This is a genomic window from Pseudomonas edaphica (assembly GCF_965277385.1).
In the GTDB taxonomy this organism is placed as follows: Bacteria; Pseudomonadota; Gammaproteobacteria; order Pseudomonadales; family Pseudomonadaceae; genus Aquipseudomonas; species Aquipseudomonas edaphica.
This window is the reverse complement of record NZ_OZ255725.1, coordinates 1,142,501-1,255,522: the sequence shown is the minus strand read 5'-3', so window position 1 is coordinate 1,255,522 and position 113,022 is coordinate 1,142,501. Positions and strand designations below refer to the sequence as shown.

Annotated in this window: 99 protein-coding genes, 8 tRNA genes and 3 pseudogenes (2 of these 110 only partly in view); 49 read left to right on the top strand and 61 right to left on the bottom strand. The window is 60.4% G+C overall.

Features of this window, described 5'->3' with window-relative positions:
- The 3 genes from ACQY47_RS05430 to ACQY47_RS05420 form a co-directional block, all read left to right on the top strand.
- Positions 1-726, top strand: the 3' portion of a protein-coding gene (locus ACQY47_RS05430) for an alpha/beta hydrolase (protein WP_177033492.1). Its footprint begins 129 nt before the window's first position; the window shows 726 of its 855 coding nt (coding positions 130-855); its start codon lies beyond the left edge, outside the window; the stop codon is at positions 724-726.
- Positions 727-828: 102 nt separating this feature from the next.
- Positions 829-1,647: a DUF4892 domain-containing protein gene (locus ACQY47_RS05425; protein WP_017134459.1), complete on the top strand. Its 819-nt coding sequence runs from the start codon at positions 829-831 to the stop codon at positions 1,645-1,647.
- A 73-nt stretch (positions 1,648-1,720) separates the two neighbouring features.
- Complete coding sequence (locus ACQY47_RS05420; RefSeq protein WP_056859710.1) at positions 1,721-2,782, top strand: AI-2E family transporter; 1,062 nt, start codon at positions 1,721-1,723, stop codon at positions 2,780-2,782.
- On the opposite strand, the gene ACQY47_RS05415 is transcribed toward ACQY47_RS05420, so the two are convergent.
- Positions 2,779-3,813 carry a sensor histidine kinase gene (locus tag ACQY47_RS05415; protein ID WP_017134457.1) on the bottom strand — a complete coding sequence of 345 codons (1,035 nt, stop codon included), beginning with the start codon at positions 3,811-3,813 and terminating at the stop codon, positions 2,779-2,781. The two genes, ACQY47_RS05420 and ACQY47_RS05415, sit on opposite strands and share 4 nt — an antisense overlap.
- On the bottom strand, positions 3,813-4,577 hold the full coding sequence (locus ACQY47_RS05410; protein ID WP_026013476.1) for a response regulator: 765 nt from the start codon (positions 4,575-4,577) through the stop codon (positions 3,813-3,815). The genes ACQY47_RS05415 and ACQY47_RS05410 overlap by 1 nt, the downstream gene beginning before the upstream one ends.
- 261 nt (positions 4,578-4,838) lie before the next feature.
- Here ACQY47_RS05410 and pyrF point away from each other — a divergent pair, with 261 nt between their 5' ends.
- Positions 4,839-5,537: an orotidine-5'-phosphate decarboxylase gene (pyrF, locus tag ACQY47_RS05405; protein WP_017134455.1), complete on the top strand. Its 699-nt coding sequence runs from the start codon at positions 4,839-4,841 to the stop codon at positions 5,535-5,537.
- A gap of 123 nt (positions 5,538-5,660) precedes the next feature.
- Here pyrF and ACQY47_RS05400 read toward each other — a convergent pair whose 3' ends face one another.
- Entirely contained in the window at positions 5,661-6,668 is a 1,008-nt protein-coding gene (locus tag ACQY47_RS05400; RefSeq protein WP_017134454.1) for an NADP-dependent oxidoreductase, read from the bottom strand.
- A 228-nt stretch (positions 6,669-6,896) separates the two neighbouring features.
- On the opposite strand from ACQY47_RS05400, the gene ACQY47_RS05395 reads away from it, so the two are divergent.
- The 4 genes and pseudogenes from ACQY47_RS05395 to ACQY47_RS05380 all read left to right on the top strand — a co-directional run bounded on the left by ACQY47_RS05395 (position 6,897) and on the right by ACQY47_RS05380 (position 11,356).
- Positions 6,897-7,658 (top strand): SDR family oxidoreductase, encoded by a 762-nt coding sequence (locus tag ACQY47_RS05395; RefSeq protein WP_200434251.1) that lies wholly within the window; start codon positions 6,897-6,899, stop codon positions 7,656-7,658.
- 203 nt (positions 7,659-7,861) lie between these two features.
- The gene (locus ACQY47_RS05390) at positions 7,862-9,274 is read left to right on the top strand and encodes a PLP-dependent aminotransferase family protein (RefSeq protein ID WP_017134452.1); all 1,413 of its coding nucleotides are present in this window, start codon (positions 7,862-7,864) and stop codon (positions 9,272-9,274) included.
- A 114-nt stretch (positions 9,275-9,388) separates the two neighbouring features.
- Positions 9,389-10,450: pseudogene (locus tag ACQY47_RS05385) on the top strand (HAMP domain-containing protein); the annotation flags it as partial.
- Positions 10,439-11,356 (top strand): methyl-accepting chemotaxis protein, encoded by a 918-nt coding sequence (locus ACQY47_RS05380; protein WP_428557342.1) that lies wholly within the window; start codon positions 10,439-10,441, stop codon positions 11,354-11,356. The pseudogene ACQY47_RS05385 and the gene ACQY47_RS05380, both read left to right, overlap by 12 nt.
- 27 nt (positions 11,357-11,383) lie before the next feature.
- On the opposite strand, the gene ACQY47_RS05375 is transcribed toward ACQY47_RS05380, so the two are convergent.
- The gene (locus ACQY47_RS05375) at positions 11,384-12,196 is read right to left on the bottom strand and encodes an alpha/beta fold hydrolase (RefSeq protein WP_428556339.1); all 813 of its coding nucleotides are present in this window, start codon (positions 12,194-12,196) and stop codon (positions 11,384-11,386) included.
- 672 nt (positions 12,197-12,868) lie between these two features.
- Positions 12,869-13,639, bottom strand: coding sequence for a hypothetical protein (locus tag ACQY47_RS05370; protein WP_017136282.1), 771 nt, complete (start codon positions 13,637-13,639; stop codon positions 12,869-12,871).
- Positions 13,640-14,010: 371 nt separating this feature from the next.
- On the opposite strand from ACQY47_RS05370, the gene ACQY47_RS05365 reads away from it, so the two are divergent.
- From ACQY47_RS05365 to ACQY47_RS05350, 4 genes are all read left to right on the top strand, one after another.
- Positions 14,011-14,086: transfer RNA gene (locus ACQY47_RS05365), tRNA-Glu, on the top strand.
- A 3-nt stretch (positions 14,087-14,089) separates the two neighbouring features.
- Positions 14,090-14,165, top strand: a tRNA-Gly gene (locus ACQY47_RS05360).
- 105 nt (positions 14,166-14,270) lie between these two features.
- A tRNA-Glu gene (locus tag ACQY47_RS05355) sits at positions 14,271-14,346 on the top strand.
- A 4-nt stretch (positions 14,347-14,350) separates the two neighbouring features.
- A tRNA-Gly gene (locus ACQY47_RS05350) sits at positions 14,351-14,426 on the top strand.
- Between the two features lie 68 nt (positions 14,427-14,494).
- Here ACQY47_RS05350 and ACQY47_RS05345 read toward each other — a convergent pair.
- Positions 14,495-14,716, bottom strand: a pseudogene (locus tag ACQY47_RS05345) (hypothetical protein); the annotation flags it as partial.
- A gap of 93 nt (positions 14,717-14,809) precedes the next feature.
- On the opposite strand from ACQY47_RS05345, the gene gltS reads away from it, so the two are divergent.
- Positions 14,810-16,021, top strand: coding sequence for a sodium/glutamate symporter (gltS, locus tag ACQY47_RS05340; protein WP_236462472.1), 1,212 nt, complete (start codon positions 14,810-14,812; stop codon positions 16,019-16,021).
- On the opposite strand, the gene ACQY47_RS05335 is transcribed toward gltS, so the two are convergent.
- Positions 15,978-18,200, bottom strand: coding sequence for a hypothetical protein (locus tag ACQY47_RS05335; RefSeq protein WP_428556335.1), 2,223 nt, complete (start codon positions 18,198-18,200; stop codon positions 15,978-15,980). The two genes, gltS and ACQY47_RS05335, sit on opposite strands and share 44 nt — an antisense overlap.
- Positions 18,201-18,318: 118 nt before the next feature.
- Positions 18,319-19,110 carry a response regulator transcription factor gene (locus ACQY47_RS05330; RefSeq protein WP_428556332.1) on the bottom strand — a complete coding sequence of 264 codons (792 nt, stop codon included), beginning with the start codon at positions 19,108-19,110 and terminating at the stop codon, positions 18,319-18,321.
- Between the two features lie 138 nt (positions 19,111-19,248).
- On the opposite strand from ACQY47_RS05330, the gene ACQY47_RS05325 reads away from it, so the two are divergent.
- Entirely contained in the window at positions 19,249-20,352 is a 1,104-nt protein-coding gene (locus tag ACQY47_RS05325; RefSeq protein ID WP_428556329.1) for a polyamine ABC transporter substrate-binding protein, read from the top strand.
- Between the two features lie 55 nt (positions 20,353-20,407).
- The gene (locus tag ACQY47_RS05320; RefSeq protein WP_017136288.1) at positions 20,408-20,659 is read left to right on the top strand and encodes a hypothetical protein; all 252 of its coding nucleotides are present in this window, start codon (positions 20,408-20,410) and stop codon (positions 20,657-20,659) included.
- 850 nt (positions 20,660-21,509) lie between these two features.
- Here ACQY47_RS05320 and ACQY47_RS05315 read toward each other — a convergent pair.
- Positions 21,510-22,991, bottom strand: coding sequence for a PLP-dependent aminotransferase family protein (locus tag ACQY47_RS05315; RefSeq protein WP_428556326.1), 1,482 nt, complete (start codon positions 22,989-22,991; stop codon positions 21,510-21,512).
- A gap of 77 nt (positions 22,992-23,068) precedes the next feature.
- On the opposite strand from ACQY47_RS05315, the gene ACQY47_RS05310 reads away from it, so the two are divergent.
- The 3 genes from ACQY47_RS05310 (at position 23,069) to ACQY47_RS05300 (ending at position 25,680) form a co-directional block, all read left to right on the top strand.
- Positions 23,069-24,730 carry a M24 family metallopeptidase gene (locus ACQY47_RS05310; protein WP_428556323.1) on the top strand — a complete coding sequence of 554 codons (1,662 nt, stop codon included), beginning with the start codon at positions 23,069-23,071 and terminating at the stop codon, positions 24,728-24,730.
- Positions 24,731-24,856: 126 nt separating this feature from the next.
- Positions 24,857-25,111: a hypothetical protein gene (locus ACQY47_RS05305; RefSeq protein WP_017136409.1), complete on the top strand. Its 255-nt coding sequence runs from the start codon at positions 24,857-24,859 to the stop codon at positions 25,109-25,111.
- A gap of 20 nt (positions 25,112-25,131) precedes the next feature.
- A complete protein-coding gene (locus ACQY47_RS05300; RefSeq protein ID WP_428556320.1) occupies positions 25,132-25,680 on the top strand; it encodes a hypothetical protein in 549 nt (182 codons plus the stop codon).
- 72 nt (positions 25,681-25,752) lie between these two features.
- On the opposite strand, the gene ACQY47_RS05295 is transcribed toward ACQY47_RS05300, so the two are convergent.
- The 6 genes from ACQY47_RS05295 to ACQY47_RS05270 all read right to left on the bottom strand — a co-directional run bounded on the left by ACQY47_RS05295 (position 25,753) and on the right by ACQY47_RS05270 (position 33,163).
- Positions 25,753-27,492, bottom strand: coding sequence for a dipeptidase (locus ACQY47_RS05295; RefSeq protein WP_428556317.1), 1,740 nt, complete (start codon positions 27,490-27,492; stop codon positions 25,753-25,755).
- 270 nt (positions 27,493-27,762) lie between these two features.
- A complete protein-coding gene (locus tag ACQY47_RS05290) occupies positions 27,763-28,980 on the bottom strand; it encodes a phospholipase D-like domain-containing protein (RefSeq protein ID WP_428556314.1) in 1,218 nt (405 codons plus the stop codon).
- A gap of 56 nt (positions 28,981-29,036) precedes the next feature.
- The gene (locus tag ACQY47_RS05285) at positions 29,037-29,684 is read right to left on the bottom strand and encodes a MotA/TolQ/ExbB proton channel family protein (RefSeq protein WP_017136406.1); all 648 of its coding nucleotides are present in this window, start codon (positions 29,682-29,684) and stop codon (positions 29,037-29,039) included.
- A gap of 25 nt (positions 29,685-29,709) precedes the next feature.
- Positions 29,710-31,995, bottom strand: coding sequence for a TonB-dependent receptor (locus ACQY47_RS05280; RefSeq protein ID WP_236447087.1), 2,286 nt, complete (start codon positions 31,993-31,995; stop codon positions 29,710-29,712).
- A 23-nt stretch (positions 31,996-32,018) separates the two neighbouring features.
- Positions 32,019-32,753, bottom strand: coding sequence for an energy transducer TonB family protein (locus tag ACQY47_RS05275; RefSeq protein WP_069788770.1), 735 nt, complete (start codon positions 32,751-32,753; stop codon positions 32,019-32,021).
- Positions 32,754-32,755: 2 nt separating this feature from the next.
- Positions 32,756-33,163 (bottom strand): ExbD/TolR family protein, encoded by a 408-nt coding sequence (locus tag ACQY47_RS05270; RefSeq protein ID WP_017136403.1) that lies wholly within the window; start codon positions 33,161-33,163, stop codon positions 32,756-32,758.
- A gap of 189 nt (positions 33,164-33,352) precedes the next feature.
- Here ACQY47_RS05270 and ACQY47_RS05265 point away from each other — a divergent pair, with 189 nt between their 5' ends.
- Positions 33,353-33,907, top strand: coding sequence for a GNAT family N-acetyltransferase (locus ACQY47_RS05265; RefSeq protein WP_428556307.1), 555 nt, complete (start codon positions 33,353-33,355; stop codon positions 33,905-33,907).
- Positions 33,904-35,478, top strand: a complete 1,575-nt coding sequence (locus ACQY47_RS05260) for an alkaline phosphatase D family protein (protein ID WP_428556304.1) — start codon at positions 33,904-33,906, stop codon at positions 35,476-35,478. The genes ACQY47_RS05265 and ACQY47_RS05260 overlap by 4 nt, the downstream gene beginning before the upstream one ends.
- 249 nt (positions 35,479-35,727) lie before the next feature.
- Here the strand turns inward: ACQY47_RS05260 and ACQY47_RS05255 are convergent, their stop codons facing one another.
- Complete coding sequence (locus tag ACQY47_RS05255) at positions 35,728-36,354, bottom strand: hypothetical protein (protein ID WP_099485611.1); 627 nt, start codon at positions 36,352-36,354, stop codon at positions 35,728-35,730.
- An 89-nt stretch (positions 36,355-36,443) separates the two neighbouring features.
- On the opposite strand from ACQY47_RS05255, the gene ACQY47_RS05250 reads away from it, so the two are divergent.
- Positions 36,444-37,376: a LysR family transcriptional regulator gene (locus ACQY47_RS05250; protein ID WP_017136399.1), complete on the top strand. Its 933-nt coding sequence runs from the start codon at positions 36,444-36,446 to the stop codon at positions 37,374-37,376.
- A 158-nt stretch (positions 37,377-37,534) separates the two neighbouring features.
- On the opposite strand, the gene ACQY47_RS05245 is transcribed toward ACQY47_RS05250, so the two are convergent.
- Both ACQY47_RS05245 and ACQY47_RS05240 read right to left on the bottom strand, forming a co-directional pair.
- The gene (locus ACQY47_RS05245; RefSeq protein ID WP_010567536.1) at positions 37,535-37,942 is read right to left on the bottom strand and encodes a PA2817 family protein; all 408 of its coding nucleotides are present in this window, start codon (positions 37,940-37,942) and stop codon (positions 37,535-37,537) included.
- A 91-nt stretch (positions 37,943-38,033) separates the two neighbouring features.
- Positions 38,034-40,481 carry an acyl-CoA dehydrogenase gene (locus ACQY47_RS05240; protein WP_428556299.1) on the bottom strand — a complete coding sequence of 816 codons (2,448 nt, stop codon included), beginning with the start codon at positions 40,479-40,481 and terminating at the stop codon, positions 38,034-38,036.
- A gap of 178 nt (positions 40,482-40,659) precedes the next feature.
- Here ACQY47_RS05240 and ACQY47_RS05235 point away from each other — a divergent pair, with 178 nt between their 5' ends.
- The 4 genes from ACQY47_RS05235 to ACQY47_RS05220 all read left to right on the top strand — a co-directional run bounded on the left by ACQY47_RS05235 (position 40,660) and on the right by ACQY47_RS05220 (position 43,848).
- Positions 40,660-41,331, top strand: a complete 672-nt coding sequence (locus ACQY47_RS05235) for a transglutaminase-like domain-containing protein (RefSeq protein WP_138453680.1) — start codon at positions 40,660-40,662, stop codon at positions 41,329-41,331.
- Between the two features lie 56 nt (positions 41,332-41,387).
- Complete coding sequence (locus tag ACQY47_RS05230; RefSeq protein ID WP_017136396.1) at positions 41,388-42,005, top strand: glutathione S-transferase family protein; 618 nt, start codon at positions 41,388-41,390, stop codon at positions 42,003-42,005.
- Between the two features lie 134 nt (positions 42,006-42,139).
- Positions 42,140-43,072, top strand: coding sequence for an ABC transporter ATP-binding protein (locus ACQY47_RS05225; RefSeq protein ID WP_017136395.1), 933 nt, complete (start codon positions 42,140-42,142; stop codon positions 43,070-43,072).
- On the top strand, positions 43,069-43,848 hold the full coding sequence (locus tag ACQY47_RS05220; RefSeq protein WP_017136394.1) for an ABC transporter permease: 780 nt from the start codon (positions 43,069-43,071) through the stop codon (positions 43,846-43,848). The genes ACQY47_RS05225 and ACQY47_RS05220 overlap by 4 nt, the downstream gene beginning before the upstream one ends.
- 175 nt (positions 43,849-44,023) lie before the next feature.
- On the opposite strand, the gene ACQY47_RS05215 is transcribed toward ACQY47_RS05220, so the two are convergent.
- Positions 44,024-44,563 carry a TetR/AcrR family transcriptional regulator gene (locus ACQY47_RS05215; protein WP_099547863.1) on the bottom strand — a complete coding sequence of 180 codons (540 nt, stop codon included), beginning with the start codon at positions 44,561-44,563 and terminating at the stop codon, positions 44,024-44,026.
- Positions 44,564-44,654: 91 nt separating this feature from the next.
- Here ACQY47_RS05215 and ACQY47_RS05210 point away from each other — a divergent pair, with 91 nt between their 5' ends.
- The 3 genes from ACQY47_RS05210 (at position 44,655) to ACQY47_RS05200 (ending at position 49,074) form a co-directional block, all read left to right on the top strand.
- Complete coding sequence (locus ACQY47_RS05210) at positions 44,655-45,845, top strand: MFS transporter (protein WP_428556293.1); 1,191 nt, start codon at positions 44,655-44,657, stop codon at positions 45,843-45,845.
- A gap of 110 nt (positions 45,846-45,955) precedes the next feature.
- On the top strand, positions 45,956-47,134 hold the full coding sequence (locus ACQY47_RS05205) for a TDT family transporter (protein WP_099547864.1): 1,179 nt from the start codon (positions 45,956-45,958) through the stop codon (positions 47,132-47,134).
- 65 nt (positions 47,135-47,199) lie between these two features.
- Positions 47,200-49,074: an MFS transporter gene (locus ACQY47_RS05200; protein ID WP_099547865.1), complete on the top strand. Its 1,875-nt coding sequence runs from the start codon at positions 47,200-47,202 to the stop codon at positions 49,072-49,074.
- A gap of 107 nt (positions 49,075-49,181) precedes the next feature.
- Here the strand turns inward: ACQY47_RS05200 and sugE are convergent, their stop codons facing one another.
- From sugE to rdgC, 3 genes are all read right to left on the bottom strand, one after another.
- On the bottom strand, positions 49,182-49,496 hold the full coding sequence (sugE, locus tag ACQY47_RS05195; RefSeq protein WP_017136389.1) for a quaternary ammonium compound efflux SMR transporter SugE: 315 nt from the start codon (positions 49,494-49,496) through the stop codon (positions 49,182-49,184).
- Between the two features lie 112 nt (positions 49,497-49,608).
- Positions 49,609-50,568: a bile acid:sodium symporter family protein gene (locus tag ACQY47_RS05190; RefSeq protein WP_099547867.1), complete on the bottom strand. Its 960-nt coding sequence runs from the start codon at positions 50,566-50,568 to the stop codon at positions 49,609-49,611.
- 193 nt (positions 50,569-50,761) lie between these two features.
- Positions 50,762-51,682 carry a recombination-associated protein RdgC gene (gene rdgC / locus ACQY47_RS05185; RefSeq protein ID WP_003172886.1) on the bottom strand — a complete coding sequence of 307 codons (921 nt, stop codon included), beginning with the start codon at positions 51,680-51,682 and terminating at the stop codon, positions 50,762-50,764.
- A 159-nt stretch (positions 51,683-51,841) separates the two neighbouring features.
- Between rdgC and ACQY47_RS05180 the strand changes: the two genes are divergently transcribed.
- From ACQY47_RS05180 to ACQY47_RS05165, 4 genes are all read left to right on the top strand, one after another.
- Positions 51,842-51,917 (top strand) — tRNA-Val (locus tag ACQY47_RS05180).
- Between the two features lie 19 nt (positions 51,918-51,936).
- Positions 51,937-52,013: transfer RNA gene (locus tag ACQY47_RS05175), tRNA-Asp, on the top strand.
- Positions 52,014-52,387: 374 nt separating this feature from the next.
- Positions 52,388-52,463 (top strand) — tRNA-Val (locus tag ACQY47_RS05170).
- Positions 52,464-52,482: 19 nt separating this feature from the next.
- Positions 52,483-52,559 (top strand) — tRNA-Asp (locus ACQY47_RS05165).
- A gap of 79 nt (positions 52,560-52,638) precedes the next feature.
- On the opposite strand, the gene ACQY47_RS05160 is transcribed toward ACQY47_RS05165, so the two are convergent.
- Positions 52,639-54,141, bottom strand: a complete 1,503-nt coding sequence (locus ACQY47_RS05160) for an MFS transporter (RefSeq protein WP_428556286.1) — start codon at positions 54,139-54,141, stop codon at positions 52,639-52,641.
- 105 nt (positions 54,142-54,246) lie between these two features.
- On the opposite strand from ACQY47_RS05160, the gene ACQY47_RS05155 reads away from it, so the two are divergent.
- A complete protein-coding gene (locus ACQY47_RS05155; protein WP_428556283.1) occupies positions 54,247-55,170 on the top strand; it encodes a LysR family transcriptional regulator in 924 nt (307 codons plus the stop codon).
- Here ACQY47_RS05155 and ACQY47_RS05150 read toward each other — a convergent pair.
- From ACQY47_RS05150 to ACQY47_RS05115, 8 genes are all read right to left on the bottom strand, one after another.
- A complete protein-coding gene (locus ACQY47_RS05150; RefSeq protein ID WP_428556280.1) occupies positions 55,130-55,822 on the bottom strand; it encodes a response regulator in 693 nt (230 codons plus the stop codon). The two genes, ACQY47_RS05155 and ACQY47_RS05150, sit on opposite strands and share 41 nt — an antisense overlap.
- Entirely contained in the window at positions 55,819-58,470 is a 2,652-nt protein-coding gene (locus ACQY47_RS05145) for a DUF4118 domain-containing protein (protein ID WP_428556277.1), read from the bottom strand. Before ACQY47_RS05145 ends, ACQY47_RS05150 begins: the two co-directional genes overlap by 4 nt.
- 122 nt (positions 58,471-58,592) lie before the next feature.
- Positions 58,593-60,662 carry a potassium-transporting ATPase subunit KdpB gene (gene kdpB, locus ACQY47_RS05140; RefSeq protein ID WP_428556274.1) on the bottom strand — a complete coding sequence of 690 codons (2,070 nt, stop codon included), beginning with the start codon at positions 60,660-60,662 and terminating at the stop codon, positions 58,593-58,595.
- 11 nt (positions 60,663-60,673) lie between these two features.
- Positions 60,674-61,321, bottom strand: a complete 648-nt coding sequence (gene kdpC / locus ACQY47_RS05135) for a potassium-transporting ATPase subunit KdpC (RefSeq protein WP_395600083.1) — start codon at positions 61,319-61,321, stop codon at positions 60,674-60,676.
- 10 nt (positions 61,322-61,331) lie between these two features.
- Positions 61,332-63,038 (bottom strand): potassium-transporting ATPase subunit KdpA, encoded by a 1,707-nt coding sequence (kdpA, locus tag ACQY47_RS05130; protein WP_428556270.1) that lies wholly within the window; start codon positions 63,036-63,038, stop codon positions 61,332-61,334.
- 107 nt (positions 63,039-63,145) lie between these two features.
- A complete protein-coding gene (kdpF, locus tag ACQY47_RS05125) occupies positions 63,146-63,220 on the bottom strand; it encodes a K(+)-transporting ATPase subunit F (protein ID WP_256666301.1) in 75 nt (24 codons plus the stop codon).
- A gap of 957 nt (positions 63,221-64,177) precedes the next feature.
- The gene (locus tag ACQY47_RS05120; RefSeq protein WP_017136379.1) at positions 64,178-65,341 is read right to left on the bottom strand and encodes a catalase family protein; all 1,164 of its coding nucleotides are present in this window, start codon (positions 65,339-65,341) and stop codon (positions 64,178-64,180) included.
- Positions 65,338-67,149: a di-heme-cytochrome C peroxidase gene (locus ACQY47_RS05115; protein WP_428556266.1), complete on the bottom strand. Its 1,812-nt coding sequence runs from the start codon at positions 67,147-67,149 to the stop codon at positions 65,338-65,340. The genes ACQY47_RS05120 and ACQY47_RS05115 overlap by 4 nt, the downstream gene beginning before the upstream one ends.
- 258 nt (positions 67,150-67,407) lie before the next feature.
- On the opposite strand from ACQY47_RS05115, the gene ACQY47_RS05110 reads away from it, so the two are divergent.
- From ACQY47_RS05110 to ACQY47_RS05095, 4 genes are all read left to right on the top strand, one after another.
- Positions 67,408-68,148 (top strand): FKBP-type peptidyl-prolyl cis-trans isomerase, encoded by a 741-nt coding sequence (locus tag ACQY47_RS05110; RefSeq protein ID WP_017136377.1) that lies wholly within the window; start codon positions 67,408-67,410, stop codon positions 68,146-68,148.
- Positions 68,149-68,584: 436 nt separating this feature from the next.
- The gene (locus tag ACQY47_RS05105; protein WP_017136376.1) at positions 68,585-69,040 is read left to right on the top strand and encodes a YkvA family protein; all 456 of its coding nucleotides are present in this window, start codon (positions 68,585-68,587) and stop codon (positions 69,038-69,040) included.
- Positions 69,041-69,136: 96 nt separating this feature from the next.
- Positions 69,137-69,475: a helix-turn-helix domain-containing protein gene (locus tag ACQY47_RS05100; RefSeq protein ID WP_026013635.1), complete on the top strand. Its 339-nt coding sequence runs from the start codon at positions 69,137-69,139 to the stop codon at positions 69,473-69,475.
- Entirely contained in the window at positions 69,472-69,843 is a 372-nt protein-coding gene (locus ACQY47_RS05095) for a hypothetical protein (protein WP_428556261.1), read from the top strand. The genes ACQY47_RS05100 and ACQY47_RS05095 overlap by 4 nt, the downstream gene beginning before the upstream one ends.
- Here ACQY47_RS05095 and ACQY47_RS05090 read toward each other — a convergent pair.
- The gene (locus ACQY47_RS05090) at positions 69,840-71,603 is read right to left on the bottom strand and encodes a bifunctional diguanylate cyclase/phosphodiesterase (protein ID WP_026013634.1); all 1,764 of its coding nucleotides are present in this window, start codon (positions 71,601-71,603) and stop codon (positions 69,840-69,842) included. The two genes, ACQY47_RS05095 and ACQY47_RS05090, sit on opposite strands and share 4 nt — an antisense overlap.
- Before the next feature lie 119 nt (positions 71,604-71,722).
- Positions 71,723-73,837 carry a carboxy terminal-processing peptidase gene (locus ACQY47_RS05085; RefSeq protein ID WP_017136373.1) on the bottom strand — a complete coding sequence of 705 codons (2,115 nt, stop codon included), beginning with the start codon at positions 73,835-73,837 and terminating at the stop codon, positions 71,723-71,725.
- Positions 73,838-73,942: 105 nt separating this feature from the next.
- Between ACQY47_RS05085 and ACQY47_RS05080 the strand changes: the two genes are divergently transcribed.
- The gene (locus ACQY47_RS05080) at positions 73,943-74,905 is read left to right on the top strand and encodes a zinc-binding dehydrogenase (protein ID WP_428556256.1); all 963 of its coding nucleotides are present in this window, start codon (positions 73,943-73,945) and stop codon (positions 74,903-74,905) included.
- Positions 74,906-75,041: 136 nt separating this feature from the next.
- Here the strand turns inward: ACQY47_RS05080 and ACQY47_RS05075 are convergent.
- From ACQY47_RS05075 to ACQY47_RS05045, 7 genes and pseudogenes are all read right to left on the bottom strand, one after another.
- Positions 75,042-75,215: pseudogene (locus tag ACQY47_RS05075) on the bottom strand (HAD family hydrolase); the annotation flags it as partial.
- A 181-nt stretch (positions 75,216-75,396) separates the two neighbouring features.
- Complete coding sequence (locus tag ACQY47_RS05070; RefSeq protein WP_170040021.1) at positions 75,397-76,050, bottom strand: HAD family hydrolase; 654 nt, start codon at positions 76,048-76,050, stop codon at positions 75,397-75,399.
- 30 nt (positions 76,051-76,080) lie between these two features.
- A complete protein-coding gene (locus ACQY47_RS05065) occupies positions 76,081-77,070 on the bottom strand; it encodes an ABC transporter ATP-binding protein (RefSeq protein ID WP_428556252.1) in 990 nt (329 codons plus the stop codon).
- Positions 77,067-77,867 carry an ABC transporter permease gene (locus ACQY47_RS05060; RefSeq protein WP_169985813.1) on the bottom strand — a complete coding sequence of 267 codons (801 nt, stop codon included), beginning with the start codon at positions 77,865-77,867 and terminating at the stop codon, positions 77,067-77,069. The genes ACQY47_RS05065 and ACQY47_RS05060 overlap by 4 nt, the downstream gene beginning before the upstream one ends.
- Positions 77,854-78,717 (bottom strand): ABC transporter permease, encoded by an 864-nt coding sequence (locus tag ACQY47_RS05055; RefSeq protein WP_428556248.1) that lies wholly within the window; start codon positions 78,715-78,717, stop codon positions 77,854-77,856. The genes ACQY47_RS05060 and ACQY47_RS05055 overlap by 14 nt, the downstream gene beginning before the upstream one ends.
- The gene (locus ACQY47_RS05050; protein WP_428556245.1) at positions 78,696-79,502 is read right to left on the bottom strand and encodes an alkaline phosphatase family protein; all 807 of its coding nucleotides are present in this window, start codon (positions 79,500-79,502) and stop codon (positions 78,696-78,698) included. The genes ACQY47_RS05055 and ACQY47_RS05050 overlap by 22 nt, the downstream gene beginning before the upstream one ends.
- A gap of 217 nt (positions 79,503-79,719) precedes the next feature.
- Positions 79,720-80,787, bottom strand: a complete 1,068-nt coding sequence (locus tag ACQY47_RS05045; protein WP_017136367.1) for an ABC transporter substrate-binding protein — start codon at positions 80,785-80,787, stop codon at positions 79,720-79,722.
- 351 nt (positions 80,788-81,138) lie between these two features.
- On the opposite strand from ACQY47_RS05045, the gene ACQY47_RS05040 reads away from it, so the two are divergent.
- Positions 81,139-81,852 carry a UTRA domain-containing protein gene (locus ACQY47_RS05040; protein WP_428556241.1) on the top strand — a complete coding sequence of 238 codons (714 nt, stop codon included), beginning with the start codon at positions 81,139-81,141 and terminating at the stop codon, positions 81,850-81,852.
- A 1,228-nt stretch (positions 81,853-83,080) separates the two neighbouring features.
- Here ACQY47_RS05040 and ACQY47_RS05035 read toward each other — a convergent pair.
- The 8 genes from ACQY47_RS05035 to ACQY47_RS05000 are packed head-to-tail and all read right to left on the bottom strand — an operon-like array spanning position 83,081 to position 89,189.
- Positions 83,081-83,995: a metal ABC transporter substrate-binding protein gene (locus ACQY47_RS05035; RefSeq protein WP_428556238.1), complete on the bottom strand. Its 915-nt coding sequence runs from the start codon at positions 83,993-83,995 to the stop codon at positions 83,081-83,083.
- Positions 83,995-84,894 (bottom strand): metal ABC transporter permease, encoded by a 900-nt coding sequence (locus ACQY47_RS05030; RefSeq protein WP_056859671.1) that lies wholly within the window; start codon positions 84,892-84,894, stop codon positions 83,995-83,997. Before ACQY47_RS05030 ends, ACQY47_RS05035 begins: the two co-directional genes overlap by 1 nt.
- The gene (locus ACQY47_RS05025) at positions 84,894-85,637 is read right to left on the bottom strand and encodes a metal ABC transporter ATP-binding protein (protein ID WP_428556234.1); all 744 of its coding nucleotides are present in this window, start codon (positions 85,635-85,637) and stop codon (positions 84,894-84,896) included. The genes ACQY47_RS05030 and ACQY47_RS05025 overlap by 1 nt, the downstream gene beginning before the upstream one ends.
- The gene (locus ACQY47_RS05020; RefSeq protein WP_428556230.1) at positions 85,634-86,554 is read right to left on the bottom strand and encodes a metal ABC transporter substrate-binding protein; all 921 of its coding nucleotides are present in this window, start codon (positions 86,552-86,554) and stop codon (positions 85,634-85,636) included. The genes ACQY47_RS05025 and ACQY47_RS05020 overlap by 4 nt, the downstream gene beginning before the upstream one ends.
- Before the next feature lie 19 nt (positions 86,555-86,573).
- Positions 86,574-87,134 carry a DUF6162 family protein gene (locus ACQY47_RS05015; protein WP_428556227.1) on the bottom strand — a complete coding sequence of 187 codons (561 nt, stop codon included), beginning with the start codon at positions 87,132-87,134 and terminating at the stop codon, positions 86,574-86,576.
- Positions 87,131-87,454, bottom strand: a complete 324-nt coding sequence (locus tag ACQY47_RS05010; protein WP_017136360.1) for a hypothetical protein — start codon at positions 87,452-87,454, stop codon at positions 87,131-87,133. Before ACQY47_RS05010 ends, ACQY47_RS05015 begins: the two co-directional genes overlap by 4 nt.
- Entirely contained in the window at positions 87,451-87,990 is a 540-nt protein-coding gene (locus ACQY47_RS05005; protein ID WP_428556224.1) for a thiamine pyrophosphate-binding protein, read from the bottom strand. Before ACQY47_RS05005 ends, ACQY47_RS05010 begins: the two co-directional genes overlap by 4 nt.
- A complete protein-coding gene (locus ACQY47_RS05000) occupies positions 87,990-89,189 on the bottom strand; it encodes a PepSY-associated TM helix domain-containing protein (protein ID WP_017136358.1) in 1,200 nt (399 codons plus the stop codon). The genes ACQY47_RS05005 and ACQY47_RS05000 overlap by 1 nt, the downstream gene beginning before the upstream one ends.
- Before the next feature lie 268 nt (positions 89,190-89,457).
- Between ACQY47_RS05000 and leuC the strand changes: the two genes are divergently transcribed.
- The 6 genes from leuC to ACQY47_RS04970 all read left to right on the top strand — a co-directional run bounded on the left by leuC (position 89,458) and on the right by ACQY47_RS04970 (position 96,448).
- Positions 89,458-90,876: a 3-isopropylmalate dehydratase large subunit gene (leuC, locus tag ACQY47_RS04995; protein WP_428556220.1), complete on the top strand. Its 1,419-nt coding sequence runs from the start codon at positions 89,458-89,460 to the stop codon at positions 90,874-90,876.
- Positions 90,873-91,487, top strand: a complete 615-nt coding sequence (gene leuD, locus ACQY47_RS04990) for a 3-isopropylmalate dehydratase small subunit (RefSeq protein WP_176991150.1) — start codon at positions 90,873-90,875, stop codon at positions 91,485-91,487. Before leuC ends, leuD begins: the two co-directional genes overlap by 4 nt.
- Positions 91,488-91,928: 441 nt before the next feature.
- Positions 91,929-93,083: a KamA family radical SAM protein gene (locus tag ACQY47_RS04985; protein ID WP_428556216.1), complete on the top strand. Its 1,155-nt coding sequence runs from the start codon at positions 91,929-91,931 to the stop codon at positions 93,081-93,083.
- A gap of 26 nt (positions 93,084-93,109) precedes the next feature.
- On the top strand, positions 93,110-94,474 hold the full coding sequence (locus tag ACQY47_RS04980) for an ATP-grasp domain-containing protein (RefSeq protein WP_428556213.1): 1,365 nt from the start codon (positions 93,110-93,112) through the stop codon (positions 94,472-94,474).
- Between the two features lie 4 nt (positions 94,475-94,478).
- On the top strand, positions 94,479-95,219 hold the full coding sequence (locus ACQY47_RS04975) for a 2OG-Fe dioxygenase family protein (protein WP_186618345.1): 741 nt from the start codon (positions 94,479-94,481) through the stop codon (positions 95,217-95,219).
- A complete protein-coding gene (locus tag ACQY47_RS04970; RefSeq protein WP_017136352.1) occupies positions 95,216-96,448 on the top strand; it encodes an MFS transporter in 1,233 nt (410 codons plus the stop codon). Before ACQY47_RS04975 ends, ACQY47_RS04970 begins: the two co-directional genes overlap by 4 nt.
- Here the strand turns inward: ACQY47_RS04970 and ACQY47_RS04965 are convergent.
- The 6 genes from ACQY47_RS04965 to soxR all read right to left on the bottom strand — a co-directional run bounded on the left by ACQY47_RS04965 (position 96,429) and on the right by soxR (position 102,719).
- Positions 96,429-97,343, bottom strand: a complete 915-nt coding sequence (locus ACQY47_RS04965; protein ID WP_222938111.1) for a LysR substrate-binding domain-containing protein — start codon at positions 97,341-97,343, stop codon at positions 96,429-96,431. The two genes, ACQY47_RS04970 and ACQY47_RS04965, sit on opposite strands and share 20 nt — an antisense overlap.
- A 141-nt stretch (positions 97,344-97,484) precedes the next feature.
- A complete protein-coding gene (locus ACQY47_RS04960; protein WP_428556208.1) occupies positions 97,485-98,789 on the bottom strand; it encodes a dicarboxylate/amino acid:cation symporter in 1,305 nt (434 codons plus the stop codon).
- Positions 98,790-98,885: 96 nt separating this feature from the next.
- A complete protein-coding gene (locus ACQY47_RS04955; protein ID WP_428556205.1) occupies positions 98,886-99,761 on the bottom strand; it encodes an alpha/beta fold hydrolase in 876 nt (291 codons plus the stop codon).
- A 198-nt stretch (positions 99,762-99,959) separates the two neighbouring features.
- Positions 99,960-101,267, bottom strand: a complete 1,308-nt coding sequence (locus tag ACQY47_RS04950; protein ID WP_428557341.1) for an IS4 family transposase — start codon at positions 101,265-101,267, stop codon at positions 99,960-99,962.
- 378 nt (positions 101,268-101,645) lie between these two features.
- Entirely contained in the window at positions 101,646-102,104 is a 459-nt protein-coding gene (locus ACQY47_RS04945; protein ID WP_428556202.1) for a VOC family protein, read from the bottom strand.
- A gap of 165 nt (positions 102,105-102,269) precedes the next feature.
- Entirely contained in the window at positions 102,270-102,719 is a 450-nt protein-coding gene (soxR, locus tag ACQY47_RS04940; RefSeq protein ID WP_099547892.1) for a redox-sensitive transcriptional activator SoxR, read from the bottom strand.
- A gap of 100 nt (positions 102,720-102,819) precedes the next feature.
- Between soxR and ACQY47_RS04935 the strand changes: the two genes are divergently transcribed.
- A complete protein-coding gene (locus ACQY47_RS04935) occupies positions 102,820-103,185 on the top strand; it encodes an antibiotic biosynthesis monooxygenase (protein ID WP_428556197.1) in 366 nt (121 codons plus the stop codon).
- Here ACQY47_RS04935 and ACQY47_RS04930 read toward each other — a convergent pair.
- The 4 genes from ACQY47_RS04930 to msuE all read right to left on the bottom strand — a co-directional run bounded on the left by ACQY47_RS04930 (position 103,174) and on the right by msuE (position 107,357).
- Positions 103,174-104,277, bottom strand: coding sequence for a sigma-54 interaction domain-containing protein (locus ACQY47_RS04930; protein ID WP_307419769.1), 1,104 nt, complete (start codon positions 104,275-104,277; stop codon positions 103,174-103,176). The genes ACQY47_RS04935 and ACQY47_RS04930 overlap by 12 nt on opposite strands.
- An 11-nt stretch (positions 104,278-104,288) precedes the next feature.
- Positions 104,289-105,476, bottom strand: coding sequence for an acyl-CoA dehydrogenase family protein (locus ACQY47_RS04925; RefSeq protein WP_428556194.1), 1,188 nt, complete (start codon positions 105,474-105,476; stop codon positions 104,289-104,291).
- Positions 105,477-105,641: 165 nt separating this feature from the next.
- The gene (ssuD, locus tag ACQY47_RS04920; RefSeq protein WP_017136344.1) at positions 105,642-106,784 is read right to left on the bottom strand and encodes an FMNH2-dependent alkanesulfonate monooxygenase; all 1,143 of its coding nucleotides are present in this window, start codon (positions 106,782-106,784) and stop codon (positions 105,642-105,644) included.
- Between the two features lie 9 nt (positions 106,785-106,793).
- Positions 106,794-107,357 (bottom strand): FMN reductase, encoded by a 564-nt coding sequence (gene msuE / locus ACQY47_RS04915; RefSeq protein ID WP_017136343.1) that lies wholly within the window; start codon positions 107,355-107,357, stop codon positions 106,794-106,796.
- A 400-nt stretch (positions 107,358-107,757) separates the two neighbouring features.
- Here msuE and ACQY47_RS04910 point away from each other — a divergent pair, with 400 nt between their 5' ends.
- The 3 genes from ACQY47_RS04910 to ACQY47_RS04900 all read left to right on the top strand — a co-directional run bounded on the left by ACQY47_RS04910 (position 107,758) and on the right by ACQY47_RS04900 (position 111,280).
- A complete protein-coding gene (locus ACQY47_RS04910; RefSeq protein WP_017136342.1) occupies positions 107,758-108,027 on the top strand; it encodes a hypothetical protein in 270 nt (89 codons plus the stop codon).
- Between the two features lie 234 nt (positions 108,028-108,261).
- The gene (locus tag ACQY47_RS04905; protein WP_428556189.1) at positions 108,262-109,422 is read left to right on the top strand and encodes a cysteine desulfurase family protein; all 1,161 of its coding nucleotides are present in this window, start codon (positions 108,262-108,264) and stop codon (positions 109,420-109,422) included.
- A 49-nt stretch (positions 109,423-109,471) separates the two neighbouring features.
- Complete coding sequence (locus ACQY47_RS04900) at positions 109,472-111,280, top strand: aminopeptidase P family protein (protein ID WP_428556186.1); 1,809 nt, start codon at positions 109,472-109,474, stop codon at positions 111,278-111,280.
- A 175-nt stretch (positions 111,281-111,455) separates the two neighbouring features.
- Here the strand turns inward: ACQY47_RS04900 and ACQY47_RS04895 are convergent, their stop codons facing one another.
- The 3 genes from ACQY47_RS04895 to ACQY47_RS04885 all read right to left on the bottom strand — a co-directional run.
- Positions 111,456-112,046, bottom strand: a complete 591-nt coding sequence (locus ACQY47_RS04895) for a 2-hydroxychromene-2-carboxylate isomerase (RefSeq protein WP_428556183.1) — start codon at positions 112,044-112,046, stop codon at positions 111,456-111,458.
- Positions 112,047-112,093: 47 nt separating this feature from the next.
- Entirely contained in the window at positions 112,094-112,825 is a 732-nt protein-coding gene (locus ACQY47_RS04890) for an SDR family oxidoreductase (protein ID WP_017136338.1), read from the bottom strand.
- Positions 112,826-112,924: 99 nt separating this feature from the next.
- Positions 112,925-113,022 carry the 3' portion of a hypothetical protein gene (locus ACQY47_RS04885; RefSeq protein WP_428556180.1) on the bottom strand. The gene runs 184 nt beyond the window's last position, so the window shows 98 of its 282 coding nt (coding positions 185-282); its start codon lies off the right edge, out of view — the gene reads right to left on this strand; the stop codon is at positions 112,925-112,927.

Here is a 113,022-nt window from a genome sequence, read left to right as displayed (position 1 = left end):
GCGCGGCTGGCGCCCAAGCTTGCGGGTTTGCGCATCGTTGCGCTGGACATGGCCGGGCATGGGCACTCGGCGCATCGGCCTGTTGGGGCCGGCTACGCCTTGTGGGATTACGTGTTTGATGTGCTGCAAGTGGCTGAACAACTGGGCTGGAAACGTTTTGCATTACTTGGCCATTCCCTTGGCGCCATCGTTTCCCTGGTGTTGGCCGGAGCGCTGCCGGAACGCGTCACACACCTGGGGTTGATCGACGGCGTGATCCCGCCGACCGCCGCTGGCGAGAACGCCGCCGAGCGCCTCGGCATGGCATTGCAGGCGCAATTGAGCCTGCAAGACAAGCGCAAACCTGTCTACAGCACCTTGGATCGAGCCGTCGAAGCGCGCATGAAAGGTGTAGTGGCGGTCAGCCGTGAAGCCGCTGAACTGCTGGCCCAGCGCGGTTTGATGCCCGTTCCGGGCGGCTATACTTGGCGCACCGATGCACGCTTGACCCTGGCGTCGCCGATGCGCCTGACCGATGAACAGGCGATGGCTTTCGTGCGACGTGTGGGTTGCCCTACACAATTGGTCGTCGCGGCTGACGGCATGCTGGCGAAACATTCCGAATTGCTTTCTCAGCTACCTTTTACGGTGAACACGCTGCCGGGCGGCCATCATTTACACCTTAATGATGAGCCCGGCGCGATCCTTGTTGCAGACTGTTTCAATCGGTTTTTCTCCATGCCTTGACTTGGCGGGGTCAACTGCCGAGGCTGGGCGGATTGAAAGGGAGTCAACCATGTACGAACTCAACACCGCTGCGCACTTCGATGGCCAGGGCTCAATCATCCGATGAGCCTGCGTAAAGAATGTCTCCGTGTCCTCGGGCTGTGCTGTTTCAGCCCCTTGGTGTTCGCCGCCGATGTGCCAGGCAGCCAGGATCTGCCGACCGTGGCCCGTCAGGTCGACGCGCAAATCGTCGATTATCGCCCCGCCGAAGAAAAAGAACGCATCTACCCCATGGGCGCGATCCGCAAGATCAGCGGCCAGTTGCGCTACGAAGGCCAGGCTACGGCGCGCGGCCAAACCACTGCAATCACCTATGAGCTGCCTGCCGAGCACACCTCCAGCGCCGCATTTACCGCGACGCGCGAAGCGCTTCAGGCCAAGGGCGCGCAGCTGTTGTTCTGGTGCCAGGCGCGTGATTGCGGCGAAAGCAGCCTGTGGGCCAATGAAGTGTTCGGCAATGCCAAGCTGGTCGGCGCCGACGGCCAGCAGGAATACCTGCTGCTGCGCCTGGCCGCCCCGCAAGACAACTCGTTGGTGGCGCTGTATGGCATAACGCGCGGCAACCGCCGGGCTTATCTGCATGTAGAACAACTGGACGCCGGAGCGCCGTTGGGCGACTTGCTGCCCACCTCGGCAACCTTGCTGCGCGAGCTGAAAAGCACCGGCGAGCTGGACTTTCCGGCACTCGGCAGCGCGCCTGACGCCACTTGGCTGACCTTGATTTCCCGTGGCTTGAACCTCGACGCCACCTTGCGCGTGAGCCTCACCGGGCCGACCGCCGAAGCCTGGCGCCAGGGCCTGATCGACAGCGGTGTGCGGGCTGCCCGCCTGGAAACCGGCAGCGGTGACGCTAAGGGTTTGCACCTGCATCTGATACGCTGACCGTTATCAAGGCGAACGGACCCGTGCCGTTCGCCTAAGCTCTCTTCCTACAGCCTTATTCTCGAGATACCCGATGCTCAATAACGATCGCCTACTGGTGCAAATCCTGCTGCTGGTGTTGTTTGGTGCCAGCTTCTGGGTGATGGCGCCGTTCTGGTCGGCGCTGTTCTGGGGCGCGGTGCTGGCCTTTGCCAGCTGGCCGCTGATGCGTTTGCTCACGCGCTGGCTGGGTGGCCGCGAATCCCTCGCGGCGGGCATTCTGACCCTGGGCTGGATGTTGCTGGTGGCGGTGCCGCTGGTGTGGCTGGGGTTCAACCTGGCCGACCATGTGCGCGATGCGGTCGGCCTGATCAAGGATATCCAGGTTGACGGCTTGCCCGCCGCACCTGCCTGGCTGAACTCGATCCCCTTTGTTGGCGAGCGGCTGGTGGCGACCTGGGACAGCATCGACCAACAGGGCGCGGCGCTGATGGTCAGCATCAAGCCGTACCTGGGGCAGGTGGGTAACTGGCTGCTGGCGCGCAGTGCGCAAATTGGCGGCGGTATCCTCGAGCTGACCCTGAGCCTGGTGTTCGTGTTCTTCTTTTACCGTGATGGGCCACGGCTGGCGATGTTTGCCCATCGGTTGCTGGAGCGCCTGATCGGCGAGCGCGCCGGTTACTACATCGAGTTGGTGGCCGGCACTGTGCAGCGCGTGGTCAACGGCGTGATTGGTACGGCGGCGGCCCAGGCCCTGCTGGCGCTGATCGGCTTCCTGATTGCGGGGGTGCCGGGCGCGCTGGTGCTGGGCATCGTCACCTTCCTGCTCAGCCTGATCCCTATGGGGCCGCCGCTGGTGTGGATCCCGGCCACGGCCTGGCTGGCATGGAAGGGCGACTACACCTATGCGGTGTTTCTCGGTGTATGGGGCACGTTCATCATCAGTGGCGTGGACAACGTGCTCAAGCCGTACCTGATCAGCCGAGGCGGCAACCTGCCGCTGGTGATCGTGCTGTTAGGCGTGTTTGGCGGCTTGATTGCCTTTGGCTTCATCGGCCTGTTTATCGGCCCGACGTTGTTGGCGGTGGCCTACAGCCTGCTGACGGATTGGAGCGCGACCCAGTCCCAGGAACGTCGCGAAGATAAAGCACTTTAGGCCCTCGGTAACCACATCACGGCCGTGAGGCCACCGCCTGGGGTTTCCTCCAGGCTGAGGTGGCCGCCGAGGCGTTCTACGGCTTCCTTGGAGATCGTCATGCCCAGGCCAACGCCGCCGGAGTTGCGGTTGCGTGAGCCTTCGAGGCGAAAAAACGGTTCGAACACCGCCTCGCGTTTATCCGCCGCAATCCCCGGCCCGTGGTCGATCACGCGGATCACCAGGGCGCCACGGCTGTCCGCCAACTCAATACGCGCCGTGCCGGCATACCGCAGGGCGTTGTCGATCAAGTTGTTGAGGCACGAACGCAGTGCCATCGGTTGCACCTGCAACGGTACGCACGTGCCGGAGAACTGTACGTCCGAGCCTTGGTCCTGGGCGTTTTCGCTGAGGGACTCGACCAGCGCCTGCACATCGAGCCAGTGCCGGGTCTCGCTGGTGCGTTGTTCGTGCAGGTAGCTCAAGGTGGCGTCGAGCATGCCGATCATGTCGTCCAGGTCCTGGCGCATCTGGCCTTGCAGCTTGGTGTCTTCGATCTGCTCCAGGCGCAGCTTGAGGCGTGACAGCGGCGTGCGCAGGTCATGGGAGACGGCGCCGAGCATGCGCGCGCGCTGGCTGACTTGTTCGCGGATGCGTTTTTGCATCAGGTTGAAGGTCGATGCAGCCTGGCGTGCTTCCCGTGGCCCGGATTCGTCGAGTGGCGGGCTGTCGAGGTCAAGGCTCAAGCGTTCGGCCGCTGCGCTCAGGCGCTGGATCGGCCGGCTCAGCAGTTTGGCGCCGTACCAGGCGGCGATGATCAGCGAGATAAACTGGAAGGTCAGCGGTACAACGGGGCCGCCGTACCAGGGGCGGTGATGGCGGGCCAATGGCTTCATCGTGCCGTCTGGTTGCTCGACAAAGGTTTCCTGGGGCCGTGGTGGTGGCGGGCCGTAATGACGGAACCAGAAAATGGCCAGTACATGAGCGAGCACAATAGCCACCAGCAATACGCCGAACAGCCTGCCAAACAGCGTATTGAAGGTGGCGCGCATCAACCGATATCCCGGGCGTCGAACAGGTAGCCTTCGCCACGCACGGTCTTGATCAGTTGCGGTGCTTTCGGGTCATCCCCAAGCTTCTGGCGCAGGCGCGATACGAGCAGATCGATGCTGCGGTCAAAGGCTTCGATGGAGCGGCCACGGGCGGCATCGAGCAATTGTTCGCGGCTCAAAACACGGCGCGGGCGCTCGATAAACACCCACAGCAAGCGAAATTCCGCGTTGGACAGCGGCACCACCAGGCCATCGTCGGCCACCAGTTGGCGCAATACGCTGTTGAGCCGCCAGTTATCGAAACGGATGTTGGCGCGCTGCTCGGTGCGGTCATCGCGCACCCGGCGCAGGATGGTCTGGATACGCGCCACCAGCTCGCGCGGTTCGAACGGCTTGGACATATAGTCATCGGCGCCCAGTTCCAGGCCGATGATGCGGTCGGTGGGTTCGCAGCGTGCGGTGAGCATCAAAATCGGGATGTCCGATTCAGTGCGCAGCCAACGGCACAGCGACAGGCCGTCTTCGCCCGGCAGCATCAGGTCGAGCACCACCACATCAAAGGTTTCGGCTTGCATGGCGGTGCGCATGGCCGTGCCGTCGGTGACGCCGGTGGCAAGAATATTGAAGCGGGCCAGGTAGTCGATCAGCAGTTCACGGATCGGCAGGTCGTCATCGACGATCAGCGCGCGGGTGTTCCACCGCTTGTCTTCGGCGATCACCGCGCTTTTTTGCTCTTCGTTTACAGAGACGGTAGGGGTATGCATAGTGCGATCATCTGCCTGGGTTGTTGCATTGAGCATAGGCGCCCGGCTCCATGGCTGGAAGTGCCGGGCGAGCGGTCATGTGCGCGAGGCTAGTCGCGGGGCGTGTTGAGGGCATGTCGGGAATGTATCAGTCTTGACACAACTTCTTAAAACACTGGGTTATGCGCGTTTGATCAGCATTTTACCGATCATCGGATCCCGCAACGGCGCCGCTTGCGCTACAATCCGCGCCGATTTCGACTTGCCTGAGAGCCCATTCCAATGTCCGTCTGCCAGACTCCTATCATCGTCGCCCTGGATTACCCCACTCGTGACGCCGCACTGAAGCTGGCTGACCAGTTGGACCCCGCGCTTTGCCGGGTCAAGGTCGGCAAGGAGCTGTTCACCAGCTGCGCCGCCGAAATCGTCGGCACTCTGCGTGACAAAGGCTTCGAAGTATTCCTCGACCTGAAATTCCATGACATCCCCAATACTACGGCCATGGCGGTTAAAGCCGCCGCCGAAATGGGCGTGTGGATGGTCAATGTGCACTGCTCCGGCGGCCTGCGCATGATGAACGCCTGCCGTGAAGTGCTCGAGCAGCGCAGCGGCCCGAAACCCTTGCTGATCGGTGTGACCGTGCTCACCAGCATGGAACGCGAAGACCTGGCCGGCATCGGCCTGGACATCGAGCCGCAGGAGCAGGTACTGCGCCTCGCAGCCTTGGCGCAGAAGGCTGGCCTGGATGGCCTGGTGTGTTCGGCCCTGGAAGCCCAGGCGCTGAAGACCGCGCACCCGTCGCTGCAACTGGTAACCCCGGGGATTCGTCCCGCGGGCAGCGCCCAGGATGACCAGCGTCGTATCCTGACGCCGCGTCAGGCGCTGGATGCAGGCTCGGACTACCTGGTGATCGGTCGCCCGATCAGCCAGGCGGCGGACCCGGCCAAGGCACTGGCCGCGGTCGTCGCCGAAATCGCCTGATACCTGTGGGAGCTGGCTTGCCTGCGATGCGGGTAACTCGGTCTTTCAGCCATACCGAGTTGATGCTATCGCAGGCAAGCCAGCTCCCACATTGATAGTGCTCACACCAGGTTCTGCAGTGGGTCAGCTGACTTTAAGCACCAATTTCCCAAAGTTCTCGCCGTTAAACAGCTTCATCAACGTCTCCGGGAACGTCTCCAGCCCCTCGACAATATCTTCCTTGCTCTTGAGCTTGCCCTGGGCCATCCAGCCGGCCATTTCCATGCCGGCGGCGGCAAAGTTCGCCGCGTGGTCCATTACCACAAACCCTTCCATGCGCGCACGATTGACCAGCAACGACAAATAGTTGGCCGGGCCTTTCACGGCTTCTTTATTGTTGTACTGGCTGATTGCGCCGCAGATCACCACCCGTGCCTTCAAGGCCAGGCGGCTGAGCACGGCGTCGAGAATGTCGCCGCCGACGTTATCAAAATACACATCCACGCCTTTAGGGCATTCGCGCTTGAGGGCGGCGGGCACGTCTTCGCTTTTGTAGTCGATGGCCGCGTCAAAGCCCAGTTCATCAATGAGGAACTTGCACTTGTCGGCGCCCCCGGCGATGCCCACCACGCGGCAACCCTTGAGCTTGGCAATCTGCCCGGCAATGCTGCCCACTGCGCCAGCGGCGCCGGAGATCACCACGGTATCGCCAGCCTTGGGCGCGCCGGTGTCGAGCAGGGCGAAGTAGGCGGTCATGCCGGTCATGCCCAGCGCTGACAGGTAGCGCGGCAGCGGGGCCAGTTTGGGGTCGACCTTATAAAAGCCGCGCGGCTCGCCCAGGAAATAATCCTGCACACCCAGTGCGCCGTTCACATAATCACCCACGGCAAATTTCGGGTTGTTCGAGGCAATCACCTTGCCCACGCCCAGCGCCCGCATCACTTCACCGATGCCGACCGGTGGAATGTAGGATTTACCCTCGTTCATCCAGCCACGCATGGCCGGGTCCAGGGACAAGTATTCATTGCGCACCAGCACTTGCCCATCACCTGGCGTGCCCACCGGCACTTCCTGGTAGGTAAAGGTCTCCCGCGTGGCGGCGCCGACCGGGCGTTTGGCGAGCAGGAATTGGCGGTTGGTCTGGGCAGTCATGGCAGGGACTCTGTTAGAAGTGAACCCTGAGTGATAGACCTTCAGCGGCCTGGGGGCAAGGTTAAGGGTGGCTGCGAATGCCCGCCGATAGGTTGGACTGATAGTTCGCCTGGGCGTCTTATCACTGCGATTCATGCAACCCCAACCGGCCATATGATAGTGCTGACGCGCCCGCCGTCGGCTTGGCTAGACTCGGCCCACGGCTATTTCTTGCATAGGACATCCCCCATGAGCATGACGTTTTCCGGCCAGGTTGCCCTGGTGACCGGCGCCGCCGCCGGTATTGGCCGCGCCACCGCGCTGGCATTTGCCGCAGAAGGCTTGAAAGTAGTGGTAGCCGACCTGGATGTGGCGGGCGGCGAGGGCACGGTTGCGTTGATTCAACAAGCAGGCGGCGAAGCGCTGTTCGTACGTTGCAATGTCACGCTGGATGCCGACGTACAGCAATTGATGGCACAGACCATCGCCGCCTATGGGCGCCTGGACTATGCCTTCAACAATGCCGGCATCGAGATTGAGAAGGGTAAGCTGGCCGACGGCAGCCTGGATGAGTTCGATGCAATCATGGGCGTCAACGTCAAGGGCGTGTGGTTGTGCATGAAGTATCAACTGCCGCTGTTACTGGCCCAGGGCGGCGGTGCGATCGTCAACACCGCCTCGGTAGCCGGGCTGGGCGCTGCGCCGAAGATGAGCATCTATGCGGCGTCCAAGCATGCTGTGATCGGCCTGACCAAATCGGCCGCAATTGAATATGCAAAGAAGAAAATCCGCGTGAATGCGGTGTGCCCTGCGGTGATCGACACCGACATGTTCCGCCGTGCCTATGAAGCAGACCCGCGCAAAGCCGAGTTCGCCGCCGCCATGCACCCGGTTGGGCGCATCGGCAAGGTCGAGGAAATCGCCAGTGCCGTGCTGTACCTGTGCAGTGATGGGGCGGCGTTTACCACCGGGCAAGCCTTGGCGGTGGATGGTGGCGCAACGGCTATCTAGGACTCCATGCCATGCACTCTTAGAAAAGGATGGGGCTGCTGTGGGGCGTTTCCATGGCTGGCACAAGGCCTCGTCAGAATGTGTATCAGCAGGTAAATAAGTCAATAAAATCAATACTTTAATAATTTTTTGCGGCCGGCTTGAGCGAGCTTCTGTGCTTAACTGTTTGGGGTTGAATAACAGACAGTTCAAGTGAGTGGCTCATGGATTTAGGGATCGATCGACAAGCCCTTGTACCGGTGGTGCAGCAAATCGTCAGCGCGGTGGCGCAATGGATACGCAAGAGCGGCGCGAGCCCCGGCACGCGCTTGCCGTCCATCCGGCAACTGGCCCTCGACAACCTGCTCAGCCAGTCCAGCGTGATCGAGGCTTTCGAGCGAATGGTGGCCCAGGGGTTGTTGGCGTCCAGGCAAGGCTCGGGATTTGTGGTCGCCCAGCCGCCTGTTTGCCTTGAAGGCCACTGGTATGAGGGTGCAGAGCTGGGCTGGGGCGCCTATGTCGATGGCCCGTTGGGCGAGTTGAAGCTGGGTTGCGGCTGGCTGCCGGACACATGGCGTGAAAGTGATGACCTGTGCTACGCGATACGGGAAATCAGCCGCACCGACACGGCCGGTCTCTTCAACTACAGCACGCCATTGGGCCTGCCAGCATTGCGCGAGCAACTGCTCAAGCGGCTGACCCAGATAAAGGTGGGCACCTGCCTGGATCGCATCCTGACCACCCATGGTGCCGGCCATGCACAGGACCTGTTGATCCGCTCATTGCTCAAGGCTGGCGATACGGTGGTGGTCGAGACGCCGGGCTACGCCAACCTCTATCGACAATTGGAGCGCCATGGCGTCACGTTGCTGGAAGTTCCGCGCACCGTGGGCGGCCCGGACATGCCAGTGCTTGAGCAACTGCTGCTACGGCATCGTCCCAAGTGCCTGTTCATCAACTGCCTCTACCACAACCCAACCGGCACCAGCCTGTGCCGCGCCGTGGCTGAACGGTTGCTGGAGCTTTCGCGACGCGATGGCTTCCTGATCATTGAAGAAGACGTCTATGGCGACCTGCAGCACGCCAGTTGCACGCGGCTGTCGGCGTTGCCCCATGATGACCGGGTGATCTACGTATCAAGCTTTTCCAAAACCCTGAGCAGTGCCTTGCGCGTGGGCTACGTCAGTGCCGGCACAGATATCGTTGCGAAAATGGCCAGCCTCAAGACCCTGACCGGTATCGGCACTTCACGGTTTGCCGAAGCAGTGGTCGCCACATTGCTGGCCAATGGCACCTACCGCAAGTGGGTGCAACGCCTGCGCAAGCGTTTGAATGCGCAAATGGCAGCCACCCTGCAGGTGCTGGAGGATGAGGAATGGCAGGTGTTTGCCGTGCCTGCTGGCGGTATGTTTGTGTGGGCGCGGCCGGGCCTGGGCGATCATTCACGGTTGCAGGCGTGCGCGCGCAGGCTTGGTGTCCTGCTGTCTTGCGGGGCGCTGTTCACTCCCCGCGGTGAGCACAGTGACTGGTTGCGCATAAATGTGGCCTATGCTGCTGATCAGCGGGCTTTGGAGTTGTTCCGTGCCATGGGGCCTGCCAGATCGACCTCAACCATTCTGAAAACGACGAGCATGTAGCTTTTTGCCATTATTGTGACGCCAACGTCTTGTGCCAATGGCGTCTCGTTGCGAATCTCGCTGCATGGCAACCAGGCTTGCTGGCATCTGCCCGTGCAAGAGGATTCAAGTGCAATGATTTCGGCCGTGCAACGACGTTTCGCCAACCTCGGTATGGCAAAAAAGCTGGGCTTGGGCTTCTTCCTGGTGCTGCTGCTGACGGCGCTGGTGGCGGCCATTGGCGTGTGGTCGCTGCAAACCATTGGCCAGCGTTTCGAAGGCCTCAATGCCATGTCCTCGCTCAACAGCGGCTTGCTCAAGGTGCGCTTGATCGAGCAAGACTACGCGTTGCACGCCGACCCCAAAGCCGTTGATGCCTTGCATGAGAGTGTCGATGCACTGGCCGCCCTGGCGGCCACGCTCAAGGCCCAGTCCGCCGCCAATGTGCCGGTGATGGGTGACGTTGAACAAGCGTTGGCCGCGTATCGCAAGGCGTTCGATGAATTTGTCGAGTTGACCCAGACCAAGGACCTGGCTTTGGAAATGGCCAGTTGGTCCGTTTCCAGCGTGGCCAATAACCTCGATGTGCTGCAAGCCGGCCTGGCCGACGATGGCGCCTATGGCCTCAAGGAAAGCCAGGGCAAGGAGGGCGCCGAGTTTATCGAGCAGGCCGGGCAGGTCAGCCAGGTGTCTCGCTTGATGCTGCAAGCCATGAACGAGGCGCGGGTACGCCTGGACCAGAGCCGCAAGGCCGATGCCGACAACGCCGAACAGGGCAAGATCGAACAGGCCGACCAGGCCCTGGCGCAGGTTGAGCAGTTGAAAACCTCGGTCAAGGACGCGGGTTACCAGACCGTGCTCAATGAGGTGTCCGGGCATATTGCGGCCTTCAGCGAAAAGCTCGGTGAGTACACCGGTTTGCTGGCTCAGGAAAAAATCGTCTACAAGCAATTGCATGACCGCGCCGACCAGGTGGTCAGCCGGGTCAACCAGGCGTATGCCGCCGAAGACCAGTCGATGCAGGCGCAATTGAAGAAAAGCACGCTGCTGATCGTCGGTTCCTCGGCACTGGCGTTACTGGTGGGGCTGGTTGCAGCCTGGCTGATTACCCGCCTGATCGTGGCGCCGCTGCGCAGTGTGATCGCAGTGGCCCAGCGGATCGCCGCCGGTGACCTGAGCGGGCGGATGGAGGTCAGTCGCCGCGATGAAATTGGCCAACTGATGCAAGCGATGCAACAGATGGGCAATGGCTTGAGCCAGATGGTCAGCGGCTTGCAGGCCGGCATAGAGCAATTGGCCAGCTCTGCGCAATCACTTTCCAGCGTCACCGAACAAACCAATGTAGAGGTCAGCAGCCAGAAGGAGGAGACCGAGCAGGTTGCCACGGCGATGAACCAGATGACCGCCACCGTGCATGACGTGGCGCGTAACGCCGAAGAAGCCGCGCAAGCGGCGCAGACCGCCGATGCCAAGGTCGACAGCGGCCAGCAGGTGGTGCGTCAGAGCCTGCAACGCATCGAATTGCTGGCGTCCTCCAGCACCAGTGCCAGCGCCAGCATCGACAGCCTCAGTGCCGAAATCCAGCACATCGGCACGGTATTGGGGGTAATTAAAAGTGTCGCCGAACAGACCAACCTGCTGGCCCTTAACGCTGCCATCGAGGCCGCCCGCGCCGGCGAGCAAGGCCGAGGGTTTGCGGTGGTGGCCGATGAGGTGAGGGCGCTGGCCAAGCGCACTCAGCAATCGACCGAGGAGATCGAGCGGTTGGTGAGTACTTTGCGCAGTGCGGCGCAGTCATCGGTGCAGCAGATTCAGCAAAGCGGCGAGCTGGTGAAACTGGCCGTCAGCGATGCGCTGGAAACCGAGAGCGCGTTGGGCAGCATCGCCGCTGCCGTCTCCCTGATCCAGCAGATGAATCAGCAGATTGCCGCCGCCGCCGAGGAGCAAAGTTCGGTGGCCGAAGAGATCAATCGCAGTGTCACCAGTATCCGCGCGAGTGCCGACCAATCGGCGCTGAGCATGCAAGGCAACGCCGCCTCGAGCATTCAGCTGGCGCAGCTGGGGGCCGAACTCAAGGGCATGGTGGGGCACTTCCGCCTTTGATCAATGAGCAAAGGCGGAGCCGTACGATCAGGCGTTGTTGGCGAGGAAGGTCAGCAGGGCTTCGTTGACGAAGTCCGGGTTTTCGCGGCTGGAGATGTGCCCGGCGTCTGGAATCAGGGTCAGGCTGCAACCGATCAACTCAGCCATTTCCCTGGATTCGGCGGGTGGGCGTGGCTTGTCCTGCTCACCGCACATGATCAGGGTGGTGTCGGTGTCCAGGCGGTGCAGTTGGTCGAGGATATCGGCGCGGCTGAATATCTGACGGCCCAATGGCACGATGCTGTCCAGCAAACGCTCCTTGGAGAAGGCCTGCAGTGACTGGCGGAAATCCTGGTACAGCGCAGATTCGCGGTCGATGCCCGGGCGGAAGAAGATCGGTGCGATCACATCCAGCAACGGCTCAGGGATGGCACCGGCGTCTTCGATCATCTTGAACAGCGAGAAATAATACTGACGCGTGGCCTCGGGCTCGGCGCCCAGGTAGGTGTCCATCAGCACCAGGCTGTTGATGCGCTCTGGGGCCAGTAATGCCAGGCGTGCGCCCCACATGCCGCCGACCGACAAGCCCACCAGATTGATCTGTGGGATGTCCAACTGATCCAGCAGGGCCAGGGTCTGGCGCGCCAGGTCGTCCAGGGACTGGGTTTGGGCCGGCAGCGGGCCGGATTCACCATGGCCCCAGAGTTCGGGGACGATCACGCGGTACTGTTGCGACAGCGCTTCGATTTGCGGCGCCCACATGTGGCGGTCCCACAGGTAGCTTGAGCCCAGCAGAACGACCGGGCCGGTGCCCTGGTCGACGTAGTGCAGCGGTTGTCCATCAATGACGGCGACAGGCATAGCAGGCCTCTGACTTCATGGAGTTAGGGGCACTTTTTTACGCTAGTCGGGGGCGGGGGGATAGGTGCAAAGTGATGGCACTTTGTTGTGGCGTGTTGCGTTGGGGGGCATATCCGTTATTTAGGTAACGGCGGTTTAGGAGTCCGCCCTGACAGCGGGGCACTTTTGTAAAGACCGGAATGGCGGCCCAGACAAAAGCAACCAAAAAGTCTTCGCCCCAACACTCGGCAACAGCGACAGCAACAGCAAAGCCAAACTCGGTCAACTGTGGGAGCTGGCTTGCCTGCGATGGCATCAACTCTGTGTACCTGATACACCAAGGTGTCTGCATCGCAGGCAAGCCAGCTCCCACAGAAAAGCAGATCTTCGGTGTATGCGGATCCGCTTTCGCTTTTGAACTAACCACTCAGGTCGGCTACTAGGCCGCCGTGCTCTGCTTTTGATCTTGCTTTTGATCTGAGGCGGCCCACGGATTCAAGCCTTCGTTCTGGCACACCGAGCCTAAGCGAGGTGCCGAGTGGTGGGGCGAAGACTTTTTGCTTACTTTTGGCTGGGCCGGCATTCCGGTCTTTCCAAAAGTGAGCCGCCGTCAGGGCGGAACCCTAAGTAGCCGTTACCGCAGCAACGGATATGTACCCAACCCATCCATCCACCGCGCGCGCCCCCCAACGATCAATCGTAGATAGCTTTCTTCTTCCACTCCGCATCCGCATCCACAACTTTAAGCCCTTCAGTCAACTCATTGACCTCATCTTCAGCCGGCTTGCTGTTAGTCAGTACCGTCGAATTAGCACGGGCCAATTGATTCTCAAGCAATTGCAACTGCGCGCTATAGAGCACCGGCTCCGGCTGTTTACGCAGGTACTGCACACCGCGCTCGAATGCCAGGCGTGCCTGGCCGGGCTGGTTTTGTTGCAGGGCGTGCTGGCCAAGGTTGTTGAAGAACTCGATGTGCAGCAGCACCAGGATATGGCGAATTTCCTTGATCCAGTGCTTGGCCTCGTTGGTCGGCAGAAAACCATCCTGAGCCGCGCGGGTCACTTGACCATGCAGGGCTTCAAGGAGGAAACGCACGTCCTTGGCCTTGGCTTCGGTCTGGATCGGCGCCGGCGGGTTGGTCACCGGAATCGATTCGCCCTGGGCGATCAGCGCATTCAACTCAGTGATACGCGCCTTGAGTGCTGCACTGGACTTGTTGAGGTGCAACAGACGCTGGTTGACGTTCAGCTCAAGGCGGGTGAGCAGCAGCTTGAGCGCCGGGGTCATCAATTGGCCAGGAAAAGTCTCGGTGATTTCACCGCACCGACGCAGCCGATCATTGAGCTCGATCTCGGTACGTTTTTTTTCCAGTTTGTTGTTTTCCACCACGTGGTTCATGTAGCCAATGGCGATCAGTATTACGATCCCGGCTATTACCAGCAGGGTGATCATGAGTGGTGTCACCGGTGTGACCTCTTTTATAGGGTTTGCTGTGGAGTGTAGTGACTGGACCATCCGGCGGATAGGACTGTTCGACCAGTTGCCCAGGTAGTTTCTTCTATATAGGTAAGCGTTGCCGGGCGGGCTCCCTGCATAGATGCACATTGCCATCATTTGCTTGGGCGAACTATAGCGCCTTGTCGGGCGCCAGAATATAGGCGTCAAAGCCCGGACGGGCAGAATGCCCGCCAAGGCCCGGAAAGCAGGGCGAAGTCATTGATTTAAATAAATTTATCCTTGGGGGTTGACGACCTTTCAATCCATCCATAGAATGCGCGCCACTTACAGCGTAAAGCACACAGCGAAACGCGGTAGGGAGTGAATGTTGTACGTGTGTCCCCTTCGTCTAGTGGCCTAGGACACCGCCCTTTCACGGCGGTAACAGGGGTTCGAGTCCCCTAGGGGACGCCATATGCGGGAATAGCTCAGTTGGTAGAGCACGACCTTGCCAAGGTCGGGGTCGCGAGTTCGAGTCTCGTTTCCCGCTCCAATTTACAAGCAATGTGGCCCTCGGGCGGCATTGAGTGAAACCAGGGCATAATCTTCGGATTTAACCTCTGGGCACTGAAACACACACCATGTGTTTCAGTTGTGTGTCCCCTTCGTCTAGTGGCCTAGGACACCGCCCTTTCACGGCGGTAACAGGGGTTCGAGTCCCCTAGGGGACGCCATTTTGCGGGAATAGCTCAGTTGGTAGAGCACGACCTTGCCAAGGTCGGGGTCGCGAGTTCGAGTCTCGTTTCCCGCTCCATATTTAACGAAAACGCCGATCAGCAATGATCGGCGTTTTTGTTTGTGCTGATTTTAATCAGCCGGGTCAGGAATCTGCGCCAGGGCATAGGCGAGAAGGAACAGGCTTATCAGGCCGCCTGCCTCGGCGTTGCTCATGTCGAATTCTTTGCGAATAAATGGCATCGCCACACCGAGGTTGGCGCGGTCGGCCGCCGCAATGGCGTAGATGACGAAAATCAAACCGGCGACCACCCAGCGATAGCGGCTGCACGCGACATGTGTAGGCCTTGTTGTGAAGTGCGTGGGAATAGTCTGTAGTTAATGGCGGGTGGGTGTGTACTGGTTCTGCTGTCTCTACTCTGGCCAGCCCAGTGTGTGTGTTCACTTCGGAGAACTGCCCAGATGATTCAACTCGATTTTTACTCAACCCTGGTCGCCGCCTCTCTGGTGCTGCTGTTGGGGCGTTGGCTGGTCGCCCGTATCGGCTTTTTACGCGCCTACAGTATTCCGGAGCCGGTGGTCGGCGGCTTATTGGTGGCTGCACTGCTGCTGTTGCTGCGCGCATTAACGGATATCGAGGTTCGATTCGACGCCTCATTGCAGGCCCCCTTGATGCTGGCGTTCTTTGCCACCATCGGCCTGAATGCGGACTTTGCCAGCCTGAAGAAAGGCGGGCGCATCCTCGGCATCTTCCTGCTGGTCGTGACGGCCCTGCTGGTGGTGCAAAATGCCATGGGCATTGCCCTGGCCAAGGCGCTGGGGCTCGACCCGTTGATGGGGCTGTTGGCAGGCTCCGTCACCTTGTCCGGCGGGCACGGCACTGGCGCAGCCTGGGGCGCGGTGTTCAGCGAAAAATATGGCGTGGCTTCGGCGTCCGAACTGGCGATTGCCTCGGCGACGTTTGGCTTGGTATTGGGTGGGCTGATAGGTGGCCCCGTTGCCCGCTTGCTGATCAAACGTGTGCAGGTGCCCGGCGTTGAGCTGGCGCAACCGCCCCAGCCCAAAGGCTTTGAGCAGCCCAACCAGGAACGCATGATCACCTCGTTTTCATTTATCGAGACCCTGGCGTTATTGGCGATCAGCTTGCAGGTCGGCACCTTCCTGTATGGCTTTATTAAAGGTACGGCTTTCGAATTGCCGACGTTTGTATGCGTGCTGTTTGTGGGCGTGGTGTTGCGCAACGGCTTGTCGGCGCTTGGCTGGCATCAGGTGTTTGAGCGTGAAGTGTCGCTGCTGGGCAATGTCAGCTTGTCGTTGTTCCTGGCGATTGCGCTGATGTCGCTCAAGCTCTGGGATCTGGCGGCATTGGCCTTGCCGATAGTGATTCTGTTGGCGGCCCAGGCGTTGCTGATGGCCCTGTTTGCGATCTTCGTGACGTTCCGGGTTATGGGCCGCAACTACGATGCGGCCGTGCTGGCGGCGGGGCATTGTGGTTTTGGCTTGGGGGCCACGCCGACCGCCATTGCCAATATGCAGGCGGTCACGCAGCGCTTCGGGCCATCGCCGATTGCGTTTCTGGTGGTGCCGATGGTGGGGGCGTTTTTTATCGACATTACCAATGCGGTGGTGATCAAACTGTACCTGGCGTTGCCGTTTCTGGGGGCGGCGGGTTGAGGGTACCTTCGAATGGTCGCCAAGCGGCGCCGTCCTGACGGATCAGTACGGCGTCGTGGCTCATGTACAGGTCGATGACTTGCTCTATTTGCACGTGGCGAAGCTTGAAGTCATGCGTGGGGGTGATTATCGCGCCATGTTTGTACAGCGTGTAAAAATGCACCTCACCCGAGAGTTGCAAGCCGGCCTCTTGCTGCGCAACTTCGAACGCTTGATCCGGTAATTGCACCTGAAAAAACGCCAGCAGAGGCCAGCGTTTTCGTTGTTCTTTGTCTGATCCGGCGCCTACTGCCTCATAAGCACGACGCATCCCCAGCACCCTCTGGTGGTACTGCGCGGTGCTGGTCTGCCCGGTGATGGCCAGTGACAGTTGGCCATCCAATGCGGCCTGCGTGTAGTCGCTGTACTCATAAGCACGGTACTGCACCAGCATGCGCCCCTGCGACTCAATCAAGGTGGGACCGGCGCGGCCATCCCAGGCCGGGCTGTCGCCCAGGCCGATTTCGCTGTCTGTCAGCGGAATGACCGTGGCCGAAACATTGCGCGGTTCAAAGCTGCGGGTGGAGTCAGGTGCCACCCCCGGCCAGTACGAGCCGAGTGCCGCACAGATGCGTGCATCCTCAGTAAACGGGCTGGCTAACTGATAACCGCACAGCATGTTCGTAAACGGAGCGTCTACCAGGCCCCGGCCCACTTCCCAGCCCGGCCCAAAGACCCCGCTGGCGAAATCCGGCAGCCAGGATTGTCGTTGAGCACGCCGCTGCACAGGCAGGGCCAAGTCGGGTGTTGTGGAGGACTGTGGGTGGGAGACGATGGCGGTGACGCCACGGTCTTCAGGGGCGAAGTAACCACCGGCAAGGGCTTGATTGATGAAAAAGCGCACGTCAGACAGTGGGTTGACCCGTGTATGCCAAACCTCTGGGCAGGGCGGCGCAGGGCAAGGGAAAACCGCCGGGTCGCTGGACCATTGCTTGAGCTCTCGTTGCCCACATAACGGAAAAAAATCCGGCGCACCGATGATGGAGTAGGCGGCGATGCTCGCCAGTTCCAGCGCAGGGCAGTGGGCCCGTACCCAGCCGTCGGCCATGGCATCCTGATAGTGCAGGGCTCGGTAGCCGCCCGCCTTGACGATGGCGTCGACATCCTGTCGCTGATTGAGGTCTTCGATCGAACCGTCGTCGCGTAGATGATGGCGCCCATGCACCAACCCGCCGGTATTTGGGGGCATCATGAACGACAGCGGACGGTCTTGGTAATAGGCCAGTTCCACCAGCGCTTCTTTGGCGTCGGGCATCAACAGCCCCGGCGCGAACTCATCGGTATTCGCCCAATGGGACAAGCCCTCGGTAATGACGAAAGGCGCGTTGAGAATGTCAGGCTCTTGCCAGCCGGTATCGCGAAATCGCCTATGGATCTGTCCGATTTTTTCATTGATCTGGTGGTTTTCCAGCTGCACAGTCAGGTCCATTCCGGCCAGGCACTCGTTGCCATCGAACACTTTGTGCAGGGGCACCCAGAACTCCAGATCTTCATCGATAGATTGAGCATCCATTGGGCCAAACCGCGCCGGTTGGCCGGTGTGCCGGGCAGCGATGAACGCGGCGTAGCGCGCGGGTATCACCCGCATCTGGTTCGGCTGGCCCTCGACAAAGGGCAAAAAACCTCTTTGCTGCGGGTTATACAGCGCGTCCGCCGTGCCGACCCGGGCCACCCCGGTACGCGAGAAACACAGGTCCGCCTGGCGCCTGTGCACAGTTTCGGCGTAGGGCCGGTATTCATACGCGAACACTGCAATCGCCAGTTGCGCCTCACCGGCCAGTTGCTGCAAAGCCTCCAGGGTCGGGGGAGCGGCGCCGTAGACATAATTGAGGACGTGCTCGATTTCAGCGGCTGTGGGGAAGGCCGAGAGCGTTTTACCCTTGACCGCGGTGACCACATGAGGCGAGGCGAAGGCATGAAACAGCAGGCTGTCGGCCGGGTGCCCTGGTTCTATGCCGCGTGTGGCATCAGCGGAAAAATCCTCAAAGCCTGGCTGGGTGCGATCAATCTGCACAGGCCTGGCGAGTTCCTCACGCAGGCTTGTCGAGGTGATGTCCAGGCCGTGGTGCAGCAACAGGTCATGCCATCCTGCTGAGGCCAGGCGTGTGCAAGCGCGTTCTACATCGCTGATCAAGGACATCACGCCCCCTCCGATAGAAACCAGGGGAAAGGGTAAGCAAAGGGGGCATGCGCGGTAACTGACCGAACGGCTAGGTTACCGCCCGGGGGCTTCTTGAGGATGGCGAGTGATCGCGCGCCTAACTCAGCGTGTAAACGTCCTGTTTAGGCATGAAAAAACGCGAAAAGAGTTCGGACTGCGATTTGATGTTGAGCTTGGTGTAGATATTGCGCCGGTGCACCTTGATGGTTTCTGTCGACAGCGCCAGTTTGCCGGCGATTTCTTTATTGGAAAAACCACTGAGCAGCAACTTGAGCACGTCCTTCTCGCGTGTGGTGATCTGTGTGCCCAACTGCACAATGGCTTCGGACCAGGGCGGCGGCTCACTGAGGTTTTTTTCTTCATCGACTTCAAAACACATGCGTTGATGCATCAATGCCATGACCCACGGCTTGATGATATCCAGTGTGGTGATCTGTTCCGGGGTGTAGCGCGTGTTACTGCCAAATGAAATGCACAGGGTTCGATCCGCGTCGAGCTGGACGTTGTACTGCACCTCATCGACGGACACGTACCGGGCGAAATACTGATGGTAGTACTCGGTGGTCAGGAAGTGCTCGGGTGCAATGTCTGACAGATGGAAAAAACCGCTCTGCGGGTTTTCACGGTTGGCAATGTAAAACGGGTCCAGCAGGTAAAGGCCTTTTACATACAGTTGCGTCAGGGCGTCGACTTCGTCGGCATCGGCTACCTCGGTCACACTGACGACATTGACTTGCTGGTCGCTGAATACCAGGACCACCCAATTGTCGATCTGCACATACTCATTCAACACGCGAACCAGTGAGCTCCAGAAGGCTGGGCGGTTCAGCTCCATGATCAGCTTGCCGGCCGACCGGTGCCAGGCGAGGTTGTGAAGGTCGAGTGACATGGACTACCCCTTTAGGGTTAGGGATTCAGGCGAATGAGCTAAGTATTTGTAGGTATTTACTATTCGACGACGCCGGGTATATTCACCCACCAGCGTTGATGGCCATGAAGGCCTGTCGTTTTTGACAAGGATAGTTATATGAATAAATCACATTTGCGAGCCATTTTTTTAGCCTCGCTTGTCTGTGTCGGGGCCAGCACGCCCGCAGCGGCGGCAGAACCCCGGGTTAACCTGTACAACTGGTTCGGGTTGATCGCGCCAGAAACGCCGAAGGAATTCGAGCAAAAAACCGGCACCAAGATGCACATCGATACCTTCGACAGTGCCGAGGTCATGCAAAGCAAGGCCATGGCCGGGCGCACGGGGTATGACGTCGTCGTCGCCACCTCCAACGTGTTGCCAAGCCTGATCCAGGCGGGTGTGCTGGCCCCGCTGGATCGCAGCCAACTGAGCAACTATGCGCATATCGACCCGGAAATGCTGGCCTTGCTCGCCACTAACGATCCGGGCAACCAATACGCGATTCCGTACCTGTGGGGCACCACCGGCATTGGTTATGACGTGGATAAGGTCAAGGCGGCACTGGGTGATAACGCCCCGGTGGACAGCTGGGACTTGATCTTCAAAGAAGAAAACATCAGCAAGCTCAAGTCCTGCGGCGTGGCGATGCTCGACTCGCCGAGTGAAATCATCTCCATCGCCTTGCATTACCTCGGCCTGCCGAGCAACAGCCAGAACCCTGAGGATTACCAGAAGGCCCAGGCGCTGCTGCTGAAAATCCGCCCTTATGTTCTCTACTTCGACTCCTCCAGAACCGACGCCGACTTTGCCGATGGCAATATCTGCGTGGTCGTGGGTTGGGCGAGCGGGGCGCTGACGGCCCAGGCCATCAATGAGAAAAACCACACTGGCCGCAAGATCGCCTATAGCTTGCCGGGCGAGGGTGGGTTGGTCTGGTCGGAAAACTTTGTGTTGCTAAAAGATGCACCGAACGCAAAGGCCGGCATGGCGTTTATCAATTACATGCTTGAACCCGATGTGATTGCCAAGAGCTCCAACCACACGCTGTACCCGAATGCCAACAAGGACGCCACCGCGCTGGTTGAGCAGAAGTTGCGCGATAACCCGTGGATTTATCCGTCCAAAGCCACCATCGCCACGCTGGTGCCGCTTGAGCCGTTGCCCTTGAAGCTGGAGCGTATCCGTACACGTGTGTGGACCAAGGTGAAGAGCGGTACGTGACTGGCTGAGTGAGGCCCGAGTGCTTTCGCAGAGATCCCAGAGAGGGAGATAAATCATGGCCCGACGTGATGACCCGTGCGATGTGAAATCGGACGATTATCAGGCGTACAAGGAGATTGAGGAGCAGATCGGTCACTGTACGCCGGAGCAGGCCTGGGCCATGTATTACGTCTCGACCGGGATGGTGCGTGAACACGTTACGCGGGCGGTCATGGAGCATATCGGCAGGGGTAATCGGGCGCTGCTGCTGGAGTTTCCTGAGTTGGCGCGGGTGCAAGAGCGGTCTCGTTTGATGCTTCCTCTTTGAGGGTGGTGCTTTTTCAGGTCTTTTGAGGCGGTCTTAGGGGCGGTGGTTTTGGGTGTATATCCGTTGCTGCGGTAACGGCTTCTATTGGTTCCGCTCTTACAGCGGGTCACTTTTGGCAAACGCCCCAAAAGTAACCAAAAGGTCTGTGCCCCACCACTCGGTGCCTCGCCTAGGCTCGGCATGCCCGCACTCCGGCTTGAATCCGTGGGCCGCCGCGATGGGCCATCCTTGGCCCAGCGCGGCTAACCCGGCGTCCTGCCGGGTTACCCACGGATTCAAGCCTGCGTTCGGCCATCGTGGTTAACGGGGCGCCTCAGATCAAAAGCAGATCAAGATCAAGATCTACAGCACGGCGGCCTGAAAGCCGACCTGAGTGGTTGAAGCAAAAGCCAGATCAAGTCCAAAGCAAACGACTCTCTGAATACACTGAAGAACTGCTTTTCTGTGGGAGCTGGCTTGCCTGCGATGCAGACACCTCGGTGTGTCAGGTACACAGAGTTGATGCCATCGCAGGCAAGCCAGCTCCCACATTAGACCGAGTATGGCTCTGCTGTTGCTGTTGCTCTGGCCCTTACATCCTTTTCGATGACGAAGTCAGCGGTCTTTTGATCTGCGCTTTTGATCTTGATCTGAAATCGCCCCCCAAATCACTGGCGGATTGCGGGCATGCCGAGCCATAGCGAGGCACCGAGTGTTGGGGCGAGGACCTTTTGGTTACTTTTGACTGGGCCGGCATTCCGGTCCTTGCAAAAGTGACCCGCTGTAAGAGCGGAACCATAAGCCGCCGTTACCGCAGCAACGGATATGTACTCAACAACCCCCCCCCCCACACAGAGCGTTCGGCCTGTGTTCAACACATCTTCATGGCCCGCGCCAAGCGCAACGTACCCTGGCGGATCTCATCCCGATTGAGCGAAGCAAACCCCAGGCGCAACGCGTTCTCCGCCAAGCCCTCAGGCGAAAACTGACGCGCACTGCGCACCACAACTCCCTGGCCCAGGGCATCCTCCACTAACCGGTCAACATTCGTCTCATCCTGGAAACGCACCCACAGCGCCAGCCCGCCCTCGGGCGTACGCACCTGCATACGCTCGCCGAACGCCTCGTGCAGACAGCTCTGCAACACTTCCCGCCGCGCGGCGTATTCTTTCGAAACACGGCGCAAGTGCTTCTTCAATTCACCCTCATTGATCAGGTCCGCCAGCATTTTCTGCGCGACGGCATCGGTGTCGCCCACCACCAGTGCGGCGCTTTTTTGCAGCACCTCAATCACATTGGCGGGCGCCACCACATAGCTGCACCGGAACGTCGATCCCAATGCCTTTGAGAGCGAGCCGATGTAGATCACATGGCGTTGCGCGCTGTCACTGGCCAGCGGCAAATAGGGCCGCCCGTTAAAGTGATACTCGTGGTCGTAGTCTTCTTCGATCACGCAAAAATCATGCAGCGCCGCCAAGGTCAGCAGCTGTTGCCGACGTGCCGCATGCAGGCTTACGGTGGTGGGGAATTGATGGTGCGGGGTGAGATAGATCATGCGCACTTTATGCGTTTGGCAGAGCTGCTCGATATGGTCGGTGCGGCAGCCTTCATCGTCCATGTCGACCGTGATCAAACGCGCACCGAGTTTGCGGAAAATCTCCCACGCCGGCGGGTAACTCAGGCGCTCCACCAACACCACGTCACCGGGCTGGATCAGCAGGCTGGCCGTGAGGTACAGCGACACCTGGGTGCCTGGCGTCAGGCAGATATTCTCGGCGCTGATCATCAGCCCGCGATTGTTGCGCAGCATGTCGGCCAGCGCGCAGCGCAGGTAATAGCCGGTGCCTTCGCTGCCGTAGCGCACTGTGTTGGTGGTAAAGCTGCTGCGCAAGGCGTTGCGGTAGTAACGATGCAGCACGGCTTGCGGCAACAAGCGGTGATCGCACGCGCCGTTATCGAAAAATAACGCGTCATGCCGGTGCTCCAGGGCAATCACCTGGGCGTTCTGGGCGAAGTAGGGCACGACCGCCTGTGGCACCAGCGCTGGGGCGAAAGACGGTTGCGAGCGACTGGGCACGGGCTTGGGCGCCAGTTGCGCATTGACGAAGGTGCCACGGCGCGGCTCGCTGATCAGCCAGCCTTTGGTCATGGCCTCTTCGTAGGCCAGGATCACGGTCTTGCGGTTGACGTCGAGCAGGTGCGCCATCTCCCGAGTGCCCGGCAGCAGCGTGCCGGGCGGCAGCCGCCCTTCGAGGATGGCGGCGACGAGGCCTTCGGCAATCTTGCGATAGGAGGCTTGGCTTGAACCGTCATCAAGTTTGAGCAAGGGGCGCCACTTACGCATCTGGACCATCTGAAGTATCCAAAACTGGAGGTTTTAATGGGCCTAGTCTAGCGCAACAATCAGGCCTCACTTACTCCGAGGTCTTTATGAACACACGCCATGTAATCGAACTCTCTCCCTCGGGTAAAACCTTTGAAGCCGGTGACGAGCTGTTGCTGGACGCGATGCTCGCCAGCGGTTTGTCAGTACCGTTCTCGTGCCGACGCGGTGCCTGTGGGTCGTGCAAGGTGGTGGTCACCCAAGGTGAATACCGCGCCAAGCAACTGGCCCCCGGCGCACCCGCGCCGAGCTACCCGCTGGCGGCCAATGAGATGCTGCTGTGCCAAAGCCATGCCTGCGCCGACATGCGCCTGGAAATTCCCGGCTGGTCGCTGGACACGCCCGCGCTGGTCGTCGAGTCGACAGTGCTGAGCAAGCGCGCACTGAGCTCCGACATCATCGAGTTGGTGGTGATGCCGGATATGCCATTGGCCGTGCGGGCAGGCCAGTACCTCAAGGTCCGCCTGGTCGATGGCGATTCGCGGTGCTTCTCGATCGCCAACTTGCCGGCCGACGGCGATGGGCGGCTGGTGTTTCAGATTCGCCAGGTGAGCGGCGGGTTGTTTTCCGAGACCCTGCTGGGCAGCCTTGAGGCCGGCGACCTGTTGCCGCTGGAAGGGCCTTTTGGTGCCTGCACCTGGCAGGACGATGACGCTGCGCCGGTCGTCCTGTTTGCCACCGGCACCGGCTATGCGGGTATCAAGCCGATCTTGCTGACCGCCTTGAAGCGTGATGTGGAGGTGACGTTTTACTGGGGCGGCGCGCAAGCAGCAGATTTTTACGACCGCGCATTCCTGGACCAGGCGGTCATCGACCACCCGCGTTTCCACTGGCACCCAGTATTGGCCTCGCAGGGCAAGGTGCAGGAAGTCGCGCTAGGCCACGGGCACCGTTGGGAAGCCGCTCAGGTGTATGCCTGCGGTAATGGCGGCATGATCAGCCAGACGCGTGCCGAGTGCCTGGAAGCAGGTTTACCGAGCCATCGGTTTATCGCCGAAGCCTTTGTGCCCAGCGGCCAGTCGAGCGCCGACGCGCTGCTCAAGACCCTGGATGACACCTGGGAAAAGGTCGGTCCGAGGTATTCGCTGGACGGCATGCTCGCCGCTCGTGAAAAAACCATCCGCGCCCTGGCAGCGATTGCCAGCCAGCTCAAGGTCGGCATGACCACCGGGGAAGCCCTCGACATGGCCGCCGAGCAGTTGCAGGCCATGGGCGCCTCCCACACCTGGCACCCGACGTACATCCGTTTTGGCGACGACACGGTTCGCCCACCGAGAGAAGGCATTGACCCACTGCGCCCGCTGCGTGCCAGCGATATCGTGGTGGTCGACCTCGGCCCGGTGTGGGATGGCTACGAGGGCGACTATGGCGACACCTTTGTTTTCGGCGAGTCAGCGCTGCACCGCGATTGCTTCAAGGCCGTGCATGAAGTGTTCGATGAAGCCCGCGAGGCCTGGAAGCGTGGCATGACCGGCTGTGAACTCTATGACTTTGCCGAGGAACGGGCCGTTTCCAAGGGCTGGCGGTTGTCGCGCAACCTGGCCGGCCACCGTATTGCGGATTTTCCCCACGCATTGTTCGGCACCACGGAATTGGCCGAGCTTGAGATCACACCGAGTGAAATGGTGTGGGTGCTGGAGATCCAGCTCTGCCACCCCACCGAGCCGGTTGGTGGGTTCTTTGAAGATATCCTGATGCTTGAAGCTTGAAGGACTGAGGCACTCTAGGTGTTATGTAGGAGGTTTCCCGAGTTTCCCTGAACTATATGGGCGCAGTCGGCTCATACAGCCATTGCCAATCACCGCAATTATTTCTGTGCGATAGGGATATCACCTGTGAAATATGCAATCTGCGCCACCTTGCTGCTGTCACTGAGCGGCTGCCTGACCATGTCGGGTGAATACACCGTGACGGCTCAGGACGCCTCCGGCGCCCCGTTAACCAGGCTCGGCACCTTCACCGCCGAGGGCCATAACATTTACCCCATACGCAATGCGTTCTGCCTCAATGCGCCGGGGGCGACGGTCATCATTCGCGATGCCCGGACCGGCGAGGAACTGCGCAGCGAAAGCCCTTATCACTGCCGTTAAGCCTCAAAAAAAGGATTTCCATGAGAGCGTTTCTGATAGCAGGCCTGGCCGTGGCCGTGAGTGGCTGCGGCAATATTTCCAATATCCGTGCTTACAACACGGCCTATGTTGAACCCACATCCGGGGATACCGCACGTTTGCGTGTGATCACCAATGGCATGGCGCGCGGCGTGCCGGGCCGTGATTGCATCGACTGGCGTGTGTCTGGCGCCGGGGTGATGGCCGTGTCCGAATCCGGCTTTGCAGGTCAGAATAATGGCCGCAGCCTGGGCATGCCCGAGAGCGACCGCCGGGTGGAGGCGCAAGGCTCGGCGCGTAGCGAACTGAAGGTGCCGGCGAACAAGCCTTTTGCCATGAACTTCCAGAGTGAGGGCTATGTTTCTGGCGGCAATTCCTACAGCTGCAGGCAGAGCTTTCACTTCACCCCCAAGGCCGGGCAAGATTACGAACTGATCCTGCTGGACGGTGGCCAGTGCCTGATTGCATTGCAGCGCCTGAACCCGACGGGGAAACCGGAGAACGTGCCGGTAGAGAAGGCCAAGCTGTGCAATGCGATGGATATGTTTTAGGCCGCAAGCCAGACCTGTTTAACCACAACGCCGATCAATGTTGATCGGCGTTGTGGTTTTTATCTGCGCTTATCAGAGCTTCGGCAGTTGCCCCACACGGCCGATCATTTCCGTGACGATCTGCAGGTCCAACAGGAACTGCTCGACGGTCTTGAACTCACCGTCGGTGTGCCCGGTGTACTTCACGTCCGGCTTTGCCAGGCCGAATTGCACGCCATTGGGCAGCTCATGCACGGAGGTCGCGCCGGCTGAGGTGCCGAACTTGTGCTCCATGCCGAGGTTTTCGCTGGCCACGGCCAACAGCGCTTTGACCCACTCACCTTCAGGGTTGCGATACATCGGTTCTGCCACCGAGTAAGTGACGTCCATGGCCACTTTGGTGTGTTTGTCCCAGGCGCTGATTTTCTCTTCGATCTCGGCCTTGAGTTTTTCCGGCGACTTGCCCTTGGGAATGCGCAAGTTCACCGCCAGTTTGAAGGCTTTGGCGTCTTGGCCAACAAAGGTCAGCGAAGTGGTCAGCGGCCCCATGAACGCATCGGAGAAGCCCACGCCCAACTTGCCGCCCAGGTAATCCAGGCCCCAGTTGTCGGCGGCATATTTTGCGGCGTCGGTGATGTGGTTGTGCTTGAGGGCGATCTTGCCGTCCACGCTGTGGATCAGCTCCAGCATACGTGCGACCGGGTTCACGCCGGTTTCCGGCTCGGACGAGTGCGCGGACACACCAGTGACCGTCAGCTTGACCTCTTTGCCCACCACCTTGGCCGCCACGGTGAAGTCAGCGCCGTTATTTTTGGCGTATTCGTCGCCGGCTTTTTGCAGGTTGGCCGCCAGCTCCGCAGGCTTGTCGCTGAGCAGAGTGGCCACCGACACCGAAGGAATCTGATTGGTGGCCGCGCCGCCGGTCATGGCGATGATTTCTGCGCCTTTGCCGTCACCTTTGCGCACCGGGAAGCTTGCCATGACAGTGCCGTAGCCTTTTTCGGCAATCACCACCGGGTAGCCGCCATCCAGCGCCAGGTTGTATTGCGGCGTCGGGTTATGCTCGAAGTAGTAAGGAATGGCGTCTCCGGACGTTTCCTCGGTGGTGTCCACCAGCAGCTTGAAGTTGCGCGCCAGTGGCAGCTTTTCTTCCTTGATGACCTTCATCGCATACATCGTCACCACGATGCCGTTCTTGTCATCCTCGGTGCCACGGCCGTACATGCGGTCGCCGATCAGGGTGACTTTGAACGGGTCGAGCCTGGTGCCGTCCTTGAGCACCCAGTTTTCCGGGGTCACTGGCACCACGTCGGCGTGGGCGTGAATGCCGACCACTTCATCGCCGCTGCCTTCCAGGGAGATTTCATACACGCGGTTGTCGACGTTACGAAAGTTCAGGTTGAAGGCTTTGGCCAGGCCCTGGATCTTGTCGGCGATCTTGAGGAATTCCGGGTTCTTGTACTGCGGCAGGCCGTCGATGTTGAAGGTCGGGATCTCGACCAGCTCGCGCAGGGTTTCCAGGGCGGCCTTGCCGTACTTCACGCGCGTATAAATCCCCAGCAGGCGATTGATTTCGTTCTGCTGGTCGGCGCTCAGGGGGTTGTTGGCGAGGAAGGCTTCGATGGCCGGGCCGACGTCGTCGGTTTTTGCCAGGTCGCCCTTGGCCAGGGTGCCGAGGAAGCCACGGAAATCGGTGGTTGGGGTTTCACCAAAGTGCTTGATGATGGCTGTGCTTTGTTCGACGCTGATATTGGCGGACGCAGGCGTGGCGACGGCCGCAAAGCTGGCGGCGAACAGGGTGGCAGCCACCAGTTTCTTGAGTGGAAAGTGCATGGTTAGAGGCATTCCTTTGCAGGCGGTGAGTAAGAGGTTTCTGATCGATCTGTCAGAAACATTTCCACACACTACCATCACCAAGGCCGGGATAGGGAGCCTTGGTGTAGGAAATGCCCTACTCGATTTTTAGAGTCACCCAGCAACCAAATGTGGGAGCTGGCTTGCCTGCGATAGCGGTGGATCAGCAATGAAGTTGTCGACTGACAGTCCGCCATCGCAGGCAAGCCAGCTCCCACAGGGGGTTACAGTGAAGTTTGAAATGGGTGCTCAAGGCTTACCCGGATGCGGCTCCGGATACGGTGCCGTCACGTCCAATGCCTTGGCATACGGGCCATCCCACAACTGCTCGTGCAACTGCCCGATGCGCTTGGCCATCGCCGCGTCGTGCATCACCACTTCCAGGTTGCGCGAGTTATCCAGATACCCGCCCAACCAATTGCTGGTGCCTACCCAGGCCACTTGCCCGTCGATCTCCATGGTCTTGCTGTGGATCACCCGCGCATACGGAATAAACCCTTGTTTGGCTTCGGGCAGGGTGACGATCTTGACCTCGACGTTGGGCAGCACGGCCAGGCTTTTGAGGTAGGGCAGTTCCAGCTTGTCGGTGTTCCAGTTGGACACCATCAGCTTGACCGACACCCCACGTGCAGCGGCGGCGCGCACGGCGTTGTCGATCACTGCGTAGTAGGGGCGGGTTCTATCCGGCCCGTAGGACAGCGGTGCGTAGTCGAGCAATTGCACGCGCACTTCTTTCTTGGCCTCGCTTAGCAGGCGCGGCAGTTCCAGTTGTGAGTCGCCCACGCCGGGCGGGTTGTAGCGTTGCGGGCTGGCCACCAGGTAGTTGCCGGTGCGCGCAGGCTCCGGGCTTGCGGCAGGCAGCGGCACAGCTTGTTTGTCTGCGAGGGCGGCCTGGGCCTGCCAGTCCTGGTTGAAGATCGCCTGCACCTGGCTGACTACGCTGGCATCGCTGATGCGCAGCCCGGTTTCATGGATATGCTCCAGCGAGCGCCAATCGAAATTCTGGCTGCCGACAAACGCCTGCTTGCCGTCCACCACCATGTATTTGGCGTGGATGATCCCGCCGCTCAACTGCCCATAGGCCAGCACGCGAAAGGTCAGGTTAGGAATTGCGCGCAGGCGTTCCAGCGTAGACGCCTCCGACAGCCGAATACCTTTTTCCTCCAGCAGAAAGCGAATCTTCACACCCCGTTTGCCGGCAGCTTCCAGATGCTCGATCACCTTGTCCATCACCGAACCGGGATGGTCGGCCGCGTAGAACTGGCCGATATCAATGCTGCTTTTTGCGCCGTCAAACAGCTCGATCCACACCGGCCCTGGCTGGCGCAAGTCGGCAGTCCCCAGCGCAGTGTCCACCGGCACGGTGTGTACCAGTTCAAACCCTGGAATTGAAAAGTCCGCCTGGGCAAGCGGACTCAACAGAAGGCCGGTCAGGCCTGCGATACGCAACTTTATCGAGAGGGACATAGGCGTCTCATCGGGGCAAAAAGAAAGGCGGGCGCATCATGCGCCCGCCCTGAAGGTCATGCAGTGCGGGTGTGCAACGGCGTTGGCACCAGATGCGGTACTTCACCCTGTACACGGGCGCCGGTGGCCGCACGGATCAGCAGGATTTTCAGCTGGTCGTTGATGCGCTCCAGGCTGTCCTGGAAGAAGTTGTGGAACACCACGCAGAACAGCGCGATGGCGATACCCAGGCCGGTGGCGAACAAGGCCGTGCCGATGCCACCGGAGATCTGGCCCGGGTCGGACACGCCGGCGCTGGCCAGCGCCTTGAAGGTGTCGATGATGCCGAGGATGGTGCCCAGCAGGCCCAGCAATGGCGCGGCGGTGGTGATGGTCTCGATGATCCACAGGCTACGCGACAGCGGTGCGCGGGTCTTGAGGTACTGGGTTTCGATTTCATCGTCCAGGTCTTTGCGCGAGCCGTTGGAGGCCTTTTGCGCGAGGATCGGCAGCACCATGTTCAGGGGCAGGCTGTCGCGGCGGGTGAGGCTTTCTGGCAAGTCGCGCTCGCTGTGCACGTTGGCGCCCAGCACGTCGGTCAGGGCGCGGGCCTGGCGGCGCACGTAAGCGAAGTAGATGCCCCGTTCGATGGTGATGAAGATCGCAATCGCCATCGCGGCGTACATCACATAGAAGGTGATTTGGTGCAGCAGGTCCATGTCCATGAGTGTGTTCCTCTCAGGTGATTAATCAGAAATTCGCTTCCAGGGAAACCGTGACGGTACGGTCCAGGCCGACGATGTAAGCCGGGTCGCCATCGCGGAAACCGCTGTAGCTCGCCGCGTTGGTCTTGGTGGTGTACACGCCGTCCAGGTACTTCTTGTCAAACAGGTTGTCGACGTTCAGGCGCAGGGTGGCGTCCTTGACCACTTTCTTGTCCACGGGCAGGTAGATACCGGCGCCGAGGTTGAAAACGGTGCGCGCCGAAATGGCTTCGTCGTTGGTCAGGTCACCGTAGAGCTTGCTGGTGAATTTGCCGCCGAAGGTGCCGTAGAAGCGCCCGTCGTCATAGCCGATGTTGGCCGCCAGCATGTTGGCCGGCACGTTGGCGAACTGCTTGCCGCTGGTGGGCAGTACGATCGGTTTGCCGGCGCTGAAGACGGTCAGGTCGTCCTGCTGCTTGGAGCTGGTGTAGGTGTAGGAGGTGTAGTAATTGAAGTTGTGCGGCAGCTTGCCGCTCCACTCCAGTTCCAGGCCTTTGTTGATCACGGTGCCGGCGTTGATGTCGGCCGAATCGCCGTTGCTGTCCAGGGACGTGAGCTGGCGGTTCTTGAACTGCATGTAGAACAGGGTGGCGGCGAGGGTCATGTCTTCGCCGGTGTAGCGCCAGCCCAGTTCCTGGTTCCAGCTCAGTTCCGGCTTGGAGTCCAGGGAACCCACGCCTTTGTCGTACAGCACGTAGTTCTGCGGGATACGCATGTTGCGCGAGAGGCTGTAGAACAACTGGTCACGTTCGTCGAGCTGGTATTTCAGACCGGCGTTGGGCAGCAGCTTGTTGTAGGTCTGGTTGGCCTTGCCCGGTTGCTCGGTGAGGCTGCCGTGGTTGGTGCCCTCACGCTCGACATTCATGTAGGCAAGGCCCGCGATCAGGGTCCAGTCCGAGTTGATGTACCAGGTGTCCTGAGCCCAGACTTTTTGCGCTGGCGTTACGGTGTAGCGGTCGCGGCCTTGTACGGTGTTGCCATTGGCGTCGACCACGGAGCTGGCGTCCGGCCAAGTGTCGCTGGGCTTGCCGCTGTTCTTGAGGGCAATGAACGGCTGGGTCTGGCTTTGGCGGGCGCGCTCGTACCAGTAGCCGAATTGCAGGCTGTGGTCGCCCAGGTCCCAGTTCAGCTTGGTGGTGATGCCCGGGCGCCAGGTCTGGGTGCGCGAAGGGCGGTAGTAGACGCCCGTCGTCGCGGAGCCGTCGGCGTTGTATTGGGCCTGCGTCGGCAGGTTGCCGAGGTCGAATACGCCGCCTTTGTTGGAACCGCTGTTGAGCGCATAGGCGGAGGAGCCCACGCCGCTGCCGTTGCCGTAGTAGTAATACGGGATCACCGAGAGCGACAGGTTGTCGCTCAGCTTGTACTGGGTGTTGAGCACGGCGGTGAAGGTCTGGAACGGGTTCTGTGCCAGGTCGTAATAGCTGCTGATCTTGCCGTTGGAGCCCAGCGCCGGCTTGGCCGGGTACGGGTCATACTGGCGGCCGAACTGCTGGAACTGCGCCTTGGTCAATTGGCTGTAACTGTTGTTGTCCTGCTCGTGGTACTTGAGGATCAGGTTGGCGGTGTTGCCGTTGCCGGCGTCGAAAAAGCTGTTCCACTCCACCTTGTCCGCACGCACCGCGCCCGAGCCGCGCCACATCTGGCCTTCGGTGTGGGACGCCGACAGCCAGTTGGAGAGGCCGTTGACTTCGCCGGTGTTCAGGCGCGCGAAGGTCTTGCGGGTGGCGTTGCTGCCCACCACTTGTTTAACGAACGCACCGGTTTCCTTGGTCGGGCGAATCGTCACGATACCGATGTTGCCGCCACTGGAACCGATGTGCGGGCCGTCGGCTTCCGACGAGCCCTGGGTGACGAAGATCTGGTCGATGTTTTCCGGATCGCCGAGCAGGTTGGAGTACAGCGCGTAGTTGCCGGAGTCGTTGATCGGCATGCCATCCACCGACATACCGACCTGGTCGGAGTTCATGCCGCGCATGGTGAAGCGAAAGCCCGACAGACCGGTGTTGTCCTCACTGGAGATGTTCAGGCCCGGCGTGTATTTGAGCTTGTCGATGGCGTTGCCGGTGGCGGTTTGTTTGTCCAACGCTTCCTTGGTGATGGTCGAGCGGCCCTTGGCGCTCTCTTCCTGGACCATGTAACCGCCCCCCGCGGTTGCCTTGCCTCCCTGAACTCCGATCGTGCCGACGTCACTGTCACTGGTATCAGCCATGACCACTCCATGGGTCATGCTCGTCGCGGCAACAAGTGCCAGATGAATACGTGTGAACCTCATCACTGTCGTCCTGGTGTCGGTGCTTATTGCACGCTGTAGTTGAAGGTGGCGGTGAAGCGTTGCTCGTTACGTCCACCGAAGGCTTGTTCGGGGAACGGCTTGACCTGCTTGATGCGGCGCAGGCTATTGGTAGCGGCCCGATTGAGCAGCATGCTCGGCGCCGGGGTCTGGATCCCGGCATCAAGGACGCGGCCTTGTCGATCCACCATCAACCACACCACCACCTCGCCACTGGGGCGCTCGAGGGACGCCTGGCGCCCGGTGGGGTATTGCTTGTACGTGTCCAGCTCGTTGCGCAGCCCCTTGAGGTAACCGCCTTCCAGGGCCTGGCCATCCACTTTGGGCGGTGCCGGTGGCGCGGGCGGCGCAGGTGTCGGCGCAACGGCGGCCTGTACCGGCTTGGCCGCGACGGGTGCGACTGGCGCTGGCGTGGGAGTCGGTTTGGCAGCCACCACGGGCTTGGGTTTGGGCACCGGCTTGGGCTTGGGTTCAGGTTTTGGCAAGGGTTTGGGCGGTGGTGGCGGCGGGGCCGGTTCGGCTTCTTCGTCCTCGATCACCGGCGGTGGCGGCTCTTGCTCGACCACAGGCTCGGGAACCACTTCGGGCTCGGGTTCGACCAGGGCCAGCTCGACCGCCGACTCGTCGTACTGCGGCTGGATTTTCAACGGTTGGGACTGGATACCCAGTGCAATCAGCACCAGGGCGATCAGGGCCGGGACACTGCCCAGCAGCTGACGCGCACGAAACAGTACATACATGATCAAGACTTACGCGTGGCAATGGACACGGAGGTAAAGCCACCCAGGCGCAGGGTGTCCATGACTTCCACCAGGCGCGAAACCTCTACGCCTTTGTCGCTGTTGACGATGATGGTCGACTTGGTATCAGGCTTTTCTGCAGCCTTCAGTGCCGGCACCAACGCATCGACCGTGAGGGCCTTGCCGTCGAGTTGCAACTGGCCTTCCAGGCCCAGGGTCAGGATGAATTTATTCTGCGGCTTGAGTTGCTGCGAGCTGCTGGCGCTGGGCAGTTGGGTCTTCATGCCGAGTGCGGGGATCACGTTCAAACTCACCAGTACGAAAAACACCAGGAGGAACATCATCACGTCGATCATGGGGATCAACTCGATATGTGCCTTGCGTTTCTTGGGTTCATCCCAGGTTCTCATTCTGTTACCCCGTCGTTGAATTAGGGGCGACACGCTAACAACCAAAAATGACCGAATGGTTAACTTTAATTGACGTTTTGACGGCTCTAGGACGTGTCTTTCAGAGTTTTTACCTTAGGGTTTGTGACGTAATGCAATTGACACGAAGGCAGTACATTCTGGGAAAATTTACTTGAAGAGCTGCCGCGTATGACCACTGCACTGCCTCAATTGTCGACCCCGCGACTACTATTGCGGGCGCTGGAAATGGACCAGGCCGAGGTGCTCTTCATGCTCGCCAACGGGCCGAAAATCGCTGACAACACGGCCAACATTCCGTCGCCCTATACCTTGGAAACTGCACAGAGTTTTATTGCCGGGGCCGCAGACAAATATCGGTCGGGCGAGTTGTTGAACCTGGGCATGCATGTGCGTGAAACCGGTGAGTTGGTTGGCATGGTCAGCCTGCGCCTTAACGCTCGTCATCACGCAGGGCATTTGGGCGGCTGGGTCGCGGCGCATGCGCGTAACCTGGGGTATGCCGCTGAGGCGGCGAGCGCGATGATGGGTTTTGGCTTCACCGAGCTTGGGCTGCAGCGTGTCGGCAGCCAATGCTTTGGCCGCAACAAGGAATCGGCGCGAGTGATGCAGAAAATCGGCCTGCGCTACGAGGGTTGCCTGCGTCAGGCGTTTCTCAAAAATGGCGTGTACGAAGACCTGCTGGGCTTTGCCACCGTGCGTGAGGACTGGGAGCGCGCGTTGTGAATGACGCAGTGGACCACGGCAGGCGGCGAGTCCTTACCGGGCTGGCGGTCGCTACCGCGTTTTCAATCCTCAGCCCGTTTGCGCGCAGTGCCGGGGTGGATTACCCGTTCACCCTTGGCGTGGCTTCGGGCGACCCGCTGCCGGATGGTTTCGTGATATGGACGCGCCTGGCGCCGTTGTTCAACGCAGCGGATGGGCAGGGCGGCTTGAGCCGCGCGGTGCCAGTGCGATGGTGGGTGGCCAGTGATGCGGCGATGACGCGTATCGTGAAGCAGGGTGAGGTCTTGGCGACTGAGCGGTTCGCCCATTCGGTGCATGTTGAAGTGGCCGGGCTTGCGGCGGGCCGGCCGTATTGGTACCAGTTTGAAGGCCTCGGCGCGCAGAGCCCGGTGGGCCAGGCACGTACCACGCCACCTTTGCAGGCGATGGCCTCGGCTCGGCTGGGGTTTGTTTCCTGCTCGCATTGGGAGCGCGGTTACTTCAGCGCCTATCGCCATTTAGCCGCAGAGCAACCTGACCTGGTGTTTTTTCTCGGGGACTACATTTACGACAGCTCTTACGCCGCCGACTCGGGGAAAGTCTTTCGGGCCCACGGCAGCGGCAACGCGGTGAGCTTGAGCGACTACCGCAACCGCTACGCGCTGTACAAAACCGATCCGGACCTGCAAGCCCTGCACGCGGCCGCCCCCAGCGTGGCGACCTGGGATGACCACGAAGTGCAGAATGACTACGCCAACCGCTGGTCCCAGGACCCGAAGATTCCCGTGGCGCAATTTCTTCAGCAGCGGGCGGCGGCGTACCAGGCGTTTTACGAGCACATGCCGCTGCGCGCCAGCAGTGTGCCGAAGGGGCCGGACATGCGCATTTACCGGCGCCTGGATTACGGTCGGCTGGCGCGTTTTCATGTGTTGGATGGGCGCCAGTATCGCTCCGAGCAACCCTGCATCCAGGCCAACGGCAGCCATCAGGGGCATATCGCCGCCAACACTTGCAGCGACCTGCGTGATCTCGGCCGCACCATGCTGGGTTGGCAACAGGAAGCCTGGCTGGACCAGGGCTTTGCCCAGTCGCAGGCACAGTGGAATGTGATCGCTCAGGACTTGCTGGTGGCACCCTTGCTCCAGCGCGACCTGAGCAACCACAAGGTGGGCCATTGGACCGATGGTTGGGACGGCTACGTGGCCAATCGTTCACGCATGCTGGCGTCCATCGGGCGTCACAAGGTCAGCAACCCGGTGTTCTGGGGCGGTGATATCCATTCGTTCTGGACCACTGACCTGCACGCCGACGCCAACAACCCGGACTCGCCAGTGATCGCCACTGAGTTTGTCGGCAGCTCGGTGACCTCCGATGGCCCGCCCTTTGAAGCGTTCAGCAAAATCCTGCCGCTTAACCCGCATGTGAAGTTTTTCGACAGCCGCCAGCGTGGGTATGTGTCGGTGGAGCTTGCGGAGCAGAAGATGCTGACGAACTTTCGGGTGATAACTGACCCCCGCGACCCCAACGCCGCGGTGTCGACCCTCAAGTCGTTTGTGGTGGAGCCGGGGCGGGCGGGCGCGATTGCGGTTTAGCGCACTTGTAGGGTGTAAATACTCAACGTGGCGAGCGCGGGGGGGATTTGTGGCGAGCAGGCTGTTGTGGCGAGCGGGCTTGCCCCGCGTTGGGCTGCGAAGCGGCCCCAAAACCAGGCGCTTATGTTTGCCTGAAAAAACGCGGTGACTGTATTAGGGCCGCTTCGCGCCCCAACGCGGGGCAAGCCCGCTCGCCACAACAGCCTGCTCATCACAACAGCCCGGTGACCACAAAAGCCGCGTGGTCTGTCAGTTGATTTCGTAACGCACCGACAGCGCGCCTTTTTTCTCCGACAGGGCCAGGATGGTCACCTGGCCCAGCTCACTCAACGCTTGCACATGGGTGCCGCCGCAGGCGTAGGCGGGCAGTTCGCCGAAACCCACTTCGCGGGCGCCGTCTTCCAGGGTCATATGGCGCGGGTAGTCGGCGGCGATCCATTGGTTGACCTGTTGCTGGATCGCCTCGGCGTCGATGGCCTGGGCCATTTCGCCACGGATAAAGGTGATTTTGCACTCGCCCGGCCAATGGTGGGCTTTGATCGGCATCCAACCGAAGCTTTCTCCCGCATTGCCGATCAGGTGCCCGGCCGAATGCAGGCGCGTGTACAGGGCACGGCGTTGTTCGTCGACCCGTGCGCTGATCGGGCCGGGCTGCACAGGCTGGTCCACGTAATGCACCACGCGGTCAGCCTCTTGAGTCACGCGCAGCACCTGGCTGTCGCCCAGCCAACCGGTATCAAAGGGTTGCCCGCCGCCTTGGGGATGAAAAATCGTCGACTGCAGGGTGACCGCGAACAGGCCTTCGTGGGGTGTACAGCTCAGCACTTCAAGCTCGGCGGTCAGGTGGTCGTGGGTGAAAAACAGGCGCTCGGTCATCATTTACATCCGCATCAGGGTTCTACGGGCAGTATAAATAGTGCATGGATGGGTGATAATCCGTTCAATTATCAATGGACCTGTGCGTCATGAGCATCAATCTTCCTTTGCCACTGCTGGGTGAAATGGCGATTTTCGTCAAAGTCGTGGAGACCGGCAGTTTCTCCGAAGCGGCGCGACAACTGAGCGTTTCGCCCTCGGCCGTGAGCCGCAGTATCTCGCGTCTCGAACAGGCGCTGGCGACACGCTTGCTGCAACGCACCACGCGTAAATTGCGCTTGAGCGAAGGCGGCGAAGAGGTGTTCAAGCGTTGCCAGGAGATGGTCAACGCGGCGCGCTCGGTGATGGAGATCAGTGGCCAGTTCACCCATGAAGCCGAAGGCCTGGTGCGGGTCAGCGTGCCCAAGGCGGTGGGCCGGTTTGTGGTGCACCCGCATATGCCGGAGTTCTTGCGGCGCTATCCCAAGGTGGATGTGCAATTGATCCTGGAAGACCGGCATGTGGACCTGATCGACGACAATGTGGACCTCAGCATCCGCATCACCGACAGCCCGCCGCCGGGCTTGGTCGGCCGCCAACTGTTACCCATCGAGCACCTGTTGTGTGCCACGCCGCAGTACCTGGCCGAGCAGGGTACGCCTGAACATCCCCATGATTTGCTGGAACACAGCTGCATTTACCTGGGCGAAACGCCGGGGGATTCACGCTGGAAGTTTCGTCAGGGTGCCAAGGCGGTGACCGTGGGCGTGCGCGGGCGCTACGCCGCGAACCACACCGGCGTGCGCCTGGATGCGGTGTTGCAGCATGTGGGGATTGGCAGCTTGCCGTACTTCACGGCGCGGCATGCCTTGGCGGCGGGGAGCCTGGTGCAGGTATTGCCCGAGTGGGATTTTATTGCGTCCTACCATGGTGAGGCGTGGTTGCTGCATTCGCCCACGCGGTATCTGCCACCGAAGTTGCGGGTGTTTATTGATTATCTGGTGGAGTGCATGGCGAAGGAGCCGACACTGCGCCGAAGGTAGGAGTGCGGTCCAACTGTGGGAGCTGGCTTGTGTGGGAGCTGGCTTGCCTGCGATTGTATCGCCTCGGTTTAACTGATAGACCGAGTCGCCTGCATCGCAGGCAAGCCAGCTCCCACACAAGCCAGCCCACACATTTAGATCTCGGCGTTCTGAAAAAATCAGTGCTTACTCTGATCCTGCGGCATGGCCAGCAGCTGTTTTTCTTGGTTCCAGTCGAACGGTTCATCGTTCTGTTCGGCTTCAAAACGACGTTCTTCCAGGGCCTGGTACAGGTCCAGTTCTTCATCGGGCATGAAGTGCAGGCAATCACCGCCGAAGAACCACAGCAGGTCGCGTGGCACCAAGTGGGCGATTTGCGGGTAGCGCAGAATGACCTGGCTCATCAGGTCCTGGCCCAGGTATTGGCTCTCGATCGGGTCGATCGGCAGCAGGGCGCGCAATTCGTCGAAGCGCTCCAGGAACAGGGTGTGGCTTTCCTCGGGCACCTGTTCGGCTTCGCCGACGGCAACCAGGATGCTGCGCAAGTGGTCGAGCAAGACGAGATGATCGGCAACGACGTTGGACACGAGATAAGTCCTCTAAAGCAAAAACGGGCGCGAGAGTATATGCCTCTCGCGCCCGTATTTATATGACCTTAGCTTTATAGGGTGTGAGCGGTCAGCGCACTTTACCCTCAGCCTGGGTCAGCTCTTCCTTGCTGAAATCATCCACATCGATCACCTTGCGGCGCGCGGCTTCGGCGTCGCGCAGGGTTTGCGCTTCGGCCGGTTGCAATACGCCCGCGTGCAGCGCCGCGTCGATGGCATGCTCGCCGGCGGCCGGTTTGACCTGGCCGCTTTTGAGCGCGGTGTGGAGTTTTTTCTGCAAGGGGTGGCTGGCACCCAGCAGGTCGTAGGCATGTTGCAGGGCACCCACCGGGTCTTCTGCCGATTGCGGGCGATAGCAACCCGCCAGCAACTCTTCCAGGGTCGGGTCGCCTTTGGCACGGCCAATCACCGCAGCCACTTCGGCGTCTAAAGCATCGGACGGCCCGGTGTGACGACGGCCGAACGGGAACACGATCACCCGCAGCAGGCAACCGAGGACCTTGTTCGGGAAGTTGCTCAGCAGCTCATCCAGGGCACGCTCCGACTCACCGAGGCTTTCTTCCATGGCCCAGGCAAACAGCGGCTCCAGGTGATCCGGCGAATCCAGGTCGTGATAACGCTTGAGCGCGGCCGAGGCCAGGTACATATGGCTCAGCACATCACCCAGGCGTGCCGACAGGCGTTCGCGGCGTTTCAGCTCGCCGCCGAGCAACATCATGCTCAAGTCGGCGAGCAGGGCGAATGCGGCGGCCTGACGGTTCAGTGCGCGGAAGTAGCCCTGGCTCAAGCGGTTACCCGGTGCCTTCTCGAAGTGGCCGATGCCGAGGTTCAGCACCAACGTGCTGGCGGCGTTACTCACGGCAAATCCGATATGTTGCATCAGCAGGCCGTCAAATTCCTTGAGCGCCTGGTCATGGTCTTCACGACCGGCCAGGGCCATTTCCTTAAGCACGAACGGGTGGCAGCGGATCGCGCCCTGGCCAAAGATCATCAGGTTGCGCGAGAGGATATTCGCGCCTTCCACTGTGATGAAGATCGGCGCGCCTTGCCAGTTGCGGCCCAGGTAGTTGTTGGGGCCCATGATGATGCCCTTGCCGCCGTGCACATCCATGGCGTGGCTGATGCACTCGCGACCGCGCTCGGTGAGGTGGTACTTGAGAATCGCCGACAACACCGAAGGCTTTTCGCCCAGGTCGACCGCGTTGGCGGTGAGCATGCGCGCGCTGTCCATCAGCCAGGCGTTGCCGCCAATGCGCGCCAGGGCTTCCTGGATACCTTCAAAGGCCGACAGCGGCACGTTGAATTGCTCGCGCACTTGAGCGTATTGGCCGGTCACCAAACTGGTGAACTTGGCCGCGCCGGTACCGACCGCAGGCAGGGAGATCGAACGGCCGACCGACAGGCAGTTCATCAGCATCATCCAGCCCTTGCCGAGCATTTCCTGGCCACCGATAAGGAATTCCAGGGGGATGAACACGTCCTTGCCGGAGTTGGGGCCGTTCATAAAGGCGGCGCCCAACGGCAGGTGGCGACGGCCGATTTCCACGCCGGGCGTGTCGGTGGGGATCAGCGCCAGGCTGATGCCCAGGTCTTCTTCCTCACCCAACAAGTGGTCCGGGTCATGGGCCTTGAAGGCCAGGCCGAGGAGGGTCGCGACCGGGCCGAGGGTGATATAGCGCTTTTCCCAGTTCAGGCGCAGGCCGAGGGTTTCCTTGCCTTCCCATTCACCTTTGCAGATCACGCCGGTGTCGGGCATGGCGCCGGCGTCGGAGCCGGCCAGTGGGCCGGTGAGGGCGAAGCAGGGGATATCGTCGCCACGAGCCAGACGTGGCAGGTAGTGGTTGCGTTGTTCGTCGGTGCCGTAATGCAGCAGCAGCTCGGCCGGGCCGAGGGAGTTGGGGACCATCACGGTGGAGGCGAGGTCGCCGCTGCGGGTGGCGAGTTTCATCGCGACCTGGGAGTGGGCATAGGCGGAGAAACCCTTGCCGCCATATTCCTTGGGAATGATCAGGGCGAAGAAACCGTGGGTTTTGATGTGCTCCCAGGCGGCGGGCGGCAGGTCCATGGCCTGGCCGATTTCCCAGTCGCTGACCATCGCGCAGAGCTCTTCGGTAGGGCCGTCGATAAACGCTTGTTCTTCTTCAGTCAGTTGCGCCTTGGGGTAGGCCAGCAATTTATCCCAATCGGGGCGACCGCTGAACAGTTCGCCGTCCCACCACACGGTGCCGGCGTCGATGGCGTCGCGCTCGGTCTCGGACATCGGCGGCAGGACTTTCTGGAACCAGCTGAACAGCGGCTTGGTGAAGTATTGGCGGCGCAGGTCGGGCCGCAACAGGGGCACGGCCACGGCGGCGATCAGTACCCAGAGGATGACCAGCAGCCAACCCGGTGCATGGCTCCAGGCGCCCATCGCCAGCAGGTAGACGGCAACCACGCCCAGCGCGGGCAGGGGCGCGGTGCGGCGGTGTGCCAGGTAGGCAATGCCGACCACCAGAACCAGTATCCACAACAACAGCATATTCAATCCTCCGTGAAACCAAGGGCGAAACCACCATGGAGCTTAGTCGGCATCCGAAAAAGCGCGGTGGCGAGGGTGTAACGAGTTGTGCTGGCGCACGCCGACATTTGGCCGAATCGTCGTTATCTCCACGGCAGGCCTGTCGTTAGACTCAAGGCTTCCCTTGGAGATAAAGCTCATGGATACGTACTTGAATCCCAGCCGCTTCATCGATAGTGACCACCCTGCGGTGGTGGAGTTCGCCGAAAAACATCGCGGAACCCGCCCGGATTTAAGTGACCAGGCGGTCAGTCTCTACTACGCCGTGCGTGAGGCGATTCGCTACAACCCGTACACCTTCAGCCGTGATCCAAATACCCTCAGTGCCAGCTTTGCCCTGGCCACCGGCGAGAGCTACTGTGTACCCAAGGCCACCTTGTTGGCCGCCTGTGCCCGTCATTGCGGGATCCCGGCGCGCATTGGCCTGGCGGATGTGCGCAATCATTTATCGACACCACGCCTGCTCGCGCTGCTTAAAAGTGATGTGTTCGCCATGCACGGCTATACCGAGTTGTACCTGCACGGTCGTTGGGTCAAGGCCACGCCGGCGTTCAACAGTCAACTGTGCGAGTTGTTCGACGTGCCACCGCTGGCGTTCGATGGCGTCAACGACAGCGTGTTCCACGCCTTCAACCGCCAGGGCCGGCGCTCGATGGAATATGTGCTGGACCACGGCCAGTTCAGCGACGTGCCCGAAGCGTTTTTTTTCGCGCATATTCAGCAGTGTTACCCGCACCTGTTTGCCGACGACACGCCGATCTCGCTGAAGGACATGCACAGCGATATGCACAGCGATTTAAGCCGCAGGTGAACCGGCGTATGCTGCTGCGTTCATCAAGCCATGTTCATCAACGATAAGGCGCGGTCATGCTGAAAATCTGGGGTCGTAAAAATTCATCAAACGTCAGGAAGGCACTGTGGTGCGCCGAGGAACTCGGCCTGGACTATGAGGCAATTGATGCGGGCGGAGCTTTTGGTGTGGTCGACACGCCGCAATACCGGGCCTTGAACCCCAATGGCCGGGTGCCGATGATCGAAGACGGCGACTTTGTGTTGTGGGAATCCAACACCATCGTGCGTTATCTGTGCGCCAAGAGCGCGTCGGATTTTTACCCGAGCGACCTGCAAGCCCGGGCCAGCGCCGAGAAGTGGATGGACTGGACCACGTCCACGCTCGCCGATCCGTTCAAGGCGGTGTTCTGGGGCATCCTGCGTACCCCGGCGGAAAAACAGAACTGGGACAGCATCAATGCCGGGCGCCAAGCCTGTATCGATGCGCTTAACACCGTTGACCAGGCCCTCGCCGAGCAACCCTACCTCAGCGGCCAGCATTTCGGCATGGGCGATATCCCCTTGGGCTGCTTTGCCTACGCCTGGTTCGAGATGCCCATCGAGCGCCCGGCAATGCCCCATCTAGAGGCCTGGTACCAGCGCCTCAAAGATCGCCCGGCCTACCGCAAGGCCGTGATGACCGCGTTGACTTAATACTGACTATTAATACAGGTGACTGTACTTGTGCGGCGCGGGCAAGCACCATGCTTGTCATGCGCCGCCGTTGAACTACATGCGCTGCGCGCTCATCTACTCTTTCTATTCCCTTCTCTGGTGCGTAATCCGATATGAGTTCCGCTCTGTCCATCCGGCAGCTAACCAAAACCTACGGCAACGGTTTCCAGGCCCTGAGTGGTATCGATCTGGACGTTGCCGAAGGTGACTTCTTCGCCTTGCTCGGCCCCAACGGTGCCGGCAAATCCACCACCATCGGCATCCTCTCGACCCTGGTCAACAAAACCAGTGGCTCGGTGAATATCTTTGGCCATGACCTGGACAAATCCCCGGCGGCGCTCAAGCGCTCCATCGGCGTGGTGCCCCAGGAATTCAACTTCAACCAGTTTGAAAAGACCTTCGACATCGTCGTGACCCAGGCCGGCTATTACGGCATCCCGGCGAAAATCGCCAAGGAACGCGCCGAGCAGTACCTGACTCAGTTGGGCCTGTGGGACAAGCGCGACGTGCCGTCGCGTTCGCTGTCCGGCGGTATGAAGCGCCGCCTGATGATCGCTCGCGCGTTGGTGCATGAACCGCGCCTGTTGATCCTCGATGAGCCGACCGCCGGTGTGGATATCGAGCTGCGCCGTTCGATGTGGACCTTCCTCACCGAGCTGAACGAGAAGGGCATCACCATCATCCTCACCACCCATTACCTGGAAGAGGCTGAGCAGCTGTGCCGCAACATCGGCATCATCGACCACGGCACCATTGTCGAGAACACCAGCATGCGCAACCTGCTGGGCCAGTTGCATGTGGAAACCTTCCTGCTGGACCTGAAAAACAACCTGTCGGTGGCGCCGCAACTGCTCGGCTACCCAAGCCGCCTGGTCGATGACCACACCCTGGAAGTGCAGGTGGACAAGGCCATGGGCATCACCGCGTTGTTCACCCAGTTGGCGGCCCAGAGCATCGAAGTGCTGAGCCTGCGTAACAAAACCAATCGCCTTGAGGAGTTGTTCGTGTCCCTGGTGGAGAAAAATCTGGCGAAGGTGGCGGTATGAGTTCCGAACTGCAACCCAACCTCGTCGCACTGCAGACCATCGTTTACCGCGAAGTGAAGCGCTTTACCCGGATCTGGCCGCAGACCCTGCTGCCGCCGGCGATCACCATGGTCTTGTACTTCGTGATCTTCGGTAACCTCATCGGCCGCCAGATCGGCGACATGGGTGGCTTCACCTACATGGAGTACATCGTGCCGGGCCTGATCATGATGTCGGTGATCACCAACTCCTACGGCAACGTGGTGTCGAGCTTTTTCGGCAGCAAGTTCCAGCGCTCCATCGAAGAACTGATGGTCTCGCCGGTGTCGCCGCACACCATCCTGATCGGCTACACCCTGGGTGGCGTGCTGCGCGGCTTGATGGTGGGTGTGATCGTGACCTTGCTGTCGCTGTTCTTCACCCACCTGCAGGTGCATCACCTGGGGGTCACCCTGCTGGTGGTGGTACTGACGGCAACGATCTTTTCGCTGCTGGGGTTCATCAACGCCGTGTTTGCCCGCAACTTCGATGATATTTCGATCATCCCGACGTTCGTGCTGACCCCGCTGACCTACCTGGGCGGGGTGTTCTACTCCATTACCTTGCTGCCGCCGTTCTGGCAGACCGTGTCGCTGGCCAACCCGGTGTTGCATATGGTCAACGCCTTCCGCTACGGCATCCTGGGCGTGTCGGATATCAAGATCAGCGTGGCGATCACCTTTATGCTGGTGGCGACCGTGGTGCTGTATGTCGGCTGTGCGCGGTTGCTGGTGAGTGGGCGCGGGATGCGTACCTAAGCCGTTAGCTGCAATAAAAAACGGCCTCCAAGTGAGGCCGTTTTTTATTGACTGCAGGCAGGGTCAATGTGGGAGCTGGCTTGCCTGCGATAGCGATGGGTCAGGCAGCCATTGTTTAACTGACAGACCGCCATCGCAGGCAAGCCAGCTCCCACCTTTGGTTTTGTGCAGAGCTTTAACCTTTAAGTGCCAGCTCGATCAGTCCGTGCAGCTCTTGCACCGTCAGCGGTTCGGTCGAGAACAAAATGCGAAACACCGTCGGCGCCGCCAGCAGGTTGATCAAATGGTCCACGCTCGGCGGCGTACTCTGTGGGTAGCGATCGATAATCGTCTGAAGCTGCCCACTCAGAATGCTCACGCAATAACCCGGTGTGATCATGCTCTGCAGGTCACGCATCATGTTGCGCCCTGGCTCGGAGCTCATTTCATCCAGGTATTGCTCGGCCCAGGCCCGCAGATCACCGCGCAGGCTGCCGGTATTCGCCGGCTCACAGTCGGGGCGCATGCGGGCCAGGGCCACATCGGCCAACAGCACGGATAAGTCGCCCCAGCGCCGGTAAATGGTCGAGGGCGTGACGCCTGCGCGCGTCGCAATCATCGGTACGGTAACGCTGGAGCGCTCATGGGCTTCCAACAGCTCACGCACTGCTGAATGCACCGATTCTTGGACCCGGGCACTGCGGCCTCCCGGGCGAAGGCCTTCTTTTATCGCCATGCGTAAAACCTTAACACAAAGAATTTGCTTTAAGCGCGCGCCGGTAGCACACTGCGCAAAAGCAAAGTATTAGCTTTAGTGGAGTGTGCCCATGTCTCGCGTTATTTCCCAGCGGTCCAGCCTGGCGTTCCTGGTCATCACGGTGTTGACCTTCCTCGCCGCGTCCAGCGCGCCGACGCCGTTGTATCAGGTGTATCAGGAAAACCTGCATTTCTCCGCGACAATGCTCACGGTGATTTTCGGCGTATACGCCGTCAGCCTGTTGGCAGCGTTGCTGACCGTGGGTTCACTGTCGGATCACCTGGGGCGCAAGCCGGTGATTTTCGTCGCATTGCTGCTCAATATTGCGGCGATGCTGCTGTTTATCAACGCCGACAGCACCGCGCACCTGATTGCCGCCCGCGCGCTGCAAGGTTTCGCCACCGGCATGGCCACGGCGGTGCTGAGTGCGACCTTGCTCGACACCGACCGCCATCGCGGCCCGATGCTCAATAGCCTGGCGCCGCTGTTGGGCATGGCCAGCGGCGGGCTGGGCAGTGGCCTACTGGTGGAGTTCGCGCCGCGTCCGACCCAATTGATTTACTTCACGCTGTTGGGGTTGATGGTGTTGCAGGCTGTGTATGTGTGGCGCCTGGCGGAAACCGTCAGCCGTATTCCGGGGGCCTTGAAGTCGCTGGCGCCGACCCTGCATGTGCCGCAGCAAGCGCGCCGGGCTTTATGGCTGGTGATGCCGCTGAATGTGGCGGTGTGGGCGCTGGGCGGGTTCTTCTCATCCCTGGCGCCGTCGCTGATCAAGGCTGCCACCGGTTCCACTTCGCACCTGATCGGTGGCGGCCTGGTGGCGGTCGTGACCTTGAGTGGCGCGGTGATGATCTACAGCGTGCGCGAGCGCCCGGCCGATAAAATCATGCGGCTGTCGGCAGGGCTGCTGGCCGTGGGCGTCGCGTTGCTGCTGGTGGCCGTCCATATGGGTATTTTGTGGCTGTTCTTTGTCGCCAGTGTGATTGCAGGTTTTGGTTTTGGCGGCGGCTTCATGGGCAGTGTGCGCAGCATTGTCGGACTGGCGTTGCCCCATGAGCGGGCCGGTTTGATGTCGGCGTTCTATGTCTTGAGCTACTTGGCGTTTTGCCTGCCAGCGCTGTTGGCGGGTTACTTGTGTCAGGTTTACGGCCTTATCGTCACGACTGAAGGTTATGGTGCGGCGCTGATACTGCTGGCCCTGAGTGCCTTGGTCGGCTTGGTCCTGCAGGGCTCGGTGCGGGCCAAAGCGGCGATACAGTGACTGCCGTATATCTGTAAAGTAGATAACTTATAGAGATATTACCCGTTATATAGATATTCGTTCAGGTTCTATGATGGCTTCAACCTCATACGAGGAAGAGGATTGCCATCATGACCTGCACGACGACTCCCAGTTGCACGCCCCCAGGCTGCAAAACCCCCAGCTACAAGCCCTTGAGCCACCTGACCCGCCCACGGGAAGTGATTCGCCAGTTCACCCCCAACTGGTTCGCCGCGACCATGGGCACTGGCGTGCTGGCCCTGGCCTTGGCTCAACTGCCGTTCAACCTGCCAGGTTTGCACGCTATTGCCGAAGGGCTGTGGCTGTTCACCATCGGCCTGTTTGTGCTGTTCAGCCTGTTGTACGCGGCACGTTGGGTGATGTTCTTCCACGAAGCGCGACGCATCTTCGGGCACTCCACGGTGTCGATGTTCTTCGGCACCATTCCCATGGGCCTGGCCACCATTCTCAACGGCTTGTTGCTGTTTGGTCTGCCGCGCTGGGGCAGTGAGGTGATCCCGCTGGCAGAAGCCTTATGGTGGCTGGACGTGGCGATGGCCCTGGCTTGCGGTGTGTTGATCCCGTTCATGATGTTCACCCGCCAGGAACACAGTATCGACCAGATGACCGCCGTCTGGCTGTTGCCGGTGGTTGCCGCCGAAGTCGCTGCCGCCAGCGGTGGCTTGCTGGCGCCGCACTTGGCCGACGCCCATGCGCAACTGGTGATGCTGGTGACCAGCTACGTGCTGTGGGCGTTTTCCCTGCCGGTGGCGTTCAGCATCCTGACCATCCTGATGTTGCGCATGGCCCTGCATAAACTGCCGCCTGCCAATATGGCCGCATCGAGCTGGTTGGCCCTTGGCCCCATCGGCACCGGTGCGCTGGGCATGTTGCTGTTGGGCGGTGACGCCCCGGCGATTTTCGCCGCCAATGGCTTGCCGGGTGTGGGCGAAATGGCCAATGGCCTGGGCTTGGTAGCCGGCATCACGCTGTGGGGCTTCGGTTTGTGGTGGATGTTGATCGCGGTGCTGATCACCCTGCGTTACCTGCGCGCCGGCATTCCGTTCAACCTCGGCTGGTGGGGGTTTACCTTCCCGCTGGGGGTTTACGCGTTAGCCACGCTGAAGCTGGCGAGTCTGCTGCACCTGAGCTTTTTCAGCATCTTTGGCAGCGTGCTGGTGCTGGCACTGGCGCTGATGTGGCTGATCGTGGCCAAGCGCACCGTGCAGGGCGCCTATAAAGGTGAGCTTTTTGTTTCGCCATGCATTGCAGGACTAGCGAATAAGTAAGCGCGATTAGGTAAAGTCGTGGCCTGAGAAACTACACGCCTTCAGGCCACGCAGGAACACGGACGATGAGCCACCCCTCACAATTCACCTTGCTGCGCACACGGCGCTTTCTGCCGTTTTTCATCACCCAGTTACTGGGCGCATTCAACGACAACATCTTCAAGCAATCGCTGATCCTGGCGATTCTCTACAAGCTCACCATCGAGGGCGACCGCTCCATCTGGGTCAACCTGTGCGCCTTGTTGTTTATCCTGCCGTTCTTCCTGTTCTCGGCGCTGGCCGGGCAGTTTGGCGAGAAATTCAACAAGGACGCGCTGATCCGCGCGATCAAGATCGGCGAGATTGTGATCATGGCCGTGGGCGCCACGGGCTTTCTGTTCAACCACCTGGAACTGATGCTGCTGGCGCTGTTTGCCATGGGTACGCATTCGGCGTTGTTCGGCCCGGTGAAGTACTCGATCATGCCCCAGGCGTTGCACGACGATGAGCTGGTGGGCGGCAACGGACTGGTGGAAATGGGCACGTTTCTGGCCATTCTGGCCGGCACCATTGGCGCCGGGATCATCATGTCGTCGAGCAATTACGCGCCACTGGTGGCGGTGGCGATTGTCGGTGTGGCGGTGCTCGGCTACCTGGCCAGCCGCAGCATTCCGCGGGCGGCGGCGTCTACGCCCGAGCTGCGCCTGAACTGGAATATCTTCAGCGAATCCTGGGCCACCTTGCGCCTGGGCCTGGGGCAGACGCCGGCAGTGTCGCGCTCGATTGTCGGCAACTCGTGGTTCTGGTTTGTCGGTGCGATCTACCTCACGCAAATCCCGGCCTACGCCAAGGAATGGTTGTACGGCGACGAAACTGTGGTGACGCTGATCCTTACGGTGTTTTCGGTGGGCATCGCCGTCGGCTCGATGCTCTGCGAAAAGCTCTCCGGCCGTAAGGTCGAGATCGGCCTGGTGCCGTTTGGCTCGTTTGGCCTGACGGTCTTCGGCCTGCTGCTGTGGTGGCACTCGGGCGGCTTTCCGCAATCGGCCCAGGAACATAGCTGGCTGGCGGTACTCAGCTACGGTCAGGCGTGGTGGGTGTTGTTCGATATCCTTGGCCTGGGTGTGTTCGGTGGTTTCTATATCGTGCCGCTCTACGCGCTGATCCAGTCGCGCACGGCCGAGAACGAGCGCGCGCGGGTCATTGCGGCCAACAATATTCTCAATGCGTTGTTCATGGTGGTTTCGGCCATCGTTTCGATCCTGCTGCTGAGCGTGGCCAAGCTGTCGATCCCCGAGTTGTTTCTGGTGGTGTCGCTGCTCAACATTGCGGTCAACACTTACATCTTCAAAATCGTCCCCGAGTTCACCATGCGCTTCATGATCTGGCTGCTCAGCCATTCCATGTACCGCGTGGAGCATCGCAACCTTGAGCTGATTCCGGATGAAGGCGCGGCGCTGCTGGTGTGCAACCACGTGTCGTTTGTCGATGCACTGTTGATTGGCGGCGCGGTACGTCGGCCGATTCGCTTTGTGATGTACTACAAGATTTACCGTTTGCCGGTGCTGAACTTTATCTTCCGCACGGCCGGGGCGATTCCGATTGCCGGGCGCCATGAAGATATCCAGATCTACGAAAAGGCCTTCATGCGAATTGCCCAGTACCTGAAGGAAGGGGAGTTGGTGTGCATCTTCCCGGAAGGCAAGCTGACCGCCGATGGCGAGATCAATGAGTTCCGTAGCGGGTTGACGCGGATTCTGGAGCAGACCCCGGTGCCGGTGATTCCGATGGCGTTGCAGGGGTTGTGGGGGAGCTTTTTCAGTCGCGATCCGAACAAGGGCATCTTTCATCGGATCTGGTCGCGGGTGGTGTTGGTGGCGGGTGAGCCGGTTGCGGTGGAGGCCGCGACGCCTGAGCAGTTGCAGGCGCGGGTAGGGGTGTTGCGCGGGAGTGTCAGGTAGTTATTTGCTGGCTGTAAGGGCCTCATCGCAGGCAAGCCAGCTCCCACATTTGAACGCTGAACACCGTCCAATGTGGGAGTTGGCTTGCCTGCGATAGCGGTAGTGGCTCAGGCGCTGATCTTGAGCCCAACCAGCCCGCAAATAATCAACGCCACACTCGCCAACCTGAACAGCGCCATGGACTCCCCAAACAGGATAATCCCGGCGATCACCGTGCCTACCGCACCCACACCGGTCCAGATGGCATAGGCGGTGCCCAGCGGCAGCTCCTTCATGGCCAGGCCCAGCAGGCCGAGGCTGATGGCCATGGCGGCGATCGTCAGTGCTGTCGGCAGCGGCTTGCTGAAACCGTCGGTGTACTTCAGGCCGACCGCCCAGCCGACCTCAAACAGCCCGGCAAAAAACAGAATGATCCAGGACATGTTGATCTCCCCTCTATAGCTGGGGTCGTCCCCGGATTAAGCGCTTGAGAGCGTCGCGAGGTCGTCCCCGCGAAGCCCGGTAGCTTGCCGAAAATTGATCAGGTGATCAAGTTTACGGCGCGCTCTCCAGGGCGCGGCGGTCCTCTTTTTCGCTCATTCTGCGAAAGTAAGTCGACAACAATGCCCCGGAAATATTGTGCCACACGCTGAACAGCGCGCTCGGCACCGCCGCCAAGGGCGAAAAGTGCGCACTGGCCAGCGCGGCGCCCAGCCCGGAGTTCTGCATGCCCACTTCCAGCGCCAGGGATTTACGCTGCGCCAACGGCAGTTTGAACAGGCGGCCGGTGAAGTAACCGAGCAGATAACCGAAGCTGTTGTGCAGCATCACCACGGCCATGATCAACAGGCCGGACTCGGCGATCTTCGCCTGGCTCGCTGCAACGACTGCAGCGACGATGATTACGATGCTTACCACTGAGACCAGCGGCAATACCTCCACGGCATGGCGCACCCGGTCGCCCAATACGCGTTGCGCCACCACGCCAAGCACGATCGGCAGCAACACCACTTGCAGGATCGACCAGAACAGCTCCATGAACGACACCGGCAGCCAGGCCGAGGCCAGCAGCCAGATCAACGCGGGCGTCAGCAGCGGGGCGAGGAGGGTGGTGACGGCGGCGATGGCTACCGACAGCGCGAGGTCGCCCCGGGCCAGCCAGGTCATGACGTTGGATGAAGTGCCGCTTGGGCAGCACCCGACCAGTATCACGCCGACGGCGATTTCCGGCGGCAAGTGGAACGCCTGGCACAGCAGCCAGGCCACGCCCGGCATGATCACAAAATGCGCAACCACGCCGAGGGCCACGCGCCAGGGATGGCGGGCGACTTCGGCGAAGTCTTCCAGTTTCAAGGTCAGCCCCATGCCGAACATCACCAGGCCCAGCAGCGGCACGATGGCGCCTTTGAGGCCAATGAACCAGCCGGGCTCAAGGAAGGCGAGCACCGCGAAAATCAACACCCAGTAGGCGAAGGTATTGCCGACGAAGCGGCTCAAGGCGGCGAGTGCGCGCATGGGGAAGTCCTTGTTATTAGAGTTCGAGGGTGTAACTGCAATCAAATGTGGGGCTTGTGTGGGAGATGTTTGTGTGAGGACTGGCTTGTGTGGGAGCCGGGCTTGCCCGCGATGCAGGCACCTCGGTCTTCAGCTGGATCGAGTTGATGCTATCGCAGGCAAGCCAGCTCCCACATTTTGATCTTCACATGGCTTAGATGCCCTGCGGGGTTTCTTCGCCGCCCAGTGCCTCAACCAACGCCGGCAGGAACTCACCAAACGTCAGCATCATCAGGGTAAAGCTGGCATCCAGTTGGCCCAATGCCTCGTCGCCGCCGTCCTGTTCCGCCTGGTCTTGCAGCAGGTCTTCGAACTTCAGGCGCTTGACGGTCATTTTGTCGTCGAGCATGAAGGACAACTTGTCCTGCCAGGCCAGGGACAATTGCGTCACGACTTTGCCGGTGGTCAGGTGCAACTGGATCTCTTCGCCGGTCAGGTCCTGGCGCTTGCAGCGCACGATGCCGCCGTCTTCGTGGGTGTCGCGCAGTTCGCATTCGTCGAGGACGAAGAAGTCATCGGCCGGCTTCTGCGTGGTGACCCAGTCGGTCATGATCGCCGTGGGTGCGGTTTTAACCGTCAGCGGGCGTACCGGCAGGGTGCCGATTACTTCGCGCAGGGTCGACAGCAGGTCTTCGGCGCGTTTCGGGCTCGCCGAGTTGACCAGGATCAGGCCCTGTTTCGGCGCAATGGCGGCGAAAGTCGACGAGCGACGGATAAAGGCGCGCGGCAGGAAGGCCTGGATGATTTCATCCTTGATCTGGTCGCGTTCCTTCTTATAGACCTTGCGCATTTGCTCGGCCTCGATCTCTTCGACTTTCTCTTTAAGCGCGTCACGCACCACGCTACCCGGCAGGATGCGTTCTTCCTTGCGTGCAGCGATCAGCAGGAAGTCACCGCTGACATGCACCAGGGGAGCGTCTTCACCTTTACCAAAAGGTGCGACGAAACCGTAAGTGGTCAACTCCTGGCTTGCACACGGGCGCGCCAGTTTGGTGGCCATGGCCGCTTCCAACGCCTCGGCATCAACAGGCAGATCTTGGGTCAGGCGATAGATAAGCAGGTTCTTGAACCACATGGGGTGAGTCTCTCCTTTATACAAAGGGGGGCATTATTCTCTTGATCCGGGCTGAGGCCAACCCTGCCTAAGCCATTGGAAGGGCTGAAAAAAAAGATTTAAGAAAGTGCTTGCCAGACTTAAGGTCGCTCCGTAGAATGCGCGCCACACCGAAGCGAAGGGTGATTAGCTCAGCTGGGAGAGCGTCTGCCTTACAAGCAGAATGTCGGCGGTTCGATCCCGTCATCACCCACCATTCGTTTCAAGTGTTACGCGCAGCGGTAGTTCAGTCGGTTAGAATACCGGCCTGTCACGCCGGGGGTCGCGGGTTCGAGTCCCGTCCGCTGCGCCATATTCGGTAACCTGGAACACTGAACGCCAGGTCACCACAGAAAGCCCGCTCATTGAGCGGGCTTTTTGCTGTCCGGGGTTTGTAAAACCAAAAAAAACGCCGCCGATCATTTCCGATGATTGGCGGCGTTTTTTTATGGGCTGATCAGAAATCCCAACGCGTTGTCACCATCACGTTGCGCGGCTCAGGTGTCATTGATAATGGTTTTTAACTGTGCCGCCAAGCAACGTATAAACGCAATAGACTCACATTTGGGGCTTGAGGCCCCGTTTTCCGGGGCGCGGAGGACACCAGAGAAATTATTTTAAATAAATTGCATTTAAATCAAGACATTGCAGATTTTTGGTGTATTATGCCGCCCACACCGAAGCGAAGGGTGATTAGCTCAGCTGGGAGAGCGTCTGCCTTACAAGCAGAATGTCGGCGGTTCGATCCCGTCATCACCCACCATTCGTTTCAAGTGTTACGCGCAGCGGTAGTTCAGTCGGTTAGAATACCGGCCTGTCACGCCGGGGGTCGCGGGTTCGAGTCCCGTCCGCTGCGCCATATTCGGTAACCTGGAACACTGAACGCCAGGTCACCACAAGAAGCCCGCTCATTGAGCGGGCTTTTTTTTGCCTGCGATTCAGCTTTGCGCTTCGGCGGCGAGCGCCACAGGCGCGGGTGCAATCTCACGTCGGCTCAGAAACACAAACACCACCACCGCCGTAAACAGGGTGAGCCCGGCCAGCCATTGCAGCAACGTATTGAAGCCCGCGAGGTAGGCCGTGCGCAGCAATTCCAGCGGGAGGTTTGCACGGGTGTCGCCCATGACCAACTGCTGGGCAACCCCAGCAATGTCCTGCGAACTGTCTGCGGGCAGATGATGGGCAACCAGCGCACTCAACACCGCCACGGTGATGGCCAGCGCCACACCTTCACTGGCAACCCGGGTCGTATTGAAAATGCCTGCGGCCATGCCCGCACGCTCTGTGAGCACCACGCTGATCGCCAGGCCATCCATCAAACCCCACGGCAAGCCCGTACCTATCCCGATCACCAACATTGCCACGACAGTCGGCAATGGCTGGCCGGGCTGGGCCAGGCTCAGCCCATATAAACCCGCCGCCGCGATCAACAGGCCAAGGGCACACAACAGCCCCGCCGACAGCCAGCGTGTCAGCGTTGCGGCCAGTAACGGCACCACCAGCATCGGCGCAGACAGCGCCAGCATCATCAAGCCCGCCTCTGACGCGCTGGCGCCTTCGACCCCAATAAACCGCAGCGGCAGCAACACCACCAGCACGATGTAGCAGTAGCAGGTGCCAATCGGCAACAATTGCACGCCGATAAAACGCGCAAAGCGAAACAGGCGCAGATCCAGCATCGGTTGGCTCGCACGCTGTTCAACCAGGATAAACACCAGCAAGAAAGCCGCAGCCGCCGCAAGCAGGCAACCGGTCGTCACCGAAGCCCAACCCAACTGCGGCGCGAGAATGATCGCCGTGGTCAAGCTCACCAGCATTGCCGAAAACGTCAGTACGCCAGGCAGGTCCAACTGCAGCGCTTGCGGGTCGCGGCTCTCTCGCATGGTGGGTGCGGCGAACAGCAACGACAGGCCCGCCAGCAATGCGGTGGTGAAGAAAATCGCACGCCAGCCCCACAGTTCAATCAGCCACCCAGACAGCAGCGGCCCGAAAGCCAGGCCCGCGCCAAAGGTGGTGCCCAGCAAGCTGAAGGCGCGTGTCCTGGCATGGCCGTCGAACTCCTGCGCCAACGCTGCGCAGCCGCTGGCCAGTGCGGTAGCTGCCGCAACACCCTGAACACCGCGCAGTACATCCAGCCAGAGCATGCCCGGCGCCACGGTCAGCAGCAGCGAGACACCTGTAAACAGCGCCATGCCCCACAAGAACAAGCGCTTGCGACCATACCGATCGGCAAGGGTGCCGGCGGCCATCAGCAGGCTGCCAAAACTAAGCATGAACGCGTTGGTGATCCACGCCAACTGTGTGGGGTGCGCAGCAAATGCGTGGCCGATAAAGGGCGTCGCTACGGCGCCACCGGTAAAGCTCATGGGCAACACCAGAGCCGCCAGGCAGATCGCGGCAAGAATGGCATAGCGGCCATGGGCGGAGTCGGTTGTGTTCATCGGGAGATTCCTGTGGGCCTGTAAAGATAAAGACTCTAATCAGGATGTAATGGCGGATAAATGGGCCTACATTCCACACATAACGGACAAATTGGATGCATTGGTATGAGCGACAATCTCAGCGGTGTGATCGCCTTCGTGAAAACCGCTGAAGCGCTCAGCTTCACGGGCGCGGCGCGGGCGATGGGCATTTCCGCCTCGGCGGTGGGCAAAAATGTGGTCAAGCTGGAAGCGTCGTTGAATGTGCGGTTGTTGCACCGCAGCACGCGCAAAGTCAGCCTGACTGCTGAAGGCCAGTTGTTCTACGAGCGCTGTCGGAAAATTCTCGATGACCTGCAGGACGCCCGCGCCATGCTCTCCCATGCCATGCAGGCCCCCCGCGGCAAGTTGCGGGTCAGCCTGCCCACCATCGGTTACAGGTTTCTATTTGCGCATATGGTCGCCTTCAGGCGGGCCTACCCGGAAATTGAGTTGGAGCTGGATTTCAACGACCACCTGGTGGATCTGATCGAGGAAGGCTTCGACGTGGTGATCCGCAGCGGCGGTCTGGCCGATTCGACCTTGATGGCGCGCCGACTCGGGCCATTTCGCTTTGTGTTGTGTGCATCGCCTGAGTACCTGCGTGCGAACGGTCGGCCAGCAACCCTCAGTGACCTTGAGCGCCACCAATGCCTGCGTTATCGCTTCGCCACCACCGGCAAAATCATGGAGTGGACCTTATCCGCCAACCCGGCGATCACCCAATTACGGCTGCCCACGGCGCTGACGTTGAACAATATGGAAGCGATGCTTCGGGCCGCAATCGATGGCCATGGCATCGCTTACGTGCCGGACTTTCTGGCCCGAGAGGCGCTGGCCCAGGCACAGTTGGAAACCGTGTTGGACGGGCACTCTGATGACCAAGGCCAATTCTGGGCGCTGTGGCCTTCCAGCCGGCACCTGTCGCCAAAGATCCGGGTGTTTGTGGACTTTGTTGCTGAACGCCTGTTCACAGCCCCATCAACCGATACCCCACCTGCAACTCGGTAATAAAATGCTGTGGCTGCGCCGGATCCGCCTCCAGCTTTTGCCGCAAGTGCGCCATGTGTACACGCAGATAGTGCGGGCGGTCGACGTAGTCCAGCCCCCACACTTCGAGCAATAACTGCCGATGTGTCAGCACCCGGCTCTGGCCGCGAATCATTGCGCAGAGCAGGCGGTACTCGATGGGTGTGAGGTGCTCCGGCTGGCTCTGGCGCCACACTTCGTGGGTCGACAGGTCGACTTCAATTTCGCCAAACGCCACCTTGCTGGTCGCCGCCACAGCGCCCGTCTGCCCGTGCCGGCGCAGTTGTGCGCGGATGCGAGCGAGCAATTCGGGTACGCCGAACGGCTTGGTCAGGTAATCATCGGCCCCTGCGTCCAAAGCGGCGACTTTCTCTTCTTCGCGATCACGCGCCGACAACACCAGAATCGGCACCGCCAGCCAACCACGCAACTCACTGATCAGTTGCTTGCCATCGCCATCGGGCAAGCCGAGGTCGACGATCACCAGGTCCGGTTGACGGCTGGCGGCATGAATCAGCGCACGTTTGACGCTGTCGGCTTCGAACACCTGAAAGCCTTCATCTTGCAGGGCGATCCCGACAAAGCGGCGGATATTGGCTTCGTCTTCAACAATCAAAATGCGTGCAGTGCTCATAGGTTTTCCATGGCCGGCGGGGTGCCGGCCGGTAAGGTGATGATGAAGTGCATGCCGCACGTCTCAAGCGGGTGGGTGTGGATATGCCCGCCATGGGCTTCAACGATGCGTTTGGCCAGCGCCAGGCCCAGGCCGATGCCCGTGACGGAAGATTCCTGCTGGCCACGTGCGAAAGGTTCGAACAGGTTGGCGGGAGCCTTGCCCGGGCCGTTGTCGCTGACTTCCAGCACGATGCTGTCCGAAACTTTGCTGCCAGTGACGGTAATGAGGGTGCCCGCCGGCGTGTACTTGGCGGCGTTATCCAGCAGGTTGACCAGCACCCGCTCGATCAGCAGGGCGTCGATATCCACCAGCGGCAACTGTGAATCCAACAGGGTTTGCACACGGTGGTGTGCCAACGGCTCACGCAACTGGCGCAGGGCGCTGCCGAGGATTTCTTCCAGCGAATGCCACTGCCGGTTCAGGCGCACGCCGCGCTCTTGCATGCGCGCCATGTCCAGCAGGTTTTCGATCAGCCGCTGCATCGATGTAGCTTGTTCATGGATGCCGTGCAGCAATTCGGTCAGCGGACCTGGCGGGGCATGGGGCAGGGCGGTGTCGGCGGCGCCGATCAGGGTGGTCAGGGGCGTGCGCAAGTCGTGGGAAATAGCGGCGAGCAGGGTGTTGCGCATCTTCTCGCCTTCCATCTGCACCAGCGTGCTTTGCGCCACTTCGACGAAATGCACGCGCTCCAGTGCAATCGCCAATTGGCTCATGCAGGCTTCCAGCAGACGGCGCTCCTGCGGGTCGTTCAAGCGCTCGCTCTGGGCCAGTTCCAGTACCAGCACGCCGCGCACGCGCATCGGCGCTTTGAGCGGTAAGTAACAACCTTTGGCTGCTGACAAGGTGTCGGTGCCATGGCCTGCGGCTTGGCCATGGTCGTAAGTCCATTGGGCGATGCTTTCGTCAATCGGCAAGCCGCTGGCACTCACGCTGTGCACGCCATCGGCGGCGTCCGGCAACGCCAGGCCGACCCGTGCCTCGAACACGCCACTGAAGGTGCGCAGCGCGACTTCGATGATTTGCTCTACGGTCAGTGCCGCCGACAAGTCGCGAGCCAGCCGCGCCAAAGAGGTAGCGCGCCGTTCGCGCGCGGCCGCCGTGCGTGCTTCATGGCGCAGGCGGGCGGTGAGTTGCCCGGTGATCAAGGCAATGCCGAGCATCAGCGCAAAGGTGAAGAAATACTGAGTGTCATTGACGGTGAACGAGTAGCGCGGCTGTACGAAAAAGAAGTCGAAACACAGCACCGCCAGCATCGCCGCCCACACACCGGGGCCGCGCCCATAACGCAAGGCCACCAGCACCACGGTGAGCAAAAACAGCATGACCACGTTGGCCAGGTCGAACACTTGCAGCAGCAATGCAGCGACGGCGCTGGCGCTGAAGCAGGCGAGCGTGGCCCACAGGTAGGCCAAGGCGCGGCCGGGGGGCAGCGAGGGTTTTTCGAGGGTCGGCGCAGGCCCGGGCAAGACGCTGTGAGCGATCACGATCTGATCGATCTGCGGGTGATGTCGGCTGATCCGGTCGCTGACCGACTGATGCCAGAAGCGCCAGGCCCGACGCGGATGATGACCGAGCACCAGGCGATTGGCGTTGTGTTCGCGGGCGCAGGCGGCCAGGGCTTCAGCCACGTCCATGCCCGGCAGCGTCGCGGTATCGGCGCCGAATTCGCTGGCCAGGCTCAGGGTTTTCATCGCCGTGAGGTAACGCTTGGCGCCGCTGCCTTGGGCCGTTGCGACATGCACGACGATCCAGTCAGCTTCGAGCTTTTGCGCCAATCGTGCAGCTTCGCGCACCAGGCGTTCATCACCGGCGTCGCCCGCCACACCCACCAGCAAGCGTTCGCGGGCTGGCCACAAGGCTTTGATCGACTGTTCGCGACGGTACACGCGCATTTGCGTGTCGACCCGATCCGCCGTGCGCCGCAGCGCCAGCTCGCGCAGGGCCAACAGGTTGCCCTTGCGGAAAAAATGCTGTGCGGCGCGCTCCGCTTGCGGGCCGAGATAGACCTTGCCGTCCTTCAAGCGTTGCAGCAAATCGTCGGGCGGCAGGTCGATCACCACCACGTCATGGGCGTTATCAAACACGTGGTCCGGTACGGTTTCGCGCACGCGAATGCCGATGATGCCGCTGACCAGATCATTCAGACTTTCCAGGTGCTGGACGTTGAGCGTGGTCCATACATCGATACCGGCGCTGAGCAGTTCTTCAACGTCTTGCCAGCGTTTGGGATGCCGCGAACCAGGCGCGTTGCTGTGGGCCAACTCGTCCACCAGCAATACGGCGGGCTGCCTGCGCAACGCGGCGTCGAGGTCGAATTCGCTGAGCGCAAAATCGTGGTGCAGCAAGGCAGCGCGGGGCAGTTGCTCCAGGCCGTCGAGCCGCTCGGCAGTCTCCGTGCGGCCGTGGGTTTCTACTACGCCGGCAAGCACATCACGGCCCAGGGCGACTTCGCGTTGCGCCGCCGCGAGCATGGCGCAGGTCTTGCCCACCCCGGCATTTGAGCCGAAGTAAATACGCAATTTGCCGCGCAAGGCGGCCTGTTCTTCGAGCTGTACCCGCGCCAGCAGGGCGTCGGGGTCGGGGCGTTCGTGGTTGAGTGCGGGCATGTTCTTCCTGTTGAATACAACACGATTAACTGTGGGAGCTGGCTTGTTGTGGCGAGCAAGCTTGCTTGCGCTGGGGTGCGAAGCACCCCCAAAAAGCCAGCTCCCACATTGGGTTTGTGGTGTTACACCAAGCCCAATCCACTCAGCAGCATGTCAATCACCTTGATCCCCGCAAACGGCACCAGCACGCCGCCCACGCCGTAGACCAACAGGTTGCGGTTAAGCAACGCCGCCGCGCCGATGGCCCGGTACTTCACGCCGCGCAAGGCCAGCGGAATCAACGCGACAATGATCAGCGCGTTAAAAATCACCGCGCTCAAAATTGCCGAATTGGGGCTGCTCAGGTGCATCACGTTCAAGGCGCCAAGCTGTGGGTAGGTGGCGACAAACGCCGCCGGGATGATTGCGAAGTACTTCGCCACGTCATTGGCCACGCTGAACGTGGTGAGCGCGCCACGGGTCATGAGCATCTGTTTGCCGACCTCGACCACTTCGATCAGCTTGGTCGGGTTGCTGTCGAGGTCGACCATGTTGCCGGCCTCTTTGGCCGCCTGGGTGCCGCTGTTCATCGCCACGGCCACGTCGGCCTGCGCCAGCGCAGGTGCGTCGTTGGTGCCGTCGCCGGTCATGGCTACCAGCTTGCCCTGGGCCTGGTAGTCGCGGATCAGTTGCAGCTTGTCTTCCGGGCGGGCTTCGGCGAGGAAGTCATCGACACCGGCTTCCACCGCAATCGCAGCGGCGGTCAGGCGGTTGTCGCCGGTGATCATCACGGTCTTGATGCCCATGCGCCGCAACTCGGCGAAGCGCTCCTTGATGCCGCCTTTCACCACGTCTTTCAGCTCGACCACGCCCAAGGCCTTGGCACCGTCGCTGACCACCAGCGGTGTGCTGCCGCGCCGCGAGACTTCATCGACCTTGGCCTGCAATGCCGCCGGGAAACTCCCGCCCAGGGTTTCGATATGGCTGCGAATCGCATCCGCCGCGCCTTTGCGAATCGCCCGGCCTTCGGCCAGGTCGACGCCGCTCATGCGGGTTTGCGCGGTGAAGTGCACAAAGCGTGCGCCCAGGGCGTTGATGTCCCGCGCACGGATGTCGAATTTTTGCTTGGCCAGTACCACAATGCTGCGGCCTTCCGGGGTTTCGTCTGCCAGTGAGGCGAGTTGCGCGGCGTCAGCCAGTTCAGCTTCCTTCACGCCGGGTGCCGGCAAAAAGCTGCTTGCCTGGCGATTGCCCAAGGTGATGGTGCCGGTCTTGTCCAGCAGCAACACGTCGACATCACCCGCCGCCTCGACGGCACGGCCGGAGGTGGCAATCACATTGGCCGACATCATGCGGCTCATGCCCGCCACGCCGATGGCCGAGAGCAGGCCGCCGATGGTGGTGGGGATCAGGCACACCAGCAACGCCACCAACACCGTGGCGCTGATCACGCTGCCATTGCCGCTCATGGCCACGGCGAAGATCGAGTAGGGGCTCAGCGTGGCGATCACCAGCAGGAACAACAGGGTCAGGCCCACCAGCAGAATCGTCAGCGCGACTTCATTCGGCGTCTTCTGGCGCTTGGCCGATTCGACCATCGAGATCATGCGGTCCAGGAACGATTCGCCGGGGTTGACGCTGATGCGCACCACCAGCCAGTCCGACAGCACCCGCGTGCCGCCGGTGACCGACGAAAAGTCGCCACCGGCCTCGCGGATCACCGGCGCCGATTCGCCGGTAATTGCGCTTTCATCCACCGACGCCACGCCTTCAATCACCACGCCGTCGAGCGGCACCAGATCACCGGCTTCGATCAACACTACGTTGTCCTTGCGCAGCAGGCTGGCCTCCAACGGCAGCCACGCTGCACCGTGGCGCGGTTGCTGCAGCAATTTGGCCAGGGTCTGGCGTTTCATGCCGCGCAGGCTCGCGGCCTGGGCACGGCTGCGCCCTTCGGCCAGGGCTTCGGCGAAGTTGGCGAACAGCACGGTAAACCACAGCCACAAGGTGATGCTGAGGATAAAACCGCTGGGCGCTTCACCCTTGCCGCCCAGGGACTGGAACCACAGCAAGGTGGTGAGAATGCTGCCCAGGTACACCACGAACATCACCGGGTTTTTCCACTGGGCCTGGGGCAGCAATTTCTTCAGTGCATCGACGCCGGCAGTGAGCACGATGCGCCGGTCAAACAGAGGTAAACGAGCATTTTTCATGAAGGAATCTCTTACTCACTGAGCGCAATAGAGGGCTGACGCGCATCCAGCGCCACGTTGAGTTGCAGCACATTCACCCGTGGCTCGCCGAGCAGGCCGAAGGTGCGTGCGGCGGTGTGGTCGTTGAGCAGTTGCAGCAGTTCGGGTTCGGGGATGTGCCGCAAGCGCGCCACCCGTGCCAACTGCAGCCGGGCGTTGGCCACCGAGATATGCGGGTCGAGGCCAGAGGCTGAGGCGGTGACTGCGTCCACCGGCACCGGGGCGTCAGCGGCCAGGCCGTTATCCTGGCGATAGGCTTTGGCGCGGGCAGCCACCTGGTCGAGCAGTTTTTGGCTGGTAGGGCCGAGGTTACTGGCGCCGCTTGCGCCTGCGTTGTAGGGCTGCGGCACGCTTTTGCTCGGGTCTTGCGGATCAGCGCCGAGGGTCATGCTGGGGCGGCCCTGGAAGTACTCCGGCTTGGTGAAATTCTGGCCGATCAGCACCGAGCCGATCACCCGCCCATCGCGTTCAATCAGCGAGCCTTGAGCCTGAAACGGGAACAGCCATTGCGCGGCCACGGTGGTGAACGCCGGGTAAGCCAGCCCGGTCAGCAGCATGAAAAACACCGCCGACACCAGCACCGGGCGCAGCAGCCCTTTGAAGATCGATTGAGTGGTCATCAACATGTCCTTAGTTGTAGGTCTGGCCGGACAGCAACTGCAGTTGCTCCACCAGCGGGCCAAGCGCGAGCGCGGGCAAGAAGGTCAGGCCACCGACCACCAGCACCACGAACACCACCAGCAACATGAACAGCGGGGTCGCGGTAGGAATGGTGCCTGCGCCGGCGGGCACGGTTTTTTTCATCGCCAGGGAACCGGCCACGGCGAGCATCGGCAGCATCGTGAAGAAGCGCCCGATCAGCATCGCAAGGCCAATGGTGGTGTTAAAAAACGGTGTATTGGCATTCAGCCCGGCGAACGCCGAACCGTTGTTGGCGGTGCCGGAGGTGTAGGCGTACAGCACCTCGCTGAAACCGTGCGGGCCAAGGTTGTTGAGACTGGCCAGGGTGTCTGGCCACAGGGCGGCGAGGGCGGTGAAACCCAGGATACTGACCGGGTGCGCGAGCACCGAGAGCATCACCAGTTTCATCTCGCGGGCCTCGATTTTCTTGCCAAGAAATTCCGGGCTGCGGCCGATCATCATGCCCACCAGAAACACCGTGAGCAGCGCGTACTGGATCAGGTTGATAAAGCCCACGCCGTCACCGCCGAACACGCAGTTGAGCATCATCTGCGCCAGGGGCACGAAGCCGCCCATGGGCGTCAGCGAGTCGTGCATGGTATTGACCGAGCCGGTGGTAGCCGCCGTGGTGGTGGCGATAAACAAGCTGCTGTCGGCAATGCCGAAACGCAGTTCCTTGCCTTCCATGTTGCCGCCGCTTTGCTCGATCGACAGCACCTGGTTGGCGCCGGCCTGGGTCAGCAACGGGTTGCCGGTTTGCTCGGCGCCATACACCAGCGCAAGAAAGCCGATAAACATCACCAGGAAGGTGCCGAAAAACACCCAGCCCTGACGGCGTTGCAACAGCATGCTGCCAAAGGTGTAGGTCAGCGCCGAGGGGATCAACAGCATGCTGAGGATGTGCAGGATGTTGGTCAGCGGCGTCGGGTTTTCGAACGGGTGCGCGGCGTTCATGCTGAAGAAACCGCCACCGTTGGTGCCGATGTGCTTGATCGATTCAAAGCTGGCAACCGCGCCGACGATCAGCTGTTGTTGCGCGCCTTCCAATGTTGTCGCCAGGGCTTGGGAGGCTAAGGTTTGCGGCATGCCTTGCCACACATACACCAGCGCCATGCCCACGCACAGCGGCAGCATCACGCGGTAGAGCGTGCGGGTGAAGTCGACCCAGAAGTTGCCGATATCGGCCGCGCTTGAGCGGCTCAAGCCACGTATAAAACCGGCGGCCGCCACCACGCCGGAGGTGGCACCGACAAACATCAAAAAGGTAATGACCGCCATCTGGCTGAAGTTCGACAGGCTGGTTTCGCCCGAATACGCCTGCCAGTTGGTGTTGGTGATAAAGGACACGGCGGTGTTGAACGCCAGGTCCGGTGTTTGCGCAGCCAGCCCCAGTGGGTTGATCGGCGTTACCGCCTGCAGGCGCAGGATGATGTAGCCCAGCAGCATCATCGCCGCGTTCGACAGCAACAGCGCTGCACCGTAGCGGCCCCAGCTCATGGTTTCCAATGGGTTGATGCCCAGCAGGCGGTAGGTAAAACGTTCCGGCAAGGCGTGGCGGTTCCCGGTGAATACCCGGGTCAGCCACTTGCCCATGAGCACGGCAAGCGCGGTCATCAACCCCAGGACCAGCGCAAATTCCAGCAAAGTGCTTAGCATGTCGTGGCTCCGTTCAAAGCTTGCCCATGGCGACAATGGCCATGGCAGTCGCAACAAAAAACACCAGGGAGAGGCCCATAAACATCACGTCGTACATGGCGGGCTCCCTAGAACTTTTCGGCGCGAATGAGGGCATAGCCCAAGTAAGCGAACAGCCCCACGGCGCAAACGCCGCTGGCCACATAAATGAACGTTAGTGTCAGCACGGTGTAACTCCCCTTGTTGAGTAAGCCGGGGAGGTTAGGCGCTCTTGTATCAAGCTCGGGCACTGATTACGGCGGGCGGTATTAAGACGGTATATAGAAGGTTTAAAGCAGGGCACACGAAAACAAGGGATAGCCCACGGGTGGCTGATCCCTTGAAAGTCTGGGGTTCTGCTGATTTCGTTGACCAGCTTATTTGGCTTTCTTTTTCTTCTCGCTGCGGGTGGCGAGGTGTTCGAAGCAAAACGCGGCGGTGCCGAAGAGCGCAATCATTGACAGGACGACCATGCCTAAAGTTGAACTTTCCACGATGACTTCCTACGGGTTTTGGAGGTAGGAAGTGACGGTAGAGTTTAGGGCTTAGTTGTTCAATAGAGGCGACGTAATCGTTATGGGGAACTTCGGATTTATACGGATTCTTTACAGTGATTGGCTTTTCTGTGGGAGCTGGCTTGCCTGCGATGGCATCAACCGGGTGTACCTGATGTACCGAGGTGTCTGCATCGCAGGCAAGCCAGCTCCCACAGAAAAGCAGTTCCCAGGTGTATGCAAATCCGCTTTTCGCTTTTGATCTAACCACTCAGGTCGGCTACTAGGCCGCCGTGCTCTGCTTTTGATCTTGATCTGCTTTTGATCTGAGACGCCCCGTTAACCACGATGGCCGGAGTGCGGGCACACCGAGCATTAGCGAGGTGCCGAGTGGTGGGGCACAGACCTTTTGGTTACTTTTGGCTGGGCCGGCATTCCGGGCATTTGCCAAAAGTGACCCGCTGTAAGAGCCGAACCATAAGCCGCCGTGACCTAAATAACGGATATGCCCCCAAGATAAAACAGCCCAACACCACAAACGCCAATATTTGTGTAGAAGCCTATGCTGCATCACAAGCCAGCTCGCACCTGTTGACCGAGTGTTGCTTTTAATTGCGGCCTCTCTGCTCACAAATTCCGACTATGCCGATAGTCGCTCACCGCCTCATACACCGCCTTGCGCAACCGGTTGATCCCACCAATCGGCCGATGCGCCTCCAGCCCGAACCACGGGTTGAACGACTGGTTATCACAGGCAAGATTCAACGCGGGCGTATCAAAGTCCTGCGCAGGAATCCGCACCTTGGCCACTGTCTCATAGGGCGCGTCACTTTCCTTCCATTCGATGCTGGTGTCTTCGATCGGCATGAATTTCTGCGGATTTTGCCGCTGAATCTGCAACACAAAACACGCCGGTACACGGTCGGTGGACAGTTGCTGGTTCAGTGCGCTGCGCAGAAAGTTCGGCAGGTCCTGATTCTGCTTGGGCAACACATATTCCGGGCAACTCTGCGGGTCGGGTGCTACACGAAACTTGGCATTTGCCGCGCCAAATTTGTAGGGGGAAACCGAAAAGTACGTCGTCTGCGTCGGGCTCGCCGGAGCGGGCGCCAGGGTGGCCAGGGCGATAAACAGGTGGCGCACTTGCCAACTGCGCGGGTCGGCTTTAGGGAAGAACGCCAACACCTTTTTGCCGTCAGCCTGGGCACCGATGTTCTGCGCGTATTCGGCCACATCGCTGACAAAAAAGTTCGGGTGGCTGAACATCACAAAGTCTTGTTCGGTGCGCGTCTGTTGGTCGGCCATCAATTGTTTGCCTGGCACATCCAGCAGCTTGATCGCCATGCCCCGCGCATCGCGGATGCTGTCGAACTGCGGGTAGGCGTTGCCGTTGGACAGGCGCATCTGCGCCTGCCAGGTCTTGCCAGGTTCAGCGAATACGCCTTGGCGCAGCGCCGGGTCGAGGTCCGTCAGCACGCTGACTTCGGCCTTCACGCAGCCGTGGGCCTTGGCATGCGCGTCACGCAGGTAGCGCGTGCCTTCGCGATGCTGATCGACGATGCGCACTGCCGTCTGGATGATGCCTTGGGTCATGGCTGTTTCGCCGGGCGGGATCTGTTCATCCGGCGACACCGGGCCGCTGTGTTGCCAGGCGAACCAGGCCGTGGCGAACAGCCAGCCCAGCAGCCCCAAACCCAGCAGCCACAGCAGGGTTTTACCGAGAAAGGCGCCCAGGCGTAGCCAGAGGCGTGCGAGCAGCGAACGTTGGTTGTATTGAGATCGGATAATCATGGCAGTGGTTGCTCCAGCGGGCCGCCCAGCACTTTGAGGTATTCCAGCAGCGCCCAGCGTTCCTGCGGCAGCAAGCCACGGCCGATCACGCCATTGCCACGCTTGCCATCACGGAATTCGTGACCGCTGTTGTGGTTGCCGGTTATTTTGGTATCGAACAAAAAGGCGTTTTTGAACGCACCCGTTTCAAAGCCCAGGTGACGCGGGTCGTAATTGAACGTGCCTTTGTAGAAGGTGGTGCTGCGCTCGTCCTGGGGCGAGAGCAATTGATAGATCGTCGGCACCGAGCCGTTGTGCAGGAATGGTGGTGTGGCCCATACGCCGGCCAGCGGTCGGGCCTTATAGGCGCGCAATTCACGCACACCGATGGGCAGGCCAAAACCATCCAGGCCTGGGCGTTCGGCCGGGGTTACACCGGCGGCGCGGTAGGCGTGTGCTTCGACGAAGGCAGTGACGTAGGCCAGGCCTTGGGCCACCGACAGGTTGTGTAGGTCCAGCGGTGCGGTGGTTGTGGGGTGCAGCTCGACATTGAGCCTGGCCAGTTCCGCCGGGTCCCACTGCAGGGCGCTGAGGTCATAGCGCTGGTCGGCGATGTTATTGGCCGTGCCTGGGTCGGTACCGATGTAGTCCACGGGCAACATCTTCAGTTGCTGCACCGGGCGGCCGTTTTCCTGCGTGACTGCAGGCACATGGCAACCGGCGCAGTTCTCGGCGAACAGCGCGCGGCCTTGGGCGGCGAGGGGCTTGTCGATGGCGCCGAACAGGTCTTGCGGCCAGGTCGGCGGCTTGAGGCGTTGCAGGGTTTCTTCGATCCGGTTGAGGTCGCGCACGCGCACGCTGGAAGGGTAACGGGCATCGCCCTGGAGGGGTTGGCCGGCCGCGTCGAAAAAGGCCAGGGTCGCACCCACGCCCAAGGCCTCGCCGATGTTACGTGCCATGGGCTGCTGGGCCGAACCGTTCCATTGCACCCAGTCGAAGGTCCAGATATCCCACAGGTGCGGGTAGTCCACCGGCGCATTGGCGACCCGGTAGTTAGCCGGCGAGATAGCGTCGCCGAAGCTGGCATTGGCGATGCGGCCAAATGCGTCAGTGCGGCCCGGGCCTTCTTCGGTGGGGTAGAGGCCACGGTGCGTGTCGTTCCAGGCAACTTTAAGGAACTGGTTCAGCGACTGCTTGAAGTCCTGACGCAGTTGTTGCTTGTTGTGATCGTCATAGTCGTGGCCGAGCACGTTGTGGGCGAAGCGATCGAACTTCCAGGGCAGGTAATAGGTGGCGGCGAGGCTGGCCACCAGCGCCTGGCCGAAGCTGCCTCCGCGCAGGGTCGGTACGCTGGACGGCAGCACATGCTGGGCCGAACCGCCGTCGATGCGAAGCGCCTGGTTTTTGAAGTGCAGCTCGCCGGTGTGGCAGGCGGCGCAGGTGATGTCCAGGTACTGCACCTGGCTGCCGGCGTTCTGGTGCCGGGCGAAACCCACCGGCAGGTTGCCGGGGTTTTGTGCGTTGGGCACCTGCTTGGGATCGACCAGAAAGCCGAAGCGTGCGAGGTAGTCGGGTGTGGCAAAACGCCGGTCCGAAAAGGGCAGTTCGAGGGCGGTGAACCAGTCGTAATGCAGGCCTTTTACCTGGGTGCCCTGGGGCGTGAAGTAGTAGGTCTGGCGATCGGCTTCGCTCCATTGTTGCTGATAGTGCACCTGCTCCACGGGCACGTAGTCCGGCAGCTTGGGGTTGAGGGTGTAATAGAGGACCACGCCCAGCAGCAAACCCAGGGCGAGCAATATCAGAAGTAAAACACGGGAAAAAATGCGCAAGATGGCTATCCTTGTCTCGGCCTTGTCGAGTTGTAGCGTTCTTATGCCATTGCGTCACAGGTGCGGCAAGTGGCCAGCAGCCTGGTTGCGAATGGTCCCGCGATCCTTCGCGGGCCTCCATAATGAATGAAAATGCTTTTAAACACGTGAACTTATCAGAAGTTTCCTGCTCACATGCCGGTAGCCATTGGTCGTGGCCGCCTGATAAGCTCGCGACTTTACTCGAATGCCCTTTTGGCGCACGAACAAGGAAATAGCATGAAACAGCATCGGTTGGCGGCGGCGGTGGCCCTGGTTAGCCTGGTACTTGCGGGTTGTGATTCGCAGACCAGCGTAGAGCTGAAAACCCCGGCGCAGAAAGCTTCCTACGGCATCGGCCTGAACATGGGCAAAAGCCTTGCTCAAGAAGGCATGGATGACCTGGACTCCAAAGCGGTAGCCCAAGGCATCGAAGATGCCGTCGGCAAGAAAGAACAGAAGCTGAAGGACGACGAACTGGTTGAAGCGTTTGCCGCACTGCAAAAGCGTGCTGAAGAACGCATGACCAAAATGAGCGAAGAGTCGGCAGCCGCCGGCAAGAAATTCCTCGAAGACAACGCCAAGAAAGACGGCGTGGTCACTACCGCTTCCGGTCTGCAATACAAGATCGTGAAGAAGGCCGACGGCGCTCAGCCTAAGCCGACCGACGTAGTGACTGTTCACTACACCGGCAAGCTCACCAACGGCACCACCTTTGACAGCTCCGTAGATCGCGGCAGCCCGATTGACCTGCCGGTCAGCGGCGTGATCCCGGGTTGGGTCGAAGGCCTGCAACTGATGCACGTGGGCGAGAAGGTCGAGTTGTACATCCCGTCCGACCTGGCCTACGGCGCACAGAGCCCGAGCCCGGCGATTCCAGCCAACTCCGTGCTGGTATTCGACCTGGAACTGTTGGCCATCAAGGACCCAGCCAAGGCTGAAGCCCCTGATGCACCTGCGGCGCCAGCTGCCAAGAAGTAATCGGCACCTGAACACACAACGCCCCGTTTTTACGGGGCGTTGTTGTTTCTGGCGTTTGCATTAATGATTGTTCCCACGCTCTGCGTGGGAATACATCCGGTGACGCTCAGCGTCACATTCGCCTAGGGTGGAAATTTGCGCGGTTCGGGACGCGGAGCGTCCGGGGCTGCATTCCTTTGCTGCGCGTGGGAACGATCGCAAATCCGACCGAACCCCTGGAAACTGTCACAGTCTGATATAAGACTCGAGCACGGGTAGCCGCACATCAATGCCAAGTCAATGAATTCTTGGGTTTTTTTTATGTGCGCAAAAAACGCCCGATCTGACTGCAAGCCTTGTAAATCGCGGCTTTCAGCCGATAAAACAGGCTCTGTTCACAAGGTTATCCACAATTTGTGTGGATAACCTTTTATCTCGCCTGGAACTGGAGTGACCGATGAAACCACCCTTCAATTTCACCCGTTTCCTGCCCATGGCCGCACGCTTGCTTGGTCGTGGCCGGTTGCCGACCCTGCTGTTCGCCGTGGCCGCCAAAGGCTCAAGCCAGGGCAATCGGCTGGGTAAACTCAAGGATGATCTCAAATTGCTCCAGGCCTTGTGCCTGGCTTACTGGCGCGGTGAGTATCGCGCCATAAGCCCCAAGGCGCTGATCTCGGTAGTGGCGGGGCTGATGTACTTCCTCAGCCCGATTGACGCGATCCCGGACTTTATCCCGGTGTTCGGCATGCTCGATGACATTGCCGTGCTGGCATGGGTCATGAAGACCCTGGACGGCGAACTGAGCGCGTTTCGCGCCTGGCGCGACGCCCAGCGCCCGGAAAAACTCGCGGTGGTTGAGCGGCTGCCTGCGACGCCTGCGCTGCTGGCCCAGGAAAACCCGCAAAAAAACTGAACACGCTTATATCCCCCTGCGACCTTTGTGGCTGTTAGGATTACACTTCTAAGGAAAGAACTTACTTAGTAAGTGTTGTTATCCTACGGGGCAGTCATGGATATTCAGATAATTTCACGCGATGGCGCACCCGAGTATGCGGTGCTGCCATGGGACCAGTACCAGGCGCTACTAAAAGCAGCCGGTCAGCAACAGCCTGTCGCCACTCCTTCTTCTACCGCTCAGGTCGCGCCCGATCAGGCTTTACGCCCGCTCGCGGACCTGCGCGGCCTGCGTGAGGCCAAGGGCTTGGCCATTGAAAGCCTGGCCCGCACCGTGGGCATCAGCCCTTCGTACCTCGGATTGATTGAAAGTGGTGAACGCCAGCCGGATGCCGCCATCCGCCGCAGCCTGGCCTGGGAATTGGGCGTTGCAGGTTGGAGGGATGAATCTTGAGTCTACGAATCAGTCGTCAACACTGGGATGGGTTACTCAATGAACTGGACCAGGCGCGCCGCCAGCGCCATTTGCTCACCTACCGCGCGCTGCTGGAGCGCCTGCAATTTCCCACGCCGGCCATGCAAACCCTGGCCGCTGCCCTTGAGCACCTGGCCGCGTTGGACGCCAAGGCCGAGCAGCCGTTGCGCAGCTCGCTAGTGATCAGCCAGGGCGCCAGCCGCTTGCCGCGTATCGGTTTCTTTGAGTGTGTGGAGCGCCTGGGGCGTTTCAGCGGGCCGTCCGATGGTGTGGCTGCTGCGTCCTGGCATGCTTCGGAAGTGGTGCGGGTGTTCGAGTACGAGTACCCGGAGTCCGCCGAGGCCTAAGCGGGCAGGTTGTCCATGCTGTCGATCACATGGATGCTGTAGCCGGCGATGTCTTTGGCGTGGTGCTTGGCTTGCGAGGCCAGCTCCGCCAACTGGCTGGCATCCAGTTGTGCACAGGCCTGTGGATATAAATGCACCACGCCGATCGACAACGACAGCAAAGCGAATTCCTGACGCACGCCCTGACGGTTCAATGCCACGAAGCAACCGGCGTCCAAATGCTCGGCGCGATAGAAGCGTCGGCATTGGGTGTGGAAGTCATCCAGTAACTGGTTGAGCCGCTTGCGCCAATCCTGCGGGCCGAGCACCAGCAAAAAATCATCACCGCCGATATGCCCGACAAAATCGCGGCTAGGGTCAACCCGATCGTTCAGGCACTGCGCCAGGCACAACAACACCTCATCCCCACGCCCGTAGCCGTAGATATCGTTGAACGGCTTGAAGCTGTCGATATCCACGTAGCAGATCACCGACTCGCGTTGTTGCTGCAGCAACCGCGTCAGGCATTGCTGGATCGGCACATTGCCCGGCAGCAGCGTCAGTGGGTTGGCATAGCGTGCCTGCTGGATCTTCAGCTCAGTGATCAACTTGAGCACATCGATCACCCGACCCAGGCCCAGGTAGTCACCGTTGAGGGTGATGATGAAGTCTTCCTCGATCCGTTGCCGCGCGCGGCTGGTGAGCAGGCGGCTGACCTGTTGCAGGGACTGGCTCAACTCCACCGCCAGGAAGTCATCGCTCATCAAGCGGCTGATGGGTTTGCGCGCGAACAGGTCGGTGGCGAACGGTTTGAGCAGCGCATCCGACAACGAATGCCGGTGCACGATGCCGACCGGGTGACCGCGCCCATCCAGCACGGCCAGCGAGTTGAGGTTGGCCTGACGGCGGAAGGATTCGAGCACCTGGGCGGTGGCGGTGTCCTGATCCACCGCCGGTTGCTCGTTGAGCAAGGCGCTGAGGTCGCTGCCTTCTTCGTTGAGGGTGATGTTGGTGTGGTCCTGCTTGGGCAACATCAGCCGCGCTTCCTGGGGCGGTTGTTCCTGGGGGCGGCAAAGCAGGTAGCCCTGGACCAGGTCAACGCCCATTTCCGTCAACACCGCCAACTCCTCCGGCAGCTCGATACCTTCGGCAATCACCTGGGCGCGGGATGCCTTGGCGATTTGCAGGATGGAGCCGACGAACTCGCGCTTGAGCGCATCCTGATGGATACCGTCGATAAAGTGCCGGTCGATTTTCACGTAGTCCGGGCGTAGCTCAGACCATAAACGCAGGCTGGAATACCCGGCGCCCAAGTCATCCAGAGCGATGGCAAAACCCATGTCGCGGTAATGATGCAGCGCGGTTTGCAGCAGGTCGAAGTCGTCGGTGGGCGTTTGCTCGGTGAGTTCGATCACCACCTGGCTTGGCGGGATGCCGAAGTCGCGCAACAACTGCAAGGTGCGGCCCGGTTGATGCGCCGTCTCCATCAAGGACTCCGGCGAGATGTTCAGGAACAGCTTGCCCGGCAACTTTTGCTCGCTGAAGCGTCGGCAGGCACTTTCGCGGCAGGCCATTTCCAGTTCGCTGAGGCGCCCGGCATGGCTGGCCACGCTGAACAGGGCGACGGGGGAGTGCAAGGGGCTATTGGACGGGCCACGGCTGAGCGCTTCGTAGCCGAGGATTCGTCGCTCGGACAGGCAAATGATCGGTTGGAACAGGCTGTGTAAACTGCCTTGAGCCAGGATTGAGCCCAATGCATTCAGCTGTTCGGTCATGGTCATGGCGATCTCGATCGAAAAAAAAGGACCGCAGGCTTAACGCCTGCGGTCCCTTTATTTCACGACAGAATGATGTCTATATGATGACACTCCGTGGAGCGCTCACATTAAATTGCCATCATTTACTGCTTGGCCACCTGCTTGCTGATTTTCAGGTAGTCCAGCAGAACCCGGCCTGTCTCGGACAGATAGGCGTCGTCTTCCGGCTTGGTTTTTTCCGGCTCGGCCGGCAGCGCATCTTCATCTTCTTTCTTCAGCTCTTTGAGCGGGTCTTCGCCTTTGGCCTTGCGGCGAGCGTTTTCCAGTACAAGCTGCTGATTTTCGATGCTGGTGTGCTGCGCACGACGATCGACTTCGTTGAGGCTGACGGTTTTTTCTTCCATCAGCTTCTTGGCCAGGGCCAGTTTGTCGCGGATAAACACGAACTCGGCATCCTTGGCGGAGCGCGTCTCGTGGTCAGCCTTCAACTGCGTCAGGTACGGCTTGAACGGGTCCGAAGCCGGCTTGATCGCAGGGCGGATGGTGTCCCATGGCATTGCCTCAGGCAGCGCGCTCTCGCCGATTTCCTTGGTGTCGATGATCGACGGGAAGTCCACATCCGGCAATACGCCCTGGTGCTGGGTGCTCTGCCCGGAAACCCGGTAGAACTTGGCAATGGTCAGCTTCAGTTCGCCATGGTTCAGCGGCTGAATGGTCTGCACGGTGCCTTTACCGAAGGTCTGGCCGCCAACGATCAACGCGCGGTGGTAGTCCTGCATGGCGCCGGCGAAAATCTCCGAAGCCGAGGCCGAGAGGCGGTTGACCAGCAGCGCCATCGGGCCTTTGTAGAACGCGCCCGGGTTCTCGTCTTCGAGCACGTCGACACGGCCGTCCGCGTTGCGGACCAACACGGTTGGGCCTTTGTCGATAAACAGGCTGGTCAGCTCGGTGGCTTCCTGCAGGGAACCGCCGCCGTTGTTGCGCAGGTCAATGACCACGCCGTCGACTTTCTCTTTCTGCAGTTCTGTCAGGATTTTCTTAACGTCACGGGTGGTGGACTTGTAGTCCGGGTCACCGGCGCGGAACGCTTTGAAGTCCAGGTAGAACGCAGGAATCACCACCACGCCCAGTTTGTAGTCCTTGCCATCCTGCTTGAGGTTGAGGACTTGTTTCTGAACGGCCTGGTCTTCGAGTTTCACCGCTTCACGGGTGATGGACACGATCTTGCTGGTCTGGTCGTTCGGCGCATTGGTGTGTGGAATCACTTCCAGGCGCACCACGCTGCCTTTCGGCCCACGGATCAGCTTGACCACTTCGTCCAGGCGCCAGCCGACCACGTCGACCATCTCTTTGTCACCCTGGGCGACGCCGATGATCTTGTCGGCCGGTGCAACCTGCTTGGTCTTGTCGGCCGGACCTGCCGGCACCAGACGCACGATCTTGACCTGGTCATTGTCGCTTTGCAGGACGGCACCGATGCCTTCCAGCGACAGACTCATGTTGATATCAAAGTTCTCGGCGTTATCAGGCGACAGATAATTGGTGTGCGGGTCGTAGGACATCGCGAAGGTGTTGATGTAGGCCTGGAAGATATCTTCGGCGCGGGTCTGATCCAGGCGTGCCAACTGATTCTTGTAGCGCTTGGTCAACAGCTCTTGAATGGCCTTGGGCTCTTTGCCGGCGATCTTCAGGCGCAGCACTTCGTCCTTGACGCGTTTGCGCCACAGGTCGTCGAGGGCGGCGGTACTGGTCAGCCAAGGCGCGTCCTTGCGATCCACCAGAAGGGTTTCCTTCTGGGTGAAGTCGAGCTTGTCGACGCCTTTGTTCAGCTCACCCAAGGCGAAGTCCAGACGCGCTTTGACGCGATCCAGGTAGCGCTTGTAGATGGTGAACGCAGGCTGCAGGTCGCCGCTCTTGAGGAAGTCGTCGAACTGGGTCTTCCACTTGTCGAACTCAGCGATATCGCTGGCCATGAAGTAGCTGCGCGACGGGTCCAGCAGCTTGAGGTAGCTGTCGTAGATGATCACCGAGCGCGCGTCGTCCAGCGGCGGCTTGCTGTAGTGATGGCGCTTGAGCAACTCGACGACGTTAAGGCTGGCAATCACCTCATCGCGATCAGGCTGAAGATTGTCCCAGCTATTGGCTGCGAACGTATTGGTCGACATCGACGCAAAGCCGAGACCAATGAAAAAAGCGAGGGCGGTACTGGGGAACAAATGCTTCATGCTGATTCGACGCGGGGGCAATTGATAACGCATATTAGGCCGTCTTTGAGGGAGCCGGTTCCATATGATCCGGTCGCATAATGCAAAAAGCCCGGCGCTACAGCTACGGGCTCAGTCCAGACTCACTATGGAGGCACTGTGAAAGCATTGCAAGGCGTTGAAGGTCATGTGGAGTGGATGGAAGAACCCAGTCCTACTTGCGATGTAGGCCAAGTTCGCATTCGGGTGGCGGCAGCGGGCCTTAATCGCGCCGATTTATTACAACGTGCGGGGCTCTATCCGCCACCTCCTGGCGCCAGCCAAGTGCTGGGCCTGGAGTGTTCCGGGGTGATCAGCGAGGTAGGCGCGGGTTCTTCCTGGCAAGTCGGCGACCGCGTCTGTGCGCTGCTGGCCGGGGGCGGCATGGCCGAAGAAGTGGTGGTGGATGCCCGCCATGTGCTGCCGGTGCCGGAAGGTTTGACGTTGACCGAAGCGGCGGCGTTGCCCGAGGTGTACAGCACTGCGTGGCTGAATTTGTTCCAGTTGGCGGGCCTCAAGCCCGGCGAAAAGGTCTTGCTGCATGCCGGCGCCAGCGGCGTGGGCTCGGCAGCGATCCAGTTGTGCAAGGCGTTTGGCAGCCCGTGCTGGGTCAGCGTCGGCTCGGCAGAACGCCTGGCTTACTGCGAAGCACTCGGCGCCCAGGGCGGCGTGGTGCGTACCGACGGCATTGAAGGGCTGCGCGATTTCGGGCCGTTCGACGTGATCCTCGACCCGGTCGGCGGCAGTTATGCGGCGATGGATCTGAAGCTGCTGGCCCTCGATGGGCGTTGGGTATTGATCGGCTTGATGGGCGGCCGTGATGCGCAACTGGACCTGGCGCAGGTGCTGGGCAAGCGCATCCAGCTGCTGGGCTCGACCCTGCGCAGCCGCAACGATCAGTTCAAGGCCGACCTGTTCAGCGACTTAAGCCAGCATGTGTGGCCGCTGTTTGTTGAAGGTCGCCTGAGCCCGCAATTGGCCAGGACGTTTGCGATCAAGGATGCCGAGGCAGCATTTGCGGAGCTGGCGACCAACCAGATTTCCGGCAAGTTGGTGTTGGTGATTGACGAGACCCTGATCTGATCTCAAGTTGAAATACAGCCACTGTGGGAGCTGGCTTGCCTGCGATAGCGGTGCATCAATGAAGAATGTTTCATCTGATACACCGCTATCGCAGGCAAGCCAGCTCCCACCGTTGATTGGGTTTCAATTCAAACTGTCAGACCCAATGATGAACCGGCCAGCCAGCCTTTTCAGCGTGCTCGCGCAACACCGGATCCGGGTTCACCATCTGCGGATGATCCACCTTCAGCAACAGCGGCAAATCATTGCGCGAATCCGAGTAGAAATACGCGCCCTCCAGGCTTTCACCTTCCTGCTTCAACCATTCCAGATTTCCGGCAAGTTGGTGTTGGTGATAGACGAGACCCTGGTCTGATCTCAAGTTGAAATACAGCCACTGTGGGAGCTGGCTTGCCTGCGATAGCGGTGCATCAATGAAGAATGTTTCATCTGATACACCGCTATCGCAGGCAAGCCAGCTCCCACCGTTGATTGGGTTTCAATTCAAACTGTCAGACCCAATGATGAACCGGCCAGCCAGCCTTTTCAGCGTGCTCGCGCAACACCGGATCCGGGTTCACCACCTGCGGATGATCCACCTTCAGCAACAGCGGCAAATCATTGCGCGAATCCGAGTAGAAATACGCGCCCTCCAGGCTTTCACCTTCCTGCTTCAACCATTCCAGCAACCGCGTGATCTTGCCTTCACGGTAAGTCAGCACACCCACGGTCTTGCCGCTGTACACACCATGGCTGAGGTCCAGGTCAATGCCCAGCACTTCATCAATCCCGATACGTGCCGCAATCGGCGTGACCAGGTGCGTGCCCGAGGCAGAGATCACCAGGATCCGGTCACCCTTCGCGCGGTGGCGGGCGATGGTCTTGGTGGCGTCGCTGTAGATCAGCGGCTCGATGATGTCCTCTACCCACGGTTCGACCAGATGCGCGATCTCTTCCGGCGTGCGCCCGATCATCGGCTCCAGGCTGAAGTCCATGAAGTCTTCCATGGCCAGCTCGCCGCGGCTGTAGGCGGCCATGAGTTCGTCGTTCTGGCGCATGAACGACTCTGGGTCAACCCAGCCCAGGCGGCCCATCTGTTCGCTCCACAAGGTGGCGCAGTCGCCGTGGATCAGGGTGTCGTCCAGATCAAAAATTACCAATGCCATCTGTCACGCTCTCTCAAATCAATCGTTGCGTCAGGCTACTTCACACAAGGCACTGGGGTCGATGGAAAGTGCCAGGCGCTGACCATCCGGGTGCAGATCGTCGGCCGAGCGGTTGAGCACGTCCACCACCAATTCCACGCCACGCGCTTCGATGCGATAGCGGATCACGTTGCCCAACAAACTGTGGCTGCGTACCAGCGCGTCGAGTTCGCCGCTGCGACTCAGTTCGATGGCTTCCGGGCGAATCGCGATGCGCCCGCTGATAGGCCGTTGCAGCAACCGGCTGGCCTTGTCGGCGTCAAGCAGGTTGTAGTTGCCGATAAAGCCGGCGGCAAATACATCCACGGGCGCAGTGTAAAGGGTCTCGGCATCACCGCTTTGTACGATCTTGCCCTGGTTCATGAGGAAAATGCGGTCTGACATGGTCAGCGCTTCTTCCTGGTCATGGGTCACGAAAATCGTGGTCAGGCCCAGTTCGCGCTGGATCTGGCGGATCTGCTCGCGCAGGTGCTTGCGAATCCGTGCATCCAGCGCCGACAGCGGCTCATCCAGCAACAACAGGCGCGGACGCGTCACCAGCGAGCGGGCGAGGGCTACACGCTGGCACTGGCCGCCGGACATCTGGTGCGGGTAGCGGCCGGCGAGGTCTTTGAGCTCCACCAGTTGCAGCACTTCCTGCACGCGCTTGTGGCTGTCGTCGGCGTTGACCTTTTGCATGCGCAGGCCGAAGGCGACGTTCTGTTCCACGGTCATGTTGGGGAACAGGGCGTAGCTCTGGAACACCATGCCGATGTGCCGTTTCTGAGGGCTCAAGGGCACGATGTCCTGGCCATCCAGCAGGATCTTGCCGCTGTCCACCGAGGTCAGCCCGGCGATGCAGCGCAGCAGGGTCGACTTGCCGCAACCCGACGGGCCGAGTAGGGTGACGAATTCACCCTTGGCGATTTCGCAGTTGATGTCACTGAATACCGGCGTGCCGGCGTAGGCTTTTTGCAGGTGTTGGACGCTGACGAAGCTCATTGGCTTTTGTCCTTGTTCAAGATATTGGCGGCCCAGGTCAGCACCAGCACAAAGAAGAAATAGGAAATGACGATGGCACTGGTGAAGTGGCCGCTCGTGTTGCGCATATTGTTCAGGTACACCTGCAGGGTCTCGTAGCGAGTGCCCACGAGGATGTTGGCGAACACGAACTCACCGAACAGGAACGAGAACGACAGCAACAGCGCCACCATCAGGCCTTTGCGCAGGTTTGGCAGCACGACAAAAATTGCGGCCTGCCAGGTGCTGGCGCCCAACAGCTGCGAGGCGTCCATCAGGTCACGCAGGTTGATCGCTTGCAGGTTGTTGGTGATCGCGCGGTACATGAACGGCAGGGCCACGGTGAAGTAGCAGCCGATCAGGATCCACGGCGTGCCCACCATCGCAAATGGCCCGGAGCCATAGAGTTGCAACAAGCCCACCGATGACACCACCGGCGGCACCGCGAAGGGCAGCAGGATCAGGATGTTCATCAGCGCGTCGAGCTTGGGAAAGTGGTAATGCACCACGAACAGCAGCGGCAGAATCAGCACCACCGACAGGATCAGCGCACCCACGCACACCAGCAATGACTGACCGAAGGCGGCCAGAAAGCGCGGGTCACTCCACAGCTGCACGTACCACTTCAGGGTAAAACCGGCGGGCAGGATGGTGGCCGACCAACTGCTGGCAATGGAGTAGACAAAGGTGCCCACCAGCGGCAATACCAGGATCGCAAACAACAGGTACACCACTGCCCGATGGTAGAGGGAGGCCGAGCCAGCTTCAGCGCGAGACATGATAGCTCCTCTTGAGCAGCAGTTGATGGACGACGGTGACCACCGTCATCAGCGCCACCAGCACTACGGCCAGGGCGCTGGCCATGTTCGGGTCCAGGGAGATGTCGCCGGAAACCATTGCCGCGATACGAATGGGCAGCACGTTGAAGTTGCCGGTGGTCAGTGCATACACCGTGGCATAGGCACCGAGGGCGTTGGCCAGCAGGATCACGAAAGTGCCAAGCAGCGCCGGGGTGAGCACCGGCAGGCCGATGTGACGCCAGAACTGCCAGCTGCTGGCACCGAGTAACGAGGCCGATTCGCGCCAGTCTTCGCGCAAGGCATCGAAGGCCGGGTAGAGCAGCAGCACGCCCAGTGGAATCTGGAAGTAGGTGTACAGAATGATCAGGCCTGTCTTGGAGTAGAGGTTGAAGTCCTGAATGATCCCCGCCTGCTTGAGCATGATGGTGATGCTGCCGTTAAAGCCCAGCAAAATAATGAAGGCGAAGGCCAGGGGCACGCCGGCAAAGTTGCTGGTCATGTTGGCGAAGGCCGTCACGAAGTTACGCAGTGGGCCATCCACGCGGCGCAACGAGTAGCTGCCGAGCACCGAGATGATGATTCCGAACACGCTGGAGTAGAAACTGATCTCCAGGCTGTACTGGATGGCTTGCAGGTAGAACTTCGAACTGAAGATTTTGGTGAAGTTGGCCAGGCCCCAGCCGAACTCCTCCGACTGCAGGCTGTTGATCATCACCCACACCAGCGGGGCGATTTCAAACACGATAAAGAACAGCGCAAACGGCACCAGGCACAGGATCGCCAGCCATTTGCCACGGGTTATGGCGTTCACTTGAGCAGCTCCCGGCATACAGGTTTGTCGTGGGGCACACCGAGCAGTTCGCAGACGGTGCCGCACAGGTCGGTTTGCTTCGGGATGGCGCCTGGGTCGAAGGTGAAGGCCGAGCCCATTACGAACAACGGCACTTCGCGTTCTTCCGGCAGCACACCGTTATGGGAGCGGTCGTTGTTCATGCCGTGATCGGCAGTCACCAGCACCTGATAGCCGGCGTCGAGCCAGGTTTGCAGGTAGTCGGCGAGGATGATGTCGGCCGAGCGCGCGCTGTTGCGGTATTGCGCGGTATCCAGGCCATGCTTGTGGCCGGCGTCATCAATGTTCATCGGGTGTACCACCAGGAAATTCGGCGCGTGTTTGCGGCGCAGGCTTTCGGCGTCGGCGAACAGATGGGAATCCGGGTAGTGGTCATTCCAGTAGAAATGCCCGTGCTGGATCGCCAGCGCCTTGTCGTCGGTATGACGATCACGCGCGGCGACAAAGGGCGTGCTGTTATACAACTCGCTGACCCAGTGGTAAGCCGCCGCCGCGGTGGTGAGGCCTGCGTCGGTGGCGTAATGGAAAATGCTGCGCTGGTTGGACAGGCGCGAGACATGGTTGTGGACAATGCCGCTGTCGATCGGGGGCACGCCGGTGAGGATGCATTCATACAAGGGCCGGGACAGGGCCGGCAGTTCACATTCCAGTTTGTAAAGCGCTGCGCGTCCTGCGCCGATATAGGCCTGGAGATGCCCCATGGCATGTCGGGCAACCTCGTAGTTCAGGCCGTCGAGCACCACAAGGATGACGTTGTGCTTCATAGGGGCTGGGGCTCCGCGACGAATTAGACTTGACTCGATTTTTCGGTTGGAAATGGATCAACTGTGGGAGCTGGCTTGTGTGGGAGCTGGCTTGCCTGCGATAGCATCACCTCGGTTCACAAGACAAACCGAGTCGTCTGCATCGCAGGCAAGCCAGCTCCCACACAAGCCCGCTCCCACATTGGATCTCCAGTGGACATCCAATGTGTCTATAGCCTTACTGCATATTGATGATGACTTCTTCCTGCCACTTCTGCGGCAGTGCCTTGGAGGTTTTCTCCCACGCGTCGGCATCTTTGATCGGCGTGACTTTCTTGTACTGCTCGTTCGGCAGCAGTTTGGCCTGTACATCGGCCGGCAAGGTCAGGTGCTCGGCGCGGATCGGACGTGCGTTGCCACGTGCCAGGTTGGTCTGGCCGGCGTCGCTGAAAATGTACTCACGGGTCAGCTTGGCGGCGTTCGGGTGCTTGGCGTATTTGTTGATGATGGTGGTGTAGCCGGAAATCACCGAGCCGTCCGACGGGATCAGCACCACGTAGTCATCCGGGTTGGCCATTTTGGCTTTGTAGCTCAGGCCGTTGAAGTCCCAGACCACGCCCACTTCGACTTCGCCTTTTTCCATGGTGGCGATGGTCGGGTTGGCCAGTGACAGGCGGCCTTGCTTGGCGATCTCGGCGAACATCAGCAGTGCAGGCTGGATGTTCTTCTCGTCGCCACCGTTGGCCAGGGCGGCAGCCAGCACGCCATTGGCGGCTTGGGCGGCGGTGCTCACATCACCAATAGAGACTTTGTATTTGCCGGTTTTAAGATCAGCCCAGCTTTTTGGCGCTTCAGAACCGTGCAGCAGTTTTTTGTTGACGATAAAGGCGATGGTGCCGGTGTAGGCCAGCGCCCAGTTGCCGTCTTTATCTTTGGCCCAATCCGGAACTTGTGCCCAAGTGGTCGGTTTGTACGGCTGTGCCACGCCCTGTTTCACCGCAATCGGGCCGAAGGCAGCGCCGACGTCACCGATATCAGCGCTGGCGTTGTCTTTTTCGGCGGCGAACTTGGCGATTTCCTGGGCCGAGCTCATGTCGGTGTCGATGTGCTTGAGGCCATAGGTCTTGGCCAGGTCGTCCCAGGTGCCTTTCCAGTTGGCCCAGTCATCGGGCATGCCGACGCTGTTGACGGCGCCTTCCGCTTTCGCGGCGGCTTCCAGAGTTTTTAGATCGGTATCAGCAGCCATGGCGGCGGTGCACATGGCAATGGTCGAGCCTAACAGTGATGCCAGGAAAAGCTGTTTCATCCGAAGCTCCTTTGGGCGTTTTCAACGCTGCGTTTTTATCGACGTTTGCGGTGGTGTTGGTCTAGGTCAGCAATACCTGAGCCAATTTAGGCTCGGTGGATGACAGTTTCATGTCGATGTCGTTTTTAAATCGTTTATGTCGCTGACTTCAGACTCAGCGTAGACCATGCCCAAGCGCCCGCAGGCCCTGGACTTGGCCGATGTATTGCAGGGTGTGGAGTGGGGCGGCGGCACGGGCTGTCATCTGTCGGTCATCTGTAATGCCTAGGCTGGCAGGTAACGGCAGACGCCCGAATACAGCGCGGTTTGTGCACCTGAACGGTGCTGGTCTAGTCCAGATAGGTAACGTTGATGCGTGATGAGGCAATCAAGGCGGTGACATCCATCGGCCTGGCACTGCAAGAGCAGATCGGCCACGGGCTGTTGCCACCCGCGAGCAAACTGCCCGCCGAGCGCAAGCTCAGCGAGTTGTTTGGTACCACGCGTATTACGGTGCGGGAAGCCTTGTTACAACTGGAGGCCCAGGGCCAGATCTATCGCGAGGAGCGGCGTGGCTGGTTCGTCTCGCCGCCGCGCCTGGCTTATAACCTGATGCAACGCAGCCATTTTCACGCGATGGTCAGTGAGCAAGGGCGCGTAGCCTCGACCGAAGTGATTTCGGCGCGGCTGCAGCCGGCATCGGCAGCGGTGTGTGCATGGTTGCAATTGCCGGCGTTGTCGAGTGTGATCCAGATCTGCCGGGGCCGGCGGATCGATGGGCGGTTGGTGCTGTATGTGGAGCATTACCTGAACCCGCAATATTTTCCGGGGATTCTGGCGTGCGACCTTAACCAGTCGATGACCGAGTTGTATGCACGCAAGTACGACCTGTACTACGGCCGCGTGCGTTTCGAGATTGTGCCAACCTCACTGCCGGTGGAGGCCGCCGCCGCATTGCGTGTGTCGGTGGGCAGCCCCGGCTTGCGGATCGCCCGGGTCAACTATGACCAGCATGAGCGCTTGATCGACTGCGACCTGGAATTCTGGCGCCATGATGCGATTCATGTGGGGGTGGATGTGGTTTGACCGCCGGACATTCAACGGATGCACCACACACTGAATGTGGGAGCTGGCTTGCCTGCGATAGCATCACCGCGATCTGACAGTGATACCGAGGTGCGCGCATCGCTGCAGTGGGGTTGCTGGTGTACATATCCGTTGCTGCGGTAACGGCTGCTTATGGTTCCGCCCTTACGGCGGGTCACTTTTGCAAGGACGCAAAAGTAACCAAAAGGTCCTCGCCCCAACACTCGGTGCCTCGCTATGGCTCGGCATGCCCGCAATCCGCCAGTGATTTGGGGGGCCGCCGCGATGGGCCATCCTTGGCCCAGCGCGGCTAAACCGGCATCCCTGCCGGTTTACCCCCCAAATCCCTATCGAATTGCGGCCATCGTGTTTGACGGGGCGATTTCAGATCAAGATCACGATCAAAAGCGCAGATCAAAAGACCGCTGACTTCGTCATCGAAAAGGATGTAAGGGCCGGAGCAACAGCAACAGCAACAGCAGAGCCATACTCGGTCAAAGGTGGGAGCTGGCTTGTCGAATCGTTGCACCGCTGCGATGGCATCTACTCTGTGTACCTGACACACCGAGGTGCCTGCATCGCAGGCAAGCCAGCTCCCACAGAAAAGCAGATATTCAGTGCATGCAAATCCGCAGCCGACCTCATATTCAAAACCGCATGCGGTCAACTGTGGGAGCGGGCTTGCTCGCGAATGCGGTGTATCAGTGACAGATGAGTTGACTGACACACCGCATTCGCGAGCAAGCCCGCTCCCACATTTAGACCCAGTTGCATCAGGTAGATAGGCTTTTGCCTTGCACTTGATCTGGCTTTTGCTTCAACCACTCAGGTCGGCTTTCAGGCCGCCGTGCTGTAGATCTTGATCTTGATTTTGATCTGAGACGCCCCGTTAACCACGATGGCCGAACGCAGGCTTGAATCCGTGGGTAACCCGGCAGGACGCCGGGTTAGCCGCGCTGGGCCAAGGATGGCCCATCGCGGCGGCCCACGGATTCAAGCCGGAGTGAGGGCATGCCGAGCCATAGCGAGGCACCGAGTGGTGGGGCGAAGACTTTTTGGTTACTTTTGTGTCTTTACAAAAGTGACCCGCTGTAAGAGCGGAACCATAGGTCGCCGTTACCCAAATAACGGATATACACCCCACTGCGACGATAAAACACCCCAACACCCCAGACGCCAATATTTGTCAAGATACCTATTCACATCGCAGCCAACCCAGCTCCCACATTCAGGGCGTCAGCGCCTTGATCACCTGATCCACATTGCCTTCCAGCTCCCCCACCGGGTCGGCCCCGTCGACATTCAATACCAACAGTTGCGCACCGCCCGCCGTCACCGCTGTTTTAACCGCCTCACTCGGTTGGCGGTGGTGCAGCACGATGGCCACGTCATTGGCCTTCAAGTCGGCGCTGAGAGTGTGCAATGCCTCAGGCGTCCACTCCGCGTCCGGCCGGGCATCGGTGCTGAGCACTTCCAGGTTCAAGCTGCTGACCAGATAAGCAAAGTGATCACTCAAGCTGACCACACTCAGGTTGTCCGCCTTGGCCAGTCTTGCTTCGCTGTCGGCGCTGAGCTTGAGCAGGCGCTGTTTGAGCGCCGCGAGGTTGGCGTCGATCCTGGGTTTGGCCGCGGGCGCCAGGCGGCTCAGGTCGGCCGCCATCACATCGGCCATGCGCCCCATATTGTTGCTCGACTGCCACGGCTGGCTGTTCAGGCCATCGGCACCGCCCGGTTGCACAGCAATACCCGGCAAGCCGCCGTCCACCGGGCGCGCGGCGTCCACTTCGACGATACGGATATTGCTGCGCCGCGCCACGGGGTAGAGCGGGTCATCCGCCCACAGCGAGCGCAGGCCGATGGCCGCGTCGGCGTCCTGGGCCAAACTGCCCAAGGCTGGGGCACCCCGGCCGGTGAAGTAGGACACCTGTCGCGAACCGGGCAGGTTGGCCGGTGCTGCGCGCTCAAGCTGTACATCGGTGCCTTTGAGCAGCACCTCGGCCAGGCCGTAGGTGATGGGCAGCGAGGCCAGCACTTTCACCGGTTTGGCGGCGTGAACCGCAGGTTTTGCAGCTTCAGCGGCCATCAACGGCGCAGTGAATAAACAGGCAATGGCCAGGGCCAGCGGATGAAAAACAGAGCGCATTATCCAAGATTCCCTTTGAGGCTGGGCACGGTGCCGCGCGCGATGGCGGCAAAGGCGAAGGCGATACCGGCCACCAGAATGATCGCGGCACCGGACGGGATGGGCAGGTCGAAGATGATCGGCAGCAGAATGCCGCACAGCGTGCTGAGCGTGGCGATTACCACTGAGACCCAGAAAAACCCCTTGAGCGACTGGCTCAACAGGCGCGCTGCCGCCGCCGGAATCACCAGCAGGGCGCCGACCAAAATGGCGCCGATCACCTTGACCGCCGCCACGGTGATCAAGGTCACCAGGATCACGAACAGATAATCCAGGGTCTTCACTGCCACGCCCCGTACGGCGGCCAGCTGTGGGTTGAAGCTGGCCAGCATGATGCGGTTGTACAGCGGCAGCGCCAGGGCCATCACCAGTGAGCCGACGACCGCCAACACCAGCAGGTCATTGCCGTTAACCGTCAGCACCGAGCCAAACAGTACGTTTTCCAGAATGTGCACATTGATCTTGCCCGCCAGAATCAACAGCAGGCTCGCGCCCAACGCCAGCGACACCGAGAGGAACACGCCGATCAGGGTGTCCGGCGCCAAGCCGGTGCGGTTGCGCAGGTAATTGAGCAGGATGCCGAACAACAGGCAGTAGCCGAACAGGCTGCCGTAAGGCCCGGTATAGGGCTCGCCGAGCAGAATGCCCACGGCCACGCCGGTCAACGCGGCGTGCCCGACGGCTTCAGAGAAGAACGCAAAGCGCTTGACCACCACCAGTGTGCCCAAGCCGCCCAGCACCGGGCCGATCAGCAAGCCGGCGAGCAAGGCGTTGACCACAAACCCATAGGCCAGTGCTTCCGGCAGGTACCCGGATGAAGCCCAGCCCTGGACCATCAAACGAAAGGCTTCATAACTCATTACGCCGCGCTCCGAGGATGGGTGGAAAACAGGGTCAGCAGGCGGTCCGGGGTCAGCGCTTCTTTCGGCGTGGCGTCGAACAGCACGCGGCGGTTCAGGCCGGTAACGCGATCGGCCAGGCGGCCCACGGCTTCCAGGTCATGCTCGATCCACAGCACGGTGATCCCGGCCAGGCGCCAGTCATTGAGCAGCCGTTCGAACACCTGGATACCGGCTTCATCGAGTGCCGACATCGGTTCATCCAGTACCAGCAGTTGTGGCGCCGGAATCAGGCCTTGGGCCAACAGCACGCGCTGGCGCTCACCGCCGGACAACGCGCCCATGCGGCGCTTGCGTTTGTCCTGCATGCCGACCCGTTCCAGCGCTTCGCCAATCGAGGCGGCGTAATGCCGGGACAGGCCCAGAAATGCCGGGCGCCGCTGGCACATGGCGGCCATGAAATCGTCGACGGTCATCGGCAGGCCCCGATCGAATTCCAGCGCCTGTGGCACATAGCCGACCGTGCCTGGCGTGTTCGGCCAGTGCAGGCGCAATTGGCCCTGGTGCGGGGTCTGCCCCAGCAAGGTCTTGATCAGCGAGCTTTTGCCGCCGCCGTTCGGGCCGACCAGGGCGTGGATGCTGCCCGGTTCGACCTCAAAACTCACCGCGTCGAGAATCACTGTGCGGCCCAAGGTCAGGGAGACCTTGTCGAACTCAAGGGTCGGGCCAATGCTGGCGACTTTCAATTGCTGCGCTGCCGTCATGCCCCCGACTCCTGAATCGCCCGCACCACGGTGTTGAGGTTGCCGGTCATTTCCACTTCGTATTTGTCGGGCGTGTATTCGCCGTAGGAAATATGCGACAGCGGGTATAGCTTGACCCCGGATTCACGCTGGATGGTCTCGACGTAGGTAGACGGGAAATCCATCTCCGAGAAGATCACCTTCACATCCAGTGCGCGAAGTTCATCGATGGTTTTTTTCAACTGGCTGGGGCTGGGCTCGATGCCATGGGCGGGCTCGACCACGGCGGTGACTTCCAGGCCGAATTCGCGCAGCAGGTAGTCGTAGGCCGCGTGCACGGTCGCAACGCGCAGGTCCGGGTTCGGCGCGCTGGTCAGCTTGGCGAGGGCATCGGCGCGCATCTGGCGCAGGCGCTTGCCGTAGGCGCGGGCGTTTTGGGTGTAAGTCTTGGCGTTGTCCGGGTCGAGCTTGCCCAGTTCGCGGGCGATGTTGTTGACCTGGGCAATCGACGCACTGATCGACAGGAAGGTGTGCGGGTTGACCACCTTGCCCGCACCGCGCGCGGCGTTACCGGTGGCGGCCAGCAGCGGTACGTTGGCGTTGGCTTCGATCACCGGGATGTCCGGGCGCTCGCTGGTGGCGATCATGCGGTCGGCAAAATCATCATGGCCGACGCCATTGAGCACGATCACGTCCAGGGTGCCGATGCGCTTGATGTCTTCGGCGCGCGGTTCGTAGGCGTGGGGGTTGAAGCCGGCGGGAATCAGCGGCACCACCTCGGCCTTGTCGCCGACGATATTGGCCACGTAGCTGTAATACGGGTGCAGGGTGATGCCGATGCGCAGGCGCTTGGCCGCTTCGGCATTCGCGAGCGGGGCGAGCATCAGGCTGAACAGGCCAACCAGCAACAGGCGTAACAGGGGCGATGAAATAGACATGGGCACTCGGTCTTCTGGTTCAGTGACGGTGCTGGCGGGTCACGCCGGCATCGAATTGCGTGACCACCTGGCGCCAGCCGGCGGCGATCAGCGCCGCGTCGGTGAGGTCGGCAGGGGCGGCGAGGTTGGCCTGGCGGTTGAGCCACACATCCGGCTCGTCACCTTGCACGCGCATCAGCACCGAGCCGCTGGTGCTTGGCGCTTGGCTCAAACCCAGGTAGGCCACAGGCTCAAGCAGCTGCCAGCGATGGTCGCCACGGCTCACCGAACTGGCGTCCTGGGCAAACGGTGCGAAACCTTCTTCGGCCAGTTGCTCAGGTGTCGGCGGGGCGTTTTGCTCCTGCTGCAACAGCTGGATTTCATCCAGGGTCACGCGCAGGTCGGCGTAGATGCCTTGCTCGGCAGCGCTCAGGTCACGGCGTGCGTCCAGTTGGTGGCTGGGCACGGCGGCGACCTCCTGGGTTTCACCGTGCAGCGCCACCACCGTGCCAGCCACCGCGAGGATGATCAGGCACAGCAGCAACACGTAGAGGGTTTCATGGCCGGCCCCGGCGGGGCGTACAACCTGTGTGGTGCTCATTGGGGCTGGATATCCGCTTGGTCGATTTCCACCACGTGGCCGGGGCCTGCATCAAACAGTACGTAAAACTCGGCCGAGGGCTTTTTGAACGTCAGGGTCGAGTCCTGGCCAAGCTTGCCGGGCAGCAGGATGGTTTCGTCGTAGCCGATCACGTCCAGGGTCACGCCCGGCGCGCCGCTGCCGTCGGAAAAACCGCCGGTGCACTGGATCTGTTCGCCGGGGATTTCCTTGCATTCGCACATCGGGTTATGGGCCAGGGCGACGCTACTGAAGCCGGCGCAGAGCAATAAAACGGCGCGAGTCAGGCGCATTAACGTCATGGTTTAACTCCTTGCTTGTTCAACCAGGCAATGGTGGCAGGCGAAGCCTGGCTCAGCGGGATGGAACCCTGGTGCATGGAGCCGTCCCAGCCTTCCATGGTCACCCACACTTCGGCATCCACGGGTGTGCGTTCCGGCACCGGCAATACCGCACCCATGCGGTACGGCGTGCCGAAGAAAATCACCCCGGCCGCGCGCAGGCTGCGCGGTTTGCCGATACGCAGGTAAGTGGCCTTGACCTGCTCGGCGCAGGTGTCGCACAGGGAAGCGTTGAAAAATTTCATCGGGCCGGCCGGGTCCGGGCGCGGGCCTTCGTTGCGAAACTCTGCGAGGGTCAGGCTCCACGGCCCCACCTGCACTTCGCCGGCCACGCGCTCGCCAATGCCGCTGTCACCGCGAAACAGTGCAGCGTCGGCAAAGTACTTGGGCATGAACCCCAGGGGCACCAGCAACAGCAGGACATTGATGTGGAAGCGCCACTTGAGCCAAAAGGCCCGCAACGGCGAAGGTGGTGTGGTGGTCGCACGTTTGCTCATCAATTGGCCTCCGAGGTTTCAGCCTGCCTGGCCGTGGCGGGGGCCGGCGCGCGTTGCGTCTTGGCCTCGCGCTTGAAGGCGTTGAGGGTGGCCAGCGCGGTGCGTTTGGTCCAGATCAGCAGACCGCTCAACACCATCATGCTCATGATCAGGCCGAAGAATGCCCAGATCAGCTTGACCCACAGGCCGCCAAAGTCGCCGGTGTGCAGCGGACGCATGGATTCGGTGACGAACTCCAGTGTCGAGCGGTCGGACAGCAGGTGCGACACGGCAATTTCACCGTCGTACGGGTTGAGCTGCGCCGTCTGGAACATCAACGGGTACCAGCCGCGCCCGCCGATCTGCAGGTGGCTATAGGCGTTGCTGGGCAGGAACACAAAACTGGCCTCCAGCCCGGGAATGCGCTGCGTGGCGATCTCGATGGCCCGATCGATCGGGATCATTGGAGCCGGTACGCCCGGTGCCGACACAGGCACCTTCTCCCGGGCAATTACCGGCACGATGGGCTCACTGGAGATGGAAATCTGGTTGTCGCCCAGAATTGCCCGGATCAGGAACCAGATGCCGGTGATGGAAATTACCGCGATAAACCAGATCGACCAGATACCGCTCAAACGATGGAAGTCACCCCAGAAGATCCGCGCTCCATGGCGGATTCGCAGGGTCGGGCGCAGAAACCCCTTCCAGAAACGCTTGTACACCACCAGCCCGGTGACCAGGGATGCCAGCAGCGGTATGCCAAGCGCCGACACCAGGTACCAGCCCCAACTGTAGCCATTGGTAAACGGCACCAGCCACCAACCGTGCAAGGCACGGGTAAATTGCTGGAAGTTGAACGCTGGGCTGATGCCCTGGATCACGCCGGTATACGGGTTGACGTAGACCTCCACCGAGCGCCCGTCGGGGTAACTGAGGTCGACACTCAGCGCGAAGTGCGACTCGTCCGGGCGGGTGATCGACTGCACGATTGCCTGGGGTTCGTTGCGCTTGATGGCGCCGATGACCTGGTCGTAACTCAGCCGTTCGGCATCGTCCGACGGCTTGCTGGCGCGGATGTCCGGGTTGGCCAGCCAGACGATTTCCTGGCTGACCACCGCCAGGGTGCCGGTGACGCAGACGATCAGTACAAAAAACCAGATGGGCAACGCCAACCAGCTATGAACCAGAAACCAGAGTTTTGAGCGTGACTTCTTCGACATGTGAATGCGGGTCTTGATCGGAGGAGGGCGAAGGAGGCCCGGAAAAGGCCAGTCGTAGCTTTTGCTGACGCGACGGGCTGTATCTAAGTTAAGACGGATGAGAATGAGAAATCCCTAAGCGGGATATGAAAGAAAATGTTTCAGCGTTGCCGGATTGAACACGAAACATGTTCCAAGCCATCACCCAGGTGCCATTGATGGGGCCGGGGGGCTGCGTAGGATGGGGTCATACCGTTGAGCGAGCGCTTATAAAAGTGAGTCCACAAACATGACTGCCAGAACCCTCTACGACAAACACATCGACTCCCACACGGTGTGCGCCCTGGATGACCAGGGCCATGTGCTGCTTTATATAGACCGCCAGGTGATCAACGAATACACCAGCCCCCAGGCGTTCAGCGGCCTGCGCGAGGCCAAGCGTGGCGTATGGCGCCCCGGCACCGCGCTGGCGGTGGTCGACCACGTAAACCCCACCACGCCCACGCGCATTGCCGCGATGCCTGACGCAGGCGGCGCGCGGCAAGTCTCGTACCTGGCGGAAAACTGCCAGGACTTCGGTATCGAGCTGCTGGACATCCTCGACAAACGCCAAGGCATCGAACACGTGATTGCCCCGGAGCAGGGCTTTATCCTGCCGGGCATGGTGATCGCCGCCGGCGACAGCCACACCACCACCTACGGTGCCCTCGGTGCCTTCGGGTTTGGCATCGGCACCTCGGAAATTGAGCACCTGTTGGCCTCGCAGACCCTGGTGTACAAACGTCTGAAAAGCATGCGCGTGACGGTTGAGGGCAGCTTGGGCAACGGCCTGACCTCCAAGGACGTGATCATGGCGCTGATCGGCAAGATCGGCGCGTCCGGTGCCACCGGTTACGCCATCGAGTTTCGCGGCGCCACCATTGATGCGCTGAGTGTTGAAGCGCGCATGACCATCTGCAACATGGCGGTGGAAGCTGGCGCGCGGGGCGCGTTTATGGCACCCGACGAAAAAGTCTTCGCCTACCTCAAAGGCAAGCCGCGTGCGCCCAAGGGCGAGTTGTGGGAACAAGCCCTGGTGCAATGGCGCACGTTGCACACCGACGCCGACGCGGTGTTCGACCAGGAAGTGCAGCTGGACGCCAGCACCCTGGAACCCATGGTCACCTGGGGCACCAGCCCCGACCAGGCCGCGCCCATCGGTGCCCGCGTGCCGGACCCGCAAGACGTCAGCGACCTGATCCTGCGCCAGGACATGCGCCGCGCCCTCAACTACATGGGCCTGGAAGCCGGCATGCCGCTCAGCGACATTGTGATCAGCCACGCGTTTATCGGCTCTTGCACCAACGCGCGCATCGAAGACCTGCGCGACGCCGCCAGTGTGGTGCGCGGCAAGCAGGTGGCCGAGCATGTGCGGGCGATGATCGTGCCGGGCTCCACCGAGGTACGCGACCAGGCCGAAGCCGAAGGGCTGGCGGCGATCTTTATCGACGCCGGCTTCGAATGGCGCCAGTCGGGCTGCTCGATGTGCCTGGCGATGAACGATGACGTGCTGGCGCCCGGTGATCGCTGCGCGTCCAGCACCAACCGCAACTTCGAAGGCCGCCAGGGTGCCGGGGCGCGCACCCACTTGATGAGCCCGGCGATGGTCGCCGCTGCGGCCATCACCGGCCGCCTCACCGATATCCGTCATTTTGGAGACCGCCCATGAGCCTGCAACCGTTTACCCAGGTCACCGGCCAGGCCGCGCCGATGCTGGCGGCGAATATCGACACTGACGTGATCATGCCCAAGCAATTTCTCAAAGGCATCGACCGCGCCGGCCTCGACCGTGGGCTGTTTTTCGACCTGCGCTTTTTGCCCAATGGCGCACCCAACCCCGAATTCGTATTGAACCAGCCGGCCTGGCTTGGCGCACGTTTCATGGTGGTGGGGCCGAACTTCGGCTGTGGTTCCAGCCGCGAACACGCGGTGTGGGGCTTGAAGCAGATGGGCATTCGCGCGCTGATCGGCAGCAGCTTTGCCGGGATTTTCTATGACAACTGCCAGCGCAACGGGGTGTTGTTGATCACCTTGGACGAGGCGGTGCTGCACACACTCGGGCAGACGGTCAGCCAGCCTGCGCAGGCGCAGATCAGCGTGGACCTTGAGGCGCAACAGATTCGCTTGGCCGATGGCCAGGTGATCTCGTTCCAGATCGACACCTTGCGCAAGACCGCGTTGTTGCTCGGCCTGGATGCGATTGGCAGCACATTGCAACGCAGTGAGCAGATCAAAACGTTCGAGCGCCAGCATTTGGCGGCTAATCCCTGGCTGGGTTAAAGTCTCAATGGTTTAACTACGTAGTCATATAAGTAGAGCAAACGCCCTCCTGTTATTGGAGGGCGTTTTTTTTTGGCTATTTACTTTTCAAATAATGCGAGTTGCAGCGCGCAACCTCAGTGATTACTAGGGCGGTGTCGAGGTGAAGGATTAAACCCTGAAAAAATATAAGGGTATGTTGTTGACACCTTGTAGGCCATCGGCTTAAGTGGGTGCTGACTTGGAAAGTCGCACATTATAAGAAAGGACGTTAAAACCATGACTGATGAATTAGTTGGCTTTTATACCTCTCTGGTTTCGGCGATAAAGTTTGTAACCTGATCGCGTTCTGCTACCTCTAAACCAGTTGTCATTGTTGCGGTTACCACTGTTTTTTCCACTGTGAAAAGACACGTAAGCCTATGCCTTAACATCCGTTCAGAACACAGAGAGTTCAAACTCATGTCGATTTTTGATCAAGCAATCCATCGTTCGGTGCAGTGGCAGGATTGGCGTTGGCAGCAGAAGAATGCCATCCGCGACGAACCGGCACTGCGTGCCGCGTGCGGTGGCTGGAATGAGGAAACCAGCGCGCATATCGAACACAACTTGCGCGACCGCAAACTGCAGATAACGCCTTATTACATTGACCTGATCAAGCGCTCTCTCACCGATGGCGAGGTGATGGACCATCCGCTGTGGCGCCAAGTAGTGCCCTACTGGAGCGAACAGGTCGCTGGCGATTACGACGGCACCTCGGAGAACTGGGAACTTGGCCACGAAATGAAAACGCCGATTTGCCAGCACAAATACGACAACCGCGTGATCCTGCGCATGACCAACACCTGCAACGCCTATTGCCAGTTCTGCTTCGAAGCGCTGCGCACCCTGCAAGTGGGTACCGAGAAGGCCAATGCCAGCGCCGACTCGTTCAAGGACTCGCTCGAGTACATCCGCAACAACCCGGCCATCGAAGAGGTGATTCTCAGCGGCGGTGACCCGTTGATGCTCGCCGACCGCAAGCTCGAAGAGAACCTCGCCGCCCTGCGTGGCATCCGCGACGACCTGCTGATTCGCCTGCACACACGGGCCTTGAGCTTTAACCCGTTTCGGGTGACCGATGAGTTATTGGCCATGCTGGAAAAGTACAAGGTCAATGCGTTTGGCGTACATGTATGCCACCCGCTGGAACTGAGTGCGGACTTTGCCGTGGCGGTTAAACGTATCCAAAGTGTGGTGCCGATTGTGTTCTCCAACATGCCGCTGTTGCGGGGCGTGAATGATGATGAAGCTACCTTGCATAAACTGTTTATTGATCTTTATCGGTTGGGCGTAAAGCCATATTACTTGTACCACTTCATGCCGTTTTCTCCGGGGGCGTCGGAATATAAAGCATCGATCAGCCACGCCATCGCTATTATGGATCGCCTCAAGCGGCGCGTGTCCAATATAGCCATGCCGGAATATGTGCTGCCGCATGCACAGGGCAAGTTTACCGTGCCGCTGCTGGACTTTGAAAAGCCACAAGATTTGCCGCACTTTGAAATGCGCGATGGGCAACGTCATTACCGCTTCCGTAATTGGGAAGGGCAGTGGTGCAGTTGGCAGGATGCCTGAAGTTATTGACGCATGAGGCGGTATTAATGATGAAACAAGATGCCATTCTTTTTATTGATATTGATGACAGTGCCTCTGTTCGCTATTGCTACCGCGAGCCGCACTTCGCGGCGGCCCGTGCCCAAGGCCTGGCCTGCTTGACGGCGGGTGTGGCCGGACGCAAGCACCTGCAGCGGCTGCGGGACGACAGTGATGCTGTGTTCCTGCTCGACGCGTTGAATGAACAATCGATTCTGGATTTGGTGGGGCGGCTGGATGGGCAGTACCAGATCCGCGCAATCTTCTGTCAGGCCGGCCACCCGTCTGCGCAGGGCGAAGTCGGCTGCATCGTGGCGCAGGCCTGTCGGCGGCTGGGCCTGGTGCATAGCGACCCACTTGCCATTGCTGCCTGTAACAACAAGTTCCTGATGCGCCGAGCGCTGAAAAAACACGGCGTGCGTTCGGTGCCGTTTGCGTTGTGCAACAACGAACAGCAACTGCGCGAAGGTGCCGAGCACGTGGGTTACCCGCTGATCGCCAAGCCACCCTTTGGCGGCGCATCGGCGTTTATCAAGAAATGCTCTGACTGGGCGCAGTTGCGCAGCCACTACGCGCATTTCCTGGCAGATCATGCCAGCGCAGCCTATGCGGATTTCTACGGCTGCGCCCACACGCTGCCGGAAGAGGGTGGGCAGCGACGAGAATACCTGCCGGGGCGTAGCCTTTTGCTTGAAGGGTTCATCCCAGGTATTGAAGGCAGCGTGGAGTGTGTGGTGGTGGGCGAGCAGGTTCACCCGCTGCTGATCAATGAAAAACTGATGTTGACCGAGCGCAGTGGCACCGTCCTGGAGAACCTGCTGATTTCGCCGCCGACGTCCTTTACCGACGCCCAGTGTGAGCAGATCCGCCAGTACGCCGTGGAGTGCCTGCGCGCGGTGGGCCTGACCAATGCCGTGGTGCATTTCGAGTTCCGCATGACGGACGCGGGGCCGGTGGTGATCGAAATCAACCCACGCGTCGGCGGGCTGTACGTCAATGCCGCGTTCCGTGACTTGGCGGGTATTGACCCGTACCAGCTGTATCTGTCGCTGCTGCTGGGTGAGCCAGATGTAAATGCGCGGTTGGACGCCGGCGCACGCCAGGTCGCGCAGGCCTCGCAACACTACTCGATGCTGGCGATCTATCCGGAGCACAGTGGCCACTTCAAGGGTATTGAAGGCCTTGAATGGCTCGCTCAACAGCCGTCGGTGCTGGAGTATGCCCAACAGGAGTCCGGTCACTCTATTGATGCCGATATCGAAGAGCATTACTTGCTCAAGTGCTGGGCCAAGGTCGACGATGCTGCCCACGCCCATGCGGTGCATGATGCAATACGGCACAATCTGCGCGTGATTATCGACAATAAGGGTTAGCGATATGGATATCCCACAGATTGGCGCGTACTTGCGCGAGCACCACTATTGTCACCGTCGGGACTTTGGCCAGTTGCTCAAGGTCGAGCCCGGCGAGGAGCAAAGCTTTCGCGCCTACTGGGCGAACCTGGTGCGCGATGAGGCGTTCAAGGCATACACGCATCGCGAACGGCGGATCCTGCGCTATCGTTTATCCCCGACGCGGCAGTTGCAGATCGATCGCAATAGCGCGTTCAAGTCGCCGGTCACCTATGCGGTCAACTATCGCCAGGGCGTGAACCACTTGAGCTACAGCGAGGAGGGCTTTATCGAGCACCCACTGATGCAGAAATTGCTCGCCACGGACCTGGCGGTGCTCGAACCGCACCTTGGCCCGCATGCCTACACCATTGATATCCACCAGTTTCGCGTGCGTGCAGAGGGGCCATCGCCCAGCCCGACTACCTCGGGTATTCATCAGGATGGCCTGGACTGGGTGTTCATGCACTTCATTGGCCAGAGCAACACGGTGCCGGTGGTGTCCGAGGTGTTTACCGGTGAGGCGGAGCATAGCCGCGTGCTGGACCTGGCGATGGAGCAGTTCCTGGAAACCATCGTGATCAACGACCGTGGGCTGTATCACCGCGCTGGCGCCGTGCGGGCGCAGGCCGATTCGGCACCGGCCTGGCGCGATGTACTGCTGGTGAGCCTGCGCGGCGTGACGGCTGATGACGTACGGGTAGAAGACGAGGTACAACCGGCATGAGTGACGTTCAGCCATTGGGCCTGTCGACCCGCAACGCACGCTTGATCATCTTTGCGCGGGGCGTGTCGGACTTCGGCGCATTCCTCAACATGGTGGCGCTCTCGACCTACGTTTACTGGCTCAGCCAAAGCGTGGTGTTTGTCAGTGTGTTCCTGGCGTGCCGGGTGACCGGCGGGATTGTCGCCAGCCTGTTCGGCATCCCGTTTTTCCGGCGCTTCCCGGGGCGCAGTACCTTGGCCGGGCTGGACCTGGCCCGCGCGCTGTTACTGGTGCCGCTGCTGGTGCTGATCCCGGCGCATCAACTTAACGTGCTGCCGTTTATCGCGTTCGGCATCGGCCTGTGCAATTCGCTGTTTGCCATTGGCCTGAACAGCCAGTTGCCGACCTGGGTGGCGCTTGAACAGCGGGTGGGCACCAATGCCTGGATCACCTCGGCGGCGGCTACCGGTGCGGTGTTTGGCAGCTTGCTTTCCGGTGTGCTGATCGCCACGGGCGGATTCGAGGCGGTGTTTGCCGTCAACATCGGCACTTACGTGGTGGCGGCTTGCCTGATCCTGCCGTTGCGCGCCTTGTATTCAGTCGCCGTTGCCGCGCATCGTGGGCTTGCGGCCGAATGGCATGAGTTGACCAAAGGCCTGCGCGGTGCACCGGTGTTGGCGGCGATGTTGTTGATCAGCATGCTCGACACCCTCGGCAGCGCGGCACATAACGTCGGCTGGCCGGTGTTGTCGCAGTACATTTCGCCGGACACCGCGAAAACCGTCATGGGCTACCTGCTGGCGGTGTGGGCCTGCGGCAAGTTCATCGGCGCGCGCCTGGCCAGTGCGTTGCTCAAGGGCCGTGGCACCCAAGGCATGGAGCGCTGGTTCATGGCGGGTGTGGCGCTGATGTCCAGCGGCTTTATCCTGACCTTCCAGCAAACCGAACTGTGGCTGGCGCTGCTGCTGGTGGTGTGGGCCGGGCTGGGCGATGGCATCTCCGAGGTGGCGCTGGTTTCCCGCGCACAAAGCGAGCCCGATAGCTTGCGCCTGCCGCTGTTCAGCCTGTTGACGCTGATCCAGATGGCCGGCTTTGGCGTGGGCATGCTGGTGGTGGGGCCGTTCTACCTGACGTGGACGCCGGCCCAGGTGATCGTGCTGTTCCACGGGTTGCCATTGACCGCCCTGGTGATCATGACGGTATGGCTGGGTGTCAGCGCCACGCGGGGCGTCAGATCGACAACCCCTTGAAGTGCTCCTGCAAAAATTCCACGCAGGCGCGCAATTTACCGGAGTAGGCCAAACGTGTCGGGTACACCGCCCACACGTTGGCACTCTGTGTGTAGGTGTGCAGCACCTGCACCAGCTTGCCCTGTTCCAGCAGCGGTTTTGCGTCCCACATCGAGCGCAATAACACACCGCGCCCGTCCAAAGCCCACTGCAACACGATCTCGCCATTGTTCGATGACAGCGGCCCGCGCACGCGCACGCTTTCGGGCGCGCCGTCACGCTCCAGGTTCCAGATGCCGAACGCATTGTCGCGCTCCTTGAGCACCAGGCAGTCGTGCTGCTCCAGGTCGCTCAACTGTTGCGGCGTGCCTTTGCGTTGCAGGTATTCCGGTGCCGCGCACAGCACGCGGCGATTGCTCACCAGCCGCCTGCCGATGTGCTGGCCGGGGATGTCATCGCCGACGCGAATCTCCAGGTCAAACCCTTCACTGACGATATCCACCACGCGGTCGAACAGGTCCAGGCGGATTTCCAGGTCCGGGTACTGCTCGGCCAGCAGCGACAGGGCCGGCGCCACATGGTTGCGGCCGAAGCCGAAGCTGCTGCACAGGTGCAGATGCCCGCGCGGGCTGTCGTGGGCGTCGCTCAGCTCATCGGACAGTTGCTGGAAATCTTCGAGGATGCGCACGGCCCAGCGCTGTACCCGCTCGCCGTCTTCGGTCAGGGCGATGCGGCGGCTGGTGCGGTGCAGCAGGCGCGTGGCCAGGGTGGTTTCGAGGATCTGAATGCGCTTGCTCACATACGCAGGCGACAGCCCCAGTTCATCGGCGGCGGCTGCGAAGCCGGCCTTGCGGATCACGGTGAGGAACACCCGCAGGTCTTCGGGTAGGGGCACGGTATCTTTCTTATGAGTCATCAGAAACAGACGTGGCGGCATGAGCCGCCAGAATAGCACCGGTGTGGCGAGGGAGCTTGCTGCCGCTGGACCTGGTGGGTGTGCCCAGGATTCTGGGGCTGCTGCGCAGCCCAGCGGGAGCAAGGTGATTGTCTTTAAAGCTTACTCGGCGGCGATCTTCGCCTGCGCGGCAGCCCGCGCATGGCGGCTATGCTTGAGGGCGATAGGGGCCATTTTTTCGCGGTCCAGCTCACCCTCCCAGGCGGCTACCACCAATGCCGCGACGGCATTGCCGATGATGTTGGTCAGCGAGCGGCACTCGGCCATAAAACGGTCGACACCCAGGATCAGCACCATCGCCGCCACCGGCACCGTGGGCACCACCGCCAGGCTCGCGGCCAGTGCCACAAAACCTGCACCCACCACCGCACCGGCGCCCTTGGAGGTCAGCATGGCCACCGCCAGCAAGGTCAATTGTTGCTCCAGCGGCAGGTGGATATTGGTGGCTTGCGCCATGAACAACACCGCCAGGGTCATGTAGATGTTGGTGCCGTCGAGGTTGAAGGTGTAGCCGGTCGGCACCACGATGCCCACCACGCCTTTGGACGCACCCAGGCTTTCGAGTTTCTGGATCAGTTGCGGCAGCGCCGACTCCGACGAACTGGTGCCGAGCACAATCAACAGCTCCGATTTGATATAGCCCATCAGCTTGAAAATGCTGAAGCCGGCGTAGCGCGCGATGCTGCCCAGCACCACGGCCACAAAGAAAAACGCGGTGAGGTAAAACGTACCCACCAGCTTCAGCAGCGGCAGCAATGAACCCACGCCGTATTTGCCGATGGTGAAGGCAATCGCCCCAAACGCGCCGATGGGCGCCACGCGGCTGATGATGCCGACGATGCGAAAGAACACTTCGCTGGCCTGGTTGATCACGCCCACCAGTGGCCGGCCTTTTTCCCCGACCATCACCAGGCCGACACCGAACAGTACCGAGACAAACAGGACCGGCAGGATTTCGCCCTTGGAGAAAGCATCAAAAAACGTGGTGGGTATCACGTGCAGCAGGAACCCGGTGATGCCTTCACCATGTTCGGCCTGGCCGACAAAACCGGCGATGGCCGAGCTGTCGAGGGTCTTCACGTCAATGTTGAAACCCACGCCCGGTTGCAGCAGGTGCGCGGCGATGAGGCCGATCAGCAGGGCGATGGTGGAAACGATCTCGAAGTACAGCAGCGCCTTGCCGCCGACCCGGCCCACCTGTTTCACATCGTGCATGCTGGTGATGCCGGAGACCACGGTGCAGAAGATGATCGGGCCGATGATCATCTTGATCAGCTTGATAAACCCGTCGCCCAGCGGCTTGAGGTCGATACCGATTTGCGGCCAGACATGGCCGATCAACACACCCAGCGCGATGGCGATGAGCACCTGGATATACAGGGTTCCCAGCAGTTTTCGGATTGTCATTGTTATTATCTCGGGATGTTTTTTGGGCAAAGCGAACCCGTCGCAGGCCATTGGCAGCCTGCGAGGCGGGTGTTTCAGATCACGGTGTCAGTGCACTCAGCGCAGGAAGGCCAGGACTTCGCCAAGCAATAACTCAGGTGCTTCCTCGGCGATGTAGTGGCCAGCCGGCAGAGCTTTGCCACGCACGTCGGTGGCGACTTTCTGCCATTCCTTGAGCGGCTCGAAGCAGCGGCCGACAGTACCTTCGGCGCCCCACATCACCAGCAACGGCAGGCTCAGGTGGTTGCCGGCGTCGATGTCGGCCTGGTCGTGCTCAAGGTCTATACCGGCGGCGGCACGGTAGTCCTCGCAGATACCGCGAGCGGTGCCGGGCAGTTGCAGGCAGCGCAGGTATTCGGCGAAGGCTTCATCGGTGAATGGCTTGAGCCCGGCGCTGCGGCTGCCCATGACGCTGCGCAGGTACAGCTCGGGGTTGCTCTCGATCAGCGCTTCGGGCAACGGCGCCGGGCGGATCAGGAAGAACCAGTGCCAGTAGGCGCGGGCGAAGGCTTCGTCGGTCTGGGCGTACATCGACAGGGTGGGCGCGATGTCCAGCAGCACCATGCGCTGCACGGCGGCGCGGTGGTCCAGCGCCAGGCGATGGGCGACGCGGGCGCCACGGTCGTGGGCCAGTACCGAGAAACTGTCGAAGCCCAGGGCTTGCATCAGCTCGACGCTGTCGCGGGCCATTTCGCGTTTGGAATAATGGGTGTGCTGGTCGTTGGCCGGTGGCTTGCCGCTGTCGCCATAACCGCGCAGGTCGGCGGCAACCACGGTGAAGTGTTCGGCCAACTGTTCGGCGACTTTGTGCCAGATGACGTGGGTTTGCGGGTGCCCGTGCAGCAGGAGCAGACCGGGACCTGTACCGCCTTTGCGGTAACTGATGTCCACGCCGTTGACGTGGCACTGGTCTTTTTGGAATCCGGCGAACATGGAATGACTCCTCTTTGTAAGTGCTTGCATCGTGGAATCACGCGGGGTTTGGGGCAAGGGGGAAAGCGTGGAGGGGTTGTTCATGAAGTGTGTAGGAGCGGGGTACATATCCGTTGCTGCGGTAACGGCTACTTAGGGTTCCGCCCTTACGGCCATGCCTTTCAAGGTCTATGTTTAAGAGTCCGTTTAACGTCATGTTTAGGCCTGTTTATCCGCCTTGGCAGCCTTAAGCACCCGAGCTGTTGAGACATGCGCCCGTGCCGCCTTACCTTCCAGCCACTCCTTGGGTTTAGCGACTTTGGCGCCGCGAGGGCTCTTTGCGACGGACTTGGGTTTGATCAACCTCGCCAGGGCCAGTAATCGCTCTGCCAGCCCTTGCGAGGTCTTTTCAAGGGGGAAATTTTCCGCAGGCAATGCGATCTGCAAACCCTGATAATCACCGCGAACATGCACCGCCAAGTGGAAAATCGAAGCTTCCCAACCCTCTGGCTGTGTTTCCCGGTGCGCCTGCTCAACACTACGTTTGAGAACCGATAAAACGTTGTAAGCCAGCACCGCCGAGGCAAAGCCCAGCAGCGCGGCTTTCGGGCTGCCAAAGCTTGTGATTTCACTCTCCAGTACCGATTCAAGGCGTTGGAACATGCCTTCAATACTCCAGCGACGACGGTACAAATCAGCTATCTGTTGAGCACTGATGGTGTCGGGCAAATTGCTCCAGAACCACATCACCACATCACCTGAGTCATTCGCTGTTTGCAGGCTCAATTCAACGCGTCTCCAGCGGCGGCCACTGGTCACTTCGATGATTTGTTCGCGAACGGTGCCGCTATCGACTGCTCCTGAATCTTGCCACTCACTTTCTTGGACGAGTCGTGGATGTTTGCTGGGTTGGCGAACGATGAACGAAGCCCCCGTGTCCTCGCAGGCTTGCAAGACGGGCAGCGTGCAATAGAGCCGGTCAGCCATCCACAACTGGCCCGCGCATGCGCGGGCCAGTAGCGGTAAAACACTGACTCGCTCACTGGCGTAGGCATCTTCCCACGGCTGAAGATCAACGACTAAATCCAGATCCGGATCGTAGGCAACTACTGAAAATCCTGGGCGTGCTGCGCCGCGCTCATTGCGCAGAGCACCTAGACGTTTTTCAGTGGCCGGCAGATGGTTGCCATCAACAATACGCAACTGCCAACCGGGAAGGATCGATGAATGGCCAAGCGTTTCTACGGTCGGTATCAAACGCTCGGCACTGCCCGAAATGAGGGCGCGCAGAAGCTCGGGTTCGGTTCGCTTGATCTTGTCATAGAGGGCTGCAAGGCTGACCGAAAGGCCCTCCATCTTGCGCGCCGCCGCGTGTAATGACGGCCTCAAGCCCAATGAAACAAGGGACATCAGCTCAACAACGGTTGAAAACAAAAGCTCACGGGAGTACTGACGCTGGCGATGATCATCGAACACCTTGTCTACCCACTTGGCATCTACGGCCTGCTCCAAGACCAGCTTGGTCATGACACTGGCTGGTGCTTGTTTTTCAAACCGTTCTAAAACCTTTTCCCACATAGCTTCGTCGTCCTGACTGAATTGATTAGGGGATTTTAAACCAAGACCTTGAAAGGCATGGCCCTTACGGCGGGTCACGGATTCAAGCCTGCGTTCGGCCATCGTGGTTAACGGGGCGCCTCAGATCAAAAGCAGAGCACGGCGACCTAGTAGCCGACCTGAGTGGTTAGGTCAAAAGCGAAAGCGGATCCGCATACACCGAAGATCTGCTTTTCTGTGGGAGCTGGCTTGCCTGCGATGCAGACACCTTGGTGTATCAGGCACACAGAGTTGATGCTATCGCAGGCAAGCCAGCTCCCACATTGGATGTGCAGGGTTATTGAAACTTCAGCCTTGCTTGAACATTTCCGTGGCTCGCTCGCGAATCTGCGCTTCAGTCAGGTCCTCCTTGCGCGTAGCCAAAAACCACAGATGACCAAAGGGGTCTTTCACGCTAGCCGAGCGGTCGCCGTAAAACTGATCTTTTGGCTCAGACACCGAAAGGGCGCCTGCATCAATGGCCTGTTGGTACTGCGCATCCACGTCGCTCACATACAGGTGCAAACCGACGCTGGTGTGTTCGTCAGGGTTGCGCAAGGCCATTTCGGGGCAAGGCGAGCCGAGCATGATCGCCGAGTCACCGATGCGCAGCTCGGCGTGGCCGACCTTGCCATCGGGCATGTCCAGGCGCATGACCTGGGTAGCGCCAAAGGCTTTCTTGTAGAACTCGATAGCCTCGGCGGCGTTATCGATGCCCATATACGGCGTGACGCTGTGATAACCCTCAGGGATTGGCTTAACGCTCATATCGTTCTCCTCAGGTGGGGTTGTGAAGGTCCGGCCTTTTCACTATAGGCCACGCCCGCCGTGGCTTGCAGGTAACCGACGAGGTGTTGGCAACTCGGTTTAACTGACAGGCCGGGTTGTCTGCATCGCAGGCAAGCCAGCGCCCACATTGATTGGGTTTTCAGGTCAGGTTTCGGGGCTGGGCTCAAGTAATTGCGCGCCGGGCCCACATTCCCCCAGCTTGTCATCCTGATTACGCAGGGGACACGCCTCCAGCGATAAACACCCGCAACCAATACAACCACTGAGTTTGTCGCGCAGCAGCATCAGCTTGTTAATGCGTTCATCCAGATCCTCGCGCCACAGCGCCGACAAGCGTTCCCAGTCCTGTGCAGTGGGCGTGCGCCCATCCGGCAAGGTCTGCAACGCCTCGCCAATGGTCGCCAATGGAATCCCCAAACGTTGTGCGATTTTGATCACCACCACGCGCCGCAACACATCCCGTGGGTAGCGCCGTTGGTTACCGGCGTTGCGGTTGCTCTTGATCAACCCCTTGGACTCATAAAAGTGCAGCGCCGTAACCGCCACGCCACTGCGAGCGGCGAGTTGGCCAACGGTGAGTTCCTTGGTAAGCATAAAAAACTCCAGATAAGCGCTTGACCTTGACTTAACTAGAGGTTTTACCCTGCGTGGCATTGAATCGCAAGATTCTGCCTACAGAGAGAGGGGAGTGTTCATGCAGGTATCAGAGAAAAATCGCAGCTTCACTCAGTTGATCGAGTTTCAGATCGAACCTCAGCAGCAATTTGCCCTGGTGGCCGCCTTGTCCACCCAGAGCGAACGCCTGGCCCAGGGCCATGGCGGCTTTATCAATGCCAGTGTTCAAGTCAGCGACGACGGGCGACGGGTGCTCAATTACCTGCAATGGCGCTCGCGTGAGGACGGCGAGGCGGCGTTCAAGTGTTTTGAGCACGGCGAGGAAGACTTCTGGATGCTGATTCGCGCCCACCAGGCCACGGCGGTGACCTTCGGTTCGTTCCAGGTGCTGCGCAGCTTCGAGCGCAGCCATGACAACGCGTTGCACTGCCGCCTAAATGGATAAATGCAGCATGCGCTCGCCCTGCACGTTTTCGCCGGGGCGGCGTTTGTTCACCGCCAACTCGCCGATCTTGATCAGGCGCGTGCGCGTGACGTTGCGGCTCAAACCCAGCAGGTTCGCGGTGTGCACCTGGTTGTAATGGCTGAAACGGTAAGCGGCGCGCAATAGCGCGTCTTCGACCTTTTCATGCAGGGCGCCGGCCTGTTCTTCGAAGAGCTTTTGAAAGGCGCGGGCCAGCAAGGCGTCGGCGCTGTTGTCGGTGCCGTGCTGGCTGTCGTCCTGGCGCTCGATGCGCATGTTCGACAGCCGCAGATCATCACGCTCGATCAGGCCATTACGGCAGATCAGCAAGGTGTGGTGAATCACGTTTTCCAGCTCGCGGATATTGCCCGGCCAGCTGTAGCTTTTGAGCTTGTGCTCGGCCTCGCGGCTGATGGTGATCGGGCCGTAGCCCAGGCGCTGGCTATAGGCTTCGATAAAATGCCGGGTCAGCGGCAGGATATCGCCGGGGCGCTCGCGCAATGGGCTGAGTTCGAGGCTGACCACATCCAGGCGGTAGTAGAGGTCTTCGCGAAAGTGCCCCGCGTTGATGGCTTTTTCAAGCTGCACGTTGGTGGCCGCCAGCACGCGCACATCAATCGCAATGCTCTTGCGCGAACCCAGGCGCACGACTTCGCGTTCCTGTAGTACGCGCAACAGTTTGACCTGGATCGCCATCGGCAGATCGCCGATCTCATCGAGGAACAAGGTGCCGCCGTCGGCCTCTTCGAACCAGCCGGCCTTGGCGCTGAGGGCGCCGGTAAACGCACCTTTTTCATGCCCGAACAATTCGGCTTCCACCAGGGATTCGGAGAACGCGCCGCAGTTCACCGCCACAAAGGGTCGGTTGCGCCGCGCACTGAGGTTATGAATATGGCGTGCCACCAGCTCTTTGCCGGTGCCGGTCTCACCGATGATCAGCACACTCGCTTCGCTGGGCGCCACTTGCTGGATATGGTCGAGCAGCGCCTGGGATTTGGGGTCTTCGAAGACCTGGGCCGTAGCGCGAATCGAGGTCGCGAGGGCGGGCGAGGGCGGTAAGGTTAACAGCTGCATGGGCACCTCTCTCAGGAGTAGAACGTCGGGATCGGCAGGGACTGGTTCAACGCCCAGTCCCCCAGTTCGTGGAGTTTGTAATCCACCGGGTCGTGCAGGGTTTGCGTGCGCAAGTTGCGCCAGTGGCGATCCAGGCGCAGTGAGGCATGGGTCGAGCGCGCGCCGGTGACTTCAAACAGGCGGCTGCACAGGTCCAGGCCCTGGCGGGTGGCGGCGACTTTGGCGGTGGCGATGGCAATGGCCAGTTCGCCACGTTGCTGTTCGCTTAAGCTGGCACCTTTGGCCCAGGCCTGGTCGAGCAATTCGCCTGCGCGTTCGACCAGCAGGCGCACGCCTTCCAGGGCCACCCAGAATTCGCCGTAGTGGTGCAGCACGTAAGGGTCCTGGCGCACATCGCCCGCCGAGGATTTGTGCCACGCACGGGTTTCGGTGCGGGTGTAGTTGCGCGCTTCTTCAAAGGCGCCTTCGGCAATCCCGAGAAACATATACGTGAACGTCAACTGCGCGATCAGCGGGCGCAGGCAGGCGAAGGGGGTGCTCAACGGGCCGGGATCGAGCAGCAACTCGGACTCTTCGACGCGCACCCGTTCAAAGCTGGCGCTGCCGCTGTCGGTTTGGCGCTGGCCGATGTTGTTCCAGTCGTTGTGCAACGTAATGCCGCTGCGCCCGCTGGGAATCGCGGCGATCAGCAGTTTGCCGCCGGCGCTTTCGTCCACGGCCGAGGCGATGAGCATTTCCGAATCGCTGGCGCCGGAGCAGAAGCTCTTCTTGCCGGAAAATTCTCGCCAGCCGCCGAAATCCTTGACCACCGTGCGCGTGTCCAGCGGGTTGAGGGCGTTGCCCCAGAACCAGTTTTTACGCGCAGTTTGTTCGAACCACGGCTGCCATTGGTCCGGGCGCGCAAACAGGCGCACGGTGGCGAGCATCAGGTGGTGAAAGCCGAAGACATGGGCGATGGAGCTGTCGACCTTGGCGAACTCGCGCACGATGCCCAGGGTTTCACTCCAGCGCGCGCCGAGGCCGCCGTATTGCGTGGGGATGCTCAGGGCCAGCAGGCCGCTTTGGCGCAGCGCGTCCCGTTCGGCCTTGGGCGTGCCGCCGCGCTCATCGCGTTCAACGGCGGTGAGGGCAAATTCGGCGGCCAGCAGCTTGGCGGTCTGCAAGGGTGAAGGCAGCACGCTGTGGGGTTTGGCTGTCACACGGGGTTCCTCAATGTCTGTCTGGCAATCACGTTCAAATGTGGGAGCTGGCTTGCCTGCGATAGCATCGCTGTGGTGCAACTGAAGCACCGCGTCGCTTGCATCGCGGGCAAGCCCGGCTCCCACAGGAGAGCAGTGTCCACATAGGGGGGGATTTCAGCGCGCTCAGGCTTTGGTGTTCGGCAACACATCATTGGCAATCATTTCGCCAAACGGCCCCGTGAGGTTGGTGATGCCGCGCCCGGCGAGGCTGGCGTAAGGTTCCGGCAACAGCGGGAACACCAGCTCGGCAAAGCGATAGGCTTCTTCCAGGTGCGGGTAGCCGGAGAAGATGAAGCTCTCGATGCCAAGGTCGGCGTATTCCTGGATGCGTTCGGCCACCTGCTGCGGGTTGCCCACCAACGCGGTGCCGGCACCGCCGCGTACCAGGCCGACACCGGCCCACAGGTTGGGGGCGATTTCCAGGTTGTCGCGGCGCCCGTCATGCAGCGCCGCCATGCGCCGCTGGCCTTCGGAATCAAAGCGCGAGAAAGATTTTTGCGCCGCGGCGATGGTTTCATCGCTGATGTGTTCGATCAGTTTGGCGGCGGCTTTCCAGGCGTCTTCTTCGGTTTCGCGCACGATTACATGCAGGCGAATGCCGAACTTGACGGTGCGCCCATGGCGCGCTGCGCGTTCACGCACGTCGGCAAGTTTTTGCGCAACGGCGGCGGGCGGCTCGCCCCAGGTCAGGTACACGTCGACCTGCTCGGCGGCCAGGTCGTGGGCAGCATCCGACGAACCGCCGAAGTACAGCGGCGGATACGGCTTCTGCACCGGCGGGTAAAGCGCTTTGGCGTTCTGCACACGCAGGTGCTTGCCTTCAAAATCCACCGACTCGCCCTGCAACACACGGCGCCAGATCTGCAGGAATTCGTCGGAGACTTCGTAGCGTTCACTGTGGTCGAGGAAGCTGCCGTCGCCACGGTTTTCGTCGGGGTCGCCACCGGTGACCACGTTGATCAGCAATCGGCCGTTGGACAAGCGGTCCAGGGTCGCGGCCATGCGCGCCGATACCGTGGGCGAGATGATCCCCGGGCGAATCGCCACCAGATAACGCAGGCGTTCCGTCAGCGGTACCAGCGCCGAGGCGATTACCCAGGAATCTTCACACGAGCGCCCGGTAGGAATCAGCACGCCGAAGTAACCGAGGCTGTCAGCCGCTTGCGCCACCTGCTTCAGATAATTGAGCGTGACCGGGCGCGCACCTTGGGTGGTACCGAGGAAATGGCCGTCGCCATGTGTGGGCAGAAACCAGAAAACATCCATGACAAATCCTTAAGCGATTTTCAGCAGAGATGGGGAGTGCGCGGCAAACAACGGCGCTGCGCGTTCTGCAGCCAGTTGAATGCGGGCTTTTAATAACTCGCTGGTTATTTGGTAGTCGGTGAAGTCAGCTTCGGTGGCGTACACACCGATCGGCAGGGTCAAGGCCTGGAAGAAGCTGAACAGCGGACGTAACTGGTGATCGAGGACCAGTGCATGGCGCTCGCTGCCGCCGGTGGCCGCGAGCAACACCGGAGTGTTGATCAAGGCGTTGAGGCCTACCAGGTCAAACAGGTGCTTGAGCAGGCCAGGATAGGAGCCGCGATACACCGGCGCGGCAACGATCAGCAGGTCGGCCTGTTCGATGGCCAACAGTTGCGTTTCGACCTCGGCCGGCAGTTCATCGCGTGAGAGTGCGCCGCCCAAGGGGCGGGCAATGTCACCCAACTCGATCAGGGTGGTCTGGATCGGCAGCAACGTGGCCAGTTCGGCCAGCACGGCCTGGGTCAATACCAAGGTGCGCGATGGGCGCCAGGTTCCGCCAGAGAGGGCAACGACATTCAGGGGACGGGACATAGAACAGTTCCTTTTTCAACAGGGGTGGGTAGCAGGTGAAGTGGAGCGTGTTGAGCAAGAGCTGTACCAATGGCTGCAAGCCTTGATTGGCGAGGGCTGCAGACGAACTGTTGAAAAAGGAGCTGTTGCCTGGTTGCGGTTTTGTTGAATGACTGTTGCCTGGGCAACAGTTGCGTGGCGAACAGTGTTGGTTGCGCGCAGGGCCATTTATAGAAGGTTATGGTTATGCCGTAAACGAACGTATTTCCATATTTATAGATCTTAAATGAATATGAGTAGGCGGCTATCAAGCATGCCGGAACGGTTGATAGCGACTATCACGGCGGATGATTTTTCACTGTGTTAGGGCGGGAGTAGCCTGTGTTCATTGACTACAAACCTCCTTCGCAGGGCCTTCACCATGAACCACTTTCTGGCTGTTTCCTTAATAGTTGTCAGCGCTGTCCTTGCCGGATGTGCGACCCATCCTTCGCCTGAGTCGCGTCCTTATACCGCCGAAGAAACCAAGCAATTGGCCCTTGAAGCCTTGAGCCGTCGTGGCCTGTCGTTTGATGAATATCAACAGCAGCGGGCCGCGTTGACCGGGCAGCCACAGAAGCCGTTCGGCTTCGACCACCAGGGCGAAATGAACGCCGAACGCAGTGTGGTGATGCACGGTCGCCCCAGTTGAGCCGGCGCCAAGTGGCAAAAAGCCCGAGGATTCCCTTAAGGAACCTCGGGCTTTTTGTTTGCCATTGGGATACTTCAGCCTGTTAAGCTGAATTTCAGGAGCGTTCCTACGCACATTTGCATAAAGTGGTCCTTCTTTTATGGCATCCGACGGGTTAAACCTGACGACCTCTGTTCCGGTCGATGCCCTCCCGAGGCGCTTTCCTGGGGAATACGCTCTGCGAGTCTTAACGTCATGAATAAACGTCCGTTGTATTTCGACTACGCCGCCACCACGCCGGTGGATGAGCGGGTCATTCAAGTGATGGTCGAGTGTCTGGGTTTTAATGCCAACTTCGGCAACCCTGCGTCCAGCTCCCATGCGTTTGGCCAGGCGGCCCGGCACACGGTCGAGCAGGCGCGGCGCCAAGTGGCCGAACTGGTCGGCGCCCAACCTGAACAAATCGTCTGGACCTCCGGTGCCACAGAATCCAACAACCTGGCGATCAAGGGGGTGGCCCAGGCGCGAGGTGTGGCAGGTGGGCATATCATCACCAGCCAGATCGAACACAAGGCCACATTGGATACCGCGCGGCAGTTGCAGGACGCCGGCGTGGCCGTGACCTACCTGGTGCCGGACGCTGAAGGCTTGATCAGCGCCGAGGCAGTCAGTGAAGCCTTGCGCGAAGACACCTTCCTGGTGTCGCTGATGCTGGTAAACAACGAGTTGGGCACCCTCAATGACATCCCCGCCATTGGTGCGCGCGTACGTGAGCACGGCGCGCTGCTGCATGTGGATGCGGCGCAAGGCGCGGGCAAGGTCGCGATCGACCTGGCTGAATGGCCGGTGGACCTTATGTCGTTTTCTGCGCACAAGCTGTACGGCCCCAAGGGCATTGGCGCGCTGTATGTCGGCCCGCGTGCGCAGCAGAAGGTGCTGGCGCAGATTCACGGCGGCGGCCACGAAGGTGGGTTGCGTTCCGGTACCCTGGCGACCCATCAGATTGCCGGCATGGGCACTGCATTCGCCTTGGCGGCGCAGTCCTTTGCTGAAGAAAAAGCCGCTATCGTCGCGTTGCGTCAGCGCCTGCTCAATCAGTTGGAAACGATTGCCGGCGTACGCCTCAATGGCAGCGCCACCCAGCGCATTCCCCATACACTGAGCCTCACGTTCACCGAGGGTGAATTTAATTCCCAGGCCCTGAGCGCAGGTATCGCGTTTTCGGCCACCTCGGCGTGCAATTCGGCGAGTAATGCGCCGTCACACGTGCTTCTGGCTTTGGGCCATGACGCACGCAGCGCCGGTCGAACTATTCGCTTGAGCCTGGGCCGGTTTACCACCGAGCAGGATATCGATGCGGCCGTGCAGTTGATCAAGGCCGCACTGGTCAGTGCGCCGGCGTTCTGGGCGGTCTGATTTTTCAGTCACAACACATAACAATTATGAGTGGTTAGCAGGAGACATGATGAGCACGCAGCCTTTGACCCATGGAACGGTTCCCCAGCGCCTGGCGCATACCCGCGAACTGATGCGCCGCGAGGGCATCCATGCCCTGCTGGTGCCGTCGGCGGACCCGCATCTGTCCGAGTACTTGCCGGGTTACTGGCAGGGGCGGCAATGGCTGTCGGGGTTTTATGGCTCGGTAGGCACGTTGATTGTCACCGCGGATTTTGCCGGCGTGTGGGCCGACAGCCGTTACTGGGAACAGGCGACCAAGGAGCTCAAGGGCAGCGGCATCGAATTGGTGAAGCTGCAACCGGGCCAACCCGGCCCGCTGGAATGGCTGGCCGAGCAAACCCCGGAAGGCGGCGTGGTCGCAGTGGACGGCGCGGTGATGGCCGTGGCCTCGGCACGTACCTTGGGCGCCAGGCTGGCCGAGCGCGGTGCGAGCCTGCGTACCGATATCGACCTGTTGAATGAAGTCTGGCAAGACCGCCCGGCCTTGCCGAACCAGCCGATCTACCCACACCTGCCGCCGCAGGCGACGGTCAGCCGTGGCGACAAACTCGCCGCCCTGCGTGCCAGCTTGAAAGAGAAGGGCGCCGATTGGCACTTCATCGCGACCCTGGATGACATCGCCTGGCTGTTCAACCTGCGCGGCGGTGATGTGTCGTTCAACCCGGTGTTTGTGTCCTTTGCCTTGATCAATCAACAGCAGGCCACGCTGTTTGTGGCGCTGAGCAAGGTCGATGCCGAGCTGCGCGCGGTACTGGAGCGGGACGGCGTGACCTTGCGCGACTACAGCGAAGTGACGGATGCGCTGCGTGCAGTTCCGGCGGGTGTCAGCCTGCAAGTTGATCCGGCACGCGTCACCACCGGTTTGCTGGAAAACCTCGATGCCGGCGTGAAGCTGGTCGAGGGCTTGAACCCGACCACGCTGGCCAAGTCGCGCAAAAGCCTGGCGGACGCCGAACATATCCGCCAAGCCATGGAGCAAGACGGCGCGGCGCTGTGTGAATTCTTCGCCTGGCTGGACAGTGCGTTGGGCCGTGAGCGCATCACCGAGCTGACCATCGACGAGCACTTGACCGCCGCGCGTACCCGTCGCCCCGATTATGTGTCGCTGAGCTTCAACACCATCGCGGCGTTCAACGCCAACGGTGCGATGCCCCATTACCACGCCACCGAAGAAGAGCATGCGTTGATCGAAGGCGATGGTCTGTTGCTGATCGACTCCGGCGGTCAGTACCTGGGCGGCACCACGGACATTACGCGCATGGTGCCGATCGGCACGCCAAGCGACGAGCAGAAGCGCGACTGCACGCGCGTGCTCAAGGGCGTGATTGCCTTGTCGCGTGCGCATTTCCCCAAAGGCATTCTCTCGCCATTGCTGGATGCCATCGCCCGTGCGCCGATCTGGGCCGAAGGCGTGGACTATGGCCACGGTACAGGTCATGGCGTAGGCTATTTCCTGAATGTGCACGAAGGTCCGCAGGTGATCGCCTACCAGGCCGCCACCGCACCGCAAACCGCAATGCAGCCGGGGATGATTACTTCGATTGAACCAGGTACCTATCGCCCGGGTCGCTGGGGCGTACGCATCGAAAACCTGGTGTTGAACCGCGAAGCGGGCAAGACCGAGTTCGGTGAGTTCCTCAGGTTTGAAACCCTGACCCTGTGCCCGATCGACACCCGTTGCCTGCAGCCGTCGTTGCTGACGGCGGATGAGCGTGAATGGTTCAACGCTTACCACGCCGAGGTGCGTGAACGCCTGAGCCCGCTGCTCAGTGGTGCAGCCTTGGAATGGCTGCAGGTGCGTACCGCCGCTATCTGATCGGTTGCCGTTCAGGGGCCTTGCCCCTGGCCGGCTGGCGTCGATTGGGGGCCGACACCACCTAATTCGCCGATACGCAACGTGACATGGATCCGCACCGTTTCGACCGGCATACGGTAAACGCCGCTTGCGATTTGCTCGCAAGCGGCGCTCAAGGGCGGCTGGCGATTGAGTTTTAGCGGAGCGCTTCGCGCACAAATTCCAGACGGTCCTGACCGAAGAACAGGTCATTGCCTACAAACATACTGGGTGCACCGAATACCCCGCGCTGAACAGCCTGTTCGGTTTTGTCCTTGAGGGCGGCTTTTACCTTTTCATCGTTGGCCAGGTTCAGGACTTCCTCTGGGTCGAAACCGGCCTCACTCAGCACGGCGGCCACGACGGCGGGGTCGCCCAGATGTTGACCTTCGACCCAAATGGCGCGAAACAGGCAGTCGATGAAGGCCTGGAAGCGCTCGGGCTGGCGCATCTGGATACCCATGACGGCACGCATCAGCACCAGGGTATTGATCGGGAAGTGCGGGTTGAACTTGAGCGCCACGTTGTAGCGTTTGGCGTATCGCGCCAAGTCATCAAACATGTAACGACCTTTGGCCGGCACGCTGATGGGGGAGGCGTTGCCGGTGGCTTTGAACACGCCACCCAGCAGCATGGGTTGATACACCAGTTGCGCACCGGTCTCGGCGCAAAGCGCAGGCAATTGCGTATAGGCCAGGTAAGTGGCCGGGCTGCCGAGGTCGAAAAAAAATTCCAGGGTTTTACTCATCGTCGATTCTCGCTGCTTATTGTTGTTCTTGATCGGAGGCGGCGTGCCTACCAGGGTTCATTCCAGGGGCGCAGGTCCAGTTCGAAGGTCCAGGCGTCGCGTGGTTGGCTATGCAGGTACCAATAGTTGTCGGCGATGTGTTCGGGGTTGAGGATGCCGTCCTGATCTTTCTGCGCGTATTTTTGCGGGAAATTGTCGCGAATAAAATCTGTGTCGATAGCGCCGTCGACCACCACGTGGGCCACATGGATGTTCCTGGGCCCCAATTCCCGCGCCATGCTTTGCGCGAGCGCACGGATACCGTGTTTGGCGCCGGCGAATGCGGCAAACCCTGCACCGCCACGCAGCCCGGCAGTGGCGCCGGTGAACACAATAGTGCCGCGTTCGCGGGTGACCATGCGTTTAGCGACTTCGCGGGCATTCAGGAACCCGGAGAAGCAGGCCATCTCCCAGATTTTGAAATATTTGCGCGCGGTTTCTTCGAGGATGCTGCACGGCACGTTAGCGCCGATATTGAAGACGAAAGCTTCGATGGGGCCAAGCTCGGTTTCTATCTGCTCAACCAGCGCGATCACCTCATCTTCTTTGCGCGCATCACAGGCAAAACCGTGGGCTTCTCCGCCCGCCGCCTGAATGCTCTCGACCAAGGGCTGTAGTTTATCGGCACTGCGACGGGTGACGCAGGCTACATAGCCTTCACGGGCAAAGCGTCGGGCAATGGCACCACCGGTTGCATCACCGGCACCAACCACCAATACGATTTTTTTGTTGGGTGTCATGGGAACTCCGTTGCTCGAGTGTCGGGCAGGAGTGTAGCCGCAGCAGAGCGAAGGGCGTGTAAAGAGAAAGGAGCAGCCGGAAGAGGACTGCTCGGGCGGTCATTTACAGATGACGATCATGCTGCGGCTGGTGTAGCCGGCAGGGTTGATACCGAAAGGATAGTCGCCTGGCTCTTCGGAATTGTCACCGGACTTGG

What these genes read in the sequence shown, in the direction of transcription:
- ACQY47_RS04955 (WP_428556205.1), bottom strand. Translation starts at nt 99,761, where the DNA reads ATGTTCGCCGGATTCCAAAAAGACCAGTGCCACGTCAACGGCGTGGAC.
- kdpA (WP_428556270.1), bottom strand. Translation starts at nt 63,038, where the DNA reads ATGCTAAGCACTTTGCTGGAATTTGCGCTGGTCCTGGGGTTGATGACC.
- ACQY47_RS05415 (WP_017134457.1), bottom strand. Translation starts at nt 3,813, where the DNA reads ATGCGCGCCACCTTCAATACGCTGTTTGGCAGGCTGTTCGGCGTATTG.
- ACQY47_RS05390 (WP_017134452.1), top strand. Translation starts at nt 7,862, where the DNA reads ATGGATTTAGGGATCGATCGACAAGCCCTTGTACCGGTGGTGCAGCAA.
- ACQY47_RS05300 (WP_428556320.1), top strand. Translation starts at nt 25,132, where the DNA reads ATGAGAGCGTTTCTGATAGCAGGCCTGGCCGTGGCCGTGAGTGGCTGC.
- ACQY47_RS05395 (WP_200434251.1), top strand. Translation starts at nt 6,897, where the DNA reads ATGAGCATGACGTTTTCCGGCCAGGTTGCCCTGGTGACCGGCGCCGCC.
- ACQY47_RS05315 (WP_428556326.1), bottom strand. Translation starts at nt 22,991, where the DNA reads ATGGTCCAGATGCGTAAGTGGCGCCCCTTGCTCAAACTTGATGACGGT.
- ACQY47_RS04910 (WP_017136342.1), top strand. Translation starts at nt 107,758, where the DNA reads ATGAACCACTTTCTGGCTGTTTCCTTAATAGTTGTCAGCGCTGTCCTT.
- ACQY47_RS04905 (WP_428556189.1), top strand. Translation starts at nt 108,262, where the DNA reads ATGAATAAACGTCCGTTGTATTTCGACTACGCCGCCACCACGCCGGTG.
- ACQY47_RS05100 (WP_026013635.1), top strand. Translation starts at nt 69,137, where the DNA reads ATGGATATTCAGATAATTTCACGCGATGGCGCACCCGAGTATGCGGTG.
- ACQY47_RS05255 (WP_099485611.1), bottom strand. Translation starts at nt 36,354, where the DNA reads ATGACCGAGCGCCTGTTTTTCACCCACGACCACCTGACCGCCGAGCTT.
- ACQY47_RS05275 (WP_069788770.1), bottom strand. Translation starts at nt 32,753, where the DNA reads ATGTATGTACTGTTTCGTGCGCGTCAGCTGCTGGGCAGTGTCCCGGCC.
- ACQY47_RS05235 (WP_138453680.1), top strand. Translation starts at nt 40,660, where the DNA reads ATGGATACGTACTTGAATCCCAGCCGCTTCATCGATAGTGACCACCCT.
- ACQY47_RS05200 (WP_099547865.1), top strand. Translation starts at nt 47,200, where the DNA reads ATGAGCCACCCCTCACAATTCACCTTGCTGCGCACACGGCGCTTTCTG.
- leuD (WP_176991150.1), top strand. Translation starts at nt 90,873, where the DNA reads ATGAGCCTGCAACCGTTTACCCAGGTCACCGGCCAGGCCGCGCCGATG.
- ACQY47_RS05225 (WP_017136395.1), top strand. Translation starts at nt 42,140, where the DNA reads ATGAGTTCCGCTCTGTCCATCCGGCAGCTAACCAAAACCTACGGCAAC.
- ACQY47_RS05150 (WP_428556280.1), bottom strand. Translation starts at nt 55,822, where the DNA reads ATGAGCACTGCACGCATTTTGATTGTTGAAGACGAAGCCAATATCCGC.
- ACQY47_RS05375 (WP_428556339.1), bottom strand. Translation starts at nt 12,196, where the DNA reads ATGCCTGTCGCCGTCATTGATGGACAACCGCTGCACTACGTCGACCAG.
- ACQY47_RS04895 (WP_428556183.1), bottom strand. Translation starts at nt 112,046, where the DNA reads ATGAGTAAAACCCTGGAATTTTTTTTCGACCTCGGCAGCCCGGCCACT.
- ACQY47_RS05215 (WP_099547863.1), bottom strand. Translation starts at nt 44,563, where the DNA reads ATGGCGATAAAAGAAGGCCTTCGCCCGGGAGGCCGCAGTGCCCGGGTC.
- ACQY47_RS05105 (WP_017136376.1), top strand. Translation starts at nt 68,585, where the DNA reads ATGAAACCACCCTTCAATTTCACCCGTTTCCTGCCCATGGCCGCACGC.
- ACQY47_RS05035 (WP_428556238.1), bottom strand. Translation starts at nt 83,995, where the DNA reads ATGCGCTCTGTTTTTCATCCGCTGGCCCTGGCCATTGCCTGTTTATTC.
- sugE (WP_017136389.1), bottom strand. Translation starts at nt 49,496, where the DNA reads ATGTCCTGGATCATTCTGTTTTTTGCCGGGCTGTTTGAGGTCGGCTGG.
- ACQY47_RS05050 (WP_428556245.1), bottom strand. Translation starts at nt 79,502, where the DNA reads ATGAAGCACAACGTCATCCTTGTGGTGCTCGACGGCCTGAACTACGAG.
- ACQY47_RS05085 (WP_017136373.1), bottom strand. Translation starts at nt 73,837, where the DNA reads ATGCGTTATCAATTGCCCCCGCGTCGAATCAGCATGAAGCATTTGTTC.
- ACQY47_RS05145 (WP_428556277.1), bottom strand. Translation starts at nt 58,470, where the DNA reads ATGCCCGCACTCAACCACGAACGCCCCGACCCCGACGCCCTGCTGGCG.
- ACQY47_RS05065 (WP_428556252.1), bottom strand. Translation starts at nt 77,070, where the DNA reads ATGAGCTTCGTCAGCGTCCAACACCTGCAAAAAGCCTACGCCGGCACG.
- ACQY47_RS05110 (WP_017136377.1), top strand. Translation starts at nt 67,408, where the DNA reads ATGAAACAGCATCGGTTGGCGGCGGCGGTGGCCCTGGTTAGCCTGGTA.
- ACQY47_RS05005 (WP_428556224.1), bottom strand. Translation starts at nt 87,990, where the DNA reads ATGAGCAAACGTGCGACCACCACACCACCTTCGCCGTTGCGGGCCTTT.
- ACQY47_RS05265 (WP_428556307.1), top strand. Translation starts at nt 33,353, where the DNA reads ATGACCACTGCACTGCCTCAATTGTCGACCCCGCGACTACTATTGCGG.
- ACQY47_RS05210 (WP_428556293.1), top strand. Translation starts at nt 44,655, where the DNA reads ATGTCTCGCGTTATTTCCCAGCGGTCCAGCCTGGCGTTCCTGGTCATC.
- ACQY47_RS04900 (WP_428556186.1), top strand. Translation starts at nt 109,472, where the DNA reads ATGAGCACGCAGCCTTTGACCCATGGAACGGTTCCCCAGCGCCTGGCG.
- ACQY47_RS04930 (WP_307419769.1), bottom strand. Translation starts at nt 104,277, where the DNA reads ATGCAGCTGTTAACCTTACCGCCCTCGCCCGCCCTCGCGACCTCGATT.
- ACQY47_RS04950 (WP_428557341.1), bottom strand. Translation starts at nt 101,267, where the DNA reads ATGACCAAGCTGGTCTTGGAGCAGGCCGTAGATGCCAAGTGGGTAGAC.
- ACQY47_RS05220 (WP_017136394.1), top strand. Translation starts at nt 43,069, where the DNA reads ATGAGTTCCGAACTGCAACCCAACCTCGTCGCACTGCAGACCATCGTT.
- ACQY47_RS05010 (WP_017136360.1), bottom strand. Translation starts at nt 87,454, where the DNA reads ATGACGTTAATGCGCCTGACTCGCGCCGTTTTATTGCTCTGCGCCGGC.
- ACQY47_RS05410 (WP_026013476.1), bottom strand. Translation starts at nt 4,577, where the DNA reads ATGCATACCCCTACCGTCTCTGTAAACGAAGAGCAAAAAAGCGCGGTG.
- ssuD (WP_017136344.1), bottom strand. Translation starts at nt 106,784, where the DNA reads ATGGATGTTTTCTGGTTTCTGCCCACACATGGCGACGGCCATTTCCTC.
- ACQY47_RS05060 (WP_169985813.1), bottom strand. Translation starts at nt 77,867, where the DNA reads ATGTCTCGCGCTGAAGCTGGCTCGGCCTCCCTCTACCATCGGGCAGTG.
- ACQY47_RS05240 (WP_428556299.1), bottom strand. Translation starts at nt 40,481, where the DNA reads ATGCTGTTGTTGTGGATACTGGTTCTGGTGGTCGGCATTGCCTACCTG.
- ACQY47_RS04980 (WP_428556213.1), top strand. Translation starts at nt 93,110, where the DNA reads ATGATGAAACAAGATGCCATTCTTTTTATTGATATTGATGACAGTGCC.
- ACQY47_RS05400 (WP_017134454.1), bottom strand. Translation starts at nt 6,668, where the DNA reads ATGACTGCCCAGACCAACCGCCAATTCCTGCTCGCCAAACGCCCGGTC.
- ACQY47_RS05120 (WP_017136379.1), bottom strand. Translation starts at nt 65,341, where the DNA reads ATGATTATCCGATCTCAATACAACCAACGTTCGCTGCTCGCACGCCTC.
- ACQY47_RS05325 (WP_428556329.1), top strand. Translation starts at nt 19,249, where the DNA reads ATGAATAAATCACATTTGCGAGCCATTTTTTTAGCCTCGCTTGTCTGT.
- ACQY47_RS05310 (WP_428556323.1), top strand. Translation starts at nt 23,069, where the DNA reads ATGAACACACGCCATGTAATCGAACTCTCTCCCTCGGGTAAAACCTTT.
- ACQY47_RS04985 (WP_428556216.1), top strand. Translation starts at nt 91,929, where the DNA reads ATGTCGATTTTTGATCAAGCAATCCATCGTTCGGTGCAGTGGCAGGAT.
- gltS (WP_236462472.1), top strand. Translation starts at nt 14,810, where the DNA reads ATGATTCAACTCGATTTTTACTCAACCCTGGTCGCCGCCTCTCTGGTG.
- ACQY47_RS05070 (WP_170040021.1), bottom strand. Translation starts at nt 76,050, where the DNA reads ATGGCATTGGTAATTTTTGATCTGGACGACACCCTGATCCACGGCGAC.
- pyrF (WP_017134455.1), top strand. Translation starts at nt 4,839, where the DNA reads ATGTCCGTCTGCCAGACTCCTATCATCGTCGCCCTGGATTACCCCACT.
- ACQY47_RS05420 (WP_056859710.1), top strand. Translation starts at nt 1,721, where the DNA reads ATGCTCAATAACGATCGCCTACTGGTGCAAATCCTGCTGCTGGTGTTG.
- ACQY47_RS05015 (WP_428556227.1), bottom strand. Translation starts at nt 87,134, where the DNA reads ATGAGCACCACACAGGTTGTACGCCCCGCCGGGGCCGGCCATGAAACC.
- ACQY47_RS05230 (WP_017136396.1), top strand. Translation starts at nt 41,388, where the DNA reads ATGCTGAAAATCTGGGGTCGTAAAAATTCATCAAACGTCAGGAAGGCA.
- ACQY47_RS05330 (WP_428556332.1), bottom strand. Translation starts at nt 19,110, where the DNA reads ATGTCACTCGACCTTCACAACCTCGCCTGGCACCGGTCGGCCGGCAAG.
- ACQY47_RS05290 (WP_428556314.1), bottom strand. Translation starts at nt 28,980, where the DNA reads ATGTCCCTCTCGATAAAGTTGCGTATCGCAGGCCTGACCGGCCTTCTG.
- ACQY47_RS05380 (WP_428557342.1), top strand. Translation starts at nt 10,439, where the DNA reads ATGGAGGTCAGTCGCCGCGATGAAATTGGCCAACTGATGCAAGCGATG.
- ACQY47_RS05270 (WP_017136403.1), bottom strand. Translation starts at nt 33,163, where the DNA reads ATGAGAACCTGGGATGAACCCAAGAAACGCAAGGCACATATCGAGTTG.
- kdpC (WP_395600083.1), bottom strand. Translation starts at nt 61,321, where the DNA reads ATGACCACTCAATCGATCTTCAAAGGGCTGCTGCGCCCGGTGCTGGTG.
- ACQY47_RS04975 (WP_186618345.1), top strand. Translation starts at nt 94,479, where the DNA reads ATGGATATCCCACAGATTGGCGCGTACTTGCGCGAGCACCACTATTGT.
- ACQY47_RS05205 (WP_099547864.1), top strand. Translation starts at nt 45,956, where the DNA reads ATGACCTGCACGACGACTCCCAGTTGCACGCCCCCAGGCTGCAAAACC.
- ACQY47_RS05250 (WP_017136399.1), top strand. Translation starts at nt 36,444, where the DNA reads ATGAGCATCAATCTTCCTTTGCCACTGCTGGGTGAAATGGCGATTTTC.
- ACQY47_RS04970 (WP_017136352.1), top strand. Translation starts at nt 95,216, where the DNA reads ATGAGTGACGTTCAGCCATTGGGCCTGTCGACCCGCAACGCACGCTTG.
- ACQY47_RS05320 (WP_017136288.1), top strand. Translation starts at nt 20,408, where the DNA reads ATGGCCCGACGTGATGACCCGTGCGATGTGAAATCGGACGATTATCAG.
- ACQY47_RS04965 (WP_222938111.1), bottom strand. Translation starts at nt 97,343, where the DNA reads ATGACTCATAAGAAAGATACCGTGCCCCTACCCGAAGACCTGCGGGTG.
- ACQY47_RS05045 (WP_017136367.1), bottom strand. Translation starts at nt 80,787, where the DNA reads ATGAAACAGCTTTTCCTGGCATCACTGTTAGGCTCGACCATTGCCATG.
- ACQY47_RS05055 (WP_428556248.1), bottom strand. Translation starts at nt 78,717, where the DNA reads ATGCCGGGAGCTGCTCAAGTGAACGCCATAACCCGTGGCAAATGGCTG.
- kdpB (WP_428556274.1), bottom strand. Translation starts at nt 60,662, where the DNA reads ATGAAAAATGCTCGTTTACCTCTGTTTGACCGGCGCATCGTGCTCACT.
- ACQY47_RS05020 (WP_428556230.1), bottom strand. Translation starts at nt 86,554, where the DNA reads ATGTCTATTTCATCGCCCCTGTTACGCCTGTTGCTGGTTGGCCTGTTC.
- leuC (WP_428556220.1), top strand. Translation starts at nt 89,458, where the DNA reads ATGACTGCCAGAACCCTCTACGACAAACACATCGACTCCCACACGGTG.
- ACQY47_RS05000 (WP_017136358.1), bottom strand. Translation starts at nt 89,189, where the DNA reads ATGTCGAAGAAGTCACGCTCAAAACTCTGGTTTCTGGTTCATAGCTGG.
- ACQY47_RS05155 (WP_428556283.1), top strand. Translation starts at nt 54,247, where the DNA reads ATGAGCGACAATCTCAGCGGTGTGATCGCCTTCGTGAAAACCGCTGAA.
- soxR (WP_099547892.1), bottom strand. Translation starts at nt 102,719, where the DNA reads ATGCTTACCAAGGAACTCACCGTTGGCCAACTCGCCGCTCGCAGTGGC.
- ACQY47_RS04890 (WP_017136338.1), bottom strand. Translation starts at nt 112,825, where the DNA reads ATGACACCCAACAAAAAAATCGTATTGGTGGTTGGTGCCGGTGATGCA.
- ACQY47_RS05025 (WP_428556234.1), bottom strand. Translation starts at nt 85,637, where the DNA reads ATGACGGCAGCGCAGCAATTGAAAGTCGCCAGCATTGGCCCGACCCTT.
- ACQY47_RS04960 (WP_428556208.1), bottom strand. Translation starts at nt 98,789, where the DNA reads ATGACAATCCGAAAACTGCTGGGAACCCTGTATATCCAGGTGCTCATC.
- ACQY47_RS05190 (WP_099547867.1), bottom strand. Translation starts at nt 50,568, where the DNA reads ATGCGCGCACTCGCCGCCTTGAGCCGCTTCGTCGGCAATACCTTCGCC.
- ACQY47_RS04945 (WP_428556202.1), bottom strand. Translation starts at nt 102,104, where the DNA reads ATGAGCGTTAAGCCAATCCCTGAGGGTTATCACAGCGTCACGCCGTAT.
- ACQY47_RS05425 (WP_017134459.1), top strand. Translation starts at nt 829, where the DNA reads ATGAGCCTGCGTAAAGAATGTCTCCGTGTCCTCGGGCTGTGCTGTTTC.
- ACQY47_RS05040 (WP_428556241.1), top strand. Translation starts at nt 81,139, where the DNA reads ATGCGTGATGAGGCAATCAAGGCGGTGACATCCATCGGCCTGGCACTG.
- ACQY47_RS05335 (WP_428556335.1), bottom strand. Translation starts at nt 18,200, where the DNA reads ATGTCCTTGATCAGCGATGTAGAACGCGCTTGCACACGCCTGGCCTCA.
- ACQY47_RS04935 (WP_428556197.1), top strand. Translation starts at nt 102,820, where the DNA reads ATGCAGGTATCAGAGAAAAATCGCAGCTTCACTCAGTTGATCGAGTTT.
- ACQY47_RS05090 (WP_026013634.1), bottom strand. Translation starts at nt 71,603, where the DNA reads ATGACCATGACCGAACAGCTGAATGCATTGGGCTCAATCCTGGCTCAA.
- ACQY47_RS05160 (WP_428556286.1), bottom strand. Translation starts at nt 54,141, where the DNA reads ATGAACACAACCGACTCCGCCCATGGCCGCTATGCCATTCTTGCCGCG.
- rdgC (WP_003172886.1), bottom strand. Translation starts at nt 51,682, where the DNA reads ATGTGGTTCAAGAACCTGCTTATCTATCGCCTGACCCAAGATCTGCCT.
- ACQY47_RS05280 (WP_236447087.1), bottom strand. Translation starts at nt 31,995, where the DNA reads ATGAGGTTCACACGTATTCATCTGGCACTTGTTGCCGCGACGAGCATG.
- ACQY47_RS05285 (WP_017136406.1), bottom strand. Translation starts at nt 29,684, where the DNA reads ATGGACATGGACCTGCTGCACCAAATCACCTTCTATGTGATGTACGCC.
- msuE (WP_017136343.1), bottom strand. Translation starts at nt 107,357, where the DNA reads ATGTCCCGTCCCCTGAATGTCGTTGCCCTCTCTGGCGGAACCTGGCGC.
- ACQY47_RS05295 (WP_428556317.1), bottom strand. Translation starts at nt 27,492, where the DNA reads ATGCACTTTCCACTCAAGAAACTGGTGGCTGCCACCCTGTTCGCCGCC.
- ACQY47_RS05030 (WP_056859671.1), bottom strand. Translation starts at nt 84,894, where the DNA reads ATGAGTTATGAAGCCTTTCGTTTGATGGTCCAGGGCTGGGCTTCATCC.